This window comes from Bacillus sp. Bwzl_19, assembly GCF_054900515.1.
In genome coordinates this window covers 3,185,221-3,300,563 of the sequence record NZ_CM142729.1, presented here as the reverse complement: position 1 = coordinate 3,300,563, position 115,343 = coordinate 3,185,221, and the positions used below count along the sequence as shown (strand labels likewise).

Genomic DNA, 115,343 nt, shown 5'->3' with positions numbered 1-115,343 from the left:
AAAACAGCACACACCATACGAGAAACAAAAGGAGCAGAACCAACATTGAAAGAATCACCTGTATCCGTTCCGGTTTATCGGACATCCAATCATTCTGTAGAAAACATCCCGCTTGAAGAGTACGTGATCGGTGTCGTGGCTTCCGAAATGCCCGTAGAATTTAAACCGGAGGCCTTAAAAGCCCAAGCGCTCGCTGCCCGTACATTCATCGTCAGACTGATGGTTGCAAACTCAGCCGTCCAGGCCCCGAAAGGATCACTGGTGGATGACACGCAAATGTTCCAAGTCTATCAAAGCAAAAGCCAGCTGAAAAAAGAATGGGGTTCTGATTACGCGCAAAACCTCAAGAAAATCACAAACGCGGTGGCCGGTACGCAAGGAAAGATTTTAACGTATGAAAACAAGCCGATTGAGGCATCTTTTTTCTCTACAAGCAATGGGTATACGGAAAATGCGGAAGCCTATTGGACAAGCGCCATTCCTTATTTAAAGAGCGTGAAAAGCCCATGGGATAAAAAATCGCCAAAATATCTCGCCACCCGGACTTTCAGTGTGCCGGAGTTTCAGCAGAAGCTCGGTGTGCAGCTCGCAGGACAAGACACTGTAGGGCAGATTACGGCCAGAACGCCGGGACATCAAGTGGCGACGGCCGTCATAAACGGCAAGAAGCTGAAGGGACGAGACATTCGGGAAAAACTCGGACTCCGTTCTGCCGACTTCGAATGGAAACGAAACGGCGGCAGCATCACCATTACGACGAAAGGATTCGGTCACGGTGTCGGCATGAGCCAGTACGGTGCCAATTATATGGCGGAGCAGGGAAAATCCGTGACGGACATCGTCAAGCATTATTATCAGGGAGTGGATATTTCCGAGGCAGATTCATTTTTAAGCAAATATATGGCGAAAAAGTAGACGCTCTCATCAGCGTCTTTTTTTCGGAAAACTATTCCATAAACGGCTAAGGAACCAACGGACTCATATAACGAAAGGCTAAAGGCTGACAAATGCGGATAGATGGCTGCGCACCGGGTGAAAATCACTGATAAAAATGCCGCTTCTATGTGAATGTACGCAAAAATAATGAGGAACCCCGTCCTATTTATTTCCCTTTTCAACTCATTTACGATAAATAGTGTTCGACGTTGAACGGAAATCTATTGAAAAGGGGAAAAGCAATGAAAAAAACATTTTCACTCATACTCATGTTCGGTTTGCTGCTGACTGCTGCATCTCCTGCTTTTGCTGCTGAGAATGCAAACGAGAATTCTTTCTTTAAACCTAAAAACAATACCGCCATTTTGCTTGATGCGAGCGGCAGTATGGCGAAACGGATAGACGGTGTTTCTAAATACAACATGGCAAAAGATGAAATTGTCCGTTTTGCGGATCAAATTAAATCTAAATCACAGGTCAGAATGACGGTTTTCGGTTCTGAAGGCAATAATAAAAACTCCGGAAAAGTTCAGTCTTGTGAATCTATTCGCGGTGTATACGGATTCCAAAGGTTTGACAAACAAAGCTTCCTTAATTCTCTGAACGGAATCGGGCCTACTGGCTGGACACCGATTGCAAAGGCATTAGAGGATGCGAAGGCTTCCTTTAACGGCGTGCACAAACTCGGCAGTAAATCCGTTTACCTGTTAACGGACGGCGAGGAGACATGCGGAGGAGATCCTATTAAGACAGCGAAAGAGCTTCGCAAACAGCATATTAAAGTCAATGTAATCGGCTTTGACTTTAATGAAGGCTTCAACGGTCAGCTTCACGCGATTGCCGGAGCGGGCGGAGGAAAATATTACGAAGCTCACAGTCAAAAGGATATGAACCGTATCTTTAAATTAGAAGCGAGTTCATTAGGGGAATAAGAAAAGGCGCCGTTTTTCGGCCCTTTTTTTTACGCTTGAATTAACAAAATTTTCAAGAAGAAATGAAGAGAAAACTGTAAAAAGAATCAGATTCCGGACTTATATTACAAAAAGGGCGAAAAAGGCATTAAATCTGTCATCTTTTATCCAATCTTTCTAGGATGAAGCGCATAATTCTGTTCATTTTTGACGATGTACCGCCGCTCACACAAAAGGCATCCCGCCCTTTTGCATATTCCTCATCTAGAATAGAGAAGAGCCGGGGCCCATCGGCGAAAAACAAATGGAGAGGAATGAAGGAAATGAAAAAAATGTTTACTGCGGGGATTGTCGGACTTTTGACGCTTTCACTCGGATCACCTGTTTTTGCGGCTGAGAAAAAGCACGAGGAAACAAACGTCGCTGTGCTGTTTGATGCAAGCGGTAGCATGATACAAAAAACAGGGGGAGAGCGTAAAATAGATGTCGCGAAAGATTCTGTCACCTCTTTTGCGAAAGTTCTTCCTGAAGACACTAATCTGATGCTCCGGGTATTCGGTCATAAGGGCAATAATAAAAACTCCGGTAAAGCCGTATCGTGTAATGCGACAGAAACGTTATACGGCCTTCAGCCGTACGCCGTGACTCCGTTTGAGCAATCGCTCAGCCAGATTAAACCGACCGGCTGGACACCGATTGCAAAAGCGCTTTCTGATACACGTGAAGAATTTGAGCGGGCCGGCGCTAAAGGGAAAAACGTCGTATATCTGATTACAGACGGTGAAGAAACATGCGGCGGTAATCCTCAGGCTGAAATTCAAAAGCTCCGTAAAGCGAACGTCAACACGATCGTCAATATCATCGGTTTCAACTTCGGCATGAAAGGAAGCGAAAGCCTTGAAAAAGCGGCGGAAGCAGGGGGCGGCACATATGTCTCAGCTGACAGCGCGGCCGAGTTCAAACAGGCTTGGGAAGACGCTGCAAAGGATTTAGCAAAAGAATAGGTTAAAAAAGGACGCCCGAGCGGCGTCTTTTTTGTTTAGAAAACGGAACCGCGGGAATGATACGACTAAAAGGAGATGACCGCTGTTGTTAAAAGGAGCAGGCATTATATTAGTGCTGGCGGCAGTCGTTTTTGTTCTATTGGGAGTTTTTCTGAAGCTTGCCGCCTTCATATTCGTCAGTATATTGGCCATTATCGCCGCCGTTATTTTATTCACCATGTTGAGCAGACATCACCGCAACGAAACATAGAGTCCGAAGAGGGCTCTTTTTTTAAACCGCAAATTCGACAAAATACAGGGATTGTGGAAGAATAAAAGAGAAGGATACTGCGGAGGGGAAAACAGTGGATGAAAAAACAACAGCGGTAAGAGAAATATACCGCTATGAAAAAGGGGTATTAACAAAAACGGCAGATCGGATGGTTTCAGAGTATCCATTGACTGTCATGGTGAACGGGCGGGAATTTGTGACGCTCGTCTGCACGCCTGATCATTTAGAGGAACTCGTAGTCGGATTTCTCGCATCAGAAGGCGTCATTCGTTTTGAAAAAGAGATCAAAAGCTTTACTATAGATGAAAGTCTCGGATTTGCATATGTGGAGCTGACGAATCCCGAAGTGCTCGAGCAAAAAGACTATACGAAGAGAGTCATCGGTTCATGCTGCGGGAAAGGCCGCCATTTTTACTTTCAGCAGGATGTAAAAACGGCCAAAACCGCCGTGAGCCGCATTACCATAACTCCTGAGACGTGTCTTCACCTCATGAAGGAGATGCAAAGCGGAAGCGGCACATTCCAGGAAACGGGCGGCGTCCATAATGCGGCGCTGTGCGATACGGAAAAGATGCTCTTCATGAGGACGGACATCGGGCGCCACAACGCGCTCGATAAGCTGTACGGCTGCTGTTTGAAAAACGGAATGCCCGTCCGTGACAAGCTGATTGTTTTCAGCGGCCGGATTTCCTCAGAGGTTTTATTAAAAGCCGCAAAAATCGGCGTGTCGATTGTCATTTCAAAATCGGCGCCGACGGAGCTTGCGCTGCAAATGGCGGAAGAGCTGAACATCACGGCGATAGGCTTTGTCAGAAACGGGTCATTTAATGTATACACACATCCTGAACGGGTTGAACAATAGAAAGGGGTCTTGGGCTTATGAATACAGAAACGCGCCGGGTGTCAGACAAAAGGGACAGGCCGCTCAGGGATCTCCGTATCTCTGTAACCGACCGCTGCAACTTCAGATGCACGTACTGTATGCCAGCCGAACTATTCGGACCGGATTATCCATTTTTACAAAAGACAGAATTGCTCTCATTTGAGGAGCTTGAGCGGCTTGCGAAACTGTTTGTCGGCCGTTTCGGCGTTGAAAAAATCAGGCTGACGGGCGGGGAGCCGCTGATGAGAAAAGATATGCCTGAATTGATCAGAAAACTTGCGCGCATCCCGGGGCTTAAAGATATTGCGATGACGACAAACGGCTCACTGCTTCCCGTGTATGCGGAAAAGCTGAAGCAGGCGGGGCTGCACCGCGTGACTGTCAGTCTCGATTCTTTAGAAGATGAGCGGTTTAAGGCTATTAACGGCCGCGGCGTCTCGGTGAATAAGGTGCTTGAGGGCATAGAGGCGGCAAAAGAGGCCGGACTCGGTGTTAAAATCAATATGGTTGTCCAAAAAGGCGTCAATGAAAAAGACATCCTGCCGATGGCCCGCTATTTTAAAGAAAAGGGTCATATTCTCCGGTTTATTGAATTTATGGATGTCGGCAATACGAATCAATGGAACAAAAAAGACGTGATCACGAAGGCTGAGATCATTGATCTGATCAATCAGCACATGCCGACGGAGCCGATAGAAGCGAATTATAAAGGCGAGGTCGCTTCCAGGTTCCGCTATCTTGACGGATCTGGCGAAATCGGCGTGATTTCCTCCGTCTCAGATGCATTCTGCGCCTCCTGTAACAGAGCGCGCCTGTCGGCGAGGGGCGAGCTGTTTACGTGCCTGTTCGCTTCCGCAGGCTACGATGTGAGGAAGCTTGTGCGCGGCGGCCTGACCGATGACGAATTGACGGAGTCCATCGCTTCTGTCTGGAAAAACCGCACGGATCAGTATTCAATTGACCGCGCGCTTTCTAAAACAGATGGGAAAAAGAAAGTGGAAATGTCTTATATAGGCGGATAATGAAGCTTGCCCGAACAAGGGCAGGCTTTTTTATTCAAAAGAAGCTGAGCGGTTCAAAAAATACCGATGCCGGCCGAAATATATGATAGGAATTTTGATGCAGGACGATCAAGTTATTCAATTCCAAAGCCATACAATATGTTAAAATATAACCAATAGAAATTAGAAAAGGTTGTGAAAGGGGCATGACCGCATACGAGATTCCGTCATCTCAGGTTGGAGTCAAGATCAACAAATGGTACAAGCACATTTTAGCGTTTCAAGCGGCTGATGCCATAAAGCTGAAAGAGGAAATTGATGAGGATATACAACGGATGGAGGAAGACCAGCTGCTGCTGCTGTATTATCAGCTGATCAGCTACCGCCATCATATTATGCTTGATTACGTCAAGCCGGATTTTACCGAACAATCACAAATTCAGTACAGCGAGCTGCAAAAGACGATCGAAAGCACGGACAGCATATCGGGACTGTCTGAGTATTATTTCCATTTGTTCAGAGGGATGTATGAATTCGATCAGAATAACTATGTTGCAGCTATTTCTTTTTACAGGAAAGCGGAAAAACTCCTTTCATTTGTCGAGGATGATATAGAGAGGGCGGAATTCCATTTTAAGATGTCTGAAGTTTTTTATGTCATGAAACAGACTCATTTTTCCATGAATCACGGGATTCAGGCGCTGGATACATATGTAAAACACGATTTTTACAGAGTGCGGAGAATTCAATGCCATTTCGTTATCTCAGGAAACTATATCGACTGCAAAAACTACGACAAAGCGCTCGAGCATTTAGATGAAGCGCTCCGCCTTTCTTTGCTTGAAGGACAGCCCCGTCTGATTGGGTCTTCGCTTTACAATCTGGGGAATTGTTATTCTGAAAAGCGCGATCTGGATGAAGCGGCCCGTTACTTTAGAAAAGCGGTTCCCGTTTTTGAGGAGCACCAGCTTGAACAGCTTCCGAAGGCGCTGTTCAGCTTAACACACACCCTTTTCAGGCTGCATGATGACGAAGCGGCCCTTGCCTATTATGAAAGAGGGGTTATGATCGCGAAAGAACGCGGCGACCGATTCAGTTTAGAGAAATATAAGTTTTTACAAGCGCTTTATCTGGAATCCCTCAATATGGACTTAATCCACGAAGTGTTTGATTATATGAATAAAAAATCGCTGTATGTGTATATTGAAGATTTCGCCTTGGAGGCCGCCATTTACACAAGCGCCCATAAGCAATATAAAGAAGCGGCGTATTTTTATGAACAAGCGATTCGCATGAGAGAAAACATTCAAAAAGAACAATGTTTATACGATATATAAGTTTCTTTAACCATCTGATCGGCAGGTGGTTATTTTTTATGCACATTATGACGTTTGATCTTAGAAAAAATCGGAAAAATCGCAAAAGAGGGAAAAAAGAACGATGGAAAGGAGGGATTTGTTGTTCGGATTTAATGATATGATAAAGTTTTTCGTATCATTTCTCATCATTCTGCCGATGGTGTCTGTCATCCATGTGTCAGGCCACAGTTTTATGGCGATGCTGTTCGGAGGCAAGGCGTCATTGGATATCGGAATGGGGAAACGTCTTGTAAAAGTAGGGCCGATTCAGGTTAGGCGTATCTACTTTATAGATTCTTTCTGCAAGTTCGGCGAATTGCGGATAGATAACCGTCTGACGAGCGCGCTCGTCTATTCCGGAGGCTGTCTGTTTAATCTCGCTTCTATTTTTTTAATAAATCTGCTGATCATAAAAGATGTCTTTGAGCCAAACTTATTTTTTTACCAATTTGTCTATTTTTCAACTTATTATGTTTTCTTTGCCCTTCTTCCGGTCCAATATGGGGAGAATAAGCTGTCAGACGGATTGGCCGTTTACAAAGTGATCCGCTACGGAGAACGCTGTGAAATCAATAATTGAGAGTTTACATGTTTGTGTTCGGGCTGAAAGGGAAGAAAACAAGTACACAAGAACAAAAGGAGCTGAAGAGATCATGAGTCAAGATAACGGTTTAAAAGACAAAGTAAAAGGCGGCATGAACAAAATGAAAGGGGAAGCAAAAGACAAAGCCGGTGACATGACAGACAAGACCGACTTAAAAGCGGAAGGTAAAAAAGACAAAGCGAAAGGCAGCCTGCAAAAGGGTGTCGGCAAAACGAAAGATAAACTCAGTGACGATTAATTTGAAATGGAAACACTGCAAAAGCCCAAAACATTTTGGGCTTTTTGTTATGAGAAATGACAAAATTTCCAGTTCGTTTGGTTAATATTCACTAACTTTTTAAATATTCTATAAATTTTACGATAATTTCTTTATAATATTCACAAAGAATGTGACCTTTCTTCACATTTGGTTAAACGTTTGTTTAAGAAAAAAATAACAAATCGGGAATTTCTGCAAAAGGAATCAGGCTGTTCGCCGTCGAATAACTTTTATCACTTAACATTTCATGAGGTGAAGGGGGTGGTAACCGCCTGCATCGTTTCGGTATGACCATGTGGATTGCGTTTGACTATCAAAAGGGGGAATACGATGAAACTGACACCGGTTGAACAAGAAAAATTGCTTATTTTCACAGCGGGAGAGCTCGCAAAACAGCGGAAAGAGCGCGGCGTTCTGCTGAATTATCCTGAAGCTGCCGCATATTTGACCTGTTACCTGATGGAAGGCGCCAGAGACGGAAAAAGCGTTGCTGAGCTGATGGAATCCGGCCGCACCGTTTTAACGGAAAAAGACGTTATGGAAGGCGTTCCGGAAATGCTGGACAGCATTCAGGTGGAAGCGACGTTCCCGGACGGGGTCAAGCTTGTCACCGTTCATCAGCCGATCAAAGCGGAGGTGAAGTCATGAAGCCGGGAGCCATTCAAGTCGCAAAGGGGACCATCACCATTAACGAAGGCCGAAAGACGCTGGAGGTGTCAGTCACCAATAACGGAACAAGGTCAGTGCAGGTAGGATCGCATTTTCATTTTGCGGAAGCCAACGGCGCCCTGTCCTTCAATCGGGAGAAAGCAATCGGCATGCGTCTTGACATTCCGTCAGGCACATCGGTCCGTTTTGAACCGGGAGAAGAGAAAACCGTCACGCTCGTGGAAATCGGAGGAAGAAAAACGGTCAGAGGCCTGAACGGAATGGCCGATACGTATATGGATGAGCGGGGTAAAGAGAAGACTCTGTCAAATCTTAAAAAAGCCGGATGGATGGAGGAAGCGATCCGATGAAAATGTCACGCGAGCAATACGCAGAACTGTTCGGACCGACAACGGGAGACAAAGTCAGACTCGGAGATACGGATTTATGGATCGAGGTCGAAAAAGACTTCACGAATTACGGAGAAGAAATGATTTTCGGCGGAGGAAAAACAATCCGTGACGGTATGGGGCAGAACGGCCGCATCACAGGGAAAGACGGGGCGCTTGATCTTGTCATTACAAACGCCGTCGTCCTGGATTATACCGGGATCGTCAAGGCGGATATCGGAGTGAAGGACGGCCGGATTGTCGGCGTCGGGAAAAGCGGCAACCCGGATATCATGGATGGGGTCGACCCGCACATGATCATCGGCGCCGGAACAGAAGTCATTTCCGGTGAAGGAAAAATCGTAACGGCCGGCGGCGTTGATACGCATATCCACTTTATCTGCCCGCAGCAGATGGAAGTCGCGCTTTCTTCAGGCGTGACCACGCTTCTGGGCGGCGGAACGGGCCCTGCGACGGGAAGTAAAGCGACGACCTGTACATCCGGCGCGTGGTACATGTCGAGAATGCTGGAGGCGGCTGAGCAATTTCCGATCAATGTCGGGTTTTTAGGGAAAGGGAATGCTTCTGATAAAGCGCCTCTCATTGAGCAGACAGAAGCCGGCGCGATCGGCCTGAAGCTGCATGAAGATTGGGGAACAACGCCAAGCGCCATCAAAACTTGCATGGAAGTAGCGGATGAAGCGGATATTCAGGTGGCGATTCACACAGACACGATTAATGAAGCGGGCTTTTTAGAAAACACGCTTGATGCGATCGGCGACCGGGTTATCCATACATATCACATAGAGGGAGCCGGCGGAGGCCATGCACCGGATATTATGAAACTCGCATCTTACGCCAATATTCTGCCGTCCTCTACGACGCCGACGATTCCGTATACCGTCAACACGATGGACGAGCATCTTGATATGATGATGGTCTGCCATCATTTAGATTCAAAAGTTCCGGAAGACGTGGCGTTCAGTCATTCACGCATCAGAGCGGCCACCATTGCGGCGGAGGATATTCTGCACGATATCGGCGCCATCAGCATGACATCATCTGACTCGCAGGCGATGGGCAGGGTGGGAGAAGTGATTATCCGGACATGGCAGGTTGCCGATAAAATGAAAAAGCAGCGAGGCGCTCTTTCAGGAGAAAACGGCAATGACAATGTACGCGCCAAACGCTATATCGCCAAATACACGATCAATCCGGCCATCACCCACGGCCTGAGCCATGAAGTCGGTTCCGTCGAAAAAGGAAAGCTCGCCGACCTCGTATTATGGGACCCGGTTTTCTTCGGCGTCAAACCTGAACTTGTGCTCAAAGGCGGCATGGTTGCCCGCGCCCAAATGGGGGACCCGAATGCTTCCATTCCGACGCCTGAGCCTGTGTTTATGAGGCAGATGTACGCTTCATACGGTAAAGCGAACCGCAATACCTCTATTACATTTATGTCCCAGGCCGGTATCGAAAACGGCGTACCTGAAAAGCTCGGGCTTGAAAAAATGATTTCTCCCGTACGGAATATCCGTAAGCTGAGTAAGCTCGACATGAAGCTGAATGATGCGATGCCGAATATACAAGTCGATCCGAAAACCTATCAGGTGTTCGCCGACGGAGAAGAGCTGGCATGCCAGCCCGTCAGCTATGTTCCGCTCGGACAGCGTTATTTCTTATTTTAATCCATCTCCGGCCGGTTTCCCGCCGGCCTATTTACACCTCTGTTGCCAACTTGATTTCATCTTCCCGCGTGATTTAGTGTATATTAATAGTTGACAAACAAATGAAATGTAACTATTATGGTTACAACGGTGGTGAAAAACATGATTAACAGCCGTCTTGCTGTGGCCATTCACATTCTATCGCTGATCTCAACGGATGAACGGGCATCATCAGATATGATTGCAGGCAGTGTAAACACCAATCCCGTCGTAGTGCGGAGAACGATCAGCCAGCTGAAAAAAGCAGGTATTCTGACATCCCGGGCGGGTGTTCCGGGAGCCAGCCTGAAAAAAGATCCGTCTGAGATTACCCTCCTGGAGGTTTACAGGGCGGTGCAGAATAAGGAAGAGCTTTTTGCGGTTCACGACAATCCGAATCCGGACTGTCCGGTCGGCAAAAATATTCAGCGTGCGCTTGATGAGACGTTCGGAAGCGTTCAGCGGGCAATGGAGAATGAATTGGCGAGCAAGTCCCTTTATGATGTAATGAATCATCTCTTTTGTTAAAAAGAGATGGCTTCATGCCGCCACAGTTGTAACAATAATAGTTACAAATAAGGAGGAAAAGAACATGAAAATCGGAATTATCGGAGCAAGCGGAAAAGCGGGAAGCGCTATTATGAAGGAAGCGAAGGAACGCGGCCATGAGGTGGCGGCAATCGTCAGAAATGCATCAAACGTAAAAGATCAAGATGTCACGGTTGTGGAAAAAGACATCTTTGATTTGAAGGCGGAGGATATAAAGCCATTTGATGCCGTAGTCAACGCCTTCGGTGCGCCGGCGGGCAAGGAGCATCTGCATGTTGAAGCGGGAAAAGCACTAATCAGCATTTTCAAGGAAGCAAAAGATACAACATTATTTGTCGTCGGCGGAGCAGGCAGCCTCTTTGTTGATGAAGCAAAAACAACACGTCTGGCTGAAACGCCGGAATTTCCGAAAGAATATCTGCAGACAGCGCTTCAGCAGGCGAAAAATTTACAAGACCTTGAAAACACCGAGTCTATTTCTTGGACATTTCTGAGTCCGGCGGCAATGTTTGATCCGAACGGAAAACGCACGGGAGCATACAAAAAAGGCAAAGACACACTCATCGTCAATGATGCAGGCGACAGCTATATCAGCTACGCCGATTATGCCATTGCCGTATTGGATGAATTGGAAAATCCAAAGCACCAAAACGAGCGCTTTACCGTTGTCGGAGAAGCGGAATAAGAAAAAAATCCCGGGCGGACGCGCCGGGATTTTCTTTTTTAATATGTATTGGCATCAATGTTATCAAATACGCCGTCCACGATGCCGAGCGTCATAAGTACAATGAAGAGAACGATGCAGAGAACGGACAAGCCGATTGTTACAATGAGATAGATCCCCTGCATTTTCACGAACTTTGCGTAATTCTCCAGCATATGTTCCTCTGTCAGTTCATTGAACTGCTCCGCCATCTGTCCCGCTTCTTTTGCCGAGCGCATCAGAAAAATGCCGGCAATGATCTGCAGAACGCCTGGAATGGCTCCGATTAAGAAGAAAAACGCGCCGGACAGCGCAGCAAATGCGCCCATAATAATAAACAAAATACCTGTCGCTTTTCCCCATTTCGAAATAGAAATAAGCGAACGATTCACTGATTCAGGTTTCAAAACTTGGCACTCCTTTACAAAAAAATACTCACTTTTCATTTATACACTATTCGGCCATTCTTTTGAATATAAAATGTGTTTTTTCCAGCCATGTGTCCGTTTCTACCTTGAATGGCCGTCTTTGAAAGGGTGCTGTTAAACAAAATAGAAATCGCTGATGGACTTCTTTAATAACCAACTGAAAAAGCTGTTACTATCATATTAGTTATTTATCTACTTTTTAAAGAAAAATAGCCGAGAAAGATGCAAAAAAGGTTGACTCTATCAGCGGTAAATATCTTTTAGTTAGAATCTGAAAAAAGACAGTTCCAAAAAGGGTATTTAAGATGCTACCAGTTAACAGTTATAGTGTGTGATTGTACTTCATAAGATCCTATATTAAGTGTAACTGCAACTCGTTTTCTGCTAAAGTGTTCTTTCCTTAATTTATTGATAGAGAATGATTTTGTAGGAGTTCTTTTTGAGAATGAGCCTTTTAATTGATATTGTGAAGCACCCTCTGAGACTCTAAGGTAAGCAGTATAATTTAATGTTCCACATTTACCGTTAGTTTCTCCATACCAATCAATTGTAGATGCTTTTTTAGAATATGTATAGGCGTCAACCCAAACTCTAACTTTACAGCCTTTTTTTCCAACTTCAGTCCATGGGCCTGTAGCTGCTTGAGCCTTGCCAACTGGAATACTCAGAAGGCCTAGTGAAAGAGCAATAACCGAAAATAACATTGAAATTTTTTTCATGAGACTTTCCTCCTTTTATGAAATATTTTACTATAAATTATAAATTAATCAATGTTTATTCTAATTCTATAAACGGTGTGATTTTAATTTGTGAAATAATATGTGTGAATAATCATGGTAATTTGGTTGTTTATTCTAATAAAAAACCTTTAAATGAGTGTATAATCACAAGTGTAATGATTATACACATCTATTTAAAGGAGAAAGAAAGCTAATTAAAGTTTATAAAATCGGCGACAGAAGCCTTGAAATCGATTCTTTGATGCGGATCCGCAGTGAACGCTCCTGGTATTCTTCATACGTATATTTTCTGGAGACGAGCAGATCTTCTTTAAATGAGGAAATGAGCTTTTTCGCGATGGTGACGTCATAAATAAAGGCGTTGACTTCAAAATTAAGCCTGAAGCTTCTGACGTCGATATTCGCCGTACCGACTGAAGCCGTCTCATCATCGACGACAATCGTTTTTGCATGAATAAAGCCGTTATCGTAAATATAGACCGAGGCCCCGGCTTTCAAAAGATCTCCGATGTAAGATAAAGTCGCCCAGTAAACGAAAGCGTGATCCGGTTTGTTCGGGATCATGATTTTTACGTCGATGCCTGACAGGCAAGCGATCCTGAGAGCGTCTAAAAGACTTGAGTCAGGAATAAAGTAAGGCGTCTGAATCAGGATCGACCGTTTGGCCGTTGAGATCATTTTGATATAACCGTTTTTAATTTGTTCCCACTCTGAATCCGGTCCGCTCGTGACAATCTGCATCCCCACATTCCCCTTCGGCTCGCATTCCGGAAAATGATTCGGGACGTATGTGAGCGTATGGTGATGGGAGGCTTGGTTCCAGTCGAGGATAAACCTTGTCTGAATGGCGTGAACCGCCGTACCCTGAAGCCTGAGGTGCGTATCGCGCCAGTAGCCGAATTTCGGGTTCAGGCCGAGATATTCGTCTCCGACGTTAAAGCCGCCGACATATCCGGTTTCGCCGTCAATAATCACGAGCTTGCGGTGATTCCGATAATTGAGCCGCAAATTAATCGGGCGGAGCCTGGAAGGAAAAAAGACCTCCACATGGCCGCCGGCGTCCCGCAGCGGTTTGAAGAATTTTTTTCTGAGCGTTCTTGAACCGAGTTCATCATATAACACTCTGACCTTTACGCCTTCCTGTGCTTTTTTCACTAAGGCATCGCGCAATTTTTTTCCCAGTTCATCACCTTTATAAATATAATATTGAAGATGAATGTGATCTTTCGCATTGGAAATGTCTTTCATTAAGCGTTTGAACTTATCGCGCCCGTCCGTTAAAATCTCAACTGAATTATCCTCTGTAAAGACAGCGTGGTTGTTCATGACAAGCATATAGATAAGGTCTTTATTATCCACAGTCGCCCTATTGTTAAATTGGAATTGCCTCGATTTCAGGTCTTTCAGCTGAGACTTCAGCAGCTTTTCAATCCCGATCTTTTTACGGTCTTCCCATTGAAACAGGTGCTTGCGTCTCAGGTTATGGCCGAATAAGAGGTATAAAATAAACCCTAAAATGGGAATAAAAAAAAGAACCAAAAGCCAAGCCCATGAAGCGCTGGCATCGCGTCTTTCTTTGAAAATCATGATGATGGCCAGAAGTATATTTAAAATGAAAAAAAATCCGAATAAAATAAATGAAATGCTCACTTTGCAACCCCGCTATATCATATTTATCAAGACTGTGCCCATTAGTATTCCGACAAGTGCAGCAATCTGATTCCCATTTCAAATTATAACATTGACATTTTGAAAGAATAAAGAGCCGGAATCAAAGATGGATGCAGTTTTCTTTCAAAGAAAGTTCCGGGTGCGGTAAAATAAGCATATATGAAAAAGAAGACAAAAATGACAGCAAAGGGGAGAGGGTATGAAGCTGGAACATGCGGAACAATTGCCGGGGTTCATAAAAAAAGAAATTCAGAAAATCCAAATCGCCATCACGCCGCTGATGAAAAAAAGCATCATTTACCGTTTTCTTGCTTTCCCGCTCGCCGCTTTTTCTCTGTTTCATCTGGCATCGCTTTTGATTCAGGCTCCTTCCGGGAGAGGAGCTTTCGTATCGGCCGGCATTTTTGCGCTCCTTGCGGCCTTGGGTCTTGCGTTTTTTAAAGAAGCCGGCTATCAGCGGAAACAGGTGCAAAAAACGATCCGTCTGTATATGCTGAACAGAATCAGAAAAAGCAATATTCTGTCCGAGGAACGGAAAAGCGCCTATACCCGATCGATTGCGGAGGAGCCGTCTGCGATGAAGAGTTTTATTGAATTTTTAACAGAAGAAGACCGGAAAAAAGAAATGCTGTATTAAAAAAGAGCTGACACGCGATCAGCTCTTTTTGTCATTCAAACACCGGGTCGTTCTCATAGTAATATGAATCAGGCGTGTCATACGTATCGGTGCTGTGATAAGCCATAATTCCGATGACAGCGAAGATGGCGACTAAAATAAAAGCGATAATGCCCAATGCCACACTGGATACAGCGTAAAAAAACTGCATTTTGATAAAGGACGCGTAATGTTCGAGCATATTTTCTTCCGCGTTTTCTTCCAGGCCTTCCTGAAGGGCGGCGGCCGCTTTTGCCGAGCGCATCAGCATGACGCCGGAAATGATGAGCAAAACCCCCGGAATAGCTCCGAGCAGCGTCACTATGGCTGACAGAGCGGACAGAGAGCCCGTAATGATAAGAAACACGGCGGTGATTTTTCCCCATTTGGCAATGTCGGCAAGGGAACGGGCTTTTTTATTGAGCGGCTGATTTTCGTCTTTTTCTTTATCGATGCTGATCATGACAGTTCTCTCCCTAAAATGTTCAAGTCATATCGTTTTCCGTCCATTTCGGCGATACCCGGGAATACGCCCCATTCAGTGAAGCCGAATTTTTCAAACAGCTTAATGCTCGGCACATTATGGCCGAAGATAAAAGCCATCAGATTCCGGATGCCGATTTTCGGAGCGATCGCAAGGGCTTCTTTCAGCAGAAAGCTTCCCGCTCCTTTGCCCCGGCAATCCTGATGCAGATAGATGCTGATCTCCGCTGTTTTGTCATAGGCCGGACGGCCGTAAAACGTTTCAAAGCTGATCCAGGCCGCCACTTTGCCGTTCTCATCTTCCGCGACCATCAGCGGGCGCCGGTCCGTGTGCCGCAAAAACCAATCCATCCGGTCTTCGGGCGTCACTTCTTCCGTATCAGCCGTTACCATTCGTGAGGCAATCGTCGAGTTGTATATGGCCACAACCGCATCTAAATCTTCCGAAACGGCTTTGCGCAGGGTTAAATTCATACTCCGGGATCTCCCTTCACATTTTATTACATAATTAAGAGCAATCTGCACATACTACTTCCAAAAAGTTTTTTGTAGATGTGTATATATTTTCAGAAAAGTGTTCAGAATGTTGCTGAGGTGATGAACAAATGAGAGAGGAAGAAAAGAAAACTTCTCAAGTCAAAAAACTTCAGCGGTTCTTTCGCAAACGCTGGATATTCCCTGCAATCTACTTAGTCAGTGCGGCCGTCATTTTAACAGCTGTCCTTTGGTATCAATCCGTTTCAAATGATGTGAAGGACAATCTGACGAATAACGGCGGAAACTCCGCGTATGACAACGGCAAAGACGATGCCGTCGAAGTAGGAAAGTCAATGGAAAACGTCGCAATGCCGGCTGCTCATTCTGAAAATGTTTCTGTTGTGAAAAAGTTTTACGAAACGAATGCCGCAAAAAAAGAGAAAGAAGCAGCACTTGTTAACTATAATAACACGTACAGCCTAAGTAAAGGAATTGACTTAGCTGAGAAAGACGGAAAATCATTTGATGTTTCTGCTTCTCTGAGCGGTACGGTTGTTAAAGCTGCTAAAGATCCGGTGCTGGGCTATGTGGTCGAAATTGAACACTCATACGGCCTGTCTACTGTCTATCAGTCTTTATCTGAAGTCAGCGTAGACCAGGGCGACAAAGTAAAGCAGAACCAAGTCATCGGAAAATCAGGAAAAAACCTTTACAGTGAAGAAAGCGGAAATCACGTTCACTTTGAAATCCGCAAAGACGGTGTAGCGATGAACCCGCTGAACTTTATGGACAAACCGGTAACATCTATTGAAAAAGCGGCGGCTGAAGAGAAAAACGCTGTGACAGAAGAAACGGAAGGGGCCATTCAGCAGTCTTCCGAGAAAAAAGATGTGACGCCTAAACAAGAAACCGAGGAAAAACCCGGCGGTAAAGAAGACGGCACAAAAGACAAGACAGATGGTAAAGATGACGGTTCAATGAAAGATTCAGGCAAGTAACTGTGATCCTTAAGCGCCTATCAGCTCTGATAGGCGCTTTTCATTTTGCCGCATGTGCCTTTATACTGGTAGAAAACGAGGAGATGCTGAATGAATAAATGTCTGGCGGCGGGGTGGCTCGTCTTTGTTTTCATTTCTGCTTTGACTGAAAGCTTTCACGATATGATTGTGACGCAGACGGTGGCCTTCCGTTTCACGCCCCATCCGGATGTTTCCGGTTTCTTTGTGTTCGATTTGGCGGAGCTGGCCATACCGGAAGCGGCGATTCAAAAGCTCGGGCACGCGTTTTCGTTTTTTGTGCTCACCTATTTGTTTTTCAGAGAGCGCAGGAGCATGAAGAGGGCGGTGCTGTATGCATTGGCCGCCGCGTTTTTGACAGAAATCGTCCAGCTCTTTTTCGGAAGAAACGGATGCCTCCGCGATGTGCTGATTGACGGTCTCGGCACTGCCGCATTCTGTGCTTTACAAAGGAAAAAGCTTACGGCCAAACATACAAAAACCGGCAGTCTGTGACAGACGCCGGCTTTTTTTTATAGATTATGGTTTGTCGATTTGTTTTTATGAACGATACTTTCGTAGATCCGCACGATCAGATCGACAATCGGACGAAGCACATTTGAAAATCTGAACAGCAGGAATCCGACAACGAGGGCGACAATAATGCTTCCGAGCACATCAATCGGATAATGGTGGCCGACCCAAATTCTTGAGAAGCCTGTCAAAAGGCCGAAAATCACCAGCGGCCAGCCGAGTTTCTTGTTGCGGAACAGAATCGCAATTGAAATGGCCAAAGCGCCTGTCGTATGGTCACTCGGAAAAGAAGCATCCGCGGCGTGAGGGATCAGCGTATGAACCGTGTGCTCGACAAAGGGGCGCGGCTCGACATAGACTTTTGTGATGAGATAGTTGACGATAAGCGCCGCAATACCCGTGAAGCCCGCATACAGGGCGTTTTGTCTGCCTTTTGTGCTTCCGAACAGCCACATGGCAAGCAGGAAAAGGGCATAGGCGTAAATGGAGTATTCCGTTATAAATACCATGATAGAGTCGAGAATGGCACTATGGTGCGACAAACCATTGATCGCTTTAAATAGTTCGTAATTCACAAATATCACCTTTTATCTTTATTTTATATGAACAGTGTAATGCTTTTTTCTATGAGACACAATTGGTATTAAAAATAATCATAAAAAAGTAAACAGATTGAAACGTGACTGTATTGCTGTGCGTCAAGTATGAGGGAAAAGAATAGCCGAAGGAGTTTTGTCCGTTGCTGAAACGTTTAAAAAACGCCGATCTGCCGCTTGTGTTTGTCATCATGCTGCTGTGCGGATTCGGCTTGTTAATGGTGTACAGCGCCAGTGATGTGATGGGGTCTCAGCGGTACGGAGATCCATCCTATTTCTTCCATAAACAGAGAACCTCTTTATTGATCGGAATATGCTTATTTTTATTTGCCGCCTGTCTGCCGTATAAGCGGTATGCGCGGCTTGTACCGGTGTTTGTGGTCGGATCGCTGTTATTGCTGCTGCTCGTGTTGATACCGGGAATCGGGCTGGAGCGGAATTTTTCCCGCAGATGGCTGGGAGCGGGGCCGCTTGTCGTACAGCCGTCTGAATTGGCGAAGATCGCGATGATTTTGTATTTCGCTTCAATTTATACGAAAAAGCAGCCTTACATTCATCAATTTGTGAAAGGGGTTCTGCCGCCTTTAGTGATTTTGGGGACCGCTTTTATCTTGACATTGGCGGAGCCTGATTTAGGGACGGCTTCCTTAATCCTGGCGGCGTGCGGTTCGATTTTATTATGTGCCGGCTTGAAAAAACGCCATTTGTTCGTGCTCGGCGCAACGGGGTGTCAGGGGTCGTTTATCTCGCATTTTCCGCTTCTTATCGTGTGAAGCGTCTCGTTTCCTTTACCAATCCGTTTGGTGATGCGAACGGGGACGGCTATCAGCTGATTCAATCCTATTTTGCTATTTCCGGAGGCGGATTTTTCGGAAGAGGGCTTGGGAACAGTGTTGAAAAAATGAATTATCTGCCTGAGGCGCATACTGATTTCATTATGGCCGTGATCAGCGAAGAACTGGGGATATTCGGTGTTCTGATCGTGTTGGGATTATATTTTGCGTTAATGCTTCTCGGCGTAAAAACGGCCGTGCGTGCTGATGACCCGTTCGGGAAGCTTCTCGCCGTCGGAATTACGTTTCAATTAATGTTTCAGGTTGTATTGAATTTGGGAGCGATGAGCGGACTTCTCCCGGTTACGGGTGTGCCGCTTCCGTTTATCAGCTACGGCGGTTCTTCATTGATCATGACGCTGTTTTTGTGCGGCATACTGGTCAATATCAGTACATATGCGAATAAACAAACTGCACGTTATAAGCGGCCTGTCCCGCATGAAAAAAAGGTTTCTTCTTTTTGATGAAGATTGAAAAAAACGCCCGGGACATGCTGTCCCCGGGCGTCTGTATGTTTATAAAGCTTCGGGTCCTTCTTCTCCGGTGCGGATATTAATCGTGTTTCCGATTTCGTAGACGAATATTTTGCCGTCGCCCGGCTCTCCCGTTTTCAGCACCTTTTTCGCCGTTTCGACCACTTGATCAACGGGGACTTTGCTGACAACGATTTCCACTTTCAGCCGTTCATACACATTGCTCTCAATTTTGACTCCGCGGTACAGTTCGGTGTGGGCTTTTTGAAGGCCGCAGCCGTGTACGTTGGAGAAGGTCAGCGATGTGACTCCGATTTTACCGAGTTCCTGTTTCAATGTTTCAAACTTAGCCGGACGCGTAACGATTTCTACTTTGAACATTTGACCGCTCATCTAAGTCACTCCTCACTTTATAAGTCCTGATATGCTTTTTCCCCGTGCATCGTTAAATCAAGCCCAAGTGACTCTTCTTCTTCACTGGCGCGGAGGGGAATGAACAGACCTACAATTTTAATGATAACGAAAGTGACAATAAATACAAATACATAGGTTGCCGCAATGGCTGCAATCTGTTTCCAAAGCAGTCCCGGATCGCCGTAAAACAGCCCGTTTGCCCCGCCTTCATTGACGGAGACGGTTGCGAATAAACCGGTCGCGATGCCGCCCCATGTGCCGCCGATCCCGTGCAGGCCGAAAGCGTCAAGCGCATCGTCATATCCGAACGTCTTTTTGAGCCAATAAACGCCCCAAAAACAGACAAGCCCGCCGATGAAACCGATCACAATGGAAGAAAACGGCGTAACGAACCCGGCGGCCGGCGTAATGGCGACAAGCCCGGCGATAGCGCCTGATACAGCGCCGAGCATGGTCGGCTTTTTGTTCAGCATCCATTCGATTACAATCCACCCGATAATTCCGGCCGCAGCTGCGGTGTTTGTATTAATGAAAGCAAACATCGCTATGCTGTCAAGTGTCAGGGCGCTGCCGACATTGAAGCCGAACCATCCGAACCAAATGAGCGCCCCGCCCAAGAAAGTGTAAATTAAGTTGTGAGGGGAAGCCGCCGTGCCGTCTTTGCGTTTCCCAAGCACAATCGCCAGCACAAGCCCGGCGACTCCGGAAGAAATGTGAACGACGTTTCCGCCTGCGAAATCAAGAGCGCCCATTTGGCCGATCCAGCCGCCGCCCCATACCCAGTGCGCAACGGGCGTATATACGAGTGAAACCCACAAAAAGGAAAATGCAAGAAAGGCGCTGAATCTCATGCGTTCAGCAAATGCTCCGGAAATAATCGCCGTCGTCAGCACGGCAAATGTCATTTGGAACATCATGAACAATGAATGCGGAATCGTCTCACTGTAGCTTCCGGGTTCAAATCCGACTCCCTTCAGCCCCGCCCATTCAATGCCGCCAAGCCATGTATTGCCGGGAGCAAAAGCAAGTGAATATCCGTACAAAACCCAAACGACGGATACGATGGCGAGAGAAGAAAAACTGTGCATCGCTGTGCTGAGCACGTTTTTGCTTTTTACCATTCCGCCGTAAAACAAAGCCAACCCGGGGGTCATCAGCCACACGAGTAAAGCGCAAAAGAACATAAATACTGTATCGCCCATCTGCATGTTGTATTCCTCCGTCTCATTTCAGAATGTGATTATGATTAATTCATTATTATAGAGAAAAAAGAACGATAAAACATTTTCGTGTAAGGTTATATGACATGGTTTTTCGAAGTGTATAATGTCGAATTTTCAAATAAACAGGAAGTGACTTTATATCCATAAAAAGAGCGCCGGAGCACGGCGCAGAAATCCTGCCCGGGAAAGAGTAAAATAAACGGGGTGAGAAACACTAACTGTATCAGGAGGAATTATTATGACTACATCATTAAATCTGCAATTTGAAAAAACGGCTTTGGTCATTATCGATTTACAAAAAGGCATTGTTCCGTTTGATAAAAGCGGCGCCGTTGTGCCGAACACGAAAAAATTAATTGATGTGTTCCGTGAAAAAGGCGGCTTTATCAGCTTTGTGAACGTAGACTTTCACGACGGAGCGGATGCGCTGAAGCCGCTGACGGATGAAGAGGCGGCAGGCCATTCGGCTCCGGCGGCGGATTGGGCTGAATTTGTGCCTGAAATCGAAGTGAAGGAAAATGATTATACGGTAACAAAACGGCAGTGGGGGGCGTTTTTCGGCACGGACCTGGATCTTCAGCTCAGAAGACGGGGAATCGACACCATTGTATTATGCGGGATTGCGACAAACATCGGCGTGGAAAGCACGGCGCGGGAAGCTTTTCAGCTCGGGTATCAGCAAGTTTTCGTGACTTACGCGATGGCGACATTCAGCGATGAACAGCACGAAGCGACACTCAAGTTTATCTTCCCGAAAATCGGCAGAAGCCGGACGACGGAAGAATTTATCGCGCAGACCAAATGACAATCTCCAAAAAAAGCCGCGTCCTGTTTTTGACTGCCGTGGCTTCGGGGACGATGCTGAACCCGTTGAACTCGTCGATGATTTCTCTTGCTCTTCACAGCATTCAGCATGAATTTCACCTGTCGTTTACTACGGTGTCCTGGCTGATATCGTCCTTTTATCTGGCCAGCGCGGTGGCACAGCCTGTTACCGGGAAGCTCGGTGATATGCTCGGCAGGAAGAAGCTGTTTTTGATCGGGCTTCTGCTTGTTGCCGTCTCGGCCATCGGCGCGCCGTTTGCGCCGACTTTCATGACTTTGTTAATTATGAGACTGTTTCAATCGATCGGAAGCAGCGCGATATATCCGTCCGGCGTCGGATTGATCCGTTCGAATATACAGGAGAAACAGGCGTCGGCGCTGGCCGTTCTGTCCATCTTTGCATCAGCTATGACGGCGCTCGGTCCGACTCTCGGCGGTTTTCTGATCGTTTGGGGAGGATGGCCCGCAATCTTTTTCGTCAATCTGCCGTTTATCATTCTCAGCTTTTTTCTCGGGATGTATATGTTTCCGAAGGATGAAAAACGCGAGATCGGCGGCTGGAAATCCGTGCTCCGTCAGCTTGATACGATCGGGATACTCTTGTTTGCCGGGGCGATTATCCTTCTCTTGTCGTTTTTATTGTCCTTCAGTACGAAGCCCCATTATACAGAAGGCGTATTCGGGCTTTTGTTTGTCGGGCTGTTTATCTGGCGCGAGCTGAAAACGGAGAAGCCGTTTATTGATGTCAGGCTGTTTAAAACACATCGGAAACTATCGTCGGTGTATATTCAATTTATTTTGCTGAATATCTTCTTTTACTGCATTTTTTTCGGGCTTCCGAGCTATTTTCAGGATGAAATGCATTTGTCCGTTCAGACAAGCGGATTGATTATGCTGTTTATGTCGGGCATGAGCATCTTGGTGTCGCCGTTGACCGGAAAATGGATAGATAAGAAAGGGATTCTTCAGCCGATTGTCGCCGGAACATGTCTGACCGCGGTCGGGGCGGTGCTGTTAACGTTCTTCTTTCTTCAGGCGCCTATGATAGGAAAAGGGCTGATTCTGTCTGTGCTGGGCGTCGGCTATGGCTTCGGCAATGTGACGTTCCAGGCGGCCATGTTGAAAACAAGTCCGGCTGACATGGTCGGAACAACGTCCGGCCTGTTTCAGACCTGCCGGTATCTGGGTTCGATTTTGTCTTCTGTCATTTTGGGCATTCTTTTCGGAAAAGAAATTACCGCCGGCCATTTTCATATGCTCGGCACGATTCTTATCATTGTCGGCGCGGTAAGCCTTTTGATGGCGTTCCGGTTTTCGGTTCTCCTCAAAAAGGCCTCTTAACAGCCGCATCAAAAGAGACGGGCTCTCCCCGTCTCTTTTTTTATGTGTAATATGCTCAAAAATCAAAACGATTATTGTCGACAGCGCCCAATGTTATTTACGGAATTTTCAGTTATATTTTTTAACATAAAATGTGAGAAATCCGTACACTCGGGAGGGAGAAGATGAAAAAAACAATGAACAATCGGCTCAGCAACAAAGATCTACTGCCTGTGGAGGAAGGAGACCGGACATGGAAAGCGGTGAATTTTGCATCCATCTGGATGGGCTGTATTCATAACATCCCGACCTATGCGACTGTGGGCGGACTCATTGCGATCGGCCTTTCACCGTGGCAGGTGCTCGCCATTATCGTGACAGCGTCACTCATTTTGTTTGCCGCTATGGCTTTAAACGGCCATGCCGGTACGAAATACGGCCTTCCGTTTCCGGTCATTATCAGAGCTTCGTACGGGATATACGGCGCTAACATTCCGGCGCTTCTCAGGGCGTTTACGGCCATCATGTGGCTCGGAATTCAAACATTTGCCGGGAGCACGGCTTTACATATCCTGCTTCTGAATATATGGCCGGGCTGGGGGAGTCTCGGCGGAGATTGGAATTTGTTCGGGCTTCATCTGCCGGGCTTTCTGTCGTTCATTTTCTTTTGGGGCATTCACTTGCTTGTGCTGCGGCACGGCATGGAATCGATCAAAAAATTTGAAGTGTGGGCGGGCCCGCTTGTTTATCTCGTATTCGGCGGAATGGTCTGGTGGGCGATAGATATTGCCGGCGGGCTTGGCCCGATTTACTCCCAGCCGGGAAAGTTCCATACCTTTTCTGAAACGTTTTGGCCGTTTGCAGCCGGAGTGACGGGCATTATCGGAATATGGGCGACGCTGATTCTGAATATCCCTGACTTCACCCGATTCGCCGCGTCGCAAAAAGAACAGATTCGCGGCCAGTTTTACGGGCTGCCGGGAACGTTTGCGCTGTTTGCGTTTGCGAGCATTACGGTGACTTCCGGATCACAGGTGGCGTTCGGAGAACCGATTTGGGATGTGGTGGAGATTTTGGCCCGGTTTGATAATCCTTTCGTTATCGCTCTTTCAGTCATCACGCTCTGCATCGCCGCCGTTTCGGTTAACGTGGCGGCAAACATCGTGTCACCGGCTTATGACTTGGCGAATGCCCTGCCGAAATATATTACGTTCAAGAGAGGAGGGTACTTGACCGCCGTTTTGGCCCTGTTCACAATTCCGTGGAAGCTGATGGAAAGCGCCACAAATGTATATGCGTTTCTCGGACTCATCGGCGGGATGCTCGGACCGGTGGCCGGAGTGATGATGGCCGATTATTTTATTATCAGAAGAAGACAGCTTTCCGTTGATGACCTTTATTCGGAAAACGGACAGTACACCTATTACAAAGGCTATAATTACCGTGCATTTGCCGCGACCTTTCTCGGCGCATTTATTTCCTTAATCGGGATGTACGTCCCGGCGCTGGCCGGCATCTATGATATCTCCTGGTTTGCGGGTGTGCTTGTGTCATGTCTCGGATATACGACGCTTATGTACATTCATCCTCCTTATGCAAAATCAGCGGGGCGCATAGTGCGGGAAAGAGCGGCAGAATAAAAAAAGCCGGGGGCTGCACCCCGGCTTTTTGTCATATCAGTCTGCGATTGAAACATTTCCGTCCGCTTCAAGCGGCGTTCTTTTTTTCTGGCTCCAGCCATACAGAAGCAGGGCAATCAGGACGAACAGCCCCGCTGCCAGATAAATCGTATGGAATCCGGCGGAAGCGACAAAGAGGCCGAATACATAGGACCCGCCGGCAATCCCGCTGTCAAAGAATGTGAAGAAGGTAGCCGTTGCGAAGCCTGAACGGTGGCCGGGCGAGTTCTGAATCGCCAGCGTCTGCATACACGGTACGATAGAGCCGTAGCCAAGACCGATTACGGCGCCGGACAAGAGAAGCATGAGGGCGCTGTTTGTCATCGCCAGCATGCAAAGCCCCGCGGAGAACACGATAATCGACGGATAGATGACGATTCCAGGTCCCACTCTGTCAAACAGCTTTCCGGTGAAAGGACGGGCAGCCATCATCGTCACTGCGAAACAGACGAAGAAATAGCCGCTGACATCCAACAGATGGATCGTCTTTGCGTAAACGGATAAATATGACGTCACACTTGAATAACAGAAAGAAATGGACAACCCGACAATCGCGATTTTTAGCGCGCCTTTTTCAAACATATCGGAGAAAGGAAAACGGAAGACAGTCGTTCCGCTGTTGTTTTGATCCGGCACACGAATCATGAAAGCGATTAACAGGCCTAAAGAAACAAAAACGGCAAAAATCGTAAAGAAAACCGGGAATGAAATGACCTTCACAAGGCTCAGCCCGAGAAACGGACCGATCGCCATGGCAAGGTTCATAGACATTGCGAAATAACCGAGTCCCTCGCCGCGCCGCTTAACAGGTATAATGTCAGCGGCAATTGCGCCCGTGACCGTCGTTAAAATGCTGAACCAGATGCCCTGGAAGAAACGCAGTCCGAGCAGCAGATAAAAATTGTGTATCGGCAAATACAGATAAGAAGACAGGGCGAACAGCGCCAGAGAAATAATCGTCATTCTTTTTTTACCGAACCGTTCGATAATCGCCCCTGAAAATGGACGGGTAATAATAGCGGATAACAGGAACAGGCTGATCAAAAGCCCTCCTTGCGACTCACTGCCGCCAAGCTCCTGAATCATATAAATAGGCAGCACGGCCAAAAATGTATAAAAGAACACAAAGACAAATAAATTCACGAGTACGACCATTATAAAATCTTTGGTCCAGATCGAGTCAGATTTACTCAAAAGTACAGCACTTCCCTTTCTTTATGATTTCGTTAAAAACACATTCAGAAACTCAGAAAAAGCTTCTTTATCTCCATCTTGGAAATCCGCAAGCATGTCTTCCTCGAACTTCAGCATCTCTTGATTGATGCTGTCGTATTTCAATTCAGCTTCCTTCGTCAGGACGACGAGCTTTTCCCGCTTGTCTTCTCCCTGTTCCCGCTGAATCCAGCCGTTTTCTTCAAGGCGTTTGATCGTTCTGGTAACGGTCGGCGCCTCCACGTTCAAATAGGACCAGATTTCTTTTTGGGTCATCGGTCCGATCGTTTTTAAGCAATATAGGATTGACCATTGAGAGGAGTAAAGGCCGAATGGCTCCAGCCGTTCATTGGCTTTCTTCGTAATCAGGCGGGCGCATTGATTGATTTGATGAATGAGGCGTCTGTTGACGTGGATCATTTCCGTTCTCCTTTTCAAAAAAACTTACCTAAGTAACTAATCGCGCTTTTTTATTCTACAGCAGGATCGCGCGGATGTAAAGCCCACGTTCAAAAAGCAGAAAATTGTGATCCCGCCCCTTGTCCTTATTGAGTTTTTAGCATATTCCCAATTCATTGCTAATACACTGTTACAAACCTAACAAAGAGAGTGTTTGAGGTGAGGGATCGTGGGCATATTTCAAAAACCTTCTTATATAATCGGACAACGAAGAAGCGGCATCATCAGTGAATCTGTTACAGAATACGGATCTCATTTCACACTTCTCACATCCAACTGGGGAGGTCGAGTGGTGTGCACGATTACATCAAAGAGCGAACAATCAAGATTGGTAAGTATATCGTGGAGACGAAAAAAACCGTTCGTGTCATTGCGAAAGAGTTTGGTGTTTCCAAAAGTACCGTACACAAAGATCTGACAGAGCGCCTGCCTGAAATCAATCCTGACTTGGCGAATGAAGTAAAAGAAATACTCGATTATCATAAATCCATCAGGCACTTAAGAGGGGGAGAGGCGACGAAGTTAAAGTACAAAAAGGATGAAATTCTTGAAGGGGAGCCCGTTCAGCAGCCGTAGCGTCTGACGTCTGCCGGCCCCTTTTTTCTCCTCCGGGACGTTTCGCGAATATCCGCAAAATTTTGTCAAGAACTTATATGGTTCAGCAGCTTTTTTTTGATAAATTATGATAATATATATAATTAGGGCACAATGTGGATATTTTACTGTGAAACAGATATCAAGGAGGATATAAATAGATGTTTGCAAGGGATATTGGAATTGACCTCGGTACTGCAAATGTACTGATCCATGTAAAAGGAAAAGGAATTGTTCTGAATGAGCCTTCCGTTGTGGCGCTTGATAAAAACAGCGGCAAAGTGCTGGCGGTCGGCGAAGAAGCCAGACGAATGGTTGGACGTACACCTGGGAATATTGTTGCGATCCGTCCGCTGAAAGACGGCGTAATCGCAGACTTCGAAGTAACAGAAGCCATGCTGAAACACTTCATTAATAAGCTGAATGTAAAAGGACTTTTCTCAAAACCGCGCATGCTGATCTGCTGCCCGACGAATATTACGTCCGTTGAGCAAAAAGCGATTAAAGAAGCTGCTGAAAAAAGCGGCGGAAAGCATGTGTACCTTGAAGAAGAACCGAAAGTTGCCGCTATCGGCGCGGGTATGGAAATCTTCCAGCCAAGCGGTAACATGGTTGTTGACATCGGAGGCGGTACGACAGATATCGCAGTTATTTCTATGGGCGATATCGTCACCTCCTCCTCTATTAAGATGGCTGGGGACAAGTTTGACATGGAAATCTTAAATTATATCAAACGTGAGTACAAACTGCTGATCGGTGAACGTACCGCTGAAGATATTAAGGTGAAGGTCGCAACGGTTTTCCCAGACGCACGTCATGAAGAAATCACCATTCGCGGCCGTGACATGGTTTCCGGTCTGCCGAGAACAATTACAGTAAACAGCAAAGAAGTGGAAGAAGCCCTTCGTGAATCAGTTGCTGTCATTGTGCAGGCTGCTAAGCAGGTTCTCGAAAGAACACCGCCTGAATTGTCCGCTGACATCATCGACCGCGGCGTTATTATTACCGGCGGCGGAGCGCTGTTAAACGGACTTGACCAGCTTCTCGCTGAAGAGCTGAGGGTTCCTGTTCTTGTCGCTGAGAATCCGATGGATTGTGTTGCGGTCGGAACGGGCGTCATGCTTGATAACATGGACAAGCTTCCAAAACGCAAACTGAGCTGATCATAAAACCTCATTCTGAAAAAGAATGGGGTTTTTTTCTGTCAAACCCTTCACGAACGGGAAGGAAAATCCGATAATAAGAAAAAATGCTGATTTTCATTATAGAACAAATGTTCCGGTAAGGCAACCGGAAATAATGAGGTGGAAGACTTGTTAAAAGGATTATATACCGCAACGTCCGCAATGATTACACAGCAGAGAAGAACGGAAATGCTGTCAAATAATATCGCAAACGCGAACACATCGGGGTACAAAGAGGATCAAGGCTCGATCCGCGCTTTCCCTGAGATGCTCTTGAGCCGAATCGAAGGCGACAAAAAAACGAAAATCGGTTCCGTCAACACAGGCGTGTACATGCAGGAGCTGAAACCATTGTTCACGCAGGGAAGCCTGAAAACGACCGATCAGCCGACGGATATCGCGCTTATGGAAAATCAGGTTCCCAAGAATGCTGAAACGAACGAAAACGCCGAGCTGTTTTATCCCGTTCAGACCGCGGGAGGCGTGCGCTATTCAAAAAGCAGCACTTTCTCATTAAATCAAAACAATCAGCTTACGATAAACGGAAATCTTGTTTTATCAACAAACGGACAGCCGATTACCGTCGACAATGAAAAATTCACCGTATCAGAAAACGGAACGGTCACATCAAACGGCCGGCAGGCGGGGCGGATTGACATCAGAATGGAAGAAGACGTGCGCAATCTGAAACGGGACGGCAACGATTTATACAGCACGGCCGACGGCTCTGAACTGCCGAGTGCGGCGGCGAATCCCCAAGTTTCGTATTCATTAAAGCAAGGCGTCTCGGAGCTTTCAAACGTGGACGTGACGAGCACGTATACAGAAATGACGGAAGCATACAGATCATTTGAAGCCAATCAGAAAGTCATTCAGGCTTACGATAAAAGCATGGATAAAGCCGCAAATGAAATCGGCAAAGTGTAACAAAATGGGGGACGTTCAATTATGATGCTCAGATCAATGCTGGCGGCTTCAACAGCCTTAAATCAGCTTCAGCAGCAGATGGATACAGTCAGCAGCAACCTTTCAAACAGTGATACGACAGGCTATAAAGCGAGGGACTCCCGCTTTTCCGAGCTGATCAGGCAGCAGTATGATCAAATAGATGATAAAAAGGAAAATTCGCCGAACATGCGGAAAACACCGCCCGGCCTGCGTCTCGGCGCCGGAGCGATGATGACGCCGCAGCTGGATTCAGGGCAGGGAAGCATCAAAAAAACCGACCGTGACCTTGATATCGCGTTCACATCACCTTATCAATACCTCCAGGCAGAAGCGGGCGGACGGCGGGTGTATACAAGGGACGGCTCACTCACCCTCAAGCCGGCCGGCGGAAATGATCGGCTGCTTCAGCTCATGACAGCGGGAGGCAATCCCATTCTCGATGAGAACGGTCAGCCCATACAGATTGACAGTTCGCTGACTAAGCTGAAAATCAGCAAAACCGGAACTCTGACAGCTTCAGACCAGACAGGAACCCGTTCGCAGACTTTTAATCTCGGCATCGTTAATGTCAATAACCCTCAGGAGCTCCATGCGGAGGGGGATAATCTGTTTTCCGTAAACGGCACCGGGGCTTCAGCCATTGAATAGCTTACCGGCGCAAAACGGCAGGAAATCGGCATGGAGCAGGGCGCGCTTGAAAATTCAAATGTCGATATGTCAAAGGAAATGACCGACTTAATCGTGTCTCAGCGTTCCTACCAGCTGAACAGCCGCACGATTACATTGGGAGACCAAATGCTGGGCTTAATCAACTCAGTCAGATAAAAGAAGGGGCGTTTTGATCAGCCGCGCATGATAAAAAATGCGGCTTTCTCAAAATCGCCCTTTTTTTTGTAGTAATCAGTAATATCCTGAAGCAGCACTTCTAAATCCACCCACGCTTCAATTTTTTGCAGCTCCAGCACAAGCTTCTGCAGCCGGTCGTACGGATCCTCCTGAGAGGTGTACAGTATGTTGAGCGCGGTCAGCTTCAGCTTCATGATGTTGTTCTGCACTTTGTCAGCTATGTATAATCCTTTCTGAAGCACGGTTTGTCCTTCTGCGGCAGACCCGGTTTTAAAAAGTGACCTGACCGCTTCGTATACACAATGAAGATAGGAAACGGGAGACTCCTTCTCGAAAAGCTGATTGCTTAATACCTTTTTGTAAAAAGGGAGCGCCTCTTGATCTTTTTTCTGGGCGGTCTTTAAAAATCCAAAATTATAATAGGCGTGGCACAGCAGGTTATTGTCATTGATCCGATCCGTTATTTTTATGGATTCATTGAAGAGCTGTTCCGCGTCTTCATACCGTGCCTCGTCTATGTAGTTCACGGCGAGAAGCAGCTGGCAGCTGAGCACTTTTTTGATGTAGCCGAATTCATTTTGATAGATCTCCAGCGCTTTATTGACATATTGAATGGAAAGCGGAGACGACTTCATCATGTAATAAGCGCCCGCTGTTTTATAATAAAATTCAGCGGCTTCAAAACGGTCCTCGATGGCCGGCAGATACTGTTCAGCTTCTTTAAAGCGGCAGACCGCACGGTTCGGAGTGCCATTCACCATATGGAATAACCCTTTGAAAAAATAGAAATAATAAGTTAATTCATGATCCATCTCATCTTTGCGCCGCTTCAGCTCGCAGAACAGTTTATTCAGACCGTCTTTTTTCTCAAACAGCAGCTGGAACCGCGCGAAAAACAGCTGATATCTGAGTTTGAGCTTTGCATTCCTTTGTAATTTGGGGAGATGCTGATTGATTTGTTCGTGAAGGGAACGGGCTAGATCGAATTGGCGTTTTCCCATGGCGTCATACCACTCATTCAGCATCACCAGCGTGCGTTTTTCAGTAAACTTAGCAATCATCTTCCAACCTCTTTGCATAGGGTAAAAATCTTTATTTATCATAACACATTAATGGACGAGGCTCATTGCCAGCTGGTTACAGTTTACAGCGCAGTTGAAAAAGAAATTGATTCATAATATACTTCCAAATGTACAGATTGGTTACCGCATATACCTTCTATACATACTATTGTCGATGAAGGAGATGTCAAGGAATGCTTGATACTCAGCAAATTAAAGAAATTATTCCCCATCGCTATCCGTTTCTTCTGGTAGACAGAATTACGGAAGTCGAAGAAGGAAAACGGGCGGCGGGATATAAAAATGTTACGGCTAATGAAGACTTTTTTAACGGACATTTTCCTGAATACCCTGTGATGCCGGGCGTATTAATCGTGGAGGCTTTGGCGCAGGTCGGAGCGGTTGCGATGCTGATTAAAGAAGAAAACCGGGGCAGACTCGCATTTTTTGCGGGGATTGATAACTGCCGTTTCAAAAAGCAGGTAAAACCGGGTGACAAGCTGGAGCTTGAGGTTGATATTACCCGCGCACGCGGTACGATCGGACGCGGAAAAGGCGTTGCCAAAGTTGACGGCGAGCTCGTGTGTGAAGCTGAATTAACCTTTGCGCTCGGAGAATAAAAAAACAAATGGGCTTATTAAAAAAGCCCATTTTGTATAGAAAGGGGTGAATGTAATGTGGTCTGAATTTAAAAGCTTTGCGATGCGGGGCAATATCATGGATCTGGCAATCGGGGTTGTCATCGGCGGCGCTTTCGGGAAAATCGTGACGTCGCTCGTTGAAGATATCATCATGCCGCTTGTCGGTCTGCTTCTGGGCGGTCTTGATTTTTCTGGACTGGCCGTGACATTCGGCGACGCCCATATCAAGTACGGAAGCTTCATTCAAACCATTGTGAACTTCTTTATTATTTCATTTTCTATTTTTATCGTGATCCGCACAATAGGAAAGCTGAGACGTAAAAAAGAAGCAGAGGAAGAGGCGGAAGAAGCCGAAGAAACAGATCAGCAGACAGAGCTGCTGACTGAAATCAGAGATCTGCTGAAACAGCGGGCTCAATACAATGACTAGGATAGAAAAAAAGGCTGGATGATTAATGTCCGGCCTTTTTCATGATTACAATTTTTGTTTGAACGCTTCAATCAGCCGGCTGCCCGAGTAGCCTTCTTTCACGAGTGACTCAAGAATGCTTTCTGATCCGGGGTGATTTCTTGACACCATCTGACCGTAAATTAAAACTTGAATACTCTTTTCCAGCTCGACGATATTTTTGATGCTTCCCGACAGCTGGGCGGGACGGTTGCTTTTTTTCGTAATCGTTACAAACACCTTCGCTTCTTTCTGGCTTTTCATCAGCATGTCAAAAAAAGAAAAGTGCTCGGCCGGGACCAGAGCTTCAATTAACCAATGATTTTCACCGTCTTCTTTATTGATAATCAATCCGTCTAAAAGGGGAAACTGTTCAATCGGCTGATCGTCTTTATCTAAACGTTCCACATTCAGATCAACCAGTTTAAATGTTTTCATCTCTATTTTCACCCCTGTTGTCCATGTTTTTCGTTCATTTATTATAACACATCTTACTTTTTTCGGGAAAAAGCTGTAAGACATGCTTCATCATCTTTGTAGGCGGCCGACATTTAATCATTTCTATTTTTTCATTATAATGTAAAAGAATATGGTCATGGAGAGATGCTTATGAATCAATTGCGCCTGAAGGAAATCTATATAGAAGACGGCACAAGGCGGGAAGATCATTCCTACTTAGTATCCAAAAAGGAAGATTGTGAGGTGCATCTTAACAGAAGCGGGAATGTCGTTTTTTTATATGAAACAAAAGACCGCATGGAACAGTATAAAATTCAGCTTTCACTGTCTGATAAAAAGCTGAGTTTTTACTGGTTCGCATGGGATGGCGGAAAGTTTGTCCGCATGTTTGAGAAAGACTGGCTCAAAACGAAACTTTTCTCGCGGCTGCTCAAAAATACATATTACATAAGCGGTCAAAAGAAAAAGTTTTTTTTATCAGAAAGAAAAACGAAAACATAAGAGCGGCATAAACGGATAACGGTTTTTCCCGCTTTTTGCTTCCAGGGGCCCTTGTACTACAATGAAGCCAGCCGCGAAAAGAGAGGAGGACACGGCTTGTTTAACCACGTTATGCTTGTCGGACGGCTGACGAAAGATCCGGAGCTCCGTTTTACATCAGCGGGCATTCCCGTCGCTCATATTACCTTGGCGGTGAGCCGCAATTTTAAAAGCGCGTCGGGCGAAACCGGTGCTGACTTCGTCAACTGCACCATCTGGAGAAAAAACGCTGAAAACACGGCGCTGTACTGCCAAAAAGGGTCAATGGTCGGTGTGAGCGGCAGAATCCAGACGAGAAGCTATGAAAAGACAGACGGCGTAAAAGTCTATGTGACCGAGGTCATGGCTGATACCGTTCGGTTTATGGATCAAAAACGGAAAGAGCCGCTGGCTGAATAGCATGCTTTTTTCCTCTATCTCCCGCCTTTTTGCGGGCCCCGCAATACCCCCTCCCCATCCGCCAGTCGAAAGACTGGTTTTTTTGTACGGGAACTAAAAAATGGTTAAAAAGAAGTGATTTCACTTATAAACACTTAAAAACATTGAATATATCGAAATGAAAACTTATAATTACTTACAGATAAGTGACGAAAAAAGGAATGAGGACGTGTATCAAGAAGAAAGACTGATTGCGATAATGGAATATTTGAAACAGCATCGGCGGATCACCGCGGAACAGATCTGTTCGCTGCTTCATATTTCAAGAGACACCGCAAGACGGGACCTTGTAAAGCTGAAAGAGCGCGGGGCGATTATCAGAACACGGGGCGGCGCGATTCTGCCGTCTGTGCATCAGGAAGTGCCGGGCTATTCGGGCCGGCTGCTAACCGTTTCTGAAGAGAAAAACAAAATCGGCAAGCTGGCAGCCTCCCTGATCCATAAAGGAGACCGGATCATTCTGGATACCTCCACAACCGTTCAGGCCTGCGCCGAACATTTAAATGTCACCGACTGCACTGTTATTACAAATTCGATCAATCAGGCCGATATCCTTTCTGCAAAAGAGGGAATTGATATTCATCTGCTCGGCGGAAAGCTCCAAAAGGAACATCGGTTTTTATACGGTGCTTCTGTCGTAGAAAAACTGGGGGATTATCACGCCGACAAGGTGCTGATCGGCGTTGTCGGCATCTCGGAAAACGGTCTGACGATACCGCATGAAGAGGACGGCATGGTGAAACGTAAAATGATCCGCCAGGCGGAACAGGTGATTGCCCTGAGCGATCATTCCAAGCTTGGCCGTACGAGTTTTTATCAATATGCAGAACTGCACGAGATTGATCTGCTTATTACCGATCGGCTGCCCGATCAGGATTTTTGCGACCTGCTCGACCGGCACGGCGTGGAATTGCTTGTAACTGAATCTGAAGAAGAGGATGAGGACATGTGAAACTGATTGCCATAGATCTGGACGGCACACTGCTGAACAGCAGTCATCAAGTGAGCGATGAAAACGAGCGGGCTTTAAGGGAAGCCCGGCAAGCCGGAATTGAAATTGTGGTCTCTACGGGACGCGCGCATTTTGACGTGCACTCCATATTCGAACCGCTCGGCATAAAAACCTGGGTCATCAGCGCAAACGGAGCCGCTATTCACGCTCCTGACGGCAGCCTGTACCATTGTGATGCGATTGAAGAAACAAGAGCGCGGGGCATTTTGTCTTGGCTTGAAGAGAATCAATATTACTATGAGGTGTTTACAAACAAAGCCATCTATACGCCTGAAACGGGCAGGCAGCTGCTCGAAATCGAAATGGACCGGGTGAAAAGCGCCAATCCGGATACCGATCTTTCTATTTTGGAGCAGGCGGCTTCAGTTCAATTCAGCCAGTCCGGTTTTGCTTACATTCGATCATACCGTGAGCTCTTTGAGAAAGAAGAGCGCCTGGATTTTTACAATATTCTCGGCTTTTCGTTTGATGAGCGGAAGCTGAAAGCGGGCTGGGAACGATTCAGCGATCAGAAAGATATCACCCTTGTCAGCTCTGCTGATCACAATTTTGAACTGTCGGCGCGAAATGCCTCTAAAGGGCAGGCGCTTAAACGGCTGGCGCAAAAGCTCGGCATTCCGATGGCTGAAACCGCCGCGGTCGGGGACAGCTTAAATGACTGCTCAATGCTTCAGGCGGCCGGAAAAGGCATAGCGATGGGAAATGCGAGAGAAGATATTAAAGAGATCGCAGACGCCGTTACATTGACAAATGATCAAAACGGCGTTGCGCATATGATCAGGAATTTACTGTAAAAGGTTTGGCGATACTGTTCATGACTGGCGTGACGCATTCATGGCAAATGCGGCGTAACAGTAAGGACGACATAAAAGACCGGCTCTTCAAAGAGAGCCGGCCTTTTTACGTTCAATGTGATTGCGCCGATGCGCTGAGGGTGAATAATTCTTCAAGCTCCTCGGATGACAGCTCGGTTATCCAATTCTCACTTTGGATAATCTGGTCGTTCAGCGTTTGTTTCGTTTCGAGCATGGCGTCAATTTTTTCTTCAATCGTTCCCGTCGTAATTAATTTGTGAACGTGGACGAACCGCTCCTGGCCGATTCGGTAGGCGCGGTCGGTCGCCTGGTTTTCCACCGCAGGATTCCACCATCTGTCATAGTGAATGACGTGATTGGCAGCCGTGAGGTTCAGGCCGGTTCCGCCCGCTTTCAGTGACAAAATCAAGGTCGGGTATTCTTTCTTCTGGAACCGCTCCACGAGAGAATCGCGTTCCTGCTTGGACAGGCTTCCGTTTAAAAACTGAACCGGTTCTCCGAATGTTTTTTCCAGAAGGCGTTTCATCATGTTGCCCATCTGAATGTATTGGGTGAATATGAGGCAGCTTTCTCCCTGGCCGCGGATCGCCGCCATTAAGTCAAGCAGCTTTTCCAGTTTGACCGATCTCCCGTTTAACAGCTCTGTCTGTTCTTCCTTTAAATAGAGCGCGGGATGGTCGCATATTTGCTTCAAACGGCCGAGCATGCTCAGAATCAGCGCTTTCCGCTGCATGCCGGTCAGAGAAGCCATATGTTCAAATGTATCTTTGACAAGCTGCTCATAAAGGGATGCCTGTTCGGCTGAGAGCGGGATGAACTCTTTTTCTTCAAGCTTGTCAGGGAGATTAAGCGCCACGTCTTCATCCCGTTTTGTCCGGCGCAGTAAAAACGGCCGGATTAACTGCTGAAGCTGGCTGATTCTTTTTTCGTCCCGGTCTTTTTCGATCGGCAGCACATAGCGTTTATGAAAGCCCGTCAGACTGCCGAGATAGCCCTTGTTCATAAAATCAAAGATCGACCAAAGCTCTGTCAGGCGGTTTTCCATCGGTGTACCGCTCAGCGCGATATGATGCACGCCTTTCAGCTTTCTGATCGCGCGGGACTGTTTCGTATGCGCGTTTTTAATATTTTGCGCTTCATCAAGGCAGATGGTGCTCCATGTCACGGAAGAAAGCTCTTCCTGATCGGCGTGTGAGAGTCCGTAAGAAGTAAGCACGACATCCGCATCCTGATAGGTGGGGACAAATGCTTCTTCCTTCGGCCGGCGGGGGCCGTAATGGAGCACGGCCTTCAGCTGCGGCGCAAAGGTTTGGAGCTCACGCTGCCAGTTGCCGAGCACCGATGTCGGCGCAATGATTAAGGCAGGCGCTTTTTGCCGTCCGCTCTCTTTCACATGGAGAAAATAGGCGATCATCTGAATCGTCTTTCCAAGTCCCATGTCATCTGCGAGACAGGCGCCGAAGCCGTTCTCCCGTAAAAACAGAAGCCAGTTCATGCCGTACATCTGATAAGGGCGGAGCGTGCCTTGAAAAGCGGCGCTGACTTCATGCTCCGGCAGGTCCCGGGCATCCGTAAGTTTGCGGATCAGGCTTCTGAGCTGTTTTGATAATTCGATCTTGATCCCGGCAAATGCCGATGAGTCAATGATGTCCGTGTCCTCGCCGCCATCTTCATTCTGATCCATCAGCTCACGCGCCAATACATCGGACATATGAAGGCCTTCTGATTCCGCTTTTTCCATCAGTTTTTTCATCTGTTTAATAAATTGCGGATCAATTTTCACCCATTGGCCGCGGATGTTGACGAGACGCCTGTTGTTTGCGACAAGCTCATTGAATTCATCCTCTGTCAGCTCAATTCCGTTTGTGGCGAATCTCCAGTTGAAATCAAGCAGGGCGTTCATGCCGACGAAGGACTCGCCCCGCGGTGAGGAAGACACTTTTGCCTTGAGCATCATATTGCTGTCCCGGACAATCTGCCACCATGATGGGAGAAGAATCTCCACGCCCATATCGACAAGGGTCTCACTCGCTTCCGATAAGAAGATCCATGCTTCTTCTTCAGAAATCAGCGTCGTTCCCGAATCAAACGAAAGCCAGGGGACCGTTCTGCGGAAGCGGTCCTGCTCACGCGCGATTTTTCCGCTGTATGCCTGCCACGCTTTTTTCAGCCCCTTCAGTCCGTCAAAAAAGGTAATGGCGCCGGTTTTTTTCTCGCGTAAAAACATTTCGATTTTCCAGTCGTCTCCATCGAAATCAGGCTCGTTTAATCGCAGGCCGACGGTAAACGGCGTCAGATCGTCATGCCAGCCGATTCCTTCGAGAAAATCATCTTCATCCAAAAAGGAGCCTTTAAATGTATGAACGGCAGGCGAACGGGTTTCGATATGCTGCCATTTTTCCCGCAGGTCATCATTGTACTGGATGTAGTCTTGTACTGCGGCCGAGAACCAGTCTGCCGTAAATCCTTCCAGCAAAAATTTGCGGTCTTTGAAGCGCAGGACGCCATTTTGCCAAGCGTCATAATCCGGAAGAAAATCGCCGTCGGCAATAAATTCGTATATCGTCGAAGCCGCTTCAATTAATGGCTCCGTTTCCTTTGTCAGCTGCACGGTGCTGAATGAATTGAACGAGTTTTTTCCGAGCAGCTCGACGGTCATCCACGGGCTGAGCAGAACGGCCGGGGTGCCGATGAAGCTGACGTCTTCAAGAAACGTTCCGTAAAAGGTGGACTCATGCCATTGGAACAAATGAGTCTTCATCTGACTGAGAGTGAGCGGCTGCTCTTTCTCATCATGGCTTGACAGCGTAAATGTCCAATCTTCCATTTGTTCTACATGAATGAAAATTTCCTTAAGACTCGCCATCAATCAACTTTCCTTTCTGCAATTCTTCTTGAAGGGCGCGCAGCCTCTTGTAGCTTGCGCTCAGCTGGCTGATATAACGCTCCCATACCTGCTGTTTTTTTGCCTTTTTATACAGCGTCCGCAGTTTTTTCAAATGCCGTGCAGCCTCTTTATAGGCGCTGCGGTTTTTTTGGTCGATAAAAAAGGCCGCAGCCCGGTGATAGGAGGGGATGAGGGCTTCCGGATCGCTGGCGGCAATTTCTTTCAGGATGTCCTTTTCGATTTCCCAGACGGAAAAACCGACGAGGCTGTGAATCTCCACCCATTCCGCGTACCGCCGTTTTTCGTACAGATACTGGCTGTATTCGGTAAAGGTATAGGGAAGGCAGCCGGAAGCAAACCGTTCAAACAGCTGATCATCGCGTGACTGCCGCGCATAATCTGCCAGCAGCACAAACAGCTCTCCGATAATGTCGCGCATTTCTTTAAACGGCTTATCAAGCTTCGTATAGGTCACGGCAAGAGGTTCGATCTGACCATACCATCTCTTCAGCCGTTTCCAGTCTTTTTTCGCGGTGAGCTCACCGAGCCATTGAAAGGTATACGGCAGCGCTTCAGGAGGGAAGCGGGACATATCTTCAAAGACCGCTGTATCATCTTTTTGCAAAAAGGCCAAATGAAGCCGTCCGAACCGCAATTCCGGCGAAAAACGGCGTCCGCTTTCCTGTGCGAGAATCTCCTGTTCACGCGCGATCCATTTCGGCCGGTTCAAAAGCGCGCTCCACATTTCGCCGAATACCCGGAGGCGTTCGTATTGAAAAAGCTCTTCTTTCAACAGCAGCCTGCGGAGCACCGGGGGCGTCCGGTCCAAAAAGGGATCAAGCGAGAAAGACAACGCGTACGTTTTCAGTCTGTCAATGGAGGAGTAAATCGTATCCATCAGCTGTTCCACATATGGATTGATGCTGTAATAATCTTTTTCGGCATCCAATCTGCCTGACTCAATCAAAGTAAACATGTGAAGCCAGACGGCAAGCGCCGAATGAATCTGGTATAAACTTTTGAGCTCAGGTTTTTTCGGGGCGTGTTTTTTGAGCGCAGACAAATAGCCGTAATAAAGCCCCTGCATCGTCTGGCTTCCGGCCGGCGTCCGCGCTTCCCACAGCGAGAATTCCGAATCAAAAAAAGCGAGCCAGCTTGACAGCGACTCTTCATTCGGCAGCACTTTTTCCTGAAACTGCCGGCGGACAAGCTCCCTGCTTTCCTCAAGCTTTTCTCTTTCAAGCCAATGCTCGGTAAAGGAACCGACCCGGTCAAATTGGGCATATACGTAAAGAAAAACGGCCAGCACGTGGCGGCAGATCGTCTCAGACGGGCATGCGCAGCCGCTTTTCACCATGAAAAATAAGTTCAGCGTGACCCTTACAGGCACAACATCCTGCACATATGCGGAAATCTCTGTCGGGGTTTGAACCTGTATACGATAGACGGAATCCTGCCGATATAAAATGAGTGCCTTCTTCATCAGCTGAACATTGTCTTCATTGTAAGGAAGAAGTTCTTTAAGCTGTTCAGCCGCTGCGAGCACATCTTCTTTAGCAATCATATTCTGAAGCATGATTATCGCTCCTAACGAGTCACAAAATAAAAAGATTCCAATTCCTCTATTATATCGCAACACATGATTCGGAAAAAGTTTTTCCTAAAAAAGGACATAAAAACCCGAGTGTGTCGAATGATGTATTAGAGATTGCAAAACAGCACCCGACAGCATATAATAATCTTGTTTTCAATTTAATGGAAGCCGAAAGGAAACGAATGATGAAGAAAACGAAGTTAGATCAAGAGGAGTTTCTGAAGATTTTAATGCATGCGCACGACATCGGTGAGCAGTCCTCTGAGATGACCACAAAAGAAATGCTTGAGAATTTGATTTCTCATATTAAAAATGGATATGCAACATAAAATCCCGCGGGCTCTTTACCGCGGGATTTTTTATTGCCCCTGTAAAACCAGTATATAAAGCGCTTACAAAAATAAACCGAATAGAAGTGTTTGTCTATTTTTGTCGAATATTGTCATTTGAAAAGGTTAGAAATGACAGTTCAAAGCTGTATAATCGTAATTGGAAAAGTTCATTGGAGGGAATAGGAATCGATATGGAGGTTATATGGGAGAATCTACAAGCATAAAGGAAATATTCGCAATACTGAGAAAGCGTCTGCTGTTTATACTTATCATTACCGCGGCGGCAGCTGCCGCAGGCGGACTCATCAGTTTCTTCGCTCTTACGCCGGTCTATGAAAACTCAACTCAAATTTTGGTCAGTCAATCCAAAAACAATCAAAAAGAAGTCCAATTCAATGACGTTCAAACCAACCTCCAATTAATCAACACGTATAATGTCATCATCAAAAGCCCGGTCATTCTCGACGAAGTAATTAAACAGCTGAAACTGTCAATGACTTCGAAAGAATTGGAATCGAAAATCACGGTATCCAGCGAGCAGGATTCACAAGTCGTGACAATCGCCGTGCGGGATACGGATGCAAAGCGGGCGGCCGTTATGGCAAATGCGGTTGCGGCCGTTTTTCAGGACAAGATCACAACCATCATGAATGTGGATAATGTCAGCATCCTTTCAAAGGCCGAAGCGGCGGACAGCCCGTCACCCGTAGAGCCTAACCGTAAGCTGAATATCGCGATTGCGTTTGCCGCCGGACTTTTGGGCGGGATCGGTCTCGCCTTTTTGCTGGAACACTTGGATAATACGATCAAATCGGAAGAACAGCTGGAATCGGTGCTCGGCATCCCGATCTTGGGAACGGTTACTTCAATCAGCACAAAAGACAGCCTCGCTCAAGGCTTGAGGATGGCAGAAACAAAACAAGCGGGAGGCGGACATGTTGACGCGTAAAAAAGACAAATTTGCAAAACGAAGCGTGATTACGATGTCAGAGCCAAAGTCCATCAACTCAGAACAATATCGTACGATCCGCACAAACATTGAGTTTTCTTCCGTTGATACGGAGGTGAAGTCTCTTCTGATCACATCAGCCGGTCCGGAAGAAGGAAAATCGACTACCGCAGCCAATCTTGCCGTCGTATTTGCCCAGCAGGGGAAAAAAGTGCTTTTAATTGATGCGGATCTGCGCAAACCGACGGTTCATTTCACCTTCAAATTGGATAACGGCACCGGCTTAACGTCGCTGCTGTTAAAACAGATTCCGTTTCAGAAAGCCGTTCTGCCGGCTGATGAAGCCAATCTGGATATTTTAACGAGCGGGCCGATCCCGCCCAATCCGGCGGAGCTTTTATCGACGGATGCCATGAAGGATCTTCTGTCAGAAGCAACCGACGTTTATGATAAGGTGATTTTGGACACGCCTCCCGTATTGGCCGTAGCCGATACGAAAATATTAGGCAGCTATACTGACGGGGCCATTATGGTGATCTCAAGCGGGAAAACGGACAAGGAAAAAGCGGCCAAGGCGAAAGAAGCGCTCGATTACTGCCCGTGCAAGCTCCTTGGGGCCGTCATGAACGGGAAGAGACAAACGAAACACTCGGACTACGCTTATTATGGACAATAATGTCATAATGGGCGCGGTCCATTCTTTTTAAGGAGGGATTGTAATATGATAGATATCCATTGTCACATCCTTCCTTCCATAGACGACGGCGCGGCGGATGATACAGAAAGCCTCAAGATGGCGAGAGAAGCGGTCAGACAGGGGATTGATACGATCATCGCGACGCCTCATCACATGAAATACCGCTATGACACTGACCGGCACACGGTCAAAGAAGCGGTCAGACTGTTAAACAAACGTTTGAATAAGGAAGGCATTCCGCTGACCGTTCTGCCCGGCCAGGAAATCAGAACAGACGGAGATCTGCTGACAGGTCTTCAAAGCGGCTCGCTTGTCCCGCTCCATGATACAAAGTATGTGCTGGCGGAGTTTCCGGCGGATCATGTCCCGGCCTACGCTGAAAGGTTATTTTATGAATTGCAGCTGAAGGGATATGTCCCCGTCATCGCCCATCCGGAGCGGAACAGAGAAATCCGCGAAAACCCATCCGTCCTTTACAGTCTCGTGAAGAAAGGCGCGGCTGCCCAAGTGACGGCCGGCTGCATTGCCGGGGCATTCGGGCGGAAAGCGAAGTCCTTTTCGCTGCAGCTTATTGAAGCGAATTTGATCCACTTTCTCGCATCTGACGCCCATAATCTCGGATCGAGAAATTTTTATTATCAGGAGGCGCTCGGCGTTCTGAAAAAAGAAGCCGGGGCGGAGCTGATTTACATGCTTACGGAAAACGCGGCGCTTCTCGTTGAAAACAAAGCCGTTTATAAGGAACCTCCGCTGCCTGTGGCCCGCCGTAAGCGCTGGGGTCTTTTTTAATCGTCGTATCCATCCCGTTTAAATGAGGCGTAAGCGGCTGTTTTGCAAGATGATCTTTTTATGCTTATGCTATTATCAGCGGCCGGCGCCGTTTTTTCCTTTCAAATCCGCAGGCTTCCGGCATTCTGCCGGCGCCGGGGTCATATGATAATAACGGTAAGCTGCCCAGCAGCAATTTCTAAACGGTTGGGGGAACACGATGAAAATAACAGTGATCGGAACAGGCTACGTCGGTCTTGTGACAGGAGTGTCTCTTTCAGAAATCGGCCATGACGTAACATGCATAGATATTGACGAACGTAAGGTTGAGCAGATGAGAAAGGGAATGTCCCCTATCTTTGAACCGGGTCTTGAAGATATGATGAAACGAAATATCGGCCGGTATCGGCTGGCCTTTGAAACGAGCTACGAAAAAGGGCTTGCGGAAGCAGACGTTATCTTTATAGCGGTCGGAACGCCGCAAAAAGAAGACGGGCACGCAAACCTTACCTATATTGAAAATGTCGCCGAAATGATTGCCGAACATATTTCAAAAGACGTGATCGTCGTGACAAAAAGCACGGTTCCAGTAGGAACGAATGACAGGATCAGCGAGGTTATTCATTCACGGCTGAAGGCGGACGTGAACATTTCGATCGCCTCGAATCCGGAATTTCTGCGTGAGGGTTCGGCGATTCACGATACCTTTCACGGCGACCGCATCGTGATCGGGACTGAAGACCGGCAAACGCGGGAAACGCTTGACCGGGTTTTCGCGCCGCTTGCGATTCCGGTTTATCATACGGATATCAGAAGCGCTGAGATGATCAAATATGCGTCCAACGCTTTTTTAGCGGCAAAAATCAGTTTTATTAATGAAATTTCTCATATATGTGAAAAAGTCGGTGCGGATGTGGAATCAGTCGCACACGGAATGGGATTGGATAAACGGATCGGCAATCAATTCTTAAGAGCCGGCATCGGCTACGGCGGCTCCTGCTTTCCGAAGGATACAAACGCCCTCGTGCAGATCGCCGGACATGTGGAGCATGATTTTGAATTGCTGAAGTCCGTCATTAAAGTCAACAATAACCAGCAGTCTATGCTGGTTGATAAAGTGCTGAATCGTCTCGGCGGCGTCACGGGAAAAACCATAGCCTTATTAGGGCTGTCCTTTAAGCCGAATACGGATGATATGCGGGATGCGCCGTCCATTGTCATTGCGGATCGTCTGGCTGCTCTTGACGCCCGGATTACAGCGTACGATCCCATCGCTTCATTCCGGGCTTCCGAGCTGCTACCGGATACGGTTTCTTACAGGGACTCCATAGAAGCAGCCGTCAGAGGAGCGGATGCCGTCCTGATTTTGACAGACTGGGAACATATTAAGCATTTCCCGCTTGAAGCCTACAAAGAGCTGATGGAAACCCCGGTTATTTTCGACGGGAGAAACTGCCACTCGCTTGAGGAAGCGGAACAGGCGGGCGTGGAATATATCTCAATCGGAAGAAGAGCCGTCGTGCCTCAGACTGATTCTGTCACTTGAAAGACCGGCAATCCGCGCCGGTCTTTTATCATGCAATTATTTAGAAACGAAGGGGGCATCAATCGTGGAAAAAACATGGCATTTGCCGAAACAAATGGAATCATCCCGCGGCCTGCTGGAAACGTCATCGAGGCCTTTTATCAAACTGCACGTCAAAAAAGCTGAAACGGGACGGTATGACAGTAAAATCGCCGGAGATCCCTATTTTCCGAAACATGAGCCGTATCCTGAAGATGAAAGCGGCAGGCCGATGAAGCTCCTCGCCCAGATCAATTTTGCGGACATGCCTGGACTGCCTGATTTTCCGGATACCGGTATCCTTCAGTTTTACATATCGGTCAGTGATGATGTATACGGTCTGAATTTTGACGACGGGTGCGCGCAAACGGGTTTCTGTGTCAAATATTTTGAGCGCGTGACAGAGCAAGAAGCGGAGCTCATGGATGATTTTTCTTTCGTTCAGGTTGAAGAGGAGTACGATTTTCCGATCCAATCCGAAGCGCTGATCATCCCTGAACTGTCTGCTGAATGGGTGCTCCCGTCTGATTTTCAATTCAGTCAGTATGCCGCCGGGATGGATGCCTTCGACTATTTCGAGCAGTTTGACGACGAGGTGTATGACGAATATACGGCGAACGCATTCGGCCATAAAATAGGCGGTTATGCGTCCTTTACCCAGGAAGATCCGCGGTCTTATTCTCATCAGGACCATACGATTCTGCTGCTGCAAATTGATTCAGACGATGACATTGATTCGATGTGGGGAGATGTCGGAATCGCCAATTTCTTTATCAGACCGGAAGACTTGATGAAAAAAGATTTCTCAAATGTTTTGTACAACTGGGATTGCAGTTAACCGAACATTTTGATCATCATACACGGCAAAGGAGACGGTTAAATCTGTCTCCTTTTTTTAGGGAATTTATCATGGATATATAGAGGAGATCTGTGAATGGATATGCCGGGTATGTGAGTCTTTTGGCGTTAATGATGAGCGCTTCGGCTGCTGAAAATAAGTCATTTAACCTATTTAAGCCGCTTTCTGTCTATTTTAAAATATAATATATGGAAATATAGTATGGAAAAGTCTGTGCTTTTTGTACGACTTTTTGCGTAAGACGAGGTGAAAACAGATGAGCCATTCAAGCACATTAAGCCATATTAACAGCACAATCAGCCATAAACTGGGCGAGATCGAACACCAAATTGAAAAATTAAAAGAAGCGAAGAGAGAGATAGAATCTCTGCAGGAAGAGGCCATGTCTGAAATCAAAGACATCCTCAGACCGCACTTGGATCATCATTGGACCGGCACTTTCGCTGAAGAATTTGATGACAAGCGCGATCAGGCCCATACAGAAGCATACAGAATCGTCACAGATAAATACGACGGGTATATGTATCGAATCGGCTTGAAGATGACACAGCTTGAAATTGAAAAAGGAGGGCTCCTTGCCGCCAGAAGCATCGCGAGAGAGGCAGAGCACCTGCTGACGCTTGGAGAAGAAGCCCTTGACGCGGTAGGAGACAAAATACAATCAATCAAAAGAAGCTGGAGTTGGTTTAAATGGAAATAAAACTCAAATACGGAGCTGTCATGAAGCAGCTTGAATCCGTCAGCAGCGCTTTGGAGGCCGTTTCTATCGGGAATGCCGGTTCAAACGGAAAAAACAGACTCGACTATACCTCCAAGTATGAATCCCGCGAGGCAAAGCTTGTATCCATGATCAGCGAATATAAGCAAGCCGTTCATAAGAATATCGCGGACGTAAAAGACAACGTAGACTCCCTGAAAGAACAGGACGAGGCGATCGCCGTAAAATAACGAAAGAAAGGACTTGCCGATGAGCAAAGTGTTTGAATCACAATCGTTAACGGATGAAGCAGACAAGAGAAAGAAACAATACGAAGCTCTTGAAGAGCAGCTGCATGCGCTCAAACAATCCTTTCAGGGCATGGCCGATCTCGGCGATGCTTTGAAAGGGAAAGGCGCAGACAATATAAAGGATTTCTTTCAGGGGCAAGCGGAAATCGCCGACAGCTGGCTGACGCTTGTCTCTGCTCAAATTGCGTTTTTAAATGGCATTTCAGGTGACATAAAAGATCAAGAACTGAGTGATTCATATGTGGAGACTTCATTTTTGGAGCACGAGCTGGCCAACGCGGACTTGAAAGCTTCAGAGATTGTCTCCGCTCATAAACAAGAAATCGATTCGATTTTGTCAGGCATCAGCGATATTATTCATCTCGACTCGTATTCACTTGATGACTACGCAGATAAAATGGGCGATGCCCAGAAAACCAGACGTGACACGATCACGGCAGTCGATAAGGTTGATGAATCCCTGAGCACTGAATATCAAAACTTAGAATCACTGGACAACGCAGTGCTCAGCAAATATTCCGTACTCATGCAGGCCACCAGCAACGGAAAAAGTGCATCCCCTATGTACTATGACAAAAAAGCCTTCCACAGCAATGAAATCTACAAAAGCGTCATTGAAACAGAAAAACAGGGAACAGCATATATCGATGCGAAAGCCCAGCAAGCCGAAGCAAGACAGCTTCAGGAAAAGGCTGAAGAAGAAGCCAATAAACCATGGTACGAGAAAACATGGGATGGCATCTGCAACTTTACTGGAGAAGTCACTGGCTATTATGATTATAAAAGAGCAGCAGAAGGCGTTGATCCGGTTACCGGGGAAAAACTCTCCACCGCAGAACGCGTCACAGCAGGAGCAATGGCCGCCGCCGGATTCATACCGGTCGTCGGCTGGGCAGGCCGCGCCTTCAAAGGCGGAAAAGCCATTTACAAAACCGGAAAAACTGTCATTGCCGCAGAACATGCTTTAGACGCCTACAAAGCAGGCAAATCCTTAGACATTCTCAAAATGTCAGAAATGGGCGCATACGGCCTCGTTGCCTCAAACGGATTCTCAGAAGCGGTCACAGGCAAAGATATGTTTGGAAACAAAGTATCTGAGGAGAAGCGCAAGCAAGGGGCGCTGGAAGCGGCTTTGAGCTTGGTTGGAGCCGGGGCGATGGCGAAGCATGTCAACAAAGGCATACCGCTTGCAACCCATTCAAAAGTCCAAAAAGCAAACAAAACACTAGAAAAAGTAAAACAATTCAAAGTCCCGACAAATGTCCGCGTGTACGCAGAACGCCCGGTAACGACTGATGGATTCACGTTCGGATTCCCAACAGTCCGTATAGATGTGGAAACGGCTGCTGTTAAGGATCTTGGGATTGTGAAGATGGCGGCTAAATGGAATAATGACGGTAAATACGATCGAATTAGAGGCTATAAGGGCAGAGAACTTTCAAACTACGAAAATAAGTATTTAATTGATCCTAGGCTTGTAGTAGAGATGAATTTTAAGGGGAAGGGAAAATCTGGGACAAATGCGGCTGGCTGGGAGCGAAATGCGAAAAAGTTTTTTAACACGCTACTAAAAAGTAATCCTGAGTTTTGGAGTGCTGAAAATACTGCTAAGATTAAAAGAGGAAGAGTCCCAGTAGTTGATGAACAATTTATAAAACATTTTCCACAGTATGCAGATTATTTAAAAGACCCAATGAGACATCATCATATTGGGGAAGGAGGCCAGGCCGCAGCTCTACCTAAAAGCCTGCACCCTGGATATGGTGGTATTCATAATATTGAAAAAGAATGGGGAATTACTGGAGTAGACGATGAAATTGCGAATAGACTAGAAACATTCAGAAAAGAATCAGGAAGGTGACACGATGTTATTACCCGAAGAATTTAATCGAAGTTGGGATGTTAATAAAAATGGTCCGTTATTAACGTTTCCATATGATGATTTAGTAGAGACTCCTTTTTCGGAGGGATTTAAAAAATTTATTTCTTTAGGAGGTTTGCCTGAATCCCCTCCGCCATATTTAGATTTTACTTCCTTTCCAGCGTCATTTAAGCCAATTACAAGTATCTTTGATGTGTCGGAAGGGTTTCAAAAATATTGGTTGTTAGGTTCTACTGGTTCCGGAGATCCAATTTGTATTATAGAAAACAACGAGAGAATCGTTTATTTAGATAATGGTAATGAATATAAAGAAGTTTTTATTAACTCTTCAATAAATCAATTTGCAGAATGTATATTGCTTTTCTCAGAAATGATTGACAAGGCTATACACATAAATGGTGAGGATGCATTTATTGATAATGATATTCCGGAATATGTAATCGAATGGTTAAAAGAAGAACTCAAAAGAGTAGACTCAAATTGCACAAGAGAAGGAAGCTTTTGGGGTACTGAAATAGAAAATTTATATGAATAATGAAGAGCGCTATTACCTTACCGACTGATGTCTGCTTAGTTCCCATTAAAATGAAAACTAAGAGTCGAATTATCTACTTAAAAGGATGTTTTTTCTCTTAATATAGTTAATGTTGATGATCTAGTTTATCTCAACCTAGAGTATAAGTTAACTGATAGTCCAACTATAAATTGGAATACAATTTATTTTGAATATGAACAGCGCTAAAATAATGGGATAATGAAGAGAATTATCGTCTATATTTAAAAGAATATACTGATTATATTATCCCGTCTTCAGAATTAAAGAAGTTAGTTGAACATCAGGATTATGAAAGTACTATTCTAGAATTAAGGCCATCATTATATATAGACTTTAATCAAAAAATGCTTCTTTCGCTGTATCCTGAGTTATTACCTTTTGAAAATTATATTCCTGATCATTGGACAGGGATTCGTGAAGACTTTACTAGTTATATTTGTGAATAGGATAGATACTGGATTATTGATGATATTAATTATATAGACAAAATTTTTAATGAGAAAGAGAATAAAGGGAATGTCAAAAGATGATAGCTTGGTAATATTAAATGAAAATTTTAAAAAAGAGGGTAGTGAAGAAGAAATAGAAGGGTTAACAATAATGATTGATGGAGTTATAAAGCAGGTTTTTAATAAAATTAAATATGAAAGAAATTATAACAATAATAATGAAGTAATGAGAGATATCATATTTGAAGGTATTAATAGTATAGTTAAAAAATCTTAGGATATTATTAAAATACTATTCAGGATAAATGCTGCATTAAGTTTGATTTTCGAACCTTGATTGGCTGCTGAAGCCTTTCAAGGTTTTTTTATAGGTGAATTGTTGTTTTCTGTTTTATAAATTTTGAATAATTTGTTGGCTTTAGGCTGCGTTGCGGTTACTGGGGAAAAACTCTCAACCGCAGAACGCGTCACAGCAGGAGCGATGGACGCTGCCAGATTCATACCGGTCGTCGGCTGGGCAGGCCGTGCCTTCAGAAAAGGAGGTAAATAATTGTGAAATATGATTTTATTAACAGTTACAAAGAGAACACATTTTATCCAGTAAGTGAGAATGAAATTTTAGAAGTAGAAAATAAGTTAGGTTTAAGGCTACCTTATGATTTGAGACAGTTTCTTCTTGAGGTGGGTTACGGCTTTCTTAAAAAATCAGAATATAATATTAACCGCATTCTTGGACCTGCTTCAATCAGAGATGCAAGATTAAAAGTTAATGATTTTGAATTTTATCCAGATATTGAGGTTTATGAGGAACTTGAAGAAGATAAAGTGATTTTCTTTGAAGCAAATGAAAGTGCTTTGTTACTAATTGAATTAGGCAATGAACAAAATAATTCAATATATTATGATGATATAAAAATTGCAGATTCATTAGAAGAGTTTTTAATAGAACTTATGAAAAATGATAAATATTATCTCGATTTAATTGAGGATTAGGTAAATTAATGGACCTTGATTGGCTGTTGAAGTCATTCTAATTTTTTTAAAAAAATGTGTTTTCAATAAGAAAAACTAAAACGCTACAGAACAATTAACAGTGAAGTGACTTGCCGCATATACAGCCTTTCAACACGGGATTAACATTAGGAGATGCCTTGTTTACTGTTATAATTAGAATTGCTATAGTTAAAAACTTGCCGTGTTGTCATCGGCAAGTTTTTTTACGGATAGGATAACAATGTGGAGTACAGAAGGTGGCATAACAAGTAATGAATTTTGGGAAATATCATAATCTAGCAGAAGAGGTAATTGAATTTTCAAAAACCTTCAAACCTATAAAATCAGTTAATGTATCTAATTTTATTAAAATAATTAATGATCAAAAACAGGCTGAATACTTGGCTTATGAAGAAGTATATGGAGAAGACGAATATACATGGAAAGATATAAGGGAAATTGAGATGAGTGAAGTATGGGGGCGTTTTTACGAATTAGAAGATAATCAAAAGCCGGAAAATATAGACTCGTTATTAGATATTTTTTCTGAAAACATCAGAAGTGCTTCTACTGGATATAATGCCTTTTTTGAGGATATAGTAGCTGACCTAAACAATTGTGCTATTAATAGAGCAATTAATGGTAATACAAATAATTTTTTTGAAAAAGTTTTTGAAATTTATAAAGCGGGTTATTTTCCGTGTGGTTGGAATGGTGATTATCCTAACGGGACTTTTATCGCTATGAATAAAGATTAAGAGAGGTTTTCAAGAATCGTCAGTCTATAGACACCAAGGAATGGCATTTTTATTTCTCATTGTATACAGCCTTTCAACAGGAGATTAACATAAGTAGAAGCCTTGTTTACTGATATATTAGAATAGTTTAAACTTCTTACTGGAATGGAGGAGAATCAGGATGTACAGAGATCAAATTTCTCAATTGCAGCCACTAAAAATCTGTAATGGATGGTCTGTAATACTGAACAATTTAAACTCAGAAAAAAGAACGGAAGAAAAATATGAACTACTAGAACTACAAAATGAAAAACGTAATGCTGTTATTAAGGCAGTATATGAAAATGATCAATACCATGTCAAAGTAGCGGGCTTAAAAACAGATAAGATTTATGAAGAAAAATCTTTTCATGAAATAGAGCATTTATTAGAAGAGCTAGAATATCAGATCTGGAGTGTTGGCAGTGGGGTTTTAGAGGATTTGCAGCCTCTAAGTCAACAGGTTCCCAATTTCTTAAGGCTTAAGATACCGGCTGGCTGGACTGTTGATTATATTACATTAAAAGATACTGATCCTACGACTCTAGAGGCAAATGATGATGCTTGGTTATTTGACTTTAATCAAGATCTCCTCCAGGTTTCTCATAAGACAAAAAATTTACTGCTTGACGTAGGGTGGTACCCAGAAGGGGATCCAACCGGCAGTTATGGCATTGAACTTATAAAAAACGAAGATTGGGTAAATCCTATTGAGGATATTATGTGTAGTGAACTTAAAGATTTAATTACACAATTGGATCTTATTTTTATGAAAGAAATGAAAAATGAATATTAAATAAAAAAGCACCTGCCCAGGTGCTTTTCTTTATAAATGAGGGATCACAAGGCCTCCATACAAAAACGCCGCGATAATCAAAAATGCCGGGTGCATCTTGAATTTTGTCAAGGCAAGGAGGGAAATCCCCGCAATCACTATTGATTGAACCCAGCCGATCGCTTTGATGCCGTCTGCGCCGATTTGCCAGGTAAGAATGAGCATCATGACTGCAATGACAGGCTGGACGGACAGCGTCATGCCTTTGATGACGGGTGATTGGCGGAAGCGCTGAATGATGCGCAGCAGGACGATCAATGCAAGCGCCGACGGTACGACGGTTGCGATCAGCGCGATCAGAAAGCCGGGCCATCCGCCTGCACTGTAGCCCACATACGCGGCGATTTTGGTGGCGATCGGGCCCGGTAATGCGTTCGCAAGTGCGAGCATATTTGAGAATTGATCGTTTGTGAGCCAGCTGTATCTGTTGACGACTTCTTCAAACATCAGCGGGATAGACGCAGGCCCGCCGCCATATCCCAGCAGGTTTGCGATAAAAAACGCCATAAATATATAGATCATTATCATGGGGACGACATTCCTTTATCTTTTGAATGCTTATTTGTGATTTTGTTTTTCAATTTAAAATGAAACGCACCGTACGCTAAAAAAATGATAATGACAAGGCCGGGGTTGATCTGTAACGTTTGCAGACCGATAAAAGCGACGATGAAAAACAGGATGCCGGTGACCCAGCCGAAACCTTTCAGCGCTTTTTGTCCAAATTCGTATGCCATGATACCAAGCATTACCGCAATCACCGGTGTGACGGCACCGATCATGCCGGCAACAACCGCTGAATGGCTTAACACATTTACAGCGGTAAACAAGCCCGCCATAGCGAGACATGTAGGGAGAATGTGGGCGAGGGTTGCCGCGATTGCGCCTAACGTGCCTTTTAGCCTGAAGCCTAGATACGCAGCCATTTTAGTGGCGATCGGACCCGGCAGCGCATTTGCGATCGCTAATATTTCCCCGAATTCATCATCATCTATCCATTTGTATTTATTGACGGCTTCATGGCGGATGAGCGGGATCACGGACGGGCCGCCCCCGAATCCGAGTATGCCTGTCCGCACCATCGCCGCCGTAATGTCCCAATAGGGGTTTTTCATTGCCGTGTCCTCCTTACAGCTTCATGCCCGTTCTGCTTTTATACCGTTTGATCAGCATTTGGCAATCGACACTGACGACGCCTTTTTGCGTATAGAGCCGTTTTGTCAAAAACTCTTCCATCTCCTGATCATTTGCGAAAATGCCGTGCATATGCAGCTTGCTCGGGCCTGTCATATGATAAAGGCTTGTCACGGCGGGTTCCTGTTCAAGCTTTAATGCTGTTTCCTCCAAATACTGCGGCTCCACCTCCACATTAAAAAACACAGACACGTGACGTCCGATTTTCGCCGGGTTGATGACGGCGGTGAATTTTTCAATCACGCCGGCATCCAGTAAATGCTGGATGCGCTGCTGAACCGCCACTCGCGACAGATTAACCCGCTTTCCTAAGTCTGTATAGGAAATCCTCCCTTCCTCGTGCAGAATCGAGAGAATATGTTTATCCGTTTCATCAAGTACAAGATTCGGAATGCTGTACTCATGTTCCAATCAGTTTCACCTTCCTTCATTTGGCAGATACTATTGTATCATGAAATCTTACGGAATGAAGGAGAATTTTTCAATTATTTTCGATAAGTAATAGATTAAGATCATTTCTTTTCGGAAAGTAAATAGTGTGTGAGATTTTCTTCCAGTAAAGTAGATGCCCAGCGGTGCCGTTTTTTATAATTGAGAAAATTTGTAAAGGGGCTTGTCATGAATACTTCAACCATCGGAACGAAACAAATGGTCGTCAGTCCGCATTATCTTGCTTCTCAGGCGGGTGCCGGCATTCTCGAGAAGGGCGGCAACGCGTTTGATGCGGCGGTGGCGGTCAGCGCCTGCCTGGCAGTCGTGTATCCGCATATGACGGGGCTTGGCGGAGATTCATTTTGGCTTACATATCATCAAGAATCGGGCAGGATGAAAGCATATAACGGGAGCGGCCGTTCAGGAATGCAGGTGACGAGAGACTTGTATCGGGGCAGAGAAGCGATACCTCTGCGCGGGACAGAAAGCGCCATTACCGTTCCGGGAATGGCGGACAGCTGGGATGCCGTGCTTTCGGCGTACGGGCGTCTTTCTCTAGCTGAGGTGCTGAAGCCTGCCCTTGATTATGCGGCAAACGGATTTCCGGTATCAGCCGATCAGTGCGCCCACACAGAACGCAATCTCGCTCTTTTAGCTTCGATGCCGTATACCTCGTCCATTTTTACGAGAAACAAAAAATCGCCCATGCCCGGCGAGCGGTTTGTCCAAAAGGATCTGGCGGCCAGCTTGGAGCAGCTTGCCGAAAAAGGCAGGAGCGCTTTTTACGAAGGGGATATCGCTCAAAGCATCATATCATTTCTGCAAAACAACGGCGGGCATTTGACACTTGAAGATTTTAAAGCCCATCGCGGCGAGTGGTCGGACCCGGTATCCTCTGATTACCGCGGGTGCCGCATCTATCAGGCTCCGCCGAATTCACAGGGCTTTACAGGCTTAATGACGCTCAATATATTGGAAAACTATGATTTTACCCAGATTGAACACGGCTCCTTTGAATATTATCATCTGCTGATCGAGGCGCTGAAAAAGAGTTTTCAGCACCGGAATGAAGTGCTGACTGATCCCGCGTTTTCTCATATTCCGCTGGATCGACTGCTTGATAAACGGTATGCAAAGCAGCTGGCGGAAGAAATCGGTTACACGGCTGCGCCGGCGGTAAGCCGGCCGGTCGGAAGCGATACCGCTTACGCTGCCGTCGTCGATGCGGAAGGAAATGCCGTTTCCTTTATTCAGAGCCTTTATTTCGAGTTCGGGTCTGCCGTGACTGCGGGGGATACGGGCATTCTGCTGCAAAACCGCGGGTCATTTTTCTCACTGGATGAGTCTCATGTCAATACACTTGAACCGGGCAAGCGGACGTTCCACACACTCATGCCGGCGATGGCCTTTAAAGAAGGAAAGCCGCACATCCTATACGGAACCCAGGGAGGGGAAGGCCAGCCGCAAACGCAGACAGCGGTGATTACGCGCATCATTGATTACAAAATGGACCCGCAGCAGGCTGTCAGTGAGCCGCGCTGGGTCTGGGGACGGACATGGGGCGAGGAGTACGAAGGGTTGAGGGTCGAAAGCAGAATCAGCCCCGAAACGAGGGAAGCATTAAAGCAAAGCGGCCACCGCGTTGAGGCCGTTGGCGATTTTGACAAACTCATGGGACACGCAGCAGCGATCGTCATTGATGAAGAAGGCTTTCTCCAAGGCGGAACCGACCCGCGCGGAGACGGAGCGGCCGCAGGAGTATAGAGCATGACCCGCTAACGGATGAAAAAAATAAGCACGCCAAGTGCGGCGGGAAGACCTGCGTAAAACGAATCGTACAAATATTGCTTTTTCTCCTGCCGGTGCCGCCATTTCATTAAGCCGCTGCAGCAAAAAAACATAGAAATAACTCCCGCAAATACGTACAATTCATTGAAAAATGTCACTGCTGCGGTGCCTGTAATAAGCAGTGACATTTCGATCAATCGATGTGTGCCGTTTATCGGATTCTGATTTTTAACAGGCTTTGGCAAATCGAGAACGTTGACGGCAAACACTTGAAACATGAGACTGAACAAAACAAATACGGCTGAAAAAATCAGTAAATGAATGATATCCATGGTCTCCTCCTGAAACTTGTCATTCGTTTCATACGGGTGAGGACATTGTAAGTTTCAATATTCTATAAGACATTAGGCTGTGTTAAACGGTAAATGGCTGAAAAAGACCCCTTTTAAAAGGGGTCTTTTTGACTAGTTTCTTCTATTATATTAGGTTCTGTTTCAGGTCGGGCGGACGAGTGTATATGTATTTCCGAGTCTGGCATATTCATTCCCCGCGAGTCTCGCCGCAGGCTGCAGCTCATCCGTCCGTATGTAGCCCTTATCGGCGTCATATACTTGGTCATTCAAATGAAAACAAACGACTCTGCCGATGATGAGATCTGTTGTCGTTTCTCCGCTGTCATTTTGAAACGGAAGGTGGCGTTCGAGTATACATTCAAACCTGACCTTCGCTTCTTTTATACCGGGAACACTGATGCAAGCGCTGTCTGTCACAGAAAGGTCTGTCATGCCAAGCTCACTGACATCAGGGTCAAGCCTTGCCGCCGTTTTGTTAATGTCTTCAATAATGGACTCATCACTCACATGCACGACGAATTCCCGATGAGCGAGTGCGTTTCTCGCGGTGTCTTTCTGCCGTCCGTCCGCGCGGCTTACTGAGATGGCAAGAAGCGGCGGATCTGCGGAGACAACGTTATAAAAACTGAAGGGCGCCGCGTTTACGGCGCCGTTGATAGATGAACGCGTAGTGACAAACGCAATCGGCCGGGGAACTACAGTGCCGGAAAGCAATTTGTAGGTGTCTTTTGCGTTCAGTTCGTCTGCTCGTAAGATATGCATTATTTCGGCCGCCTTTCTTTTTCGTATGACCTGATTATACCGAAAGAAAATTCGGAAACACAACAAAAGAAACCCGGCTGCATATCTTATCTCGTGGCATATATCTGATTGAGGAAAAAAGGCTTCCGTTTAGCCGGCAGCCTATTTACATGGTGTTAGGTTGTTGGGGGATTATTTGTAGCTTTTCTTTACAACCCAAACATTTCCGTCTTTCCAGTACTCTGTTTTGCTGCAGTAATCGTCTTTTTTATGGCTGGGTTTTTTATGAGAACGGTACGGTTTTTTCTGAGTGCGCTTTTTCTTGCGGCGGCACGATTTTTTCTGGCTGCGTGATCTTTTGTGAGAGCGGCACGATTTTTTCTGGCTGCGAGATTTTCTCTTCTTACCGCTTTTTTTGCTGTGCGGCTCTTGGTACAAATAATTTTTCAACCCTTCGGTACTTGCGGACTGTACTGCTTCTTCGATATCAGAATGGGAATAGTGGCCCATTTTGAAACCTCCTCTTGATATATGTTTTAAGGATGCGATCCTTACTACCACATAGTACGCATGGAAGAAAAAAGTGTATGTGTGTTCCGCTGAGTTTTATATAAAAAGCACAGCCTAAATTAATACAGGGAGGTTTACAGGTGAAGGACCAATCAACATTGCCTCAATACCAGCTGTTTATTCACCCGAAAGACTTGTGGGAGCTGAAAAAAGACATTTGGGATGATGATCCGGTGCCCGCGGTGCTGAGAGTTAATCAAAAACGGCTTGACATTGATCTGGCGTACCGCGGCTCTCATATAAGAGATTTTAAGAAAAAATCGTATCATATCACGTTTTATTCGCCGAAAACATTCCGCAGGGCGAAAGAAATACATTTAAACGCTGAGTACAAAGATCCGTCGATGATGCGGAATAAACTGTCTCTCGATTTCTTCGCGGAACTTGGGACACTGTCACCGAAGGCGAATTTCGTATCCTTGCAAATCAACGGCAACTACGAGGGAGTATACCTTGAGCTGGAGTCAGTGGATGAATATTTTCTGGCGAAACGGAATCTGGCGGACGGCGCCGTTTTTTACGCGGTTGATGATGACGCCAATTTTTCCCTTGTCAGTGATCTCGAGCGGGATACGAAAACATCGCTCGAACTTGGCTATGAAAAGAAAACGGGAACGAAAGAAGACGATTTTTACTTGCAGGATATGATCTATAAAATTAATACCGTGCCGAAGTCGGAGTTCAAGGGTGAGATTGTCAAACACCTGGACGCGGATAAGTATCTGCGGTGGCTTGCGGGCGTCGTGTTTACCTCTAACTACGATGGGTTTGTTCATAATTACGCCTTGTACCGGAATCATGAAACGGGGCTTTTTGAAGTCATTCCGTGGGATTACGACGCGACGTGGGGAAGAGACATTCACGGGGATCGGATGGATGCCGATTATGTCAGAATACAAGGGTTTAATACCTTGACTGCTAGGCTTCTGGATGAACCGTATTTCCGTAAAGCGTACAAACAGCTTTTGGAAGAGACGCTTCAGACCCGGTTTACCATTGAACATATGAAACCAAAGGTCATGTCTCTGTATGAACAGATCAGGCCGTTTGTCGCGAAGGATCCTTATAAGAAAGATGAGATTGACCGCTTTGACCGTGAGCCTGATGTGATTTGCGAATACATTAAGGAGCGGTCTGCCTTCATCAGCAGTGAGCTAAAGCAGTGGAATATTTGATTTTGGAAAGAAGAGAAATTTTTTTACAAATAGGCTGGTGAACCAGTTCCCGAAAAGAATCGGGATACGTATATATGCATTATGTTTTGACATTAATGAGAAATATGACTAGGAGGACAATAGATGAAACGCAATACGAATCGGCATCGGTCTGATGATAACTTTTTGCATGCGATGGAAGGAAAAGTGATTACTGTCTACCGGGGGGGCCCGGAGTCCAAAACAGGAAGATTGGCAGATATTCAATCGGATTATATCGCTCTTCAGGTTGATAATAAAATCGTTTACTATCAATGGAAGCACGTGAAAAGTGTAACGGAAAATACGAGTGAGACAGTATCGCCGGCCGAGTCGGCAGAATGCGAAAAAGCCGATGATTTCCAAGAACTGATCGAACGAATGGCCAATCGCACGGTGCAGTTGAACCAGGGAGGCCCGGAATCGAAAAAAGGAAAGCTTCACGAAACAGGGGACGATTTTCTTGTGCTGGAAACGGAAGATGATGGAATTGTATATTTTAACATCGACCATGTCAAAAGCATCAGCGCGGAACAAGAAGATGAAGATGAGCAAGAGGATGAGCGTACAGAGTTTGAAATGGCTGATGATTTTCACGGCATATTTAAACGCCTGATCCACAAATGGGTTTCTATCAACCGCGGCGGTCCTGAAGCCGTTGAAGGTATACTTGTGGATAATTCCGACGGCCACTATACTCTTGTGAAAGATAAAGAAGTGCTGCGAATCCATCCGCTTCATATCAAGAGTATCAGCGCGGGGGCAAAAGGAGCAGCTAAAAAAGAGGAGAATAAAGACGAGAATCAAGGTGAGAAAGAGTGTGCTGAAGAGGAATCACATGAGGAGCAGCATACTTCCTCTGAAAAATCGAAAAGATCATCAAAAGAGGATCGATCCTCAAAACGGGATGAAGATGAATCTTATAGTTACGCCACTGTATTAAGAACAATAGATTATCGGTGGAAACGCGGCCGTAAGTGACCGGAAAGATTGTCCGTAAACGCGGGAGAGGGGGGATGAAATGGCTGGATTAAGCAGATTTCTTGATAAACAAGTCGATATTGAAATATCGGGAAATACAACATTTTCAGGAACTCTTTTGGATATCGGTCATGATATCATTGTGATTTATGACGGCCGGACTTTTCTTTATATCCCGCTGCTGCATCTGCAGCGGATGACTTTGACGCGGCCGGACGATCAGAATCAAGGGGCGTGCACAAGAATAGAAAGTCCGCATCCTGAAAAACAGGAACATTCATTTTCTTATCGAAATACCCTCCAGCATATAAAAGGCAGATTTACAGAAATATTCGTGACAGGAGACCGTTCCATTCATGGGTATGTGACAAGTGTTCTAAACGATTATTTCGTTTTCTTCTCTCCGGTTTATAAGACGCTTTTCATTTCGATGAATCATTTGAAATGGCTGACACCCTACTCCAATGAGCAGACGCCGTATACATTAAACAGCTCAGAGCTTCCGGTTGTTCCCGCTAATGTGCCCCTTGTCCGGAATTTTGAGGAGCAATTAAAAAAATATATCGGCAAATTGATTATTCTGGACTTAGGAGATATACCGAATAAAGTGGGATTGTTACAGGACGTCTCGGCTAATATCCTTGAATTGACCAATGCAGAGGGAGATACTGTTTTTTGGAAATTGAATCATTTAAAAACCATGCACCTCCCATAAAGATAAAACTGCCTTCTTATACAGCAGGCAGTTTTTTTCATCGGAGCTAAAGATAAATCCAACTGATCCAAACAAATAAAACGGTAATGGTAAACACAACGGTGAGAGGGACAACGATAATAGTCGTTTTTATATATTCCGACCAAGAGACTTTTTCGCCGTGCTGTCTGGTGATATGCATCCAGATAAGTGTGGCTAATGTCCCGATCGGCAGAAGCAATGATCCGATATCACTGCCGATAATATTAGCCAAATAAATGATTTTAACGGTTAAAGGGTCGATTGACATTTCAGTTAATGTCAAGGTGCTGATCATTAAGGCAGGATGGTTATTGAACAAATTGGAGAGGACGGATGTAGCAATTCCCATAATAGATGCTGCGTGGGCGATGCTTTGTGAGACATAAGGCTCAATATACTGCACAAGCAATGCGGTCAGTCCGATATTATGAAGGCCGTAGATGATAATATACATCGTGAAGGCAAAAACAAAGATATGCCAGGGCGCTTTTCTTAATAAGTCTGCCGGACTGATTTTTAAATAAAACCATCTCCAGCCAAGCAGAATGACTGAACTGATGACTGCCACAAGCGAAACGGATATCCCGATGTAAGAAGCTGCAAACAGACTGATCCGTACTAACAATACAAATGCCAAAACACAAAACATGATGTTTGTGCGGCTGTTTTGGGTCAGGTCCGGCGGAGGCTGAAGCGGATGATATCTTTTGTGTTCCAGCGAATCAAAATGAACCGGAATATCGGGGAGCTGCTTCGGCAAGCGGCGGTAAAAAACAGCAAACAGCAGAAAGGCCATAAACACCAGTCCCAGCGTACCGGGGATAAACATCATATTGGTGTATAAATAAAGATCCATGCCTATCATTTTGAGAGAAATTAAATTGACGATATTACTGACGCCGATCGGGGTGCTTGCTGCCGTTGCGATTAATACACCGCTTATTAAATACGGCGTTTTTTGATGTCTTTTAAGTCCGAGATACTGTAATACCAATAGTAAAATAGGGGTGGTAATTAAAACGCTGCCGTCATTATTCAGAAAGAGCGTCATTGAAAAACAAAGCAGGTTGGTTAACCAAAAAAGCCGGATGCCTGACCCTCTGGCGCGATGGAGCAGCTTGGCTGCCGCCCAATTGAAAAAACCGAAGCTTTCCAGCGCGATCGCCATAATCATTGTGGAGATAATGGTTATGGATGCTCCGGTGACTTTTGACCCTATATCTCCTAAATCATGAAAGGAAACGGTTCCGCTTAACAATACGAGAATGGCGCCCAGCGCTGCCGGAACGGCTTCATTTATTCCCCCGGGTCTCCAAAATATAAAAATAATAGTCGCAAAGAAAGAAATCAGGGTCAAAATGACGCTAATATGTGTAATGTGTTCTGCCTCCTTTTTGAATGGGCCATTGCCGCCCCGTTATTTTTATCCCTCCTGATCAGTTGTACTGTATGTATACGAGTACAGGACGAAAGGTGTACTGAGCGTTTCTACTAATTTAATAAAATTCCATATAAGCACACAAAAAAAGAGGCTGCTTTTCGGCGCCCTCTTTTTTTATGCATTTTCCTTATCCGCCTGCAATAAAGCCTGGCGTTTATTCATAATCTCCAAGAAATGTTTCAGGATCGGGTTTTGATTGTCCTTTCGGTAGGCGATGACCCATTCGGCGGTAAGCTGAACCTGATTGATGTCGCGATAGGCGACTTCGAGATTAAACAGCTTTTTAGCTGAAGAAGGTACGAAGGTCACACCGATTCCGGCGCTTACCAACCCGATCACCATTTGATACTCCGTCGCTTCCTGAACGATTTTCGGTTTGAAGCCCGCCTGCTCGCAAAAGTTTACAAATTCCAGGTATAAAGTCGGCCATGTTTCTTTCGCAAGTGTGATAATCGGTTGGTTCTTTAAATCCTGAATATCGATTGTCTGTTTGGCGGTAAGCGGGTGCTGCTTCGGCAAAGCCAGAATGCAAGGACTGCTCTGCACCTTTTCCATATGTAAAGCCGAATGCTGTAAAGGCGGATGAAGGATGCCGATATCAATGTTTCCCTTCAGAAGCTCTTCCTGCTGTCTGAAAGAGGAAATTTCACGCAGATCCAGTTTGACGGAAGGGAACTTTTCACGGAATTCCCGAATGATCGGCGGCAGAAATTCATATGTGGCCGAGCCGACAAAACCGACGACAAGGCGGCCGAGCTCTCCCCGTGCGGTCCTCTGCGCCATTTCAATCGCTTTGTCAATTTGTTCGATCGCGTTTCTGCTGTGTTTTAAAAAACTTTCTCCGGCAGCTGAAAGCTCTACAACCCGTTTCGTGCGCTTTAATAAAGTCACGCCGACTTCCTTCTCAAGCTGTTTGATCTGCTGGCTGAGAGGAGGCTGTGTCATATTTAACCGAAGCGCAGCTTTGCCGAAATGAAGTTCTTCGGCAACGGCAATAAAGTATTGAAGATGGCGAAGCTCCATCCTTATCCATTCCTTTCCCTTTGTTAATTATTCGTGAAACATATTAATCATACGGCGAATTGATATTGGAGGTCAATTTCCAAAGAGTGTATAGTGAATAATATCACAAATTACTTAAAATTTTATATTTAATATGCATAATAAGGAGTGAGGGTGTTGGCAAAAGCAACAAATGAACTAAAAACCTCTGGTAAAAATCGCGGGGCGGAGCTTGTTGTTGATTGCTTAGTGGAGCAAGGTGTCACACATGTTTTTGGCATTCCGGGTGCAAAAATTGATGCAGTATTTGATGCGTTAAAAGATAAAGGACCTGAACTGGTTTTATGCCGTCACGAACAGAACGCTGCGTTTATGGCAGCGGCTGTCGGAAGACTGACAGGAAAACCTGGCGTTTGTCTCGTTACTTCAGGCCCGGGGGCATCCAACTTGGCGACCGGCTTGTTAACGGCTAATACAGAAGGTGATCCGGTAGTTGCACTGGCGGGAAACGTGATTCGCGCAGACCGGTTAAAACGGACACACCAATCATTGGACAATGCGGCGCTATTTCAGCCGATCACAAAATACAGTGTAGAAGTACAGGAAACAGGGAATATACCAGAAGCGGTAACAAACGCCTTCAGGGCAGCGTCAGCAGGTCAGGCCGGCGCGGCTTTTGTGAGCTTTCCGCAGGATGTTGTGAATGAAATCACAACTGTGAAAAACGTACGCAGCGTGCCGGTGCCGAAACAAGGCCCTGCACCGGAAGAAGCGGTCAGTGCGGCTATCGCGAAAATCCAGACGGCGAAACTTCCCGTTCTGTTAGTCGGCATGAAAGGCGGAAGACCGGAGGCGGTAAAACAAATCCGCAAACTGCTTGCTAAAACAAAATTGCCTTTCGTGGAAACGTACCAAGGGGCCGGCACATTGTCCAGAGAACTGGAAGACCAATATTTCGGCCGGATCGGACTGTTCCGCAACCAGCCGGGCGATCTTCTGCTTGAACAGGCGGATGTCGTATTAACGATCGGTTACGATCCGATTGAATACGATCCGAAGTTCTGGAATGTAAACGGCGACCGTGATATTATCCATCTTGACGAAATTCAGGCCGATATCGATCATGCGTATCAGCCGGAATTAGAATTACTGGGCGATATCGCCGCAACGGTCAAACAAATTGAGCACGACGCGGTGAGATTTGATATGGGCAGCCGTGAACGTGAAGTGCTGAACGAATTAAAACAAATACTCTCTGACAGCGAGAAGGCTCCAAGCGACCATAAATCCGGCAGAGTGCATCCTCTGCAAATCGTCCAAGAACTGCGCAGCGCAATTGATGACGACGTAACCGTTACTTGTGACATCGGCTCTCACGCCATCTGGATGTCCCGTTACTTCCGCGCTTATGAGCCGCTGAAGCTGATGATCAGCAACGGCATGCAGACATTGGGCGTAGCGCTTCCTTGGGCGATTGCCGCCACATTGGTGAATCCGGGTGAAAAAGTCGTATCCGTTTCAGGAGACGGAGGATTCCTGTTCTCGGCAATGGAACTGGAAACGGCGGTCCGCTTAAAATCGCCGATCGTTCACCTTGTCTGGAATGACAGCACATATGATATGGTCGCATTCCAGCAAATGAAAAAATATAACCGTACATCATGCGTAGATTTCGGAAACATTGACATCGTAAAATATGCAGAAAGCTTCGGCGCCACCGGCTTGCGCGTTGAGTCACCGGAACAGCTGGCAGACGTGCTGCAAAAAGGCTTGAACACAGAGGGTCCTGTCATCATCGACATTCCTGTCGATTACAGTGACAACGTCCATTTATCAAGCGACATGCTTCCGAAGCAATTCAAAGAAAAAATGAAAGCAAAAGCTCTCTAGCACTCTGCGCACCATGATCTGTTTACTAAAACAGCCCAATTTAAAAGGAGTGAAGGGAATATGAAAAACGCAAGTGACATCCAAGTGATGGGCCGCGGAGACAAAGGCTCACCTGAGGATCAGGTTTATCAAGTATCAACTATGACATCTCTGCTGGATGGAGTATATGACGGAGATTTTGATATGGCTGACATTCCGAAGTTCGGTGATTTCGGAATCGGCACTTTCAACAAACTGGACGGCGAATTAATCGGTTTTGACGGACAATTTTACCGCCTGCGCGGCGACGGAACGGCTACGCCTGTTAAAAGCGGAGACCTGTCACCATTCTGCTCCTTCACATTTTTCACACCGGATATGACGCATACGATCGACGGCGAAATGACCCGTGAAGAATTCGAGCAGGAAATCGCCAGCCTTCTGCCTAGTAAAAACTTATTTTATGCGATCCGTTTAGACGGCGTATTTAAAAAGGTGCAGACCAGAACGGTAGAGCGTCAGGAGAAGCCGTACGTTCCGATGATCGAAGCGGTGAAAACACAGCCTGTGTTCAACTTTGACGACATTCAGGGAACGATCGCCGGCTTCTGGACACCGGGTTACGCAAACGGCATCGCCGTTTCCGGATATCACCTGCACTTCATTGATGAAGGGCGCAATTCCGGCGGGCATGTGTTTGACTATGTCATTAATGATTGCAAAGTGACCATTTCTCAAAAAATGAACATGAACCTCAAGCTTCCGAATACGGCGGACTTTTTCAACGCAAATTTAGATAATCCTAATTTCGCGAAGGATATTGAAACAACCGAAGGAAGCCCTGAATAAATGAAAAAAGAAAGCCCATTTTTCTTCGGGGCTTTCTTTTTATTTGGCTGAATCGGCAATGATTAGGTAAAATACAGACAAAAGGGAAAGGTGTGGTAGCTGTGAAAGTATTGGTATTAGCGGTTCACCCTGACATGGAGAACTCAGCGGTCAATAAGGCATGGACAGAAGAATTAAAAAAACATGATGAACTCACGGTCCGTGAGCTTTATAAAGAATATCCGGACGGGCAAATCGATGCGGAAAAAGAACGTCATCTGTGTGAACAGTATGACCGAATCGTATTTCAATTTCCGCTGTATTGGTACAGTGCGCCTCCGCTTTTAAAAACATGGATGGATCATGTGCTGTCGTACGGCTGGGCCTACGGCTCCAAAGGAAAGGCGCTGCACGGCAAAGAATTGATGCTGGCAGTTTCCGTAGGTGCCGGAGAGGATGCATACCAGGCAGGAGGGTCCAATCACTTTACATTGAGCGAGCTGTTAAGGCCGTTTCAGGCAATGGCTAATTTTACAGGTATGACCTATTTGCCGGCTTTCGCGCTGTACGGTGTAAATGGGGCGGATGCGACGGATATTCATGACAATGCCAAACGTCTGGCTGCTTACATAAAGAAATCATTTTAAAATGAGCCGCCGATTCGTTTTCATCCGACAATATTTCCTGAGAAATATTTCGAATCCCCGACATTTTTGACTGTCAGAAAGAAAAAAACGGATTTCGCGCTGAATTTGCGAAATCCGTTTTGATATTATGTCAGTTTTTGCAGATCTTTTGTGCTGATATATCCCGTTGCGCCGCCGTAATCGACAAGCGCCCAGCCGAAATCAATGCCGCCGCCGGCTGTTTTTTTCCAGCCTAAGAAAGAAACGCTCGTGTTTTTAGCAAGGGAAGCTTTGACCGCTTGTTTTTCTGTAAATACTTTAGTTTTTGCCGTTGTTTTTACGGTGGTTGCTTCTTTAACAATATAATGAGTAGATACAAATCCTGTTTTTCCGTTTTTATAATGAACTTTTGCCCAGTCAGCGCTCGGGAATGAAACAACCTTTAAGCTGTCGCCTAAATGAAGGATATCAGCTTTCGGACTGGCTGCTGATGCTTTTGTTCTGACGTTCAATGCTTCCGCGGAAACGAGATAAGAATCAAGCGGATAGCTGTACAGATCGTCAATCTTGACCGCTTCTTGCGCGTGTGTCGCGGGAAGAGGCGTTATTCCGGCAGCGGAAGCCGCTGATATTCCCGCTGCAAGAGTCAGGATGGATGCCGCTTTGGCTGTTTTCTTCATCTCTATCTCTCCTTTTACTTCTTCCTTTCACGTTTTTCCGGAAGTATAAACATCAGACGGTTACTTTTGCGTTTGAAGTTTCAATGGAGCGGAAATGGTTTTTTTGATTTTTTCTCCTTTTAGCACCTGTTCCGCCGCTTCGGCCGCCAGTTTTCCGATCAGTTCCGGCTGCTGGGCGACCGTGGCTGTCAGCTTCCCGTTTTTAATGGAAGAAATCGCATCCTTATTTCCGTCAAAACCGACGACCAGAATGTGTTTGCCTGAGCTGTTGATCGCTTCGAGCGCACCGAGCGCCATTTCATCATTATGGGCAAACACGGCTTTGATGTCAGGGTGGCCCTGAAGCAGGTTTTCCATGACGGTTAATCCTTTTGTGCGGTCAAAATCAGCCGCTTGTTTCGTTACGACATCCAGCTTTTTGTCGGCAATATGATGAAAGCCCGTTCCGCGTTCCCGAGTCGCCGATGCACCCGGAACCCCTTGCAATTCTGCCACCTTGGCGCCTTTTCCGAGCTGGTCGGCGAGGTAGCCGGCCGCCATCTCTCCTCCTTTGACATTGTCAGAGGCGACAAGCGTTTCGACTTTGCCGTGTTCGGCTGAACGATCAAGCGCAATGACAGGAATGCCGAGGGAATTTGCCGATTCGACGGCGGTTGAAATCGCTGATGAGTCGGTCGGATTGATCAGCAGTGCATCGACGCCCTGCTGGATCAGATCTTCTACGTCATTCGACTGTTTTGATGAATCATTTTGAGCATCGACAATGATGACCTTCATACCGCGTTTTTTGGCTTCCTTTACAACGCCTTCTTTTAATGAAACGAAGAATGGGTTATTCAAAGTGGAGACGGACAGTCCGATTGTAAATTCTTTTTTATGTTTTGCGTTTGACGGCTTTGCCCATTGGGGCGGTTCAAGTGAACAGGCGGACAGCAAAAACAGTGATAATGCCGCAATCGCGATGATGGCTTTCTTCATAATGATCCTCCTACTATGCCGATTTTTTGCGGTCCAGCAGCACCGCGATTAAAATGACGATTCCTTTGACGACGAGCTGATAAAAAGATGATACGCCGAGAAGGTTCAAACCGTTGTTCAGCGTTCCGATAATCAAAACCCCGATCAGCGTTCCGATGATGCGCCCCCGTCCGCCGGACAAACTCGTTCCGCCGAGAACAACCGCTGCGATGGCGTCCAGCTCGTATGATTCCCCGGCCGTCGGCTGTGCGGAATTTAGGCGTGATGTCAGAATCGCTCCCGCCAGCGCCGATAATAAACCTGTCAGAGAATAGATCATGATCTTGATACGGGGTACTTTGATTCCCGATATCAGCGCCGCTTTCTCATTGCCGCCGATGGCGTATGTCCGGCGGCCGAACGGTGTTTTGTGGAGAAGAATCCATAGGGCCGCAAATGCAATCAGCATCGTAATGGCGGGGACGGGGATGCCGAGAAAATACCCGCGTCCGAATAATTGAAAAGCGTAGTTTGTACCGAGACCCGTAATCGGATTTCCGTCCGTATAGACGAGAGTCAGTCCCCGAAAGACAGTCATTGTCGCTAAAGTGGCGATGAACGGCGCCATTTTCCCTTTTGTTATTAAGAATCCGTTGATCATACCGAGTACGGCGCCGATCGCGCAGCCGAGGATGACGGCTAAGATCGGGTCAATGCCTGATACCATCATACCGGCGACTAATGCGCTTGATAAGGCGAGGATGGCTCCGACAGAGAGATCAATGCCGCCCGTTAAAATGACAAATGTCATTCCGAATGCGATCAGTGCGTTAATCGCAACCTGCCGAAGAAGGTTGAGAATATTGAGCGGTTCAAGAAAACTCGGGTTTAACACAGAAACGATCAACACAAGAATCAGTAAGCCGAGAAACGGACCGAGTTTTTGCGTGAAGGTATGAATGGAAAAACGCTTTTGTTCAGTTGGTGTCATTGGTTCAGTTTTCATTCTGCTGCCCTCCCGTGGCAAGTGTCATGATGTGTTCTTGTGTTGCGCCGGCCGCACTGATTTCTCCATTGATGCGGCCTTCATGGACGACGATGATTCTGTCACTCATGCCGAGAATTTCCGGCAGCTCGGAAGAAACCATGATGATGGCGACTCCGCGATCGGTCAGTTCATTCATTAATGAATAGATTTCCCGTTTCGCGCCTACATCGACGCCCCTTGTCGGTTCATCGAGGATGAGAACTTTTGGGCCGATACCGATCCACTTGGCGATGACGACTTTTTGCTGATTTCCTCCTGATAAGTGCCGCGCCGCGATTTCCGGAGAAGCGGTTTTAATCGTCAGCCGTTTGATGAGCAATTCAACGAACTCCGCCTCGCGTTTTCGGTCAATGATGCCTTTCGGAGAGAAACTGGTCAGGTTCGGCAATGAGATGTTTTCACGAATGGACGTATCCAGCAGCAGCCCTTCATCTTTGCGGTTTTCTGTAATCAGACCCAGTCCCTTGCGGATGGCATCATATGGATTCCGAATGTCGGTTTTTCGGCCGGAAATCCGGATCTCTCCGGAATCGAGCCGGTCAATTCCGAACAGCGCCCTCATGATTTCTGTCCGTCCGGCACCCATTAAGCCGGAAACGCCGAGGATTTCTCCGGCGCGCACATGGAAACTGACCTGTGAAAAGCTTCCTTTTTTTGAGGCGTTTTTCACTTCGAGCACCTTATCGCCGAGTGACGGTGTACGTGTCGGATATCGATCGGTCAGCTCCCGCCCGACCATTTTTTTGACCACTTCATCAAAATTGGTGTCTTTAATATGCGCCGTGTCGACAGTAAGGCCGTTCCGCATAATGGTGATCCGGTCGCAAATTGAAAAAATTTCTTCCATTCGGTGCGATATATAGACGATTGATACGCCGTCCTGCTTTAACGCCGTCATCACTTCAAACAGCTTGCTGATTTCCCGTTCGGTCAGCGCTGCGGTCGGTTCGTCCATAATAATGACTTCGGCGTTTGTCATCAGCGCTTTGGCAATCTCAATCATCTGCTGCTGTCCGACGGAACATTGTCCGGCTTCCCGATCAAGAGGGAGCGAGACACCCAGTTTTTCAAGCTGTGATTTTGCTAGCGTTTTCATTTTCTTCGTTTCCAAAACACCGAATGCCGTCGTCAGCTCTTTACCGATAAAGAGGTTTTCAAGCACCGTCATGTCCGGCCATATATTCAGCTCCTGATGGATAAAGGCGATTCCGTGTTTTTCGGCTTCTTTCGGATTGGAGAAGCTCATATTTGTTCCGTTTATCGTAATATTTCCTTTGTCAAGCCGGTGCAGCCCGGTGAGCAGATTCATTAAAGTCGATTTGCCCGCTCCGTTTTCTCCCATTAAAGCGTGGATTTCTCCCGGCAGAAGCTCAAATGAGACGCCGGAGAGCACTTGGTTTTTCCCGAAGGCTTTATGAATGTCTGTCATGCCGATGTGCATGCTGGATCCCTTCTTTCTAAAAAATCACGCCCGCCTGCAGGATGCAGTTGGCGTATGGCGTCATTTCACCCGTTCGGATGACGGCTTTTGCTTTCCGTGTGAGCCGTTTAAATTCTTCATGGGACATGTATTCGATCGTCTGCTCTGAGAAATGGTTTTCTATAAATCTTGTATTCTCAGGATTTGCGTCTTTGATTTCAGAGGCGGCAACCACCTTTTCGACTGCCATTTCTCCGGCGACCAGTTTGGTGACGTCCCGAAAGGCGGGAACGCCCGCCGTTAAGGACACATCAATTTTAGGGACACCATCAGGGACGGGGAGACCCGCATCGGCGATTGCGATGAGGTCTGTATGCCCGAGATCGGCTAATACTTTGGCAATGTGGCTGTTTAACATTCCGTGTTTCTTCATGACAGCAACTCCTCGACTTCTTTTCTGACAGGCATGCCGCCTTGGGCGCCGAAGTGCTGCACGGACAGGGAGGCGGCGCGGTTGGCAAACAGAAGCGCTTGTTCGATGTCCTGTCCTTCCGCGAGTGCGACGGCAAATGCCGCATTAAAGGTATCGCCGGCTCCCGTCGTGTCGACCGCTTCAACAGGGAAGGAGGGAACGAGCCGTTCCGCGGTGCCGTCTGAGAACCGCACGCCTTGTTTTCCTTCGGTAATAAACAATTTGCCGGGATAGCCGGCGAGTGCTTCTTCTTTCGTCCGATCAGGAAATAAAATGGATGCTTCATGTTCGTTCGGCGTAAGATAAGCGGCATTCTCAATGGTTGATTGTTTCAGCGGGCGGGCCGGCGCCGGATTCAGGATAACCGGAATTTGATGCGCGCGGCAGTAGCTGCACACTTCTTCAACGGTTTCTTCAGGGATCTCCTGCTGGATCAGCACAATGTCAATGCCGGGAAGTTTCGCGAGCGCTCTTTTGGCATAAGCAGGGGAGATGTCATCGTTTGCGCCTTTTACGACGACGATGCTGTTATCTCCTTCTGCGAGCACAATATGAGCCGTTCCGCTTTTTTTGTGTGTAATCGTTTCCATATAGTCCGTATTGACACCGTTTGCCTGCAGATTTTCAATAATCGCTTTTCCGTAACTGTCACTGCCTGCTTTTCCTACCATATATACGTTTGCGCCCAGGCGGGAAGCTGCTACGGCCTGATTGGCGCCTTTTCCTCCGGGCACGGTTTGAAAGTCTGCGCCCAGTACGGTTTCTCCCGCTTTCGGGCGTCGTTCAGATGTGACGACAAGATCCATAGAACAGCTTCCGATAACACAAATTTCACTCACGGTGATCATCCTTTCTCGTCGTTTGTCTTTTTATGTATGTCACGGGCATTTGTATGGCCGTCTCTTTCGGCGGTTCTTTCTTTATCAATTGCAGCAGCAGGTTTGCCGCTCGTTTTCCCATCTCATATGCAGGCTGGCGAATGGTTGAAAGGGGCGGGAATAAAAGCCCGCTCTGCGGAATATCGTCATATCCGATAATCTGAATCTCCTCCGGAACTTTTTTACCGAGCCGCAGCGCCTCATGGAGTACGGCAGCCGCCGCAATATCGTTGCTGGCGATGACCCCGTCGGTTTCCGGGTATGCGGCAAACAATTCTTCTGCTAAAATGGCCGCATCCTTGATGGAAAATGAAGCGGCGGAGATGACATTGAACTGCGCGCCGGCTTTTTGCAGCACATCAAGTGCGCCGTTAAAACGTTCCTGAGCGGTTTGAAGGTGGCCGGGGCCTTTGACAAGCGTGATGCTTGTGCTTTTGCCGCGGAGCATTTCTTCAGCCGCTCGTTTTCCGCCTGCCCGTCCGTCACTGAATACGGACGGGGCGCCTTCTTTTGTCCGATCCAGAAATACGACCGGGTAAAGGCTGCCGCTGTATTCGGGAAGGTCGGGATAATTGGTAGCTGCCAAAATACCGGCAACTTGATTTTGTTTAAATGTTTGCAGGTAATCGAGTTCTTTTTCCAATTCTTCATCGCTGTTGCCGATGATCAGCCGGTATCCTTCCCGCTGCAATTCGTCTTCAGCGCCGCGGGCAAGCTGCGGGAAAAAGGGATTCGTAATATCCGGAAGCAAAAGCCCGACCAGTCGTGATTCTCTTTTATTAAGAGAACGGGCAACTTCATTCGGATAATAATTCAGCTTCTCCATGGCCAGCATGACCTTTGTTCTTGTATCTTCATGCACGTAGCCATTGTCATTGAGGACACGCGAGACCGTGGCAACAGAGACGCCGGCAGCGCCTGCGACATCTTTAATCGTTGCCAACAAACACTCCTCCTTCATTTATGTAACCGTTTACATAGAAAGGGTACCACGAATAATTTCGATTGGCAACAAAAAAAGAGGCCGGGGCCTCCTTTAATTCACGATACCGATTTGTGAGATATTGACTTTGATATCAGGAACAATCTCAATGGAAGGGTAGATCTCACGCCAATTGAGATGCTTGCCCCGCTCATAATAATGGGTTTGGTATCTCCGGCCGATGCCGAAAATATCCGAGTTATGCTCTTGAATATGCCTGATCACCGATCTGGCCTGTTCATTCAGATTGGCTGAAGCCTGTTTGTTAATTTGGCCGATAGCCGTATAAGAACTCAGTTTGTCCTTCGGATACTCCAAGACACGTGCATTCAGGTTTAAACGAATTTTTACTTTCAAATGCTGAGGATCTGTATCTAAAAATACAATCTTTCTCGAGGTATCCGTGATGCCGAGAGAAATGTAATTTTCAATATACATTTTGTATTTGTCCCACAGCTTCAGATTAATATTGGCCGATTTATTAAATTGCCCGCTTAAAAGAGTCAGAAGGGTCGAATCCTGACCGAGCACCTCAGTCACTTTCCGCTGACCGCTGAACAGGGCTGAACCCTCTACCTTTATGGTCTGTCCGTTAATCGATAAATAAGGAAGGGCGAAATCCTCATTAGTTGTCAGCATGCTTGAACGGATGGATTGCAAATTTTCCATGCTGATATTTGATTCCGTATAAGCGCTTGTTAATAAATTCGTTAAATACTTGCTGACGATCAATTTCTGCCGGACGATCAGCTTCAGCACTTCAATCGCCTCGCCGTCCTTTACAACCGCCGGATGAGCGAGGAGCGGACTTTTCGGATCCCTGTAAAATACATCGAGGTATGGAAAGAGCGGTTTTTCCGCCATTTTCTCACCGATTAATAAGACTCTTTGCTTGGACGTGTCAATGCGCTGATCGACAAGCTTATCCAATTGGAACCGCGCTTCACGGATGGTGTGCCCTGAAGCGCTGAGCACCGTCGTAATGAAGGAGCCGCCTGTTTCCTGTTCCGCCTGGGAGGATTGAACCTTCCGATAGGTGATGCCGATTTTATTTTTACCGTCTTGATCCACGTCGAGGCTTGCGGTCAGCACGAGAGAAATATCTTTAAATAAATTTTGGTCCCAGCAGCCCGTAAGCGTAAGGCTTGCACACATGAGACTGATAAGAAGCGCTTTTTTAATGCGCATGGCGGACACCCTTTTTGCGTACAAGGACAATCAATGTCATAAACGCCGGAAACAAATACACAAAGACAATATTGGAAAGACGGAAAACCTGATCCAGCTGCTGTATCGTTTTATCCGTGCTTATGGCCCAAATAGATGGAAGAAAGACGAGCGGGGCCAGCAGATAAACAAACCGGCTGTGGTCTTTTTTGTTGAACAGCTTGGCCATTCCGGTGCTTGCCAAATAAAACACGTTGGCCAATGTTGAAAAGACGGTCACGAACCAAAATGTCAAAAAGAGCAGATCCGTCCGTTCGATAATTCTGAATGAAACGGTTTTTAACAAATACAGCACAGGCTCCGGGATAATCTTTATTTCTTCGGGGCTGATTGTGACAAAGCAAGTAAGGGTGATGTACAGATAGTAAAGGACAATACAGACGTTTGAAATCGTCATTATTTTGTAGCGCTGGCTGACGGTGCAGTTGATAAGGGGCCCGATTACAAGCGCTGCCTGAAAGCCGGTAATGCTGACCAGTGTCTGCTGCACCCCGGTCAGCATGTCTTTGGCGGTTCCGTGAAAAATCGGCATAATGTTTGTCACATCAGCTTTTCCCAGCGTGTATAAAAGCGGCAGAGAGATCAGCAGCAAAAATGGCGTTAAGATAAAGCTGAACCTGGCGATAGCATTCAGCGGGGCTTGGGCGATATAGACAGAACCGAGTATCAGCATTAAGCAGATCACCCAATTCGGAGTCAGAGGGAGCACCCAGATATCCAAGATCCTTGTAAATACAGAAAGAATGAGCGTGCAGAGAAACGTGAAATATAAAATATACAGCACTTGCAGCCCTTTGCCGGCGAATGTTCCGAACACCTCCTCCAGCATTTCGTACAGATTCATCTTCGGAAACCGGTGAAATAATATCATATACAGACTGAATGTTAGCTGGACAAGCAGTCCGGTGAGCAGAATGGAAATCCACCCGCTGCTTCCCGATTTCATCATCAGCAAGTGGGGCAGCGCCAAAATGCCGATGCTGATCTGCGTCTGATTAATGAAAAATACTGCTTGAAGCCGGCTGATTTTTTTAGTCTTCATCTTTTCTCCACCCCCGAACATGTTTAATCTGCTTTGAGTCTTGCGGCCTCAAATAAAACGGCCTTCTTTTAATGAACCAAGCCGGAAGCCGGATAAACGCATCCTTTAAGTCACTGAAATGAAACGGCGTCAGAGATGATAGATAAGGAACCCCGAGAGATTCAAGCTTGCACAGGTTCATCAGGATAAGCCCGAAGCCGAGCCCGATACCGATAAAACCGAACGATGATGCCAGAAACATAAGCGGAAATCTGAGCGTTCGAATGGACGTGCTCATTTCATATGAAGGAAGCACAAAAGAGGAAACAGCCGTAACGGCTACGACGATAATCATCATATTTGAAATGAGTCCCGCCTGAACGACTGCGTCACCGATCACGAGACCGCCGACAATGCCGATCGTCTGACTGATCGGTTTCGGGAGCCTGATACCGGCTTCGCGGATCAGTTCAATCGTAATCTCCATAATCATGGCTTCTATCAGCGGAGGGAAGGGAATATCAACAATCGAATTTTTCATGGTAATAATCAGATCGTTGGGAATGACTTCAAAATGGAACGCAATCAGCGCAATATAAAAAGCGGGCAGCGTAATCGCGATCATAAAGGCGAAAAATCTCAGCACCCTCAAAAAACTGGCGGAAATCCACCTTGTGCTGTAGTCATCCGGCGATTGAAAAAATGAAAAGAACGTGATCGGCGCAATTAAGGCTGACGGGCTCCCATCCATCATGATGAGGACACAGCCTTCCATCACGCTTGCTTTTGCTTTATCCGGCCGCTCCGTATGAACGATCTGCGGAAATATGGAAAACGAATTATCTTCTATCGACTCCTCGATAATTCCGGGCGCAAGCACACTGTCGATACGCAGGTACGAAAGGCGCCGCTTCACTTCCTCCACAATCTCCGGATTGGCGATATTCTCAACAAAAATGACTGCAACCTTTGATTTGGCCCGTTTTCCGATATCCATATAATGAACGGAGAGGTGGCGGTCCTGTATGTGAAACCGCAGCTGATGAATGTTCGTTTCCAAACTTTCCACAAACCCGTCATGGGCCCCGCGGACGATGCTTTCAGATTCTGGTTCCATAATGGAACGCAGCGGATTCTGCCCGACAGAGAACAGCTTCGCCTTACTTGACGCATCGCTGAGAAAAACAACCTGTCCGGCCAAAATCCCGTCGATAATTTTTCTGATCTCATCCGTTTCCGCACTGCTGACAGCATCCATCGCTTCCTCAAGTGAGCCGTTCTGCAAGCTGTCGCTTAACAGAAACTCATTCAGCTTCTGTTCTTCTATCATTTGTTCAATATAAAAAAAAGCGGTTTGACGATCCTGCAGTTTGATCCTTCGTATTTTAAAATCACCGCAAACACACATCAGTTCCTGCATTTTTCGTACAGCCGATTCAAAATCACCGGGAAGCCGTTTGTTTTGTATATCCGCAGACATCAGACCGCCTCCTTTCCGCGTTATCTGTAGTTTTCAGCGGCTATTCCTTTTTATGCATTTTATAAAATAGAGGAATTTATTGATGATGCTTGATGTTTTACCAAGAACTTCACAAATATGGATGAACATTTCTTGAACGAATATAAAGATTTATTAAAATTATTTCAAAAGAGTGATAAATGTCCTGTATACGGAACAAAAGCAAATAGACTTTCCGCATATAAATTGTGTATTTCCTGTAAACACTCCGGACCCGTCTGTTTCTGTCATGTGCAAGTCATTCCGATAGTTATTTTGGAATAGGACTGACAGCAGGATATGGGGGAAAATGAATGACTTTATGACCTTATCCTTAACAAAAAAGGCAGTCTGCATCCAGCGGACGGAGAGTCCCGAATCGTATGCGCAGTGCGGAAAATGCTGATATAACGGGCTGTGAAAAGATGGATTATGATTGCATCTTTTTCTTCCGGAACGCAAATAGTCCATTTAGTCCAAACGAATATCCGCAGGCAAATGTAAACGCATTCATTTTTCTCGAAAAAAATTGAAGTAAGTTCGAAGTCCTGCCTATTCCCAAAAAAAGCAATTCGATAATAGGAAGAATAGCGCCGCTAATAGAGAAGTTTGGCTTAGTGCAGGCGAGGAGATTATGTTACATAATGCCGATTGAGAATTCATAGTGAAGCTATATACTGATGAATGAATTTATCAATACTGAAGGAGATGTCAAAAATCAATGTGGTTACTCATTATAGCCTGTGCTGCCGTACTAATCATCGGAATCATTGAAAAAAGGCGGCATCAGAAGAATATCGATGCTCTGCCAGTACGCGTCAATATTAATGGTATCCGCGGCAAGTCAACCGTAACGAGGCTGACGACCGGAATACTGATGGAGGCGGGCTACAAAACAGTCGGAAAAACGACGGGAACAGATGCAAGGATGATCTATTGGGATACACCTGAGGAGAAACCGATCAAACGGAAACCGCAGGGCCCGAATATCGGCGAGCAAAAAGAGGTAATGAAGGAAACCGTAGAACGGGGCGCCAATGCCATTGTCAGTGAATGTATGGCGGTAAACCCGGATTATCAGATTATCTTTCAGGAAGAACTGCTTCAAGCCAACATCGGCGTCATCGTGAATGTGCTTGAAGACCATATGGACGTTATGGGGCCGACGCTTGATGAAATTGCTGAAGCATTTACAGCGACAATTCCATATAACGGCCATCTTGTGATTACAGACAGTGAATACACAGATTTCTTTAAAGAAAAAGCCGCAGAGCGGAATACCGAAGTTATTATTGCGGATAACTCTAAAATTACTGATGAATACCTGCGGAAATTCGAATATATGGTCTTTCCTGATAACGCTTCCCTTGCGCTCGGTGTTGCCCAAGCTCTTGGTATAGATGAAGAAACAGCGTTTAAAGGAATGCTGAATGCGCCGCCTGATCCTGGCGCCATGAGAATTCTGCCGCTGCTCAGCACGAAGGAACCCGGTCATTTCGTAAACGGCTTTGCCGCAAATGATGCATCTTCTACTTTAAATATATGGAAACGTGTAAAGGAAATCGGCTACCCGACAGATGAACCGATTGTTATCATGAACTGCCGCGCCGACCGCGTGGACAGAACGATTCAGTTTGCCAACGACGTGCTTCCGTACATTAAAACGAAGGAACTCATTCTCATCGGCGAGACAACAGAACCGATCGTCAGAGCTTATGAAGAAGGCAAGATTCCTGCTGATACACTGCACGATCTGGAATATAAATCAACAGACGAAATCATGGACGTGCTGAAAACAAGAATGCAAAACCGTGTCATATATGGCGTCGGCAATATCCACGGTTCAGCGGAACCATTAATTGAAAAAATCCAAGAGTATAAGGTGAAACAGCTCGTTAGCTAGGAGGAAAAGGATAAATGTTCGGATCAGATTTATATATCTCACTTATTTTAGGCGTGTTAATCAGTTTAATTTTTGCGGAAAAAACAGGTATCGTACCTGCCGGTTTAGTCGTACCGGGTTATTTAGGACTCGTTTTTAACCAGCCGGTCTTTATTTTACTCGTGCTGTTAGTGAGTCTTCTTACATACGTCATCGTCAAATACGGTTTATCCAGATTTATGATTTTGTACGGACGCAGAAAATTCGCAGCAATGCTGATTACGGGAATCTGCTTAAAAATCGCACTTGATTTTCTTTACCCGATCGTACCGTTTGAGATATCAGAATTCCGCGGAATCGGTATCATTGTACCGGGTCTGATCGCCAACACCATTCAGAAACAGGGATTAACGATTACATTTGCCAGCACGCTGTTCTTAAGCGGCGCAACTTTTGCCATTATGTTTGCTTACTACTTAATCTAATGTAAGGTGTGTCAAACGATGAAAAAACAATTAACCTTTCAAGAAAAACTGCTGAAGCTGACCAAACAGCAGAAAAAGAAGACCAATCTTCACGTTTTTATCGCACTGCCGATCGTCTTTTGCCTGATGTTCGTCTGCATCCTGACAGGGAAGGCGGAGACGCCGAGTGTAAAAAGAAATGCCGATGACCTTGTGTCAGCCTCATTCGTCGGAGATATTATGATGGGCCGGAATGTGGAGAAAGTGACAAAGCATAACGGAACGGAAAGCGTCTTCCGCTACGCAAAGCCATTCTTCGAAGCATCCGATTATGTGTCGGGGAACTTTGAAAACCCGGTAACATATAAAAAGAACTACAAGGAAGCAGAAAAAAATATCCACCTTCAGTCAAACAAAGATGCCGTAAAAGTACTGAAAGACATGAATTTCACCGTTCTGACGGCAGCCAACAACCATGCGATGGATTACGGCCCTCAAGGAATGCGGGATACGGTTGAAGAATTTTCAAAGCAGAACCTTGAACTTGTCGGTGCAGGCCTGACGCTTAAAGAAGCCGAGGAGAACATTTCATATCAAGATGTAAACGGAGTCAAAATCGCAACGTTAGGATTCACCGATGTTTCCGGAAAAGGCTTTGCAGCTAAACGAAATGCGCCCGGTGTGCTTCCGGCCGATCCTGAGCTGTTTATTCCGATGATCTCTAAAGCCAAAAAGAATGCAGACCTCGTCATTGTTCAAACACACTGGGGACAGGAATACGATAATGATCCGAATGACAGACAGCGCCAATTGGCAAGAGCAATGTCAGATGCCGGAGCGGATATTATCGTCGGACACCATCCGCACGTGCTTGAACCGATCGAAATGTACCACGGCACCGTTATTTTCTACAGCCTGGGCAACTTCGTATTTGACCAAGGATGGACAAGAACGAGAGACACGGCGCTTGTTCAATATCACCTGCAGAAAAACGGCACGGGACGCTTTGAAGTCACACCGATGAACATTCACGAAGCAACGCCTGCGCCGGTTAAAAAAGGCAGCATTAACCATAAAACAATCATACGTGAACTGACGAAAGAATCGAATTTCAAGTGGAGCGTCAAGGACGGAAAATTAACGTTTGATGTGGATCACAGCGATATCTTAAAAAAGAAAGCGGAGTGAAAAACAAATGAAAATCATTAAAGCAGGATGGCCGTTTGCCGCAATCATTATGGTATTTATGTTTATGTCAGCTTTTAAATTCAATGATCAGCTCACAGATCAGGAAAAACAAAAAATTGACACAGAAATGCAAAAAATTCAGCAGGAGGACACAGCGGGCGCAAAATAAGCGCATGCTTCCGCTTGCCGGCATATTTTTTGTACCGAATCCAGTAAAGAATGCCCGTATCGGGCATTCTTTTTTTATACTCTCCTAAACATTTACTTAAAGTTACCGATGTAAGAACTAGTAAAAATAAGGAGAGTGAACAGAAAACATGCTCACAAGCTGGAGGAAGTACATCCTTGCCGGCCTTATGATTTGTCTTGTGGCACCTGCAGTAACGAGAACGGAAATTGCTGAAGCGGATTCTCAAGTTTCTGCCCTGATGGTTTCAGACGCGCAAAAACTTGTCGGAAATAAATATGTTTACGGAGGCGACGAGCCTAAGGACGGTTTTGATCCGTCCGGATTGATGCAGTATCTTTTCAGCAGGCAGAACATCCATCTGCCGAGAACGGTCAGTGATCAATGGAAAGTCGGAGCTGCCGTCAAAGAAAATGAGCTTTTACCGGGGGATATTGTTTTTTTCAAAAAGTCGGATTCATTACAAACCGTGCCCGTCCAAGACGGCCTTTATATCGGAAATGGAGAGATGATACACAGTTCTCCGTCAGCAGGCGTAACCGTCACAAGCTTTCAAAAAAGCAATTATTGGATGAATTTATATCTTGGCGCAAAACGGATTACAAAAGATCCGGAGCTGGCTGATAATCCGATCGTTCAGGAGGCCGCCCGTTATCTCGACATTCCGTATGTATTCGGCGGAAGCACACCTGAAGAGGGATTCGACTGTTCAGGGCTTGTCCAATATGTTTTTGAAAACAAGCTTCACATTTACCTGCCGAGATCTGCGGAACAGCAGTGGCTGGTCGGTGAGAAAATAAAACTGAGCAGCATAAAGCCCGGGGACGTGATTTATTTCAGCGATACGTATAAAAAAGGAATTTCCCATGCGGGCATTTATGCGGGAGAGGGAAGATTCATCCAAGCGAGCCGCTCTGCAAAAGTCACCATTTCCTACTTGTCAGAAGATTATTGGAAAAAACATTATACAGGGGTGCGCCGATTCAGCAATCTGGCCATTTCCAAAGATAATCCCGTGGTGTCAACAGCGGCTGATTATATCGGAATTTCTTATCTGAAAGGCGGCGCTTCACCGGAAACCGGCTTTGATACGGCGGGATTTGTTCAATACGTCTATCAAAAAGCAAAAGGAATCAGCCTGCCGCGTTACGCGGAGAAGCAGATGCAGGCGGGCGCTCCAGTCAGTAAACAGGATTTGAAGCCGGGCGATCTGGTCTTTTTTAAAGCGGAAAGCCTGAACCCGGCCATTTATATCGGCAACGGACAAGTTATTCATGTCACTCTGTCAGCAGGCGTGACCATAACAAATATGAATACGAGCGCTTATTGGAAGGACAAGTATACGGGCAGCATCCGGCTTCCGTAAAAAAAGACGTCAGAGAGTATCTCTGACGTCTTTTCTATTTACCGTTTCGGCGCTCTGAATCCCGCCGCTTCCGCTTCCTCTACAGAACAGAACATTTCCACTGGATCTGTCGTCCGATCGTAGTATGTACTTCCCGGCGTGTGATAAATGCCGTTTCGGCTGCCTTTAATGTTGCATCCCTGTGAGGTGTCGGCTGCCTTCGTTTCTGCATGCCCGCCGGAGGAAGAGGCTGTGTTTTGCGCCGATTCAGCGTTTCCGGCTGTTTTTGTTTCTTCCTTTTGCCGCTTTAATGTTTTATTTTCTGACTGAAGCGTTTCAGCGGCCTTTTCGAGTTTCTTTTGTGAATCTTTTAATTTCTCATTGTCTTGTTTGAGTGATTTGTTTGTTTTTTTCAGCTCATTTATTTCTTTGCTGAGTTTGCTGAGTTTTTCTTCATTGCCTGCTTCGGCCTCGGATTTTTCCTTTTCGGCCGCGGCGCTGATGCTTTCATATTTTTTCTCAAGCGCCTGATGTTCCTTCGTCAATTTTTGATTAGCCGTATCAAGGGTGCTGTATTTCTCCTCCGCTTTCACGGCCGCTGTGTCCGGCTCTGCCGAGGAGCCTCCGATTAAGAACAGGATAAACCCGCCGATGAGAAGGGGCCAAAACAGCTTTTTTGAAAAACGTTTTTCTTTTTTTACTGCTTTGCATATGAGATGGAATATTCCGTATCCAAGTGCGAAGAGAAAAGCTGAAAATCCAATAATAGCGATTGCATTCGACATCATGAAACTCCTTTTTGGAAACATGAAAAGCCAGGTCGTGGAAGACCTGGCTTTTGCCGGACAGATTTTTTATTGTTCATTGTCGAGAAGCCGGTTGATGAAATAGGCAACACCGTTTTCATCATTGCTTTTTGTAATATATGTGCTTTTTTCTTTCAGTTCATCAATCGCATTGCCCATGGCGATGCGGTTTCCGGCCGCTTCAAACATGGAGAAGTCATTCGGGCTGTCGCCGATGGCGTAAATATCCTGTTTTTCTATTCCGTACAGTGAAGCAAGCTCCCTCAGAGCCCGTCCCTTTCCGGAACCGGCAGGGAGGATTTCGATAATGTGTTTTCCGGAAGAAGTCTGGGATAATTTCGGGTGATGTGTAATTTCTTCTTTGGCGTTTTTCAGTTTTTCCATATCAAAAGAGAAACAAAGGAGCTTGTAAATATGTTCGTCTCCGTCAAAAATCGCCTGTATATCCTGCACGGGTTTAATGCCGAATTGTTTGAACTGCGTCTTTGCGCCCTCCCACAATGTCTGAATATCTTCCTCAGGATTGGCGCTTTTCAGAATGTCCAGTTCCGCCTGCAGTTTGGACTCGCCGTCAAACGGAGACAAGAGATGATCATCCGTATAAACCTCAAAGTAAATATCGTTTCCCGTTAAATAAGCGGCGATATCCTTACCGGCCTGCTGATCCATTAAGAACCGGCTGATGAGGCGGTATCCTTTGTCGTGAACTGTCCCGCCGTTTGCCGCAATGATCGGAATATCCAAATCTTTTAAGAGCGCCTTAACGTCAAAAGTGGCTCTGCCCGTACAGATGGCCACAAGAATGCCCGATTCATCCGCTCTTTGTAAAGCCGCTCTGTTTTCCGGAGAAATCACACTTTCCGAGTTCAGTAATGTGCCGTCTAAGTCAATGGCTATCAATTTCATATGTATGGATGCCCTCCTTAAAAATAAAGCTGCTTCATGTAGTATGTTCAGCTTTTTGTGAAATCAGCACAGAAAGCCGTCAGTTAAAAGGCTATACCTTCATGTCCTTTTTTTCAACAGAAAAACGGCGGGGTTTGCTGAAACCCCGCCGTGACATCTTACTCGTCTAAATCTTTTTTTAATGTCGCTTTCACTTCTTGAAGCTTCTCCTCATTCAGCTTGAAGTAATAAATATTTTTGCCGTACTGAGGAGTGTAAATATAGCTGTCTGAACCTGTCAGCTGCAAAGAATCCACTTTTTTCAGCGATGTGATAAACGGAAACAGGCCGATGGCATCATTAAGAGATAAGTTCATTTTTAAGTTTTTCCCTAAGCTGTCGACGATATCGTCATAAGAAGGGATCGAGCTTAACGATTTAGATTTGTTAATAATGGCGCTCAGCACTTCCATCTGTCTTTGTCCCCGCATCAGATCGGTGTCCGCTTTGCGTGTTCTTACATAAGCCAATGCCTGCTCGCCGTCAAGCATCTGAACGCCCGGCTTCAGCACGACTTTTCCTTTTGTATCGACTTTAATACGATCGGCAATTTTCTGGCTTTTCACATTTACCGTAACGCCGTTCAATTCATTGACGACATCCCGGAATGCGTTAAAGTTGCTCTCAACCACATAATCTACCGGAATATCAAGCATGTTTTCTACTGTTTTATAAGTTAAATTATAACCGCCGTAAGCATGTGCGTGCGCGAATTTGTCATAGCCGTGTCCCGGGATATTGACATAGGAATCCCGCGGGATGCTGAGCATTGTCGCTGTTTTCTTTTTCCGGTTGAAGGTGACAAGCACGTTGGCGTCACTTCTTGCGTCATCTACTGATTCGCCCTTATTGTCACGGGCGTCTATTCCTAAAAGCAATACGGTGAAAGAATCCTTCTTCGGATCAAACTCTTTGATCCGTTTCACGGACTGGTCGCCGCGGTCAAGGCTGACGTGCGCTTCTTTGGTCGCACTATTCAGTTTCACAAATGCGTAGGTGCCGACGGAACCGGCGATCACCAATAAGAAAGCGGCAAAAACCAGTACAAATTTCACCCATTTTCTGAGGCGTCTTTTCTTTTTTCTGCGTTGAGATCGTTCTTCCATATCATTACCTCTCGTTTCTATTCTTTGTGAAGCGTACCATAATTGTTGACTTGGAACAACTCTGCAAATGAGAAAATTCCAAATCTTTCTCTCTATTTCGACAACATCTACTGTTATTTTTGCATCAGGTTCACATTATATTGGACGGCAGGAACCGGGAAATGTTTCGTCGCTTTGTAAAAAATAATCAGTAAAATAATGGATGTTAACAATGCGAAGGTTTGAAACAGTCGGAAACAGGCAAAAGAAGCAGTAGAACAATTCCGCGCGGATACAGCGCAGGATGAGGGGAGTCAATCTAACATGAAAAGCATACACTCGAATAAATGGCTCTATTTTTTCGGCGCCCTCGGCGGCGCTTTATACGGATATGATACCGGGGTCATTTCCGGGGCTATTTTATTTATGAAAAAAGAACTGGGGCTGAACGCCTTCACAGAAGGCCTTGTCGTCAGTTCGTTATTGGCGGGGGCGATTCTCGGCTCGGGATTCGCCGGCAAGCTGACTGACCGGTTCGGCAGGCGGAAAGCCATCATGGGGGCGGCGCTGCTGTTTTGTATAGGCGGATTAGGAGTCGCATTTGCACCGAATACACAGGTGATGGTTCTTTTCCGGATCATTCTCGGACTGGCTGTCGGAACATCTACAACGATCGTTCCGCTTTACTTATCGGAGCTGGCTCCGAAGCATAAACGGGGCGCGCTTTCTTCGCTGAATCAGCTGATGATTACGGTCGGAATCCTCGTTTCGTATATCGTGAATTATATATTTGCCGATTCAGGCGCTTGGCGCTGGATGCTTGGTCTTGCGGTTGTGCCGTCAGTCATTCTGCTGATCGGAATCTTATTCATGCCAGAAAGCCCGCGCTGGCTGTTTACGATCGGTAAAGAAGATAAAGCAAGAGAAATTCTTTCGTCATTGCGGGGAACGAAGAATATTGATGACGAGATTGATCAGATGAAAGAGGCGGAAAAGGAAAACGAAGGCGGTTTGAAAGAATTATTTGAGCCGTGGGTGAGACCCGCGCTGATTGCCGGCCTCGGACTTGCCTTTTTGCAGCAATTCATCGGGACAAATACAATTATCTATTATGCTCCGAAAACATTTACCAGTGTCGGGTTCGGCAATTCTGCGTCTATATTGGGAACGGTCGGAATCGGTGCCGTCAATGTTATTATGACGCTTATGGCTATCAAAGTTATTGATAAAATCGGGCGGAAGCCGCTGTTGCTGGCCGGAAATGCGGGCATGGTCATCAGTCTGCTCGTATTGGCCGCGGTCAATCTTTTCTTTGAAGATTCAGCAGCCGCATCATGGACAACGGTTATTTGTTTAGGCCTGTTTATCATCGTGTTTGCGGTCAGCTGGGGACCTGTCGTGTGGGTTATGCTTCCGGAATTATTCCCGCTGCATGTCCGCGGTATCGGGACGGGTGTCTCGACTTTGGTGCTGCATGCCGGAACATTGCTTGTCTCATTAACCTTTCCGATGTTAATGGAGGCCGTCGGAATCAGCTATTTATTTCTCATATATGCCGTGATCGGGATACTGGCATTCCTGTTCGTCCGGTTTAAAGTGACCGAGACAAAGGGGAAAAGCCTCGAAGAAATCGAACAGGATCTGCGAAGCCGTAACGGCGGCTCGGAATCAGAGTCAGAGTCAAAACAGCAGACAGTTCATCCTTAATAGTCCGGTATAAGAGGGGGCGGTGATACACCGGCCCCTTAAAACTGATGCGTGCCGCCCGGCCACATAAATGACAGGAATATGTCATACGTTAGTATAAAGTCACGATAAAGGCGGGGATGCCGGTGAAAACGAGCATTATTATCCTTACATATAATGAGCTGGAACTGACGAAAAAATGTCTGGCCAGCATTGATCAATACACCGACAAAGAAGAGATAGAACTGATTATAGTTGATAACGGTTCATCAGACGGAACAAGAGACTACATATCAAGCCTTCCTGACGTCAAAGTCATTCTAAATGAAAAAAATCTCGGTTTCGCCAAGGGCTGCAACCAAGGAATCGAAGCGGCTGAGGGGGACAATCTGCTGTTTCTGAACAACGATACGATAGTCACCAAAAATTGGCTCAGCGCCATGCTGAGAGTGCTGTATCAATCTGAAAAAACCGGTATGGTCGGGCCCGTCAGCAACTATGTCAGCGGTGATCAGATGATCCATGACGCGTATCAATCGCTGGATGAGCTGGAGTCATTCGCAGAAGCTTATTGTGAAAGGGAAAAGCATAACACGAAGCGGGTGTTCCGTCTTGTCGGCTTCTGCCTGCTGGTGAAAAAAAGCGTCATGGAAGACATCGGCCCGTTCGATGAACAATTCGGATACGGTTCTTTTGAAGATGATGACCTATGTCTGCGCGCCCTGCAAAAAGGCTACAGCCTCCACATCGCCCGCGATGCCTTTGTGCATCATCACGGACACGCGACGTTTACGGCTAATCAGGATATCAATATCAATCAATTATATGTGGAGAACCGCCAGCGGTTTACGGAAAAATGGGGCACTGATTTTACGTACTTTACCCATCCGAGACCGGAAATTGCTGAGCTCGTTCCCCGGGATGCGAAACGGATACTTGATGTCGGCTGCGGCGCGGGAGCTACGGGACTGGAACTTCAAAACAGGCAGCCCTGTGAACTGTACGGAATAGAACTGCACCCGCTGGCGGCGCAAGCGGCAAAAGGGCACTATGAAGCGGTTCTGCAAGAAGATGTCGAAGAAGTGAAGCTGCCTTATCCGGAAGGCTTTTTTGATTGCATCATTTTTGCGGACATCCTTGAGCACTTAAAAGATCCTTGGCGTGTCATTGAAACGTATTCGTCTTATTTATCGCCTGCCGGGTCAATCGTATGCAGCATTCCGAATATTTCTCACGCCGAAGCGCTGTTCCCGCTTCTGCTCGGTGACTGGACATACAGAGACGCAGGCATTCTTGACCGCACCCACTTGCGTTTTTTTACGCCGCAGACGGTGCGCACGCTCTTTCCGGAAGAGACATTTGACGTAAAAAAACAGTCCTATACGTATGTTCACGTTGATGAGCGGGTGCAGCTGTTTTTACAGGAAATCACACGCATGGCGCAGGCGATGCAATTTCCGGTGACACAGCTGCCCGAACAAAGCCGGATTTATCAAATCCTCCTCCGTGTCGAAAAAACACGCTGAAGCCTATCGTCCCATCGTTCCGAAGTTGACAATCTGAATGGAAACATCATAGTCAAAATCGGCTTCAGAGAAAGTCTCATCCCAATGATTCTTCACTTTCTTCCAATAGTCGGGATATTGGATGCGGACTCTGTCAGAAAAGAATACAGGGTCCGTTTCATATTGATTCTGCAGCTAATCGATGACTTCTTTTACATCGCTTTTCAGTTTTTTTTCGAAAATCTTTTCCAGCCCGTTTAAATAATGCTGATTGAATGAATCCTCACCGGCATATTGATCCTCTGACAAGAGGCCTTTTGTTTTCACCGCTACGTGAAATGACAACTTTCCGTTTTTCAGCCGTGGGGTGATTTTGGATGTTGATTTTTTTATCTCGAAGGTAATCGGGTGTCCTCCTTTATCCATAGCGGGCAGCACGCCGCCCTGTATCGTTCCCATCAGCCAATTCAGGCTTTGTGTTTCGTATGATGACAGAAATCCTGCCAGTCTGTTTTGTTTTTTGTTTTTGATTATGGCCGCTCCGTCATACACCGTTTTTCCTTTTTGATTGCTGACGGCCTGAATGAGAAAGCTGACTTTATTATGGCAGTAAATTGATGCTCTCCCGATTCGGAGCGGTTTTAAAATTTTCCCGTTGTAGCCGCCGTTGTTCGTGAGGTCGATCAGCTTTTCCGCGGCCATGGGCTGCTGCTGATTCGGCGTCGGCTCCGTCAAAATATCGGACGCTTTCCCTCTTGCCGCGAAGAGATAGCTGCTCCGCCGCAATTCATCATCGCGGATAAAGTGATTCATCATTTGCAGTATATTTTGATCGGCCAGCAATTTGTCGCTGAAGATCAGCACTTTTAAATGATCGCTGTAAACGGGCGGATCTTTTAAAGAGACATCACTGACTGCTTCAAGAATGGTATCCCCCCGCGTCGTCACATTGACAAACACGGGCCGGCCGGAAGCCTGGCTGTTTTCACTTTGGGGCAGCAGATTTTGATAGGTTAATTTATATTGGCGGTCACTCGTTACATCAATGGCCACCCCCCGGGCGAAAGATACCTTTTCGACTTCCTTCGCGTCCCAGCATCCTGAAAGCATCATCAGTATGAAAAGCGCCGCCGCCCATTTTATGTAAAGTGTCATGACGTCTGTTTCCTCCCGGCTATTTTCTTCAACCAGCTGACAAACCAAGTGAGAAAAGGAATCATAAGGACGGCAAAAAACGTATACCCGAGAATATTCGCGAATGCAAACACACTGTTGATATCATCGGGGTACATCGAAAGGCCGAATGTCACCGCTAATAATCCTCCCAGCAGCCAGCCATTGTTTTTATTTTTCAGCCCGAAAATGGTGTTAAATCCGAGATGCGCCCCTTTAAAAGAGCCGAGCATGCAGGTAAACTGCTGACATGTCCACGTAATTAAAAGAAAAATATCAAACCGTTCAATGAAAATTCCCTGGATTTCCAAGGCATGAATAAGGGAAATTGTCGGATACGTCACCGTTTTTGCTTCAGCGACCGACATACAGCCGATCACGACAAGCAGCGTAAAGCTGTAAAATAAGCCCGCGCTTCCGATGCCGAAGACAGCCGCCTTTTTCGCCTGCTTCGGATTTTTCATAAACGGCACCAGAAAAAGAATCACTTCAAGTCCCGAAAAATAAAGAAGGGTCCGCGGAAACAGCTCAAAAAAGCTTTTGTAGCCCCCTTCCATGACCGGACGGACGAAATCCAGATTAAACAGTCTCAGGCTGAATATGAGCAGCGTAAGCAGAATGATGATCGTAATCGGAAAAAGATAGGCATAGAGCTTTGAAATGGGATAGACCCCGCCCGTCACATGGTAAATGCCGACTGCCAGAAAGATGAATATGACGACACCCATCGGCGTGTTTTTCAGTAAAAAGTAGTTGATGACTTCACCGAGAAAACGGGCTTGGAAACAGACGGTGACGACAAAATAACAGCTCATGAACAAATTCAGCAGCGAACCGACGGCGCGGCCCATAATCCTTTGATTCAGCTCATAAATGGTTTCTCCGCTGTTCTTCTGCAAAAACGGCATAAAGAGCAGGACGATGCCGATAAAAACGACACTCTGCACAAGAATAATGATCCATCCGCTCGGACTGTCGGCTGATGCGGCGGAACGCGGCAGTGTTAACACGCCGGCTCCGATCATTGTGCCGCTTACCATGAGAAGGGTCTGCATAAAAGTCAGCTTGTCTTCCGGTTTTTTCATGGGGATCACCTTTGCCTGATTTTATCTTTTGTCTCTTTTCTGGTCGGCCGTTTTTTCAAAAGGTGTGTCGGCAGTCTGACAATCGTATCCTTTAAGTCCTGGCCCGGCTGCGCCATAATCGGAATGATATAGTCCTGACCGAAGCTTTTCAGGCGCATCAGATGGCCGATGACAAGCAGATAGCACATGATCAGCCCGTATAAACCTAAAATCGCCGACAAAATCATCGAAAAAATACGGATGAGCCTCAGCGGAAAATTGAACACATAGGAGGGCGCCGTAAAAGAGGCCAATGCCGTAACGGATACGACAATTACCATCATCGCGCTGACGATGTTCGCCTGAACGGCGGCCTGGCCGATCACCACGCCTCCGATCAGGCCGATCGTCTGGCCGATCGGCTTCGGCAGCCTGAGTCCGGCTTCTCTGATCATCTCGATCGTAAAAATCATGATTAACGCTTCAACAAAAGGTGGGAACGGGACATTCAATCTGCTTCCGGCAATCGTCACCGCCATTCTCGTCGGTAAAAGCCCGGCGTGAAACGTAACGAGCGCAATGTAAAGGCCGGGTAAATAAATCGTGATTAAAATGCATGTATACCGAAGCAGCCTGAGAAAGGTAACCGGAATCCACCGCTGATTATAATCGTCAGGAGAGTGGATAAATTCATCAACGGTAGCCGGCATCAAAAGGGTAAAAGGCGTTCCGTCCACAAGAACGGAAACCCTTCCTTCCAAAAGAGCGCCCATGACCCGGTCGGGACGTTCGGTCGTCAAAATGGTCGGGAAAATGGAAAACGTGTTATCTTCAATGAGCTGCTCTATAGCTCCTGATTCCGGAATGTCGTCAATGGTGATGGAATTCAGTCTTTTTATCACTTCTTTTACGACATAATCAGGCGCGATATCCCGAATATAGGCCACGGCGAGCCGCTTTTTTGTCCGCTCGCCGAGTGTGATCTCTTTGATCTGAAGGTTGGGATCACCGGACTGCTCACGCAAAAGCGCCGTGTTCGTCCGAAGCTTTTCGACAAAGCCTATTCTCGGCCCCCGTTCAAGCACTTCTGAAGCCGGTTCTTCAATATCCCGCATTTTAAATGTTTCCGTATCAAAGGAAAGGGCTTCTTTCCATCCTTCAGCCAGCAAAACCGATTTGCCGGAAAGAATGTCTGCCTCAACATCCTCAAGTGAAGAAAGCCGGGTGTGGCGATATCCGAAAGAAATGGATGACAGCGGTGTTTCAGCCGGTTCCTTCTGATGCTCTGCGGCCGTCTGCACGGGAGAAATAATATATTCGGCAAGCAATTGATTTTCGGTCAGCCCGTCTATATACACAAGACAGGCGTCACATTTGCCGTTTCCGTACGTAAACGAATAAAACATCATATCATCGCTTTGGCCGAACCGTTTTTTCAGCGCTTTAAGGTTTTGGCCGAGCTCAGCATTTATCGTCACAATGTTCCCCCCTTCCATCAGTTATTTTAATTTGCGACAAACAAGGCATTTTATTCTGGAACAGGAAATGACTGAGCATTCCGCCTTATCCGAATGGTATAATGAGCAGGTCAGCCATTTATACATATTGTTTTTTAACTGCGGCTCCCTCCGTGTTTTAAAAAAGATACAGGGGGAATGGGATATGAGCCGCTTTTTAAGGGGAGGGGAACGAACATGACGCAAGAGCCGATTTTTTTACAGCCTGTATGTAAAGAAAAAATATGGGGCGGCACGTTATTACGCGAACGATTCGGATACGGCATACCTTCAGAAACAACCGGCGAATGCTGGGCGATCTCAGCCCATCCGCACGGGATGAGCACGGTCAAAAGCGGTCCGTATCAAGGGAAAACCCTGATGGAACTGTGGGATCAGCATAGAGAATTATTCGGCGGAACGGAAGGGGACAGGTTTCCGCTGCTGACGAAAATACTGGACGTCAAACATCATCTGTCCGTCAAAGTCCACCCTGACGATTATGACGCAGAGGAGCATGGACAGGGCGAAACGGGAAAGTCTGAGTGCTGGTACATTATCGACTGTAAAGAAAATGCGGAAATCATATACGGTCATACGGCCCGTTCGAAAGCGGAGCTTGTCACCATGATCAACAGCGGTGATTGGGAAGGCCTGCTGCGCCGCGTGAAGATCAAACCCGGCGATTTTTATTATGTGCCGAGCGGAACCATTCATGCCATTTGCGCCGGGGCGCTCGTGCTTGAAACGCAGCAGAATTCAGATGCCGCCTACCGGATATATGATTACGGGCGTACAGATCAAAACGGCGGGACGCGTGATCTGCATATCCGCGATGCCGTCAATGCCGCCACCGTCCCTCATGTGGACGGATTTTTAGATGAATCAACCGAAACGAGAAAAGGCGTCACCATCAAAACCTTTGTGCAGGGAGAATACTTTTCTGTATACAAATGGGATATCAGCGGGACGGCGGAAATGACCCAGGACGCTCCGTTTATGCTGTGCAGCGTTATAGAAGGGAGCGGCTCCATCATCTGTGAAGGCAAATCCGCAAAGCTTGAAAAAGGCGCGCATTTCATACTGCCGGATCAGATGCCTGACTTTACGATAACCGGAGAATGCACAATCATCGTTTCTCATATATAAATCATTCAAACTTAATCCCGTCTCTGGGATTAAGTTTTTTTATTTGGAAAATTGGATGACTTCTCTCTGTAAAAATGAAGGATGCCGGCCGATAAATAAACTAGTTTGATAGAAACCAATTGAATCAGAAAGAGGAGAAGGAATGAAAAAGAGATTCGTTGCACCTATGTTATTGTCCGCCGTTTTCCTTGTCTCAAGCACCGTTACAGAGCACGCTGAGGCCGCATACAGCGACTATTCCGTTTATGAGCTGGAGACGAAGCAGCAATTTGCTTCTGAGAATGAGGCGCTTCAAGCGGCAGCGAAATTGAAAAAGGATACGGGGTGGCAGGCTGACGCAAAGAAAGCCGGAAATGCGCCGCTCACTTATCAAATCTCCGTATCAGGCTTACACGATGAAACTGATGCGAAAGCCGTGCTGAAAGATTTTACGAAGCAGACGGGTGTGGCCGGCACTTACAGCGCAAGCGGAAGCAAACAGCCGTATGTGACCGTCACATCGGGAGTTCTATCAGACGAGCAGCAGACGAAAAACCTTCTTGCCAAATTGACGAAAGATACGGGCGTGACCGGCGCCGTCAAGCCGACGGGCACAAAGCAGCCGTACATGCAGGTCATGACTGCTGAGATGGCAGCTGAAGCGGACGCAAAAACGCTCACTAAAGAGTTGACGAAGCAGACGGGGGTGAAAGCGTCATACTGTCAGATCAAGCGGGAAACAGCGCAGTTTCAAATCCAGTCAGGAACAATTACCGGCGATCAAAAAGCTTTTCAAATCCAAACTGATTTTCAAAAGGAAACAGGCTTACAATCGTCGCTGACAATGACGGCAAAGGGCAGCGCGAATATCACCGTGACAGCCTCTGACATTCCAAATGCAAATGATGCGGCAGGCTTAGCGAAACAGCTGCAGCAGAAAACGGGTGTCAAAGGGAATGTTCAAAAGTATGCCCAAAGCAAAACGGCAACCGTGTACAATGTGCAGTCAGGGTATTTTAACGGAGTCAGCGCAGCACAAAATGCCGTCAGCCAAATCAAGAAGAATACCGGCGTCAGCGGAAACTATCAAAAAGCCGGCACGAAAAATAATTATACGGTCGCGATGAGCGGACTGACGGCTAAGCAGCTGCAAAGCGTTCAATCTTTCTTTAAAAAGAAAAAATGGCATTGTGACGCATCACCTGTCAAAAAGCCGGCGTCGGTGTCCGCTTACCGGATCACGGCAGGACAGCTTACCGCCGCACAGGCAGATCAAGCGGAGGCGTTTTTCCGCCAGCAGCATGTAAAGACGGCAAGAACCACCGCGGGAAAAACATCAGAAAACGAATACCAGCTGCTTTCTCAACAGACGGCAGACCAGTCGAAGATAAAAAAAGGATTGAATCTGCTGGCCGGATATAAGCTGACTGCTGTTTCCAAAACCGTAGCCAAGCAAACGGGGGCGGCGTACCAAGTCACAACCGAATCACTGCTTGATACGGCAAAGATCAATCGTTCACTGGATTTCTTCAAAGGGAAAAAAGTATCCGCTGCCGCACAGAAAACAGGCGAAACAGCGTATACACAATTCAGGATTGAAACGGCACCGCTGCTTAAAAAGGAAGACATTGACCGCGTGACTGCCTTTTTCAAGCAAAACAAAGCGGCCGGCACTGTGAAGGAGACGGGGAAAACCGCCTATTCACAGTACGTCATCAAAACCGAAAAGTTCAGCAGTAAAACCGTTTTAAATAAAAGCATGAGCTATTTCAGCGCCAAACAATTGCAGGCCGGTTATACGAGTCAAAGCCAGCCGGTTTATGAGCTCCGCATCCGCGATCAATTCACGGGAGCCGATTCCGCAGAAGCCGCTTCCCAAAAGCTGAAAAAGCTGTACGGATGGACGATGGCCATTTTGAAAATAAAGAACGGACCGCAAATCATGAATACCAATTACAACATCTCGGTTGCAGATATGGTCAAAAAACAAATGACAGTCAGCCCGCAGACTGATGCCGCGGCTTACGCGTCGCTTACTTACATCAATACGGCTTCCGGAACGGTCACAGCAGACGTCCTGAACGTCCGATCAACTCCGGAAGTCAGCTCCGGCAATATTATCGGCCAGCTGAAAAAAGGCGATAAAGTCAGCATCATCGGCCAGACAAACGGCTGGGCCAAGCTCAGTATGGGCTGGAGAAACGCCAGCAGTAATGAAGTCGAGCAATACGTCAATCCGGATTACTTTGCGCAAGACAGCAAGTATTACTTTCAATTTCTGAAGCTTTCTCAGACAGCCGGATTGAACGCATCGGAACTGAATCAAAAAGTGCTGGTCAATAAAGGAATACTGACAGGAAAAGGCCAGGCCTTTATTACAGCCGCCGGCAAATACAGCATCAATGAAGTGTATTTGATTTCGCATGCTTTGCTTGAAACGGGCAATGGCACGTCAGAGCTTGCAAACGGCATTACGTATAATGGAAAAAAGGTTTATAACATGTATGGCATCGGGGCTTATGACAGCAACCCGAATTACTACGGCGCACAATACGCGTATAATCAGGGCTGGTTTACTCCGGAAGCCGCGATTATCGGCGGAGCCCAATTCATCGGTGCGTCATATATTCACAACCCCGCATACGAACAGGACACGCTGTATAAAATGAGATGGTCTCAAACCGCGTCCCATCAGTATGCGACAGATATCGGCTGGGCGTATAAGCAGGTAAACCGCATGTACAGCTTATACTCACTGCTGGATGACTATACGCTTTACTATGATGTTCCTGTCTATATGAAGGTGTAAAAAAAGGGCTGAAGTGTATGCTTCAGCCTTTCTTCATGCAAAAAAACACCTGCCGTCGGATTCAGGCAGGTGCTTCATCTCTTTTTTTCATTTTTGTCTCTGCAAATTTCAATAACGCTTCACTCGAATCCCCGTTTGAGTACATATTCCATTTGTCCGAGAACCGCTTCATTTCTTCTGCGTTAAATTGCTCTTTCGTCATTTCCTCCAGAAGGGCTCCGCTGTCATGACATGCCTTCCCGGGAATAACGGACGTATAATTGTCGATTAAACCGCGCTTTTGATCATATTCTTCCAGATCATATGTGAAAAAGAAAATCGGTTTATTTAAAAGCGCGAATTCAAAAGGTACGGAAGAGTAGTCCGTAATTAAAATATCTGCCGCCTTCAAGAGATCATGAAGACGCATGTCAGACACATTCTTGATCGATTCGCTTTCAAACGAAGCCGAAATCTGATTCAAAACGGCAGGGTGAAGTTTTACAAGCAGCATATACTCTCCGTTTAATTCGTTTGTGAGCTGTTCTTCGGTGAATGGGAGCCTGAAGGACTGCATATCATAATCCCTGAATGTCGGTGCGTACAGGATGATTTTTTTCGGCCATTTGCGCTTCAGTTGCGGCTTGTTTTCTTCATAATAGACGTCAGTCAGGGGGACACCCGTTTTTAACAGCTGGCCCTCCCGTATTCCGAATGACTTTTTAAAAACGTCAGCCATCGCGTCTGAGCCGACGGTGACAAAATCAAACGAACGGTACACTTTTTTAAAACGGCTGATGTCTGATGCAGGACGGTTTTGATTCGTCACATCCTCAAGGCCGAACTTTTTCAAAGAACCGTTCGCATGCCACACCTGAATGCATGTCGTTTGCGGCCGGCGGTTTAAAACGCTCGTCAGGAGAAAATAGTTATCCGTTATGACCGCTTTGCTCTTAAAAAGGATGGAAACGGCCTTCACAAGATGCAGCGGGTTTTTTTCGTTCAGATAAAAAGAGCCGAGACCTTCCAGCTCTTTTTCCAGACTGACGGCGTGTCTCGTATACAGAACCGTCACTTCATAAGAAAGCGATTCAGCGTGCGCCTTGTAAGAACGGATGAGAGCCTGCGCATTCTCTTCAAAAGATACCAGCAGGGTCAGATGATTCTTTGCCTTCAAAGGCTTGAACAAAACGCCGAGAACCGTCAGATATATAGAATAGAAAGCGGCGAATAAAGATCGCAAGTTCATAGATTACCAATCTCTTTTGCAGTTTTATTTGTTTAAAGCTGTTTCGTTTGATCTTCAGCCTGCTTGGAATACAGACTTTTATTTGATTTATTATCTCTCAAAACGGTAAAAGCATACTTCGGAATGTTCAGCATCCTTTTCCATCTCCACGGATTTGTCACCAGCCGGTACAGCCATTCCAGATTCGTTTTGATCATCCATCGAGGGGCGCGTTTCACCGTTCCGCTGAAAACATCAAGGCTTCCGCCCAAACCGATCGATACAGCCTGAGGGAAAAGATGTTTGTTTTCATAAATAAATTGTTCCTGATGCGGATAACCTAAGGCGACAAACACGATATCGGGTTTCGCCCGGGAAATCTGTTTGGCGACGAAGCGTTTATCCGCTTCATAGCCGTTGCTGGCTCCGACAACTTCGATATGCGGATACTCTTTGCTGATCCGATTCAAAACGGCATCAAGCACGTCTTGTTTAGCTCCGTATAAAAATATTTTTTTAGACTGCCGGTTTGCGAGACCGAGCAGCGAAAGAAACACATCGAATCCCGCAATTCTTGATTTCAGCGGGTGCTGCGTCAAACGGGACATTAACACGACGCCGATACCATCCGGCAGGACGAAATCCGCGGAAGAAATGACTTGATGATAACCTTTGTCTTTCGCCGCAGCGTATCCGATCTCAGGGTTGACCGTCGCAATGACGGCACCTTGCTTTTGTGCGATATAATAAGTGTCTAAATATGAAATAAACTCCTGTAAATTTCCATTAACATAAGAAAGGTTGTGCACCATTTCAGTCTGCATCTGCCGTCCTCCTTTTGTACGGGATTTCCTTTCACTTTTTCGTGACTTAGGCTAAGCTTTATTTTAACATAATACCTTCAGATAAACTTAACAATAGTTTTACAAAAATATAAATAAGATAACAATTTCTTTAATCATACGCGTGAAAACCCTGCTAAACTCCTATTGTAATAACAATTGTTAATAAAAGGAATTTAACTTCGCTTTACATTAGCTTAACCTTTTCAGGGCTATGTGATATAATGAGGTTCCATGAGTACGAAATTGGCACTTTAGTGATTAAGGATACAGCTGCGCAGCATTTCAGGGCAGTTGCTTGTTATACGTATGATGATAGAAAGGAGCTTTTGTTTCATGAAGAAGGTCATTACTTACGGAACGTTTGATTTACTGCATTGGGGTCATATTAAACTGCTTGAGCGCGCAAAGCAGCTTGGAGATTACCTTGTCGTTGCCATCTCAACAGATGAGTTCAACCTTCAAAAACAAAAAAAGGCCTATCACAGCTATGAACACAGAAAGCTGATTCTGGAAACCATCCGTTATGTCGACGAAGTCATTCCGGAAAACAGCTGGGATCAAAAAGTACGGGACGTAGCGGATCACAACATCGACGTGTTCGTAATGGGAGACGATTGGGAAGGCAAATTCGACTTCCTTAAAGATCAATGCGAAGTCATCTATCTCCCTAGAACCGAAGGTATTTCCACTACACAGATTAAAAAAGAAATTGCCGGGGTGTAATACGGGAATTTAATAGATTGCGTGAAAAACCATCAAAGTACTTCTTATTTTTAGATAAGAAGTACTTTTTGATGCTTAAATTGGTTTTGTTAATTTAATCTGCGGGAATAGTATTATTTTGCAGTGTTTTATTAAATTCATATGGTGAAAGGGAGAAAAAATTTGTCCAATCAGCCTATTAACTATAATAATGAGTTTCCCGATATGATGTATTATTTTATCTCAGGCGGACTGCCGGATAATTACGGAGGCCTGACCAAATCACTATTATTGCGCTCTAAACTCTTCGGAGAAGAAAGCCAAAAGAAAACCGCCTTTCTTACTTTTAGATTTGATTTAGAGTTTGCAAGAAAAAAGAACGAGCTGTTTGAAAATGGAAAAGCTGACTCCGAATACACACAAGTTATCAACATGTATGATGACTTTTTAAGTAAAAAAACAAAAGGCAAGCGGATTTATTCAGAGAAAATTGAGCTGGATCAAATAAAAAGACATGTCAGCAAGGGGAAAGTAAGCAAAGCAATCTCAAAAATATTCGGCAAATCATCAAATGATTATATTCTTTCCTATTATTCAGGCGGTGCGGCGGTACGTTACGTAGACTACCTGAATGATGAAAAACAAGTAATAAAAAGGGAAGAATACAATAAAGAAGGACAGGCTGTCATTGTCTCTCATTTTGATACCAAGATTAATCAAATCTTCCTTCAGGAGTTTATCAACAGCGAAAATGTCGTTTATTTGGAAAAACACTACATGTGGGACAGCCAAAGTGAAGAAGTCAAATTAACACATTTTACGTGGTACACGGAGGAAGGTCCATTAACATTTAAAGATGAATCTGAGCTGCGCCGGCATTGGATAGACGTTCTTCAAAATGAAAACGATCGGCCTAAACTATTTCTGGTCGACAGCAGACCTCAGGACAAACATGTCTTCAGAGTAAAAAAAGCGCCGTCATCATATTACGCTGCGATTATTCACAACAAACATTATGGTGATAGTAAATTACAGATCAAAGGGCGTTATAAAGAAGTTTTCGGTCAGATGAATAATCTGGATGCCGTATTTTTTATTACTGAGGAGCAGATTGCAGATTTCACTTTGATTACGGGAGAAAAAGAGACATTCTTTTTTACGCCGCATACGATTAATAAACCGCTTGATGAAGAGGTTTTGAACGTTCCGAGTGAACGAAATAAAGCGGTTATTATCTCAAGGCTTGCCGCAATGAAAAATCTGACGCATGCCGTTAAAGCGTTCAAACTTGTCGTAGATGAAATCCCGGATGCGAAACTGGACATATTCGGTTCCGGAGAAGATACAGAAAAAATCAAAAAGGAAATTGAAGCTCAAAACCTCAAGGATAATGTATTGCTGAAAGGATACACGAATAACCCTGATTACGAGTTTCAAAAAGCATGGCTGACAATTTCGACGTCTCACTTTGAAGGCTTCGGTCTGTCAAATATGGAAGCATTGAGCAACGGATGCCCGGTCGTAACTTACGATTACGATTACGGTGCCAGAAGCTTGGTAGAAGATGGAGTAAACGGCTATGTTATCGAGCAATATAATATAGAAAAATTAGCGGAGGCCATTATCTCTTTAATGAGAGATGACAGCACTCATCAACAATTTTCACGTCAGGCCTTTAAAATGGCTGAAAAATACTCTAAACCAAACTATATTAAAAATTGGTCATATGCTCTTTCCAAAATGATTGAAGTGAGAAAAGAAAAGGAACGGCTCGCTGAAAAAGTCGGCTCTAAAGAACAGCCGATTACATCTTTTGAAAAAAACGGCGACGGACTAGCGATCAGCGTTTCAGTGTCTGACCCAAATGATGTGTTTGAAAAAGTCAGCCTGATTGGGATTGATCGGAAAAACAAAGCTGAAATCATATCCGTATCCTCTGATCAGCCGGCTCAGACGTTTACGATTAATTTTGAAAAGGACATCAAAAAAGAGAAAATCGAGGCCAATCAAACTTCGGTTCTTGACTTTTACATTCAGTTTGTATCAGCTGACCGTATACGTATTCAAAGAAGGGTATCCAGCCGTGAAGTCAACCTCGGCGAAAAGGACCGGTTTATGAATAACGGATATATTTTTGAACCTTATACGACAGTGAAAGGTAATTTCTCTATTAAATTAAACAAAAAGGATCACATCGATTAAGTGAAATCGGCTAAGTGAAGAGCTTTAATACAGAGGAGCAGAAAATAAGTATGGATGAAAATACTGTGATTAAATGTATTTTGAAAAGCTTAAAAAATAATGTGGGCGATCTGATGCTCTCTATTTCACTTGAAAGCGAAGAACCATTAGCTGAGGAAGTGAAATATTATTTAAAATTAAAAGAACGGCGTTCCGGAGCGGAGGATTTTGTTCTTTTAGAGAAAGAGAGCCCGGCGCAATACAGCACTTCAATTAATATTCACTCGTTTCCTGAACCTTTAGAAATGGGACAGACTTATGATTTTTATGTGGTTTTGGGTGAGCCGGCTGCGGAGGAGGAAGAACAGCCGATGCAGGTGCGTTTATCCGTGGAAGCGGAAGCGATTGAGCGTGCCTACCACCTTGATCATACGACTGAGCTGTTAATTTTGCCTTATACAACCGATAAGGGTAATTTCTCTTTAAAAGTAAAAAGAGAAGCGAAAATCGTGAAATTTGATGAGATTCAGCTGAAGGCAGAAGAGATTAATATTTCAGGGTATGCCGGATATCTTAGTTCAGAGAATCAGCTCTCAGTTAAAAATTTGCAATTTGTCATTAAAAAAGGGGGAGAAGACCCCGTAGAAAAACATTTTCCTATTGAAATGACAAAAAAAGCGGAGAATATTGAAGAGCTTCGAGAAGATGCATTCACTCCTGAAATTTTTGATTTCCAAATAAAGATTCCATTAAAAGATATTCCTTATTCTCTGGAAAAACGATTTGTCTACCGCATGTTTATGGAATTTCATTGTGAAAACGAGGAATCTGAACATATTGTTATCACCAGCACTCCGCTTGTGCTTGGGGATAGGAAAAATAAACTGAAAGGCCTCATTAGCGTTGTGAATAAAGACAGCGGGCCGGTCAGATATGAAGTATATAAAAAGAAGAAAAAGCAGACTGTCTGTATCCGTGTGAACGACTACAGCCTGAAAACAAGGGTAAAATACTTCATAAAAGGAAAGAAAAAGCGTTTCATTTCTAAAATAAAAAAACTGAAAAAACGCAGAAATTCTCTTATTACGAAGGGTTATAAAGTTGTTTTCAGAATGGCGAGCAAAATGCCTGTCAAAAGCAAGACCATTATTTTTGAAAGCTTTAACGGCAAGCAATACAGCTGTAACCCGAGAGCCATTTATGAATACATGCAAATCAATCATCCGGAATATAAAATGTATTGGAGCGTAAATAAGCAGTATACAGCGCCTTTTAAAGAGAAGGGCATTCAATACATTAACAGGCTCTCAATCAAGTGGCTGTTTGCTATGGCGCGGGCAGAGTATTGGGTAGTCAACAGCCGTCTGCCTTTATGGATTCCAAAGCCGGAACATACAACCTATCTTCAAACATGGCACGGCACGCCTTTAAAAAGACTTGCAATGGATATGGAAGAAGTCCATATGCCGGGTACCAATACGAAAAAATATAAAAAGAATTTTATTAAAGAGGCATCAAATTGGGATTATTTAATTTCACCGAATGCCTATTCGTCTGAGATATTTGCGCGCGCCTTCCAATTCGAGAAAACAATGATTGAGTCAGGTTATCCGAGAAATGACTTTCTTCATAATGACAATAATGAAGAGACAATCACAGCGATCAAAAGAAGATTACACTTGCCAGAGGACAAGAAAATTATTCTTTATGCGCCGACATGGAGAGATGACCAATTTTATGCAAAAGGGCGTTATAAATTTGACCTTGATTTGGACCTGCACAAATTAAGGGAAGAGCTCGGAGATGAATATCTCGTTATTCTGAGAATGCATTATCTTGTGGCTGAAAATTTTGACCTGGGTCCGTTTGAAGGGTTTGCTTACGATTTTTCTGCCCACGAAGATATTCGTGAATTGTATATGATTTCAGATCTGTTAATCACGGATTACTCTTCAGTATTTTTCGATTTTGCAAATCTGAAGCGTCCGATGCTGTTTTTTGTTCCTGATATTGAAACGTACCGGGACAAACTCAGAGGGTTTTACTTCGATTTTGAGAAAGATGCTCCCGGACCGTTAGTAAAAACGACAGAAGAAACAATCGATGCAATCAAACACATTTCATCACCGGGTTATCAGCACCCAGTTTCATTCAAACCTTTTTACGACAAGTTCTGTTATCTGGAATCAGGACATTCTTCTGAAAAAGTCGTAAAGATTGTGTTTGAATCTGAATAATAGAAAAACCCCTTTGTATCAAGGGGTTTTTCTATTATGGCTTTACAAAGCTTTTAGCAGCATTTGCATGCGGCTTGAAAGTGAAAAAAAAATTAATTTCTGGTACAATTATCAGCGATGCTTTATAAAATCAAATCAACCTAAGGAAGATTAAAATGAATGCTGTAGTGAAAATACTAAAAGAGCAAGTAACATCATTTCCTTTAATCATGCGTTTAGCGGCCTACGAAACAAAGTCTAAATATCAAATGAATTATTTAGGCGTTTTATGGCAGTTTTTAAATCCTCTTATTCAAATGCTTGCCTATTGGTTTGTTTTTGGATTGGGAATCAGAAAAGGAGGGCCGATGGCTACAGGTGCCGGAGAAGTGCCTTTCATTCTGTGGATGCTTGCAGGTCTGATACCGTGGTTTTTTATAAGTCCGACAATACTAGACGGATCAAATAGTGTATTTAAAAGAATTAAAATGGTTGCTAAAATGAATTTTCCAATCAGTTCTTTGCCGTCCGTCGCCATCGCTTCTAATTTGTTCAGTTATGCAATTATGATGGTGATATATATCATTGCATTGCTTGCCAGCGGAATCTATCCGAGCCTTCATTGGCTTCAATATATTTATTATTTTGTATGTCTGATGGCTTTCTTATTTTCGTTCAGCTTGTTTAATTCGACAATCAGCGTGCTGATCCGAGACTATCAGTTTCTTCTTCAGGCAGTGACAAGACTTTTGTTTTTCCTGCTGCCGATTTTTTGGGACATTCACTCGAAGCTGGGGGCAGATCACCCGGAATTGGTGCCGGTCCTGAAGCTGAATCCGCTTTTTTATATTATTGACGGATTCAGGAACAGTTTCTTAGATGGTCAGTGGTTCTTTCAAGATATGAAATATACACTGTATTTCTGGCTGTTCACTTTATTTTTATTAACAGTCGGTTCTGTTTTACACATGAAATTCAGAGATAAGTTTATTGACTTTCTTTAATACGTAAGGAGATTGTACGATGAAACTAAAAGTTTCGTTTCGAAATGTTTCAAAGCAGTATCATCTTTATGAAAAACAGTCGGACAAAATAAAAGGTTTGTTTTTCCCTGCTAAAGATAACGGTTTTTTCGCTGTGCGAAATGTCTCCTTTGATGTATATGAAGGGGAGACAATCGGCTTTGTAGGAATTAACGGATCGGGTAAATCGACGATGTCAAATCTGCTTGCAAAAGTAATACCGCCGACAAGCGGTGAAATTGAAATGAACGGCCAGCCGTCGCTTATTGCGATTGCGGCCGGTTTAAATAATGCCTTGACTGGCCGGGATAACATAAGACTCAAATGTTTAATGATGGGGCTGACAAATAAAGAAATCGATGAGATGTATGACAGCATAGTTGAGTTTGCTGAGATCGGTGATTTTATTAATCAGCCGGTGAAAAACTATTCGAGCGGTATGAAGTCCCGCCTTGGCTTTGCTATTTCCGTGCATATAGATCCGGATATCTTAATCATTGATGAAGCCCTCTCTGTAGGGGACCAGACATTTTATCAGAAGTGTGTTGACCGGATCCAGGAATTTAAGGAACAAGGAAAAACCATTTTCTTTGTGAGTCATTCCATCGGTCAGATTGAAAAAATGTGTGACCGTGTGGCTTGGATGCACTATGGTGAATTAAGAATGTTCGACGATACTGAAACCGTAGTCAAAGAGTACAAATCATTTATCGATTGGTTTAATAAGCTCTCCAAAAAAGACAAAGAGAAATATAAGAAAGATCAGGTTGCTGAGCGTAAAAAAGAATCGCCTGAGCAGCAGGCGATTGTAAAGGAACAAAAGAAAAGAAATAAATCCGGATCAGCAGTCAATGCTGTTCAAATTGCAATATTATCAATACTGCTTGTGTTTATAGCCGGAACCATGTTTTTCAGCGCCCCGCTCCGTACGATCGCTTCGTTCGGTAAGATCGGATATCAAGATGATATCAATAAGGGGAAATACCAGACATCGGTGAATAAAAAAGGTTTCGTATTAAAAGATCAGACGCAAGCGTATAAAGATACAGAGCTGAAAAAAAAGGCTGACTTCCTTATTCCGTTCGGTGCTCAGATTAAAGTTGTATCTGAAGACAGGCAATCGGCAAAGATTGAGATTAACAATAAAACGTACTATATCCCGCAAAACGCAGCAGTCTTTAACGGAAAAAGTTCAAATGTGAAAGCATCGGCTTTTTCACCGTATGTAAAGCAGAGTGATGCTGACCAACTTGTTTCCCTTCTGGGAGAGCGCGTTAATGATATTCAGCAAGAAACTAAAGAGTTGCAGAAAGAAGTCGTGAATGGCCGGGAGACATTGTATCTTAAAAATGGCCAGGTTAGTTATGTAATAAAGAATGGCAAGGCCGAGCAGCTTGTTTTCAGAGGAATATCGGCTGTTACTCCGGCAGATCTATCTCTGAATAATCAAGATGTTATAAAGGGAAGCGGTGATCGGCAATTTATTGCCGAAAATGATAAATACGCTTTTATCATCAATAACGACAATCAAACATTAACCTGCATTTTAAAATAAAAAGCTGTTGGATTTATTCCAACAGCTTTTTTCTCTTATAATTCATCTTTTCTTAACAGGTCTTCCATGAAAGGAATGAGATGATCACGCAGTTCATGATCCTGCATCGCAAATTCTAATGTAGTGGTAATAAAGCCTAGTTTTTCACCAACATCATATCTTTTGCCCTCAAAATCGTAGGCAAAAACCCGTTGGATTTCATTCAGTCTTTGAATAGCGTCTGTAAGCTGAATTTCTCCTCCGGCACCAATTTGCTGTTCTTCAAGATACATGAAGATTTCAGGAGTGAAGACATAACGTCCCAGTATTGCAAGGTTGGACGGAGCAGTCCCTTGCGGCGGCTTTTCAACAAAGTTCTTCACCTGATATCTGCGGCCTTCACTTGTCAGCGGATCAATAATTCCGTATCGATGGGTTTCTTCCTCAGGCACTTGCTGAACCCCTATAATAGAAGAAAGTGTTTTTTCATATTCATCCATCAGCTGACGAAGTCCTGGTTTCTCTGCTTGAACGATATCATCTCCGAGAAGGACGGCGAATGGCTCGTCACCGATAAAATTACGTGCGCACCAAACGGCATGTCCAAGACCTTTTGGCTCCTTTTGCCGGATATAATGAATGTCAGCAAGGTTAGAGGCTTTTCGGACTTTTTCTAAGAGTTCAATCTTTCCTTTTTCCTCTAGGTTTCTTTCGAGCTCTGGTGAATAATCAAAATGATCTTCAATTGCTCTCTTGCTTTTTCCCGTAACAATAATAATGTCTTCAATACCCGCTTCTACCGCTTCTTCAATTATGTATTGAATAGTTGGTTTGTCTACAATCGGAAGCATCTCTTTCGGCATGGCTTTAGTTGCCGGCAGAAAGCGTGTCCCTAAACCTGCAGCGGGGATTATGGCTTTGCGTACTTTTTTCAATTTAAAGCACCTTCCTTAGCGTCACTTAAATGATAAGTTATGATATTTATACAGACTCAGGCTTGCTGATATTTTCTGTATACCCGATATTTCATTTTTAACACTTTTAATGATATAAGATAAACCATTATTAAACAAGTTTTATCCGCAAAGCCTTAATGATATATCCTTTTTCAATTAGGGGAAAATAATACAAGATATTTAACCCGCGGATCATATCGTGTAAAATGGATTGATAATGAAAAATGACACAAACCAGATACAGGAGAAATAGACATGAAAAAACTTAAAGTCATGACGGTATTCGGTACAAGGCCTGAAGCGATAAAAATGGCGCCCCTTGTGCTTGAATTAAAAAAATACCCTGAAATTGAATCATATGTCACTGTAACTGCCCAGCACAGACAAATGCTGGATCAAGTTCTCCACGCATTTCGTATTAAGCCTGATTTCGATCTGAATATTATGAAAGAACGGCAGACGCTGGCCGAAATCACTTCAAACGCCTTGGTGAAACTGGACGGTCTGTTTAAGGAAATCAAGCCTGATATTGTTCTTGTTCACGGTGATACGACAACCACCTTTGCCGGAAGCCTTGCAGCTTTTTATCATCAGATTGCAGTCGGTCACGTAGAGGCCGGATTGCGGACGGGCAACAAATATTCTCCGTTTCCGGAAGAACTGAACCGTCAAATGACCGGAGCGCTTGCTGATATCCACTTTGCTCCGACACAGCAAGCGAAGCAAAATTTACTGAATGAGAATAAAAAAGAAAGCTCAATTTTTGTTACCGGAAATACAGCGATTGATGCTCTGAATACAACGGTTCACTCTGAATATTCACACAGGATGTTTGAAACAATCGGCAATGACAGAATGATTTTACTGACGGCGCACCGCAGGGAAAATTTAGGTCAGCCTATGGAACATATGTTTAAAGCCATCCGCCGGATCGCAGACGAGTTCAGCGATGTTCAAGTCGTTTATCCGGTACACTTGAATCCGGCTGTACGTGAAGCTGCTGATAAGCACTTTGGTGATTCGAAGCGTGTCCATTTGATTGAACCTCTTGAAGTGATTGATTTCCACAATTTTGCGTCAAGGTCGTATTTCATTTTAACTGATTCAGGAGGCGTTCAGGAGGAAGCTCCTTCCTTAGGAAAGCCGGTTCTCGTATTACGCGATACTACTGAACGGCCCGAAGGAGTGGAGGCGGGCACGCTGAAATTAGCCGGTACTGATGAAGAAACGATTTATCAGCTGACAAAACAGCTGATAACTGATAAACAAGAATATGAAAAAATGTCGCGGGCATCTAATCCCTATGGAGATGGTATGGCATCAAGAAGGATTGCTGAGGGGCTGCTCTATCAATTCGGACTGCGTTCAGAGCGTCCTGATTCATTTGAGGTGTAACAAGGAAGCAGCTCCGCATAAGTATGCGAAGCTGCTTTTTCTTCATTAATTAAAGGTTGAGACTGCTTTTTAATTCTTTTGTAATAGAAGCAAGTCCGTTTTCATCTGCTTTGTAATAGTAAATTCCGTTAATTTTGGTGCCGTCACCCTTCAATTCATGCTGAATCACTTTCTTGCGGGCATCTTTATAACCGGATTGAATATCCCACATATCATCAAAAGTTAAATTCGTTTTTACATTGTTCTCTACCACTTTAAACATATCTCCGAATTTCGTGACAGAAGAGATATTTGCCCCTTTATTGATAATACCCTCTATAATCTGCCGCTGTCTGTCTTGACGGCCGAAGTCTCCTTTAGGATCTTCTTTTCGCATTCGTGAGTAGGCGAGGGCTTCATCACCGTTTAATGAAATATTGCCTTTGCTGAAGGAATAACCGTCATAGTTGAAAGCGAATGTACTGTTGACAGTGATGCCGCCTAAAGTGTCAACGACAGCTTTAAAGCTTTCCATGTTTACTTTAATGAAGTAATCTACAGGAAGGTCCAAGAAATTCTCCACCGTATCTACTGCCATTTGTGTACCGCCGAATGCGTATGAATGATTGATTTTATCCATCGTGCCTTTGCCGATAATTTTTGTATATGTGTCTCGCGGAATACTGACCATGTCCGTTGTTTTTGTCTTTGGATTGACTGTAAGGTAAATGAGCGAGTCGGCCCTACCTTTATCATTTTTACGTTCATCTACGCCCATGATTAAGACAGAGAACGGTTCGTGTTTATTTATTTTTACCTCAGTACTGCGTTTATTCGATTTGTTAATGTCTTCGTGAATGCTTGCGACAGTTGATGCCGCTTTATGCCATAGATAGTATGTAAAGCCGCCGGAAACTAAAATAAAAATGCCGATGATTGTCAGAAAGACCAGTAACAAAGTCTTTTTCTTTTTTCTTCGTTTACTTCTCATCTCAATACACCCCATCTGTTTTAATTGAAAATTGGACTTCCAGCAAATACAAGATTATATAATAAATACATTAAATCCTAATATAGTCGAATATTATCGAAAAAAGTTTCAATGTTTCTTAATTTTTCTTTAAAATAGATAATATATTGTCGATAATCCATAATGAGGTGAAAAAAATGAAAAAAATTTTTGGATGTTTGTTCTTTATACTGCTTCTAGCCGGGTGCGGAGTTACCAATGAAAAATCCCAAGGCGAGGATGCAGGTGAAAAGCTGGTAACGAAAGAGGGCACTTATGTAGGGCTGGCGGATACTCATACAATAGAAGTTACTGTCGATCATGAACCGGTAAGTTTTGATATCACTGAAGAATCAGCGGATGATGTGAAGAATTTAAATAATGGCGAAAAAGTGACAGTAAAATATCAAAAAAATAGCAAAGGACAGCTTGTGCTGAAGGATATTGAACCGGCAAATTAAGAAATAGGAGGACGCTGTAATCTTGAAAACTTGCAAACATTTAATAGGACTGACTCTAGCTGTTGTTTTACTGTTCATACCTGCGGTTACCTTTGCGGCAGATTCCGAAATCTCAGTAAAGCTGACAAATTACATAGGAAATCAATCAAGTATTTCTTTATCTCCAACAGGGTTTTATCAGGTTACTGGTGATCACGTAGCTGTAACCGACCGTTTTTCGGGAGCATCGCGATATGAGACGGCGGCTCTGGCATCTGACTCCCAATGGACGAACCCTAAAACAGTTATTCTTGTCAATCGTGATGTTTTTATCGATGCATTACCTGTAATTCCTTTGGCGAAAAAATTGGATGCACCAGTGTTATTTACACAGCCGGACACTCTGACCAAAACAACAGAAAAACAGATTGCTAAGTTCAACCCCGATAATATCCTGGTCATCGGCGGGGCTAAAAGCATCTCGAAGGACGTTGAAAATAAGCTTAAGTCTTATGCAGCTGTGAAAAGAATCAGCGGGAAAAATCGTTATGTTCTTTCTGAAAACATTGCAAAACAAATGGGCAATTATGATAAAGCAATTGTTGTAACAGGGAATGTTTTTCAAGACGCTTTAGCCATAGCTCCGTATGCCGCTGCAAACGGCTATCCCATATTACTGACTGAAAAGGATAAATTGCCGGATTATGACCTTCCGAAGCAAGTCTTAATTATCGGGAGTTCGTTCAGCGTGAGTGATGCAGTAGAAAATCAAATTAAAAAAACTTCAACTGTGCAGCGCATACCCGGGTCAACGAGGTATGAATTGACTGCTAATATCATTAATCAGCTAAAGTTGAAGGCTGATAAAGTCGTCATGACTAATGGAACTAAATATGCTGATGTTCTGGTGGGTGCTTCTCTAGCTGCCAAAAAAGGCAGTCAAATTTTATATATCAAACAAGATAATGTTCCTTCAGCAGCTAAATCAGTGACAAAAGAGAAGGCGTCGTATGCATACGACTTTATCGGAAGTACAAGCTCAATTTCCGCCGGAGTTGAAAATGAGCTTTCAAATCATTTTTACTTAGCCGGCGGAAGCACATATAACTTACAAATCAATAATGGAAAGTTAAGTCTTAATCATATTAAAACATACGGGAATTCTCTGAGAATAAAACCGGAAACATACAATGAATCCAACCGGATAAGTTTAAATGGAAAAGAATACTTAGGGACGATTAATTTTTCAATAGAGTCAGGCAAATATATCAGACCTGTAAATGAAAATATTCCTTTTGAAGATTATTTGAAAGGTGTCGTACCGAATGAAATGCCCGCAAGCTGGTCTCTTGAAGCACTCAAGGCGCAAACAGTTGCGGCAAGAACATACTCAATTACGAAGACCGGGAGCACTGTAGCTGATACTACTGCTTTTCAAGTATATGGCGGGTACAGCTGGAACGCCAATACAACTAAAGCGGTGCAGCAGACGAAAAATAAAGTGCTGACTTACAACGGAAATTTAATTACGGCATCTTATTCATCGAGTAATGGCGGTTATACAGAATCAAGCGACGAAGTATGGGGTTCAAGCGTTCCTTATTTAACTGCAAAAAAAGACACAAAAGATCCTCAAACGGCCTGGAGTCTGACACTTTCTAAGCAGCAAATCAACACAGATTCAATTAATGTAAATCAGCCGGCATCTTGGTTTGCTTCGAAGAATGAGACAAATGCAGCTCAACTGAGCGGTATTAAAAATTGGCTTTTAAAAAATAAGGAAACTGGCGCTTCCGCCATTAAAATTATAAAAATAGAAGATTTTACATTCAGCGGAACAACTAAAGGACAGCGGGCCAAAACAGCAACTTTGAAAGTAAATTACGCTGTCAAAAATAACAATGGAAATTACGAGGCAAATAAAACGGCTGCAATGACTGTGCCGGTGACTGAATTGAGGACGATGATCGGAGCCTCCGTATTTAAAAGCACTTATGTGACTGTCAGCCAAAACGGCTCGGCTTTTACAATCACCGGAAAGGGATACGGGCACGGTATCGGCATGAGCCAATACGGCGCTAAGGCAAGGGCGGAATCAGGAGATTCATATAGTTCGATTTTAAAATTTTATTACCCGGGCACAACATTGACTGACTATTAAATAAAAGAGAGCAGGAGGAAGGCAATTGCGTTCTTATCTTAAAGTCCTGATAATTTCTATGCTGGGACTCATCTTATTTATCCCGTCAGCTTTAGCTGACAACGCGGTTAAAAGAGTAGGGGGAAGCAACAGGTACGGTACGGCTGCTGCACTTTCCAAGCAGGTGTATTCAACAGCGAGTACAGCTGTTGTCGTCGGCGGAGGATCGTATGCAGATGCTATATCCGCCGCGCCTATGGCATATCAAAAAAATGCTCCGCTGCTTTACACAAACAAAGATAATTTGTCATCAGAGACGAAAACCCGTCTGAAAGAATTAAAAACAAAAACGGTCATTATCGTCGGAGGCACGCCTGCTGTATCAGCAAATACAGCAAATCAAATCAAAGCGCTCGGCATCAGTGTTAAGAGAATTTCAGGAAGCAACCGATATGATACGGCAGCTAAAGTAGCAAAGGAAATGCCTGCCGCTTCAAAAGCAGTTATTGCAAACGGATTTTTATATGCTGATGCAATCGCTGCAATTCCATATGCCGCAATGAACGGATATCCAATTTTATTTACGAATCAAACAGATATTAACAGCGCGACAGCAGGAGCTATAAAAAGCAAGGGAATCAAAAGCTCTATTGTAGCAGGGGGAACCGGGAGCATAAATGCTTCAGTCTTTAATAAACTTCCTTCTCCAAAAAGAATCAGCGGAAGCAACCGATATGAACTTGCGGCCAATTTAGTTCAGCAGTTAAATCTTCCGACAGGCAATGTATTTGTCAGCAATGGTTTCGGATATGCAGACTCAATAGCGGGGGCCGCGCTTGCTGCAAAGAAAAAACAATCTATCATTCTGACAAACGGAAGCAATCTCTCAAAAGAGACAAGAGTAATTATAGGAAGAAAAAAATTAAGCAGTTTTACCATTATCGGGAACACCCCGGCTGTCAGCTCAAATGTAGCCAATCAGCTGAAAAATCCAGTATCGGGAAAAACAATTTTAATTGATCCCGGTCATGGAGATCAAGATTCCGGTTCTATAGGTAACGGAATTTTAGAAAAAGACGTCAACCTTGATATCGGTAAAAGGCTGAATACAAAATTAAATGCTTCAGGTGCTCTTCCGGTCATGACGAGGTCCAATGATACATTTTATTCCCTGCAGGAAAGGGTAAATAAAGGCGCAACCGCAGGAGCTGATTTATTCATCAGTGTTCACGGCAATGCAAATGACGCGACTTCTGCAAACGGAACTGAGACCTACTATGATGAGACATATCAAGCTGCTGCAAGCAAACGCCTGGCTGAACAAATTCAGCCCAAGGTTGTTAATGCATTATCAACAAGAGACAGAGGGGTTAAAACGGCTCCATTCTATGTCATTAAATATTCCAAAATGCCTAGTGTATTGGTAGAGACGGCTTTTATTACGAATCCGTCTGATGCAAGTAAATTAAAACAAGCATCTTATAAGGAAAAGACAGCTGCAGCCATCAATGATGGAATCGTGTCTTATTATAAGTAAACCTTTTATATATTTTTGTACGGAGCCTGCCGGTCAGAATTGACCGGCAGGCTTTTTGCGCTGTTACGCGCTCATCATTATCATTTTCTAATTATAGTAACCGCCGTTTATGGATATGAATAAATTTACAATAAAAAAACAATAATCGAAACATTCTAATAAACATTAACGTTTCCTTTACTTCCAATTAACATCCATCTGCTAAACTCACGGCATAGGTCATCAAACATCCCAACAAATCGTGAGGTGTGTGTCAGTGGGAGCAGAGAAAAGCATGAATGTAAATAATAACTATGCAGTGCGGCAGGGGACTTCCGCTGCCGTAACGGAAAGAACGGCCCGTTATTGCGATTCATGGACATTGTGTTTGCGCTTGCGGGGCTTTTGGCGGCACTCCCGGTAATGGGCCTGTTCTCCATACTGATTCGTTTGGAGTCGCCCGGCCCGGCTTTTTATAAGCAGGAGCGGGTAGGCAAAGACGGGAAGCCGTTTTATTTGTATAAGCTCCGCTCTATGAAAATAGATGCTGAAAAATCGGGGGCGGTCTGGGCGCTGAAAAAGGACCCCCGCGTAACAAAGGTCGGCGCTTTTATCAGAAGGACCCGTATTGATGAGCTGCCGCAGCTGTTAAATGTGCTGCGGGGAGAAATGAGCCTGATCGGCCCGCGTCCCGAACGGCCCGTTTTTACGGAACAGTTTCAGGCTGAGATTCCCGGATTTACGGAGCGGCTGGCTGTTAAGCCTGGATTAAGCGGCTGGGCGCAGGTCAACGGGGGATATGACATGACACCGAGGGAAAAGCTGATGTTTGACTTATATTATATCCGAAACCTGACCTTTTCATTGGAACTGAAGATTATGCTCAAAACGTGCAAAGTGATCTGGACCGGTGACGGGGCACGATAGAAAATTCTGGTCAGCAGACAAAAAAGTAGGGAAAACGATGCCTAGTATTACAAATCAAATCTTGCGCGGCGCTAAATGGACAAGTATTTCGACAGCGTGTATTACGGTCATTCAAGTCGTTCAATTCGCCTTGCTCGGGCGGGTCATGTCACTGGCTGAATTCGGCCTTGTCGGCATGATCACAACGGTTGTGGTGTTTGCCCAAATTGCGCTTGATATGGGCTTTGGCGCCGCGCTCATTCAAAAAGATCATGTAACTGAAAAACAGATGTCTTCCCTGTACTGGCTGAATATCATAACGGGACTTGCGCTGTTTGCGCTTCTGTTTTTCAGCAGTCCGCTCATTGCCGATTTTTATCGGCGGGAGGAGCTTGCCTATTTGATCCGCGTGCTGGCCGTCATGTTTTTAATCGCACCGATCGGCCAGCAATATCAGTATATGCTGCAAAAAGCGCTGGCGTTTAACACGTTAAGCAAGATTGAAATCTTTTCAAATGTGCTGTCCTTCGTTTATTTGGCGGCTGCGGTTTTTTATACCGATCCGATTCTCGCGTATGTGATTTCTCAGGTGCTGCTGCAATCGTCAAAAGGTCTTCTGTACTGGATATCCTGCAGAAAAACATGGAGGCCGGCGTTTGTTTTTGATCTGAAGGGGATGAAAGGTTTCTTTTCTTTCGGGGCCTTTCAGCTGTCTTCCCGGCTTGTGAACCGGCTCGGGGCGAATATTGATATGATTCTGATCGGCAGTTTTATCGGCGCGGAGGCGCTCGGCATTTACAATTTGGCCTATCAGATCGTCACGCTTCCGGTATTAAAGATTAATCCGATCATTACAAGAGTGGCATTTCCCGTCTTTGCGAAAAACAAGCATGAAAACAGCGTCATCAGAGAAGGATTTCTCAATATGACCAAAATGCTCGCGCTGATTTCTTTTCCGCTTTTGCTCGGTTTGGTTTCAGTATCGGATGCATTCGTGGCTTCGGTTTTCGGAGAAAAATGGCTTACGGCTGTCCCAGTCTTAAACGTTCTCGCCATCGTCGGGATTTTAAGGGTCCTGATGAACCCGAACGGATCAGTGCTGCTGGCAAAAGGGCGGGCTGATCTGGCGTTTTATTGGGATGCCGGGGTGATGCTGCTGTATGGTGCGTCTTTATACGCCGCCGTGCTGTCCGGCAGCCTCTTGACTGTAGCCTGGACGTACGCTTTCATCAGCATCCTGAATTTCCTGATCGGGCGCTGGCTGTTGGCATATGTCATTAAACTGCGTCTGTCGGCTTATTTCAAAGCCGTGGCCAAACCGTTTCTGCTTACGGCGGCAATGGGTGTCATCGCTTTTACAGCCAGCTTCGGCACCGAGCGGATCAGCCTTGATGTAAAGCTGCGTCTGGCGATCTCAGTAGCCTGCGGCGCATTGTGCTATTTATTCCTGTTAGGAAAAGCTTATCCGCATATGAAAAGTAAATTAAGAAAAGGGCGTTTGCTATGAAGGTATTGTGGATGACAAGTGTATATCCGAGCAGTGAAAAGCCGGGAGAAGGCGTTTTTCATGAGACGCAGGCACAAGAACTGAGAAAGCTCGGCGCGGAGATGACCGTCATTTGTCCGCGGCCGAAGCTCGCTGCGCCATTCCGGATGCTGAAAAAGACATATCGGCAAAAGGATATAAGGCCTGCGCATGAATGGCGGAAAGGCGTGTCCGTCCACCGGCCGTTTTATCGGGCGGTTCCCGGGCAGCTGAAATGGGCGCAGCCGCATAAAAGAATGGCGGCATCGGTTCTTTCCGCGATCAAAAAGCACGGCCTGAAGCCCGATCTGATTCACGCGCATTTCGCCATGCCGTCAGGAGGAGCGGCCGCCATTGTCTCAAAGGCCTTGGGAATTCCGTATGTTCTGACATTGCATGGCAGTGATGTCAATGTCTATCCGCATTACAGCAAAAGCGCTCATCGCGCATTTACACTTGCGGTCCGGGAGGCTGCTGATATTTATGCCGTCAGCGGCAGTCTGCGGGAACAAATGAAAAAGCTCAGCGAAGCGGATTGCAGCGTGCTCCCGATCGGCATCACGATTGACGCCTTCCAAAAAAGGAATGAGACGAAAGAAGCCATCAGAAAACGGCTAGGTCTTCCTTCTGATAAAAAGCTGATCGTGTTTATCGGCAGGCTTGTCAAAGAAAAAGGTGTTTTCGACTTATCAAAAGCCGTTCAGTCATTGGACCAAAGATTTGAAGCCGTATTTGTCGGTGACGGACCCGCCAAATCCTCATTGCGGGAAGCCGCTCACATCGTAACGGGGCAAGTGCCGAATGACAAGATACAGGATTATCTGCTGGCGTCGGATATCATGGCGCTGCCGTCCTACAGTGAAGGTATGCCGACTGTGGTCATTGAGGCGCTCGCTCTGAAGGTGCCGGTGATTTGCACCGATGTCGGGGGTGTCGCTTCATTATTCGGTAAATACCGGCGTTTGCTGATCAGACCGGGTTCACCCGAAACGCTGGCGGAATCCATTCGGCAATATGATGAAGGAGCGGCTTGGACGCCGCAAACTGCCGATGAACTTTATCAAACCGTCCGCACGTATTTTGACGCAAGCCAAAACGCGAAAGCGCTGAAAGAGAAATACCGGACCGTAATGAACCGGGCCGGGCAAGAGGAGAACCTTTCGAAAGAGGGATGAAGCTGTGAAAAAAATCGCTGTATTAGGAACAGGGTATGTAGGTCTTGTATCTGGAACTTGTTTTGCGGAAATCGGCAATCATGTGACTTGCTGCGACATCAATGAAGCGAAAATCAGAAGCTTGCAAAACGGAGTCATCCCGATATATGAACCGGGGCTTGAGGAATTAGCTGAAAAAAATGTCAGTGCCGGGCGTTTATCCTTTACGGCTGAAATTGAGTCGGCTGTGAAAGCCGCTGATATCATCTATATCGCCGTCGGGACGCCGATGTCAAATACGGGTGAAGCCGATCTGACCTATATTAAGGCAGCGGCGCAGACAATCGGAGAACAGCTGAACGGATACAAAATCATTGTCAACAAAAGCACCGTTCCGGTCGGGACGGGGAAGCTCGTTTACCAAATCGTCAGCGAAGCGTCGAAGGGAAACCATCCGTTTGATGTCGTGTCAAATCCTGAATTCCTCCGCGAAGGCTCGGCAGTGCGGGATACGATGGAAATGGAGCGGGCGGTCATCGGCG

112 protein-coding genes and 5 pseudogenes (2 of these 117 only partly in view) are annotated in these 115,343 nt (G+C 45.4%); 75 read left to right on the top strand and 42 right to left on the bottom strand.

The genetic code is table 11. The features are described 5' to 3' along the window. The 14 genes from spoIID to ACW5MY_RS17460 form a co-directional block, all read left to right on the top strand. Nucleotides 1–915 carry the 3' portion of a stage II sporulation protein D gene (gene spoIID, locus ACW5MY_RS17525; protein WP_013353902.1) on the top strand. 120 nt of this gene lie to the left of the window's left edge, so only the last 915 of its 1,035 coding nucleotides appear in the window; its start codon lies off the left edge, out of view; it ends in the stop codon at nt 913–915. A gap of 263 nt (nt 916–1,178) precedes the next feature. Further along, nucleotides 1,179–1,868, top strand: a complete 690-nt coding sequence (locus ACW5MY_RS17520; RefSeq protein ID WP_013353901.1) for a VWA domain-containing protein — start codon at nt 1,179–1,181, stop codon at nt 1,866–1,868. A 302-nt stretch (nt 1,869–2,170) separates the two neighbouring features. Then, on the top strand, nt 2,171–2,851 hold the full coding sequence (locus ACW5MY_RS17515) for a VWA domain-containing protein (RefSeq protein WP_014471147.1): 681 nt from the start codon (nt 2,171–2,173) through the stop codon (nt 2,849–2,851). A gap of 85 nt (nt 2,852–2,936) precedes the next feature. Further along, nucleotides 2,937–3,101 (top strand): hypothetical protein, encoded by a 165-nt coding sequence (locus tag ACW5MY_RS17510; RefSeq protein ID WP_014471146.1) that lies wholly within the window; start codon nt 2,937–2,939, stop codon nt 3,099–3,101. Nucleotides 3,102–3,195: 94 nt separating this feature from the next. After that, nucleotides 3,196–3,984, top strand: coding sequence for a formate dehydrogenase accessory sulfurtransferase FdhD (fdhD, locus tag ACW5MY_RS17505; protein WP_013353899.1), 789 nt, complete (start codon nt 3,196–3,198; stop codon nt 3,982–3,984). A gap of 17 nt (nt 3,985–4,001) precedes the next feature. Continuing rightward, nucleotides 4,002–5,027 carry a GTP 3',8-cyclase MoaA gene (moaA, locus tag ACW5MY_RS17500; RefSeq protein ID WP_014471145.1) on the top strand — a complete coding sequence of 342 codons (1,026 nt, stop codon included), beginning with the start codon at nt 4,002–4,004 and terminating at the stop codon, nt 5,025–5,027. A 185-nt stretch (nt 5,028–5,212) separates the two neighbouring features. Continuing rightward, nucleotides 5,213–6,343 carry a response regulator aspartate phosphatase gene (locus ACW5MY_RS17495; RefSeq protein WP_014471144.1) on the top strand — a complete coding sequence of 377 codons (1,131 nt, stop codon included), beginning with the start codon at nt 5,213–5,215 and terminating at the stop codon, nt 6,341–6,343. A 121-nt stretch (nt 6,344–6,464) separates the two neighbouring features. Then, complete coding sequence (locus tag ACW5MY_RS17490) at nt 6,465–6,944, top strand: hypothetical protein (protein WP_014471143.1); 480 nt, start codon at nt 6,465–6,467, stop codon at nt 6,942–6,944. Between the two features lie 73 nt (nt 6,945–7,017). Then, nucleotides 7,018–7,206, top strand: coding sequence for a CsbD family protein (locus ACW5MY_RS17485; RefSeq protein WP_014472339.1), 189 nt, complete (start codon nt 7,018–7,020; stop codon nt 7,204–7,206). Between the two features lie 351 nt (nt 7,207–7,557). After that, the gene (ureA, locus tag ACW5MY_RS17480; RefSeq protein ID WP_013353896.1) at nt 7,558–7,875 is read left to right on the top strand and encodes an urease subunit gamma; all 318 of its coding nucleotides are present in this window, start codon (nt 7,558–7,560) and stop codon (nt 7,873–7,875) included. Next, nucleotides 7,872–8,246, top strand: a complete 375-nt coding sequence (gene ureB, locus ACW5MY_RS17475) for an urease subunit beta (protein WP_013353895.1) — start codon at nt 7,872–7,874, stop codon at nt 8,244–8,246. The genes ureA and ureB overlap by 4 nt, the downstream gene beginning before the upstream one ends. Continuing rightward, nucleotides 8,243–9,952, top strand: coding sequence for an urease subunit alpha (ureC, locus tag ACW5MY_RS17470; protein ID WP_013353894.1), 1,710 nt, complete (start codon nt 8,243–8,245; stop codon nt 9,950–9,952). The genes ureB and ureC overlap by 4 nt, the downstream gene beginning before the upstream one ends. Nucleotides 9,953–10,093: 141 nt before the next feature. Continuing rightward, nucleotides 10,094–10,498 carry an Rrf2 family transcriptional regulator gene (locus tag ACW5MY_RS17465; protein WP_003151203.1) on the top strand — a complete coding sequence of 135 codons (405 nt, stop codon included), beginning with the start codon at nt 10,094–10,096 and terminating at the stop codon, nt 10,496–10,498. Nucleotides 10,499–10,562: 64 nt separating this feature from the next. Continuing rightward, nucleotides 10,563–11,204, top strand: a complete 642-nt coding sequence (locus ACW5MY_RS17460; RefSeq protein WP_013353893.1) for an NAD(P)-dependent oxidoreductase — start codon at nt 10,563–10,565, stop codon at nt 11,202–11,204. A 38-nt stretch (nt 11,205–11,242) separates the two neighbouring features. Here the strand turns inward: ACW5MY_RS17460 and ACW5MY_RS17455 are convergent, their stop codons facing one another. The 3 genes from ACW5MY_RS17455 to cls all read right to left on the bottom strand — a co-directional run bounded on the left by ACW5MY_RS17455 (nt 11,243) and on the right by cls (nt 14,040). Beyond that, nucleotides 11,243–11,629, bottom strand: a complete 387-nt coding sequence (locus ACW5MY_RS17455) for a DUF5362 family protein (protein WP_013353892.1) — start codon at nt 11,627–11,629, stop codon at nt 11,243–11,245. A gap of 329 nt (nt 11,630–11,958) precedes the next feature. Continuing rightward, entirely contained in the window at nt 11,959–12,369 is a 411-nt protein-coding gene (locus tag ACW5MY_RS17450) for a hypothetical protein (RefSeq protein ID WP_014471142.1), read from the bottom strand. Nucleotides 12,370–12,591: 222 nt separating this feature from the next. Further along, a complete protein-coding gene (gene cls, locus ACW5MY_RS17445; RefSeq protein ID WP_013353891.1) occupies nt 12,592–14,040 on the bottom strand; it encodes a cardiolipin synthase in 1,449 nt (482 codons plus the stop codon). Nucleotides 14,041–14,260: 220 nt separating this feature from the next. On the opposite strand from cls, the gene ACW5MY_RS17440 reads away from it, so the two are divergent. Then, entirely contained in the window at nt 14,261–14,698 is a 438-nt protein-coding gene (locus ACW5MY_RS17440; protein WP_071347459.1) for a DUF5392 family protein, read from the top strand. A 31-nt stretch (nt 14,699–14,729) separates the two neighbouring features. Here ACW5MY_RS17440 and ACW5MY_RS17435 read toward each other — a convergent pair whose 3' ends face one another. Then, entirely contained in the window at nt 14,730–15,179 is a 450-nt protein-coding gene (locus ACW5MY_RS17435; protein ID WP_013353889.1) for a DUF5362 family protein, read from the bottom strand. Next, nucleotides 15,176–15,673, bottom strand: a complete 498-nt coding sequence (locus tag ACW5MY_RS17430) for a GNAT family N-acetyltransferase (protein WP_013353888.1) — start codon at nt 15,671–15,673, stop codon at nt 15,176–15,178. The genes ACW5MY_RS17435 and ACW5MY_RS17430 overlap by 4 nt, the downstream gene beginning before the upstream one ends. Before the next feature lie 131 nt (nt 15,674–15,804). Between ACW5MY_RS17430 and ACW5MY_RS17425 the strand changes: the two genes are divergently transcribed. Both ACW5MY_RS17425 and ACW5MY_RS17420 read left to right on the top strand, forming a co-directional pair. Beyond that, on the top strand, nt 15,805–16,674 hold the full coding sequence (locus ACW5MY_RS17425; protein WP_289393984.1) for a M23 family metallopeptidase: 870 nt from the start codon (nt 15,805–15,807) through the stop codon (nt 16,672–16,674). 90 nt (nt 16,675–16,764) lie between these two features. Continuing rightward, nucleotides 16,765–17,187 (top strand): VanZ family protein, encoded by a 423-nt coding sequence (locus tag ACW5MY_RS17420; protein ID WP_071347461.1) that lies wholly within the window; start codon nt 16,765–16,767, stop codon nt 17,185–17,187. 17 nt (nt 17,188–17,204) lie between these two features. Here the strand turns inward: ACW5MY_RS17420 and ACW5MY_RS17415 are convergent, their stop codons facing one another. Continuing rightward, a complete protein-coding gene (locus tag ACW5MY_RS17415; protein WP_013353885.1) occupies nt 17,205–17,780 on the bottom strand; it encodes an undecaprenyl-diphosphatase in 576 nt (191 codons plus the stop codon). Nucleotides 17,781–17,944: 164 nt separating this feature from the next. On the opposite strand from ACW5MY_RS17415, the pseudogene ftsW reads away from it, so the two are divergent. Continuing rightward, nucleotides 17,945–19,098 (top strand): annotated as a pseudogene (gene ftsW / locus ACW5MY_RS17410) (putative lipid II flippase FtsW). A gap of 51 nt (nt 19,099–19,149) precedes the next feature. Here ftsW and ACW5MY_RS17405 read toward each other — a convergent pair. Both ACW5MY_RS17405 and ACW5MY_RS17400 read right to left on the bottom strand, forming a co-directional pair. Then, entirely contained in the window at nt 19,150–19,500 is a 351-nt protein-coding gene (locus tag ACW5MY_RS17405) for a P-II family nitrogen regulator (protein ID WP_014419080.1), read from the bottom strand. Nucleotides 19,501–19,517: 17 nt separating this feature from the next. After that, a complete protein-coding gene (locus tag ACW5MY_RS17400) occupies nt 19,518–20,729 on the bottom strand; it encodes an ammonium transporter (RefSeq protein WP_289393980.1) in 1,212 nt (403 codons plus the stop codon). A gap of 253 nt (nt 20,730–20,982) precedes the next feature. Here ACW5MY_RS17400 and ACW5MY_RS17395 point away from each other — a divergent pair, with 253 nt between their 5' ends. The 3 genes from ACW5MY_RS17395 (at nt 20,983) to ACW5MY_RS17385 (ending at nt 24,529) form a co-directional block, all read left to right on the top strand. Then, complete coding sequence (locus tag ACW5MY_RS17395) at nt 20,983–21,549, top strand: isochorismatase family protein (RefSeq protein ID WP_289393979.1); 567 nt, start codon at nt 20,983–20,985, stop codon at nt 21,547–21,549. After that, nucleotides 21,546–22,910, top strand: coding sequence for an MFS transporter (locus tag ACW5MY_RS17390; protein WP_289393978.1), 1,365 nt, complete (start codon nt 21,546–21,548; stop codon nt 22,908–22,910). Before ACW5MY_RS17395 ends, ACW5MY_RS17390 begins: the two co-directional genes overlap by 4 nt. 164 nt (nt 22,911–23,074) lie before the next feature. After that, nucleotides 23,075–24,529, top strand: a complete 1,455-nt coding sequence (locus ACW5MY_RS17385; protein WP_289393977.1) for an NCS1 family nucleobase:cation symporter-1 — start codon at nt 23,075–23,077, stop codon at nt 24,527–24,529. A gap of 36 nt (nt 24,530–24,565) precedes the next feature. On the opposite strand, the gene ACW5MY_RS17380 is transcribed toward ACW5MY_RS17385, so the two are convergent. Both ACW5MY_RS17380 and ACW5MY_RS17375 read right to left on the bottom strand, forming a co-directional pair. After that, on the bottom strand, nt 24,566–25,762 hold the full coding sequence (locus tag ACW5MY_RS17380; protein ID WP_462061634.1) for an MFS transporter: 1,197 nt from the start codon (nt 25,760–25,762) through the stop codon (nt 24,566–24,568). Between the two features lie 21 nt (nt 25,763–25,783). Beyond that, nucleotides 25,784–26,200: a MarR family winged helix-turn-helix transcriptional regulator gene (locus ACW5MY_RS17375; protein WP_013353877.1), complete on the bottom strand. Its 417-nt coding sequence runs from the start codon at nt 26,198–26,200 to the stop codon at nt 25,784–25,786. A 333-nt stretch (nt 26,201–26,533) separates the two neighbouring features. Between ACW5MY_RS17375 and spoIIID the strand changes: the two genes are divergently transcribed. The 4 genes and pseudogenes from spoIIID (at nt 26,534) to ACW5MY_RS17355 (ending at nt 29,790) form a co-directional block, all read left to right on the top strand. Then, nucleotides 26,534–26,815 (top strand): sporulation transcriptional regulator SpoIIID, encoded by a 282-nt coding sequence (spoIIID, locus tag ACW5MY_RS17370; RefSeq protein ID WP_003151236.1) that lies wholly within the window; start codon nt 26,534–26,536, stop codon nt 26,813–26,815. A 179-nt stretch (nt 26,816–26,994) separates the two neighbouring features. Beyond that, nucleotides 26,995–27,996: a cell shape-determining protein Mbl gene (gene mbl, locus ACW5MY_RS17365; RefSeq protein WP_003151237.1), complete on the top strand. Its 1,002-nt coding sequence runs from the start codon at nt 26,995–26,997 to the stop codon at nt 27,994–27,996. Between the two features lie 150 nt (nt 27,997–28,146). Next, on the top strand, nt 28,147–28,944 hold the full coding sequence (locus ACW5MY_RS17360; protein ID WP_013353876.1) for a flagellar hook-basal body protein: 798 nt from the start codon (nt 28,147–28,149) through the stop codon (nt 28,942–28,944). A gap of 24 nt (nt 28,945–28,968) precedes the next feature. Next, nucleotides 28,969–29,790 (top strand): annotated as a pseudogene (locus tag ACW5MY_RS17355) (flagellar hook-basal body protein). A gap of 17 nt (nt 29,791–29,807) precedes the next feature. On the opposite strand, the gene ACW5MY_RS17350 reads toward ACW5MY_RS17355, so the two are convergent. Beyond that, a complete protein-coding gene (locus tag ACW5MY_RS17350; protein WP_289393975.1) occupies nt 29,808–30,872 on the bottom strand; it encodes a tetratricopeptide repeat protein in 1,065 nt (354 codons plus the stop codon). A gap of 194 nt (nt 30,873–31,066) precedes the next feature. On the opposite strand from ACW5MY_RS17350, the gene fabZ reads away from it, so the two are divergent. Beyond that, complete coding sequence (gene fabZ / locus ACW5MY_RS17345; RefSeq protein ID WP_003151242.1) at nt 31,067–31,492, top strand: 3-hydroxyacyl-ACP dehydratase FabZ; 426 nt, start codon at nt 31,067–31,069, stop codon at nt 31,490–31,492. A gap of 55 nt (nt 31,493–31,547) precedes the next feature. Further along, nucleotides 31,548–31,943, top strand: a complete 396-nt coding sequence (gene mscL, locus ACW5MY_RS17340; RefSeq protein ID WP_013353873.1) for a large conductance mechanosensitive channel protein MscL — start codon at nt 31,548–31,550, stop codon at nt 31,941–31,943. A gap of 45 nt (nt 31,944–31,988) precedes the next feature. Here mscL and ACW5MY_RS17335 read toward each other — a convergent pair whose 3' ends face one another. Then, nucleotides 31,989–32,399 (bottom strand): YwpF-like family protein, encoded by a 411-nt coding sequence (locus ACW5MY_RS17335; protein ID WP_013353872.1) that lies wholly within the window; start codon nt 32,397–32,399, stop codon nt 31,989–31,991. 171 nt (nt 32,400–32,570) lie between these two features. Between ACW5MY_RS17335 and ACW5MY_RS17330 the strand changes: the two genes are divergently transcribed. From ACW5MY_RS17330 to ACW5MY_RS17315, 4 genes are all read left to right on the top strand, one after another. Beyond that, nucleotides 32,571–32,921 carry a hypothetical protein gene (locus tag ACW5MY_RS17330; protein ID WP_013353871.1) on the top strand — a complete coding sequence of 117 codons (351 nt, stop codon included), beginning with the start codon at nt 32,571–32,573 and terminating at the stop codon, nt 32,919–32,921. A 96-nt stretch (nt 32,922–33,017) separates the two neighbouring features. After that, nucleotides 33,018–33,359, top strand: a complete 342-nt coding sequence (gene ssb, locus ACW5MY_RS17325) for a single-stranded DNA-binding protein (RefSeq protein ID WP_013353870.1) — start codon at nt 33,018–33,020, stop codon at nt 33,357–33,359. A 208-nt stretch (nt 33,360–33,567) separates the two neighbouring features. Beyond that, on the top strand, nt 33,568–34,350 hold the full coding sequence (locus tag ACW5MY_RS17320) for a DeoR/GlpR family DNA-binding transcription regulator (RefSeq protein WP_013353869.1): 783 nt from the start codon (nt 33,568–33,570) through the stop codon (nt 34,348–34,350). After that, on the top strand, nt 34,347–35,204 hold the full coding sequence (locus tag ACW5MY_RS17315) for a Cof-type HAD-IIB family hydrolase (protein ID WP_013353868.1): 858 nt from the start codon (nt 34,347–34,349) through the stop codon (nt 35,202–35,204). Before ACW5MY_RS17320 ends, ACW5MY_RS17315 begins: the two co-directional genes overlap by 4 nt. A 112-nt stretch (nt 35,205–35,316) precedes the next feature. Here ACW5MY_RS17315 and ACW5MY_RS17310 read toward each other — a convergent pair whose 3' ends face one another. Then, complete coding sequence (locus tag ACW5MY_RS17310; protein ID WP_013353867.1) at nt 35,317–38,091, bottom strand: DEAD/DEAH box helicase; 2,775 nt, start codon at nt 38,089–38,091, stop codon at nt 35,317–35,319. Continuing rightward, a complete protein-coding gene (locus ACW5MY_RS17305) occupies nt 38,078–39,688 on the bottom strand; it encodes an SWIM zinc finger family protein (RefSeq protein WP_013353866.1) in 1,611 nt (536 codons plus the stop codon). The genes ACW5MY_RS17310 and ACW5MY_RS17305 overlap by 14 nt, the downstream gene beginning before the upstream one ends. 203 nt (nt 39,689–39,891) lie before the next feature. Between ACW5MY_RS17305 and ACW5MY_RS17300 the strand changes: the two genes are divergently transcribed. From ACW5MY_RS17300 to ACW5MY_RS17230, 15 genes and pseudogenes are all read left to right on the top strand, one after another. After that, nucleotides 39,892–40,035 (top strand): hypothetical protein, encoded by a 144-nt coding sequence (locus ACW5MY_RS17300; RefSeq protein ID WP_014471134.1) that lies wholly within the window; start codon nt 39,892–39,894, stop codon nt 40,033–40,035. A 205-nt stretch (nt 40,036–40,240) separates the two neighbouring features. Further along, a complete protein-coding gene (gene tkmA / locus ACW5MY_RS17295; RefSeq protein ID WP_013353864.1) occupies nt 40,241–40,987 on the top strand; it encodes a protein-tyrosine kinase activator TkmA in 747 nt (248 codons plus the stop codon). Next, a complete protein-coding gene (locus tag ACW5MY_RS17290; RefSeq protein WP_013353863.1) occupies nt 40,974–41,663 on the top strand; it encodes a CpsD/CapB family tyrosine-protein kinase in 690 nt (229 codons plus the stop codon). Before tkmA ends, ACW5MY_RS17290 begins: the two co-directional genes overlap by 14 nt. A 45-nt stretch (nt 41,664–41,708) precedes the next feature. Further along, nucleotides 41,709–42,473 (top strand): tyrosine-protein phosphatase, encoded by a 765-nt coding sequence (locus ACW5MY_RS17285; RefSeq protein WP_013353862.1) that lies wholly within the window; start codon nt 41,709–41,711, stop codon nt 42,471–42,473. Nucleotides 42,474–42,672: 199 nt separating this feature from the next. Continuing rightward, nucleotides 42,673–43,998: a UDP-glucose dehydrogenase family protein gene (locus tag ACW5MY_RS17280; protein ID WP_065522385.1), complete on the top strand. Its 1,326-nt coding sequence runs from the start codon at nt 42,673–42,675 to the stop codon at nt 43,996–43,998. A 64-nt stretch (nt 43,999–44,062) separates the two neighbouring features. Continuing rightward, on the top strand, nt 44,063–44,854 hold the full coding sequence (locus ACW5MY_RS17275; RefSeq protein ID WP_289393974.1) for a YwqG family protein: 792 nt from the start codon (nt 44,063–44,065) through the stop codon (nt 44,852–44,854). Between the two features lie 277 nt (nt 44,855–45,131). Further along, nucleotides 45,132–45,575, top strand: coding sequence for a YwqH-like family protein (locus tag ACW5MY_RS17270; protein ID WP_013353859.1), 444 nt, complete (start codon nt 45,132–45,134; stop codon nt 45,573–45,575). After that, nucleotides 45,566–45,823, top strand: coding sequence for a YwqI/YxiC family protein (locus ACW5MY_RS17265; RefSeq protein ID WP_013353858.1), 258 nt, complete (start codon nt 45,566–45,568; stop codon nt 45,821–45,823). The genes ACW5MY_RS17270 and ACW5MY_RS17265 overlap by 10 nt, the downstream gene beginning before the upstream one ends. A gap of 19 nt (nt 45,824–45,842) precedes the next feature. Then, nucleotides 45,843–47,744: a T7SS effector LXG polymorphic toxin gene (locus tag ACW5MY_RS17260; RefSeq protein WP_061573629.1), complete on the top strand. Its 1,902-nt coding sequence runs from the start codon at nt 45,843–45,845 to the stop codon at nt 47,742–47,744. A 4-nt stretch (nt 47,745–47,748) separates the two neighbouring features. Continuing rightward, nucleotides 47,749–48,300 (top strand): SUKH-4 family immunity protein, encoded by a 552-nt coding sequence (locus tag ACW5MY_RS17255; protein WP_013353856.1) that lies wholly within the window; start codon nt 47,749–47,751, stop codon nt 48,298–48,300. 537 nt (nt 48,301–48,837) lie between these two features. Beyond that, nucleotides 48,838–49,047: a hypothetical protein gene (locus tag ACW5MY_RS17250; protein WP_014471123.1), complete on the top strand. Its 210-nt coding sequence runs from the start codon at nt 48,838–48,840 to the stop codon at nt 49,045–49,047. 144 nt (nt 49,048–49,191) lie between these two features. Further along, nucleotides 49,192–49,317 (top strand): annotated as a pseudogene (locus ACW5MY_RS17245) (hypothetical protein); the annotation flags it as partial. A 5-nt stretch (nt 49,318–49,322) separates the two neighbouring features. Further along, the gene (locus ACW5MY_RS17240) at nt 49,323–49,763 is read left to right on the top strand and encodes an SMI1/KNR4 family protein (protein ID WP_013353854.1); all 441 of its coding nucleotides are present in this window, start codon (nt 49,323–49,325) and stop codon (nt 49,761–49,763) included. A 272-nt stretch (nt 49,764–50,035) separates the two neighbouring features. Continuing rightward, a complete protein-coding gene (locus tag ACW5MY_RS17235; RefSeq protein WP_013353853.1) occupies nt 50,036–50,521 on the top strand; it encodes a hypothetical protein in 486 nt (161 codons plus the stop codon). Nucleotides 50,522–50,681: 160 nt separating this feature from the next. Further along, entirely contained in the window at nt 50,682–51,335 is a 654-nt protein-coding gene (locus tag ACW5MY_RS17230) for a hypothetical protein (RefSeq protein ID WP_013353852.1), read from the top strand. Nucleotides 51,336–51,365: 30 nt separating this feature from the next. On the opposite strand, the gene chrA is transcribed toward ACW5MY_RS17230, so the two are convergent. From chrA to ACW5MY_RS17215, 3 genes are read right to left on the bottom strand one after another with little or no spacing between them, the layout of a single operon-like run. Beyond that, nucleotides 51,366–51,902 carry a chromate resistance efflux protein ChrA gene (gene chrA, locus ACW5MY_RS17225; RefSeq protein ID WP_013353851.1) on the bottom strand — a complete coding sequence of 179 codons (537 nt, stop codon included), beginning with the start codon at nt 51,900–51,902 and terminating at the stop codon, nt 51,366–51,368. Then, nucleotides 51,899–52,489 (bottom strand): chromate transporter, encoded by a 591-nt coding sequence (locus tag ACW5MY_RS17220; RefSeq protein ID WP_013353850.1) that lies wholly within the window; start codon nt 52,487–52,489, stop codon nt 51,899–51,901. The genes chrA and ACW5MY_RS17220 overlap by 4 nt, the downstream gene beginning before the upstream one ends. 13 nt (nt 52,490–52,502) lie before the next feature. Continuing rightward, nucleotides 52,503–52,979 carry an Lrp/AsnC family transcriptional regulator gene (locus tag ACW5MY_RS17215; RefSeq protein ID WP_013353849.1) on the bottom strand — a complete coding sequence of 159 codons (477 nt, stop codon included), beginning with the start codon at nt 52,977–52,979 and terminating at the stop codon, nt 52,503–52,505. Between the two features lie 207 nt (nt 52,980–53,186). Between ACW5MY_RS17215 and ggt the strand changes: the two genes are divergently transcribed. Continuing rightward, complete coding sequence (gene ggt, locus ACW5MY_RS17210; RefSeq protein ID WP_013353848.1) at nt 53,187–54,764, top strand: gamma-glutamyltransferase; 1,578 nt, start codon at nt 53,187–53,189, stop codon at nt 54,762–54,764. An 11-nt stretch (nt 54,765–54,775) separates the two neighbouring features. Here ggt and ACW5MY_RS17205 read toward each other — a convergent pair whose 3' ends face one another. The 3 genes from ACW5MY_RS17205 to ACW5MY_RS17195 all read right to left on the bottom strand — a co-directional run bounded on the left by ACW5MY_RS17205 (nt 54,776) and on the right by ACW5MY_RS17195 (nt 56,392). After that, a complete protein-coding gene (locus ACW5MY_RS17205) occupies nt 54,776–55,120 on the bottom strand; it encodes a hypothetical protein (RefSeq protein ID WP_013353847.1) in 345 nt (114 codons plus the stop codon). A 162-nt stretch (nt 55,121–55,282) separates the two neighbouring features. Further along, a complete protein-coding gene (locus ACW5MY_RS17200) occupies nt 55,283–55,903 on the bottom strand; it encodes a flavin reductase family protein (RefSeq protein ID WP_014472322.1) in 621 nt (206 codons plus the stop codon). Between the two features lie 171 nt (nt 55,904–56,074). Beyond that, on the bottom strand, nt 56,075–56,392 hold the full coding sequence (locus tag ACW5MY_RS17195) for a CotG/ExsB N-terminal domain-containing protein (protein WP_462061633.1): 318 nt from the start codon (nt 56,390–56,392) through the stop codon (nt 56,075–56,077). A 140-nt stretch (nt 56,393–56,532) separates the two neighbouring features. On the opposite strand from ACW5MY_RS17195, the gene ACW5MY_RS17190 reads away from it, so the two are divergent. From ACW5MY_RS17190 to ACW5MY_RS17180, 3 genes are all read left to right on the top strand, one after another. Then, nucleotides 56,533–57,627 (top strand): CotH kinase family protein, encoded by a 1,095-nt coding sequence (locus ACW5MY_RS17190; protein ID WP_289393972.1) that lies wholly within the window; start codon nt 56,533–56,535, stop codon nt 57,625–57,627. 123 nt (nt 57,628–57,750) lie between these two features. Beyond that, nucleotides 57,751–58,626: a DUF6897 domain-containing protein gene (locus ACW5MY_RS17185; RefSeq protein ID WP_013353843.1), complete on the top strand. Its 876-nt coding sequence runs from the start codon at nt 57,751–57,753 to the stop codon at nt 58,624–58,626. A 40-nt stretch (nt 58,627–58,666) separates the two neighbouring features. Next, nucleotides 58,667–59,341, top strand: a complete 675-nt coding sequence (locus ACW5MY_RS17180; protein WP_013353842.1) for a hypothetical protein — start codon at nt 58,667–58,669, stop codon at nt 59,339–59,341. Between the two features lie 46 nt (nt 59,342–59,387). On the opposite strand, the gene ACW5MY_RS17175 is transcribed toward ACW5MY_RS17180, so the two are convergent. Both ACW5MY_RS17175 and alsR read right to left on the bottom strand, forming a co-directional pair. Continuing rightward, nucleotides 59,388–60,719 carry an arsenic transporter gene (locus ACW5MY_RS17175; RefSeq protein WP_013353841.1) on the bottom strand — a complete coding sequence of 444 codons (1,332 nt, stop codon included), beginning with the start codon at nt 60,717–60,719 and terminating at the stop codon, nt 59,388–59,390. Between the two features lie 198 nt (nt 60,720–60,917). Then, the gene (alsR, locus tag ACW5MY_RS17170; RefSeq protein WP_014471118.1) at nt 60,918–61,826 is read right to left on the bottom strand and encodes an acetoin biosynthesis transcriptional regulator AlsR; all 909 of its coding nucleotides are present in this window, start codon (nt 61,824–61,826) and stop codon (nt 60,918–60,920) included. Nucleotides 61,827–61,982: 156 nt separating this feature from the next. On the opposite strand from alsR, the gene alsS reads away from it, so the two are divergent. The 3 genes from alsS to ACW5MY_RS17155 all read left to right on the top strand — a co-directional run bounded on the left by alsS (nt 61,983) and on the right by ACW5MY_RS17155 (nt 65,149). After that, nucleotides 61,983–63,695: an acetolactate synthase AlsS gene (gene alsS / locus ACW5MY_RS17165; protein WP_041481680.1), complete on the top strand. Its 1,713-nt coding sequence runs from the start codon at nt 61,983–61,985 to the stop codon at nt 63,693–63,695. A gap of 60 nt (nt 63,696–63,755) precedes the next feature. Further along, nucleotides 63,756–64,523, top strand: coding sequence for an acetolactate decarboxylase (gene budA, locus ACW5MY_RS17160; RefSeq protein WP_013353838.1), 768 nt, complete (start codon nt 63,756–63,758; stop codon nt 64,521–64,523). A gap of 101 nt (nt 64,524–64,624) precedes the next feature. After that, the gene (locus tag ACW5MY_RS17155; RefSeq protein ID WP_041481679.1) at nt 64,625–65,149 is read left to right on the top strand and encodes an NAD(P)H-dependent oxidoreductase; all 525 of its coding nucleotides are present in this window, start codon (nt 64,625–64,627) and stop codon (nt 65,147–65,149) included. A gap of 125 nt (nt 65,150–65,274) precedes the next feature. Here ACW5MY_RS17155 and ACW5MY_RS17150 read toward each other — a convergent pair whose 3' ends face one another. From ACW5MY_RS17150 to ACW5MY_RS17105, 10 genes are all read right to left on the bottom strand, one after another. Continuing rightward, nucleotides 65,275–65,808, bottom strand: a complete 534-nt coding sequence (locus ACW5MY_RS17150) for an SH3 domain-containing protein (protein WP_013353836.1) — start codon at nt 65,806–65,808, stop codon at nt 65,275–65,277. 60 nt (nt 65,809–65,868) lie between these two features. Next, nucleotides 65,869–66,786, bottom strand: coding sequence for a ribose ABC transporter substrate-binding protein RbsB (gene rbsB / locus ACW5MY_RS17145; protein ID WP_014471113.1), 918 nt, complete (start codon nt 66,784–66,786; stop codon nt 65,869–65,871). 13 nt (nt 66,787–66,799) lie between these two features. After that, entirely contained in the window at nt 66,800–67,771 is a 972-nt protein-coding gene (rbsC, locus tag ACW5MY_RS17140) for a ribose ABC transporter permease RbsC (protein ID WP_013353834.1), read from the bottom strand. Then, nucleotides 67,761–69,254 (bottom strand): sugar ABC transporter ATP-binding protein, encoded by a 1,494-nt coding sequence (locus tag ACW5MY_RS17135; RefSeq protein WP_289393968.1) that lies wholly within the window; start codon nt 69,252–69,254, stop codon nt 67,761–67,763. Before ACW5MY_RS17135 ends, rbsC begins: the two co-directional genes overlap by 11 nt. Nucleotides 69,255–69,270: 16 nt before the next feature. Further along, nucleotides 69,271–69,666 (bottom strand): D-ribose pyranase, encoded by a 396-nt coding sequence (gene rbsD, locus ACW5MY_RS17130; protein ID WP_289393967.1) that lies wholly within the window; start codon nt 69,664–69,666, stop codon nt 69,271–69,273. Beyond that, entirely contained in the window at nt 69,663–70,544 is an 882-nt protein-coding gene (gene rbsK / locus ACW5MY_RS17125; protein WP_289393966.1) for a ribokinase, read from the bottom strand. The genes rbsD and rbsK overlap by 4 nt, the downstream gene beginning before the upstream one ends. After that, complete coding sequence (locus ACW5MY_RS17120) at nt 70,537–71,526, bottom strand: LacI family DNA-binding transcriptional regulator (protein WP_065522367.1); 990 nt, start codon at nt 71,524–71,526, stop codon at nt 70,537–70,539. The genes rbsK and ACW5MY_RS17120 overlap by 8 nt, the downstream gene beginning before the upstream one ends. 93 nt (nt 71,527–71,619) lie before the next feature. Further along, nucleotides 71,620–72,753, bottom strand: a complete 1,134-nt coding sequence (locus tag ACW5MY_RS17115) for a Ger(x)C family spore germination protein (protein WP_462061632.1) — start codon at nt 72,751–72,753, stop codon at nt 71,620–71,622. Beyond that, entirely contained in the window at nt 72,743–73,834 is a 1,092-nt protein-coding gene (locus ACW5MY_RS17110; RefSeq protein ID WP_289393964.1) for a GerAB/ArcD/ProY family transporter, read from the bottom strand. The genes ACW5MY_RS17115 and ACW5MY_RS17110 overlap by 11 nt, the downstream gene beginning before the upstream one ends. Then, nucleotides 73,824–75,293: a spore germination protein gene (locus tag ACW5MY_RS17105; RefSeq protein WP_014471106.1), complete on the bottom strand. Its 1,470-nt coding sequence runs from the start codon at nt 75,291–75,293 to the stop codon at nt 73,824–73,826. The genes ACW5MY_RS17110 and ACW5MY_RS17105 overlap by 11 nt, the downstream gene beginning before the upstream one ends. 739 nt (nt 75,294–76,032) lie before the next feature. Between ACW5MY_RS17105 and pgsB the strand changes: the two genes are divergently transcribed. The 5 genes from pgsB (at nt 76,033) to ACW5MY_RS17080 (ending at nt 80,398) form a co-directional block, all read left to right on the top strand. Next, on the top strand, nt 76,033–77,214 hold the full coding sequence (gene pgsB / locus ACW5MY_RS17100) for a poly-gamma-glutamate synthase PgsB (protein ID WP_003151337.1): 1,182 nt from the start codon (nt 76,033–76,035) through the stop codon (nt 77,212–77,214). A 14-nt stretch (nt 77,215–77,228) separates the two neighbouring features. Beyond that, nucleotides 77,229–77,678: a poly-gamma-glutamate biosynthesis protein PgsC gene (pgsC, locus tag ACW5MY_RS17095; RefSeq protein WP_003151340.1), complete on the top strand. Its 450-nt coding sequence runs from the start codon at nt 77,229–77,231 to the stop codon at nt 77,676–77,678. An 18-nt stretch (nt 77,679–77,696) separates the two neighbouring features. After that, nucleotides 77,697–78,845, top strand: a complete 1,149-nt coding sequence (locus tag ACW5MY_RS17090) for a CapA family protein (protein ID WP_013353823.1) — start codon at nt 77,697–77,699, stop codon at nt 78,843–78,845. Nucleotides 78,846–78,852: 7 nt separating this feature from the next. Continuing rightward, a complete protein-coding gene (edmS, locus tag ACW5MY_RS17085) occupies nt 78,853–79,014 on the top strand; it encodes an extrachromosomal elements maintenance protein EdmS (protein ID WP_013353822.1) in 162 nt (53 codons plus the stop codon). Nucleotides 79,015–79,162: 148 nt separating this feature from the next. After that, nucleotides 79,163–80,398 (top strand): C40 family peptidase, encoded by a 1,236-nt coding sequence (locus ACW5MY_RS17080; protein WP_289393963.1) that lies wholly within the window; start codon nt 79,163–79,165, stop codon nt 80,396–80,398. A 38-nt stretch (nt 80,399–80,436) separates the two neighbouring features. Here ACW5MY_RS17080 and ACW5MY_RS17075 read toward each other — a convergent pair whose 3' ends face one another. From ACW5MY_RS17075 to ACW5MY_RS17065, 3 genes are all read right to left on the bottom strand, one after another. Further along, nucleotides 80,437–81,162, bottom strand: coding sequence for a sunset domain-containing protein (locus tag ACW5MY_RS17075; RefSeq protein ID WP_014472313.1), 726 nt, complete (start codon nt 81,160–81,162; stop codon nt 80,437–80,439). Nucleotides 81,163–81,231: 69 nt separating this feature from the next. Continuing rightward, nucleotides 81,232–82,089: a Cof-type HAD-IIB family hydrolase gene (locus tag ACW5MY_RS17070; protein ID WP_013353819.1), complete on the bottom strand. Its 858-nt coding sequence runs from the start codon at nt 82,087–82,089 to the stop codon at nt 81,232–81,234. A gap of 158 nt (nt 82,090–82,247) precedes the next feature. Next, nucleotides 82,248–83,234, bottom strand: a complete 987-nt coding sequence (locus ACW5MY_RS17065) for an LCP family protein (RefSeq protein ID WP_462061631.1) — start codon at nt 83,232–83,234, stop codon at nt 82,248–82,250. Nucleotides 83,235–83,537: 303 nt separating this feature from the next. Between ACW5MY_RS17065 and ACW5MY_RS17060 the strand changes: the two genes are divergently transcribed. Together ACW5MY_RS17060 and ACW5MY_RS17055 are read left to right on the top strand one after the other, a co-directional pair. Then, on the top strand, nt 83,538–84,920 hold the full coding sequence (locus ACW5MY_RS17060) for a sugar porter family MFS transporter (protein ID WP_013353817.1): 1,383 nt from the start codon (nt 83,538–83,540) through the stop codon (nt 84,918–84,920). Nucleotides 84,921–85,039: 119 nt separating this feature from the next. Further along, on the top strand, nt 85,040–86,425 hold the full coding sequence (locus tag ACW5MY_RS17055; protein WP_038463098.1) for a glycosyltransferase: 1,386 nt from the start codon (nt 85,040–85,042) through the stop codon (nt 86,423–86,425). Between the two features lie 3 nt (nt 86,426–86,428). On the opposite strand, the pseudogene ACW5MY_RS17050 reads toward ACW5MY_RS17055, so the two are convergent. The 3 genes and pseudogenes from ACW5MY_RS17050 to ACW5MY_RS17040 all read right to left on the bottom strand — a co-directional run bounded on the left by ACW5MY_RS17050 (nt 86,429) and on the right by ACW5MY_RS17040 (nt 90,119). After that, a pseudogene (locus tag ACW5MY_RS17050) lies at nt 86,429–87,559 on the bottom strand (Ger(x)C family spore germination protein). Further along, nucleotides 87,556–88,662: a GerAB/ArcD/ProY family transporter gene (locus ACW5MY_RS17045; protein ID WP_013353814.1), complete on the bottom strand. Its 1,107-nt coding sequence runs from the start codon at nt 88,660–88,662 to the stop codon at nt 87,556–87,558. Before ACW5MY_RS17045 ends, ACW5MY_RS17050 begins: the two are co-directional and overlap by 4 nt. Nucleotides 88,663–88,667: 5 nt before the next feature. Then, nucleotides 88,668–90,119: a spore germination protein gene (locus ACW5MY_RS17040; protein WP_013353813.1), complete on the bottom strand. Its 1,452-nt coding sequence runs from the start codon at nt 90,117–90,119 to the stop codon at nt 88,668–88,670. Nucleotides 90,120–90,335: 216 nt separating this feature from the next. Between ACW5MY_RS17040 and manA the strand changes: the two genes are divergently transcribed. Then, nucleotides 90,336–91,286 carry a mannose-6-phosphate isomerase, class I gene (gene manA / locus ACW5MY_RS17035; protein ID WP_013353812.1) on the top strand — a complete coding sequence of 317 codons (951 nt, stop codon included), beginning with the start codon at nt 90,336–90,338 and terminating at the stop codon, nt 91,284–91,286. Between the two features lie 142 nt (nt 91,287–91,428). Further along, nucleotides 91,429–94,074: an N-acetylglucosaminidase gene (locus ACW5MY_RS17030; RefSeq protein ID WP_289393961.1), complete on the top strand. Its 2,646-nt coding sequence runs from the start codon at nt 91,429–91,431 to the stop codon at nt 94,072–94,074. 61 nt (nt 94,075–94,135) lie between these two features. Here the strand turns inward: ACW5MY_RS17030 and ACW5MY_RS17025 are convergent, their stop codons facing one another. Further along, entirely contained in the window at nt 94,136–95,302 is a 1,167-nt protein-coding gene (locus ACW5MY_RS17025; RefSeq protein WP_013353810.1) for a CDP-glycerol--glycerophosphate glycerophosphotransferase, read from the bottom strand. Between the two features lie 32 nt (nt 95,303–95,334). Next, nucleotides 95,335–96,105, bottom strand: coding sequence for a WecB/TagA/CpsF family glycosyltransferase (locus ACW5MY_RS17020; protein ID WP_013353809.1), 771 nt, complete (start codon nt 96,103–96,105; stop codon nt 95,335–95,337). Between the two features lie 354 nt (nt 96,106–96,459). On the opposite strand from ACW5MY_RS17020, the gene tagD reads away from it, so the two are divergent. The 5 genes from tagD (at nt 96,460) to tagH (ending at nt 103,802) form a co-directional block, all read left to right on the top strand. After that, nucleotides 96,460–96,849 (top strand): glycerol-3-phosphate cytidylyltransferase, encoded by a 390-nt coding sequence (gene tagD / locus ACW5MY_RS17015; RefSeq protein WP_003151361.1) that lies wholly within the window; start codon nt 96,460–96,462, stop codon nt 96,847–96,849. A 162-nt stretch (nt 96,850–97,011) separates the two neighbouring features. Next, a complete protein-coding gene (locus ACW5MY_RS17010) occupies nt 97,012–99,030 on the top strand; it encodes an alpha-glucosyltransferase N-terminal domain-containing protein (RefSeq protein WP_013353808.1) in 2,019 nt (672 codons plus the stop codon). 50 nt (nt 99,031–99,080) lie between these two features. Continuing rightward, nucleotides 99,081–101,246: a CDP-glycerol glycerophosphotransferase family protein gene (locus ACW5MY_RS17005; RefSeq protein WP_013353807.1), complete on the top strand. Its 2,166-nt coding sequence runs from the start codon at nt 99,081–99,083 to the stop codon at nt 101,244–101,246. 155 nt (nt 101,247–101,401) lie between these two features. Continuing rightward, nucleotides 101,402–102,229 (top strand): teichoic acids export ABC transporter permease subunit TagG, encoded by an 828-nt coding sequence (gene tagG, locus ACW5MY_RS17000; RefSeq protein ID WP_013353806.1) that lies wholly within the window; start codon nt 101,402–101,404, stop codon nt 102,227–102,229. A 19-nt stretch (nt 102,230–102,248) separates the two neighbouring features. Then, the gene (tagH, locus tag ACW5MY_RS16995; RefSeq protein ID WP_013353805.1) at nt 102,249–103,802 is read left to right on the top strand and encodes a teichoic acids export ABC transporter ATP-binding subunit TagH; all 1,554 of its coding nucleotides are present in this window, start codon (nt 102,249–102,251) and stop codon (nt 103,800–103,802) included. Between the two features lie 35 nt (nt 103,803–103,837). Here the strand turns inward: tagH and galU are convergent, their stop codons facing one another. Next, nucleotides 103,838–104,716 (bottom strand): UTP--glucose-1-phosphate uridylyltransferase GalU, encoded by an 879-nt coding sequence (gene galU, locus ACW5MY_RS16990; RefSeq protein ID WP_013353804.1) that lies wholly within the window; start codon nt 104,714–104,716, stop codon nt 103,838–103,840. Nucleotides 104,717–104,992: 276 nt separating this feature from the next. Between galU and wecB the strand changes: the two genes are divergently transcribed. Further along, nucleotides 104,993–106,132, top strand: coding sequence for a non-hydrolyzing UDP-N-acetylglucosamine 2-epimerase (gene wecB / locus ACW5MY_RS16985; protein ID WP_013353803.1), 1,140 nt, complete (start codon nt 104,993–104,995; stop codon nt 106,130–106,132). Nucleotides 106,133–106,181: 49 nt separating this feature from the next. On the opposite strand, the gene tagU is transcribed toward wecB, so the two are convergent. Next, nucleotides 106,182–107,102, bottom strand: coding sequence for a polyisoprenyl-teichoic acid--peptidoglycan teichoic acid transferase TagU (gene tagU, locus ACW5MY_RS16980; protein WP_013353802.1), 921 nt, complete (start codon nt 107,100–107,102; stop codon nt 106,182–106,184). A gap of 176 nt (nt 107,103–107,278) precedes the next feature. On the opposite strand from tagU, the gene ACW5MY_RS16975 reads away from it, so the two are divergent. From ACW5MY_RS16975 to tuaD, 7 genes and pseudogenes are all read left to right on the top strand, one after another. Next, nucleotides 107,279–107,581, top strand: a complete 303-nt coding sequence (locus tag ACW5MY_RS16975; RefSeq protein WP_013353801.1) for a membrane protein — start codon at nt 107,279–107,281, stop codon at nt 107,579–107,581. Between the two features lie 22 nt (nt 107,582–107,603). Beyond that, on the top strand, nt 107,604–109,721 hold the full coding sequence (locus tag ACW5MY_RS16970) for a SpoIID/LytB domain-containing protein (protein WP_013353800.1): 2,118 nt from the start codon (nt 107,604–107,606) through the stop codon (nt 109,719–109,721). A gap of 25 nt (nt 109,722–109,746) precedes the next feature. Beyond that, a complete protein-coding gene (locus ACW5MY_RS16965) occupies nt 109,747–111,237 on the top strand; it encodes an N-acetylmuramoyl-L-alanine amidase (protein ID WP_014471098.1) in 1,491 nt (496 codons plus the stop codon). Between the two features lie 256 nt (nt 111,238–111,493). After that, nucleotides 111,494–112,143 (top strand): annotated as a pseudogene (locus tag ACW5MY_RS16960) (exopolysaccharide biosynthesis polyprenyl glycosylphosphotransferase). Nucleotides 112,144–112,180: 37 nt separating this feature from the next. Beyond that, complete coding sequence (tuaB, locus tag ACW5MY_RS16955) at nt 112,181–113,629, top strand: teichuronic acid biosynthesis protein TuaB (protein ID WP_013353797.1); 1,449 nt, start codon at nt 112,181–112,183, stop codon at nt 113,627–113,629. Continuing rightward, nucleotides 113,626–114,822: a teichuronic acid biosynthesis protein TuaC gene (gene tuaC, locus ACW5MY_RS16950; RefSeq protein WP_013353796.1), complete on the top strand. Its 1,197-nt coding sequence runs from the start codon at nt 113,626–113,628 to the stop codon at nt 114,820–114,822. The genes tuaB and tuaC overlap by 4 nt, the downstream gene beginning before the upstream one ends. A 4-nt stretch (nt 114,823–114,826) precedes the next feature. Then, nucleotides 114,827–115,343: the 5' portion of a UDP-glucose 6-dehydrogenase TuaD gene (tuaD, locus tag ACW5MY_RS16945; RefSeq protein ID WP_013353795.1), read on the top strand. Its footprint extends 824 nt past the window's final position; only the first 517 of its 1,341 coding nucleotides appear in the window; it begins with the start codon at nt 114,827–114,829; its stop codon lies off the right edge, out of view.

Excerpts from the sequence above, each read along its gene's own strand:
- ACW5MY_RS17520 (WP_013353901.1), top strand. The coding sequence starts at position 1,179 with ATGAAAAAAACATTTTCACTCATACTCATGTTCGGTTTGCTGCTGACT.
- ACW5MY_RS17515 (WP_014471147.1), top strand. The coding sequence starts at position 2,171 with ATGAAAAAAATGTTTACTGCGGGGATTGTCGGACTTTTGACGCTTTCA.
- moaA (WP_014471145.1), top strand. The coding sequence starts at position 4,002 with ATGAATACAGAAACGCGCCGGGTGTCAGACAAAAGGGACAGGCCGCTC.
- ACW5MY_RS17495 (WP_014471144.1), top strand. The coding sequence starts at position 5,213 with ATGACCGCATACGAGATTCCGTCATCTCAGGTTGGAGTCAAGATCAAC.
- ACW5MY_RS17485 (WP_014472339.1), top strand. The coding sequence starts at position 7,018 with ATGAGTCAAGATAACGGTTTAAAAGACAAAGTAAAAGGCGGCATGAAC.
- ureA (WP_013353896.1), top strand. The coding sequence starts at position 7,558 with ATGAAACTGACACCGGTTGAACAAGAAAAATTGCTTATTTTCACAGCG.
- ureB (WP_013353895.1), top strand. The coding sequence starts at position 7,872 with ATGAAGCCGGGAGCCATTCAAGTCGCAAAGGGGACCATCACCATTAAC.
- ureC (WP_013353894.1), top strand. The coding sequence starts at position 8,243 with ATGAAAATGTCACGCGAGCAATACGCAGAACTGTTCGGACCGACAACG.
- ACW5MY_RS17465 (WP_003151203.1), top strand. The coding sequence starts at position 10,094 with ATGATTAACAGCCGTCTTGCTGTGGCCATTCACATTCTATCGCTGATC.
- ACW5MY_RS17460 (WP_013353893.1), top strand. The coding sequence starts at position 10,563 with ATGAAAATCGGAATTATCGGAGCAAGCGGAAAAGCGGGAAGCGCTATT.
- ACW5MY_RS17450 (WP_014471142.1), bottom strand. The coding sequence starts at position 12,369 with ATGAAAAAAATTTCAATGTTATTTTCGGTTATTGCTCTTTCACTAGGC.
- ACW5MY_RS17440 (WP_071347459.1), top strand. The coding sequence starts at position 14,261 with ATGAAGCTGGAACATGCGGAACAATTGCCGGGGTTCATAAAAAAAGAA.
- ACW5MY_RS17435 (WP_013353889.1), bottom strand. The coding sequence starts at position 15,179 with ATGATCAGCATCGATAAAGAAAAAGACGAAAATCAGCCGCTCAATAAA.
- ACW5MY_RS17430 (WP_013353888.1), bottom strand. The coding sequence starts at position 15,673 with ATGAATTTAACCCTGCGCAAAGCCGTTTCGGAAGATTTAGATGCGGTT.
- ACW5MY_RS17425 (WP_289393984.1), top strand. The coding sequence starts at position 15,805 with ATGAGAGAGGAAGAAAAGAAAACTTCTCAAGTCAAAAAACTTCAGCGG.
- ACW5MY_RS17420 (WP_071347461.1), top strand. The coding sequence starts at position 16,765 with ATGAATAAATGTCTGGCGGCGGGGTGGCTCGTCTTTGTTTTCATTTCT.
- ACW5MY_RS17405 (WP_014419080.1), bottom strand. The coding sequence starts at position 19,500 with ATGAGCGGTCAAATGTTCAAAGTAGAAATCGTTACGCGTCCGGCTAAG.
- ACW5MY_RS17400 (WP_289393980.1), bottom strand. The coding sequence starts at position 20,729 with ATGCAGATGGGCGATACAGTATTTATGTTCTTTTGCGCTTTACTCGTG.
- ACW5MY_RS17395 (WP_289393979.1), top strand. The coding sequence starts at position 20,983 with ATGACTACATCATTAAATCTGCAATTTGAAAAAACGGCTTTGGTCATT.
- ACW5MY_RS17390 (WP_289393978.1), top strand. The coding sequence starts at position 21,546 with ATGACAATCTCCAAAAAAAGCCGCGTCCTGTTTTTGACTGCCGTGGCT.
- ACW5MY_RS17385 (WP_289393977.1), top strand. The coding sequence starts at position 23,075 with ATGAAAAAAACAATGAACAATCGGCTCAGCAACAAAGATCTACTGCCT.
- ACW5MY_RS17375 (WP_013353877.1), bottom strand. The coding sequence starts at position 26,200 with ATGATCCACGTCAACAGACGCCTCATTCATCAAATCAATCAATGCGCC.
- mbl (WP_003151237.1), top strand. The coding sequence starts at position 26,995 with ATGTTTGCAAGGGATATTGGAATTGACCTCGGTACTGCAAATGTACTG.
- ACW5MY_RS17350 (WP_289393975.1), bottom strand. The coding sequence starts at position 30,872 with ATGATTGCTAAGTTTACTGAAAAACGCACGCTGGTGATGCTGAATGAG.
- fabZ (WP_003151242.1), top strand. The coding sequence starts at position 31,067 with ATGCTTGATACTCAGCAAATTAAAGAAATTATTCCCCATCGCTATCCG.
- mscL (WP_013353873.1), top strand. The coding sequence starts at position 31,548 with ATGTGGTCTGAATTTAAAAGCTTTGCGATGCGGGGCAATATCATGGAT.
- ACW5MY_RS17335 (WP_013353872.1), bottom strand. The coding sequence starts at position 32,399 with ATGAAAACATTTAAACTGGTTGATCTGAATGTGGAACGTTTAGATAAA.
- ACW5MY_RS17330 (WP_013353871.1), top strand. The coding sequence starts at position 32,571 with ATGAATCAATTGCGCCTGAAGGAAATCTATATAGAAGACGGCACAAGG.
- ACW5MY_RS17310 (WP_013353867.1), bottom strand. The coding sequence starts at position 38,091 with ATGGCGAGTCTTAAGGAAATTTTCATTCATGTAGAACAAATGGAAGAT.
- ACW5MY_RS17305 (WP_013353866.1), bottom strand. The coding sequence starts at position 39,688 with ATGCTTCAGAATATGATTGCTAAAGAAGATGTGCTCGCAGCGGCTGAA.
- ACW5MY_RS17300 (WP_014471134.1), top strand. The coding sequence starts at position 39,892 with ATGAAGAAAACGAAGTTAGATCAAGAGGAGTTTCTGAAGATTTTAATG.
- tkmA (WP_013353864.1), top strand. The coding sequence starts at position 40,241 with ATGGGAGAATCTACAAGCATAAAGGAAATATTCGCAATACTGAGAAAG.
- ACW5MY_RS17290 (WP_013353863.1), top strand. The coding sequence starts at position 40,974 with ATGTTGACGCGTAAAAAAGACAAATTTGCAAAACGAAGCGTGATTACG.
- ACW5MY_RS17285 (WP_013353862.1), top strand. The coding sequence starts at position 41,709 with ATGATAGATATCCATTGTCACATCCTTCCTTCCATAGACGACGGCGCG.
- ACW5MY_RS17280 (WP_065522385.1), top strand. The coding sequence starts at position 42,673 with ATGAAAATAACAGTGATCGGAACAGGCTACGTCGGTCTTGTGACAGGA.
- ACW5MY_RS17270 (WP_013353859.1), top strand. The coding sequence starts at position 45,132 with ATGAGCCATTCAAGCACATTAAGCCATATTAACAGCACAATCAGCCAT.
- ACW5MY_RS17265 (WP_013353858.1), top strand. The coding sequence starts at position 45,566 with ATGGAAATAAAACTCAAATACGGAGCTGTCATGAAGCAGCTTGAATCC.
- ACW5MY_RS17260 (WP_061573629.1), top strand. The coding sequence starts at position 45,843 with ATGAGCAAAGTGTTTGAATCACAATCGTTAACGGATGAAGCAGACAAG.
- ACW5MY_RS17255 (WP_013353856.1), top strand. The coding sequence starts at position 47,749 with ATGTTATTACCCGAAGAATTTAATCGAAGTTGGGATGTTAATAAAAAT.
- ACW5MY_RS17250 (WP_014471123.1), top strand. The coding sequence starts at position 48,838 with ATGTCAAAAGATGATAGCTTGGTAATATTAAATGAAAATTTTAAAAAA.
- ACW5MY_RS17235 (WP_013353853.1), top strand. The coding sequence starts at position 50,036 with ATGAATTTTGGGAAATATCATAATCTAGCAGAAGAGGTAATTGAATTT.
- ACW5MY_RS17230 (WP_013353852.1), top strand. The coding sequence starts at position 50,682 with ATGTACAGAGATCAAATTTCTCAATTGCAGCCACTAAAAATCTGTAAT.
- chrA (WP_013353851.1), bottom strand. The coding sequence starts at position 51,902 with ATGATAATGATCTATATATTTATGGCGTTTTTTATCGCAAACCTGCTG.
- ACW5MY_RS17220 (WP_013353850.1), bottom strand. The coding sequence starts at position 52,489 with ATGAAAAACCCCTATTGGGACATTACGGCGGCGATGGTGCGGACAGGC.
- ggt (WP_013353848.1), top strand. The coding sequence starts at position 53,187 with ATGAATACTTCAACCATCGGAACGAAACAAATGGTCGTCAGTCCGCAT.
- ACW5MY_RS17205 (WP_013353847.1), bottom strand. The coding sequence starts at position 55,120 with ATGGATATCATTCATTTACTGATTTTTTCAGCCGTATTTGTTTTGTTC.
- ACW5MY_RS17200 (WP_014472322.1), bottom strand. The coding sequence starts at position 55,903 with ATGCATATCTTACGAGCAGACGAACTGAACGCAAAAGACACCTACAAA.
- ACW5MY_RS17195 (WP_462061633.1), bottom strand. The coding sequence starts at position 56,392 with ATGGGCCACTATTCCCATTCTGATATCGAAGAAGCAGTACAGTCCGCA.
- ACW5MY_RS17185 (WP_013353843.1), top strand. The coding sequence starts at position 57,751 with ATGAAACGCAATACGAATCGGCATCGGTCTGATGATAACTTTTTGCAT.
- ACW5MY_RS17180 (WP_013353842.1), top strand. The coding sequence starts at position 58,667 with ATGGCTGGATTAAGCAGATTTCTTGATAAACAAGTCGATATTGAAATA.
- alsR (WP_014471118.1), bottom strand. The coding sequence starts at position 61,826 with ATGGAGCTTCGCCATCTTCAATACTTTATTGCCGTTGCCGAAGAACTT.
- budA (WP_013353838.1), top strand. The coding sequence starts at position 63,756 with ATGAAAAACGCAAGTGACATCCAAGTGATGGGCCGCGGAGACAAAGGC.
- ACW5MY_RS17150 (WP_013353836.1), bottom strand. The coding sequence starts at position 65,808 with ATGAAGAAAACAGCCAAAGCGGCATCCATCCTGACTCTTGCAGCGGGA.
- rbsB (WP_014471113.1), bottom strand. The coding sequence starts at position 66,786 with ATGAAGAAAGCCATCATCGCGATTGCGGCATTATCACTGTTTTTGCTG.
- rbsC (WP_013353834.1), bottom strand. The coding sequence starts at position 67,771 with ATGAAAACTGAACCAATGACACCAACTGAACAAAAGCGTTTTTCCATT.
- ACW5MY_RS17135 (WP_289393968.1), bottom strand. The coding sequence starts at position 69,254 with ATGCACATCGGCATGACAGACATTCATAAAGCCTTCGGGAAAAACCAA.
- rbsD (WP_289393967.1), bottom strand. The coding sequence starts at position 69,666 with ATGAAGAAACACGGAATGTTAAACAGCCACATTGCCAAAGTATTAGCC.
- ACW5MY_RS17115 (WP_462061632.1), bottom strand. The coding sequence starts at position 72,753 with ATGCGCATTAAAAAAGCGCTTCTTATCAGTCTCATGTGTGCAAGCCTT.
- ACW5MY_RS17110 (WP_289393964.1), bottom strand. The coding sequence starts at position 73,834 with ATGAAGACTAAAAAAATCAGCCGGCTTCAAGCAGTATTTTTCATTAAT.
- ACW5MY_RS17105 (WP_014471106.1), bottom strand. The coding sequence starts at position 75,293 with ATGTCTGCGGATATACAAAACAAACGGCTTCCCGGTGATTTTGAATCG.
- pgsB (WP_003151337.1), top strand. The coding sequence starts at position 76,033 with ATGTGGTTACTCATTATAGCCTGTGCTGCCGTACTAATCATCGGAATC.
- pgsC (WP_003151340.1), top strand. The coding sequence starts at position 77,229 with ATGTTCGGATCAGATTTATATATCTCACTTATTTTAGGCGTGTTAATC.
- ACW5MY_RS17090 (WP_013353823.1), top strand. The coding sequence starts at position 77,697 with ATGAAAAAACAATTAACCTTTCAAGAAAAACTGCTGAAGCTGACCAAA.
- edmS (WP_013353822.1), top strand. The coding sequence starts at position 78,853 with ATGAAAATCATTAAAGCAGGATGGCCGTTTGCCGCAATCATTATGGTA.
- ACW5MY_RS17080 (WP_289393963.1), top strand. The coding sequence starts at position 79,163 with ATGCTCACAAGCTGGAGGAAGTACATCCTTGCCGGCCTTATGATTTGT.
- ACW5MY_RS17075 (WP_014472313.1), bottom strand. The coding sequence starts at position 81,162 with ATGTCGAATGCAATCGCTATTATTGGATTTTCAGCTTTTCTCTTCGCA.
- ACW5MY_RS17070 (WP_013353819.1), bottom strand. The coding sequence starts at position 82,089 with ATGAAATTGATAGCCATTGACTTAGACGGCACATTACTGAACTCGGAA.
- ACW5MY_RS17065 (WP_462061631.1), bottom strand. The coding sequence starts at position 83,234 with ATGGAAGAACGATCTCAACGCAGAAAAAAGAAAAGACGCCTCAGAAAA.
- ACW5MY_RS17060 (WP_013353817.1), top strand. The coding sequence starts at position 83,538 with ATGAAAAGCATACACTCGAATAAATGGCTCTATTTTTTCGGCGCCCTC.
- ACW5MY_RS17055 (WP_038463098.1), top strand. The coding sequence starts at position 85,040 with ATGCCGGTGAAAACGAGCATTATTATCCTTACATATAATGAGCTGGAA.
- ACW5MY_RS17045 (WP_013353814.1), bottom strand. The coding sequence starts at position 88,662 with ATGAAAAAACCGGAAGACAAGCTGACTTTTATGCAGACCCTTCTCATG.
- manA (WP_013353812.1), top strand. The coding sequence starts at position 90,336 with ATGACGCAAGAGCCGATTTTTTTACAGCCTGTATGTAAAGAAAAAATA.
- ACW5MY_RS17030 (WP_289393961.1), top strand. The coding sequence starts at position 91,429 with ATGAAAAAGAGATTCGTTGCACCTATGTTATTGTCCGCCGTTTTCCTT.
- ACW5MY_RS17025 (WP_013353810.1), bottom strand. The coding sequence starts at position 95,302 with ATGAACTTGCGATCTTTATTCGCCGCTTTCTATTCTATATATCTGACG.
- ACW5MY_RS17020 (WP_013353809.1), bottom strand. The coding sequence starts at position 96,105 with ATGCAGACTGAAATGGTGCACAACCTTTCTTATGTTAATGGAAATTTA.
- tagD (WP_003151361.1), top strand. The coding sequence starts at position 96,460 with ATGAAGAAGGTCATTACTTACGGAACGTTTGATTTACTGCATTGGGGT.
- ACW5MY_RS17005 (WP_013353807.1), top strand. The coding sequence starts at position 99,081 with ATGGATGAAAATACTGTGATTAAATGTATTTTGAAAAGCTTAAAAAAT.
- tagG (WP_013353806.1), top strand. The coding sequence starts at position 101,402 with ATGAATGCTGTAGTGAAAATACTAAAAGAGCAAGTAACATCATTTCCT.
- tagH (WP_013353805.1), top strand. The coding sequence starts at position 102,249 with ATGAAACTAAAAGTTTCGTTTCGAAATGTTTCAAAGCAGTATCATCTT.
- wecB (WP_013353803.1), top strand. The coding sequence starts at position 104,993 with ATGAAAAAACTTAAAGTCATGACGGTATTCGGTACAAGGCCTGAAGCG.
- tagU (WP_013353802.1), bottom strand. The coding sequence starts at position 107,102 with ATGAGAAGTAAACGAAGAAAAAAGAAAAAGACTTTGTTACTGGTCTTT.
- ACW5MY_RS16975 (WP_013353801.1), top strand. The coding sequence starts at position 107,279 with ATGAAAAAAATTTTTGGATGTTTGTTCTTTATACTGCTTCTAGCCGGG.
- tuaB (WP_013353797.1), top strand. The coding sequence starts at position 112,181 with ATGCCTAGTATTACAAATCAAATCTTGCGCGGCGCTAAATGGACAAGT.
- tuaC (WP_013353796.1), top strand. The coding sequence starts at position 113,626 with ATGAAGGTATTGTGGATGACAAGTGTATATCCGAGCAGTGAAAAGCCG.